126 protein-coding genes, 3 pseudogenes, 2 riboswitches and 1 other annotated feature (1 of these 132 running past the window's edge) are annotated in these 115,343 nt (G+C 31.9%); of the genes and pseudogenes, 120 read left to right on the forward strand and 9 right to left on the reverse strand.

Going from position 1 to position 115,343, the window contains the following annotated elements:
• The 58 genes from CRN98_RS09545 to CRN98_RS09830 form a co-directional block, all read left to right on the forward strand.
• A partial coding sequence (locus CRN98_RS09545; RefSeq protein WP_479723515.1) for an EF-Tu C-terminal domain-related protein occupies positions 1–112 on the forward strand: 112 nt, incomplete at its 5' end.
• 383 nt (positions 113–495) lie between these two features.
• A complete protein-coding gene (rpsJ, locus tag CRN98_RS09550; protein WP_097027203.1) occupies positions 496–804 on the forward strand; it encodes a 30S ribosomal protein S10 in 309 nt (102 codons plus the stop codon).
• A gap of 82 nt (positions 805–886) precedes the next feature.
• Complete coding sequence (gene rplC, locus CRN98_RS09555; RefSeq protein ID WP_097027204.1) at positions 887–1,516, forward strand: 50S ribosomal protein L3; 630 nt, start codon at positions 887–889, stop codon at positions 1,514–1,516.
• A 24-nt stretch (positions 1,517–1,540) separates the two neighbouring features.
• The gene (rplD, locus tag CRN98_RS09560) at positions 1,541–2,161 is read left to right on the forward strand and encodes a 50S ribosomal protein L4 (protein ID WP_097027205.1); all 621 of its coding nucleotides are present in this window, start codon (positions 1,541–1,543) and stop codon (positions 2,159–2,161) included.
• Positions 2,161–2,454 carry a 50S ribosomal protein L23 gene (gene rplW / locus CRN98_RS09565; RefSeq protein ID WP_035306421.1) on the forward strand — a complete coding sequence of 98 codons (294 nt, stop codon included), beginning with the start codon at positions 2,161–2,163 and terminating at the stop codon, positions 2,452–2,454. Before rplD ends, rplW begins: the two co-directional genes overlap by 1 nt.
• Before the next feature lie 59 nt (positions 2,455–2,513).
• On the forward strand, positions 2,514–3,344 hold the full coding sequence (rplB, locus tag CRN98_RS09570) for a 50S ribosomal protein L2 (RefSeq protein ID WP_097027206.1): 831 nt from the start codon (positions 2,514–2,516) through the stop codon (positions 3,342–3,344).
• A gap of 68 nt (positions 3,345–3,412) precedes the next feature.
• Entirely contained in the window at positions 3,413–3,697 is a 285-nt protein-coding gene (gene rpsS, locus CRN98_RS09575; protein ID WP_097027207.1) for a 30S ribosomal protein S19, read from the forward strand.
• Positions 3,698–3,719: 22 nt separating this feature from the next.
• Entirely contained in the window at positions 3,720–4,055 is a 336-nt protein-coding gene (gene rplV, locus CRN98_RS09580) for a 50S ribosomal protein L22 (RefSeq protein ID WP_097027208.1), read from the forward strand.
• Between the two features lie 18 nt (positions 4,056–4,073).
• Positions 4,074–4,742 carry a 30S ribosomal protein S3 gene (gene rpsC / locus CRN98_RS09585; RefSeq protein WP_097027209.1) on the forward strand — a complete coding sequence of 223 codons (669 nt, stop codon included), beginning with the start codon at positions 4,074–4,076 and terminating at the stop codon, positions 4,740–4,742.
• Between the two features lie 17 nt (positions 4,743–4,759).
• Positions 4,760–5,203 carry a 50S ribosomal protein L16 gene (rplP, locus tag CRN98_RS09590; protein WP_097027210.1) on the forward strand — a complete coding sequence of 148 codons (444 nt, stop codon included), beginning with the start codon at positions 4,760–4,762 and terminating at the stop codon, positions 5,201–5,203.
• The gene (rpmC, locus tag CRN98_RS09595) at positions 5,193–5,402 is read left to right on the forward strand and encodes a 50S ribosomal protein L29 (protein WP_097027211.1); all 210 of its coding nucleotides are present in this window, start codon (positions 5,193–5,195) and stop codon (positions 5,400–5,402) included. The genes rplP and rpmC overlap by 11 nt, the downstream gene beginning before the upstream one ends.
• Positions 5,403–5,421: 19 nt before the next feature.
• Complete coding sequence (rpsQ, locus tag CRN98_RS09600) at positions 5,422–5,676, forward strand: 30S ribosomal protein S17 (RefSeq protein ID WP_097027212.1); 255 nt, start codon at positions 5,422–5,424, stop codon at positions 5,674–5,676.
• A 31-nt stretch (positions 5,677–5,707) separates the two neighbouring features.
• Complete coding sequence (gene rplN, locus CRN98_RS09605) at positions 5,708–6,076, forward strand: 50S ribosomal protein L14 (RefSeq protein ID WP_035306444.1); 369 nt, start codon at positions 5,708–5,710, stop codon at positions 6,074–6,076.
• 18 nt (positions 6,077–6,094) lie between these two features.
• Complete coding sequence (gene rplX, locus CRN98_RS09610; RefSeq protein ID WP_035306447.1) at positions 6,095–6,415, forward strand: 50S ribosomal protein L24; 321 nt, start codon at positions 6,095–6,097, stop codon at positions 6,413–6,415.
• Between the two features lie 21 nt (positions 6,416–6,436).
• Positions 6,437–6,979 carry a 50S ribosomal protein L5 gene (gene rplE, locus CRN98_RS09615; protein WP_097027213.1) on the forward strand — a complete coding sequence of 181 codons (543 nt, stop codon included), beginning with the start codon at positions 6,437–6,439 and terminating at the stop codon, positions 6,977–6,979.
• A 16-nt stretch (positions 6,980–6,995) separates the two neighbouring features.
• Positions 6,996–7,181, forward strand: coding sequence for a type Z 30S ribosomal protein S14 (locus CRN98_RS09620; protein ID WP_035306453.1), 186 nt, complete (start codon positions 6,996–6,998; stop codon positions 7,179–7,181).
• 27 nt (positions 7,182–7,208) lie between these two features.
• Complete coding sequence (gene rpsH / locus CRN98_RS09625) at positions 7,209–7,607, forward strand: 30S ribosomal protein S8 (protein ID WP_035306457.1); 399 nt, start codon at positions 7,209–7,211, stop codon at positions 7,605–7,607.
• Positions 7,608–7,629: 22 nt separating this feature from the next.
• Positions 7,630–8,172, forward strand: coding sequence for a 50S ribosomal protein L6 (gene rplF / locus CRN98_RS09630; RefSeq protein ID WP_097027214.1), 543 nt, complete (start codon positions 7,630–7,632; stop codon positions 8,170–8,172).
• 20 nt (positions 8,173–8,192) lie between these two features.
• On the forward strand, positions 8,193–8,552 hold the full coding sequence (gene rplR, locus CRN98_RS09635; protein WP_097027215.1) for a 50S ribosomal protein L18: 360 nt from the start codon (positions 8,193–8,195) through the stop codon (positions 8,550–8,552).
• A 16-nt stretch (positions 8,553–8,568) separates the two neighbouring features.
• Entirely contained in the window at positions 8,569–9,066 is a 498-nt protein-coding gene (rpsE, locus tag CRN98_RS09640; protein WP_097027216.1) for a 30S ribosomal protein S5, read from the forward strand.
• 12 nt (positions 9,067–9,078) lie between these two features.
• The gene (rpmD, locus tag CRN98_RS09645; RefSeq protein ID WP_097027217.1) at positions 9,079–9,261 is read left to right on the forward strand and encodes a 50S ribosomal protein L30; all 183 of its coding nucleotides are present in this window, start codon (positions 9,079–9,081) and stop codon (positions 9,259–9,261) included.
• 19 nt (positions 9,262–9,280) lie between these two features.
• Positions 9,281–9,721 carry a 50S ribosomal protein L15 gene (gene rplO / locus CRN98_RS09650; RefSeq protein WP_035306474.1) on the forward strand — a complete coding sequence of 147 codons (441 nt, stop codon included), beginning with the start codon at positions 9,281–9,283 and terminating at the stop codon, positions 9,719–9,721.
• A 1-nt stretch (position 9,722) separates the two neighbouring features.
• Positions 9,723–11,000: a preprotein translocase subunit SecY gene (secY, locus tag CRN98_RS09655; protein WP_097027218.1), complete on the forward strand. Its 1,278-nt coding sequence runs from the start codon at positions 9,723–9,725 to the stop codon at positions 10,998–11,000.
• 22 nt (positions 11,001–11,022) lie between these two features.
• Positions 11,023–11,673 carry an adenylate kinase gene (locus CRN98_RS09660; RefSeq protein WP_097027219.1) on the forward strand — a complete coding sequence of 217 codons (651 nt, stop codon included), beginning with the start codon at positions 11,023–11,025 and terminating at the stop codon, positions 11,671–11,673.
• Positions 11,674–12,426, forward strand: a complete 753-nt coding sequence (gene map / locus CRN98_RS09665; RefSeq protein WP_097027220.1) for a type I methionyl aminopeptidase — start codon at positions 11,674–11,676, stop codon at positions 12,424–12,426.
• 2 nt (positions 12,427–12,428) lie between these two features.
• Complete coding sequence (locus tag CRN98_RS09670; protein WP_423237097.1) at positions 12,429–12,719, forward strand: RNA-binding protein; 291 nt, start codon at positions 12,429–12,431, stop codon at positions 12,717–12,719.
• A gap of 6 nt (positions 12,720–12,725) precedes the next feature.
• Complete coding sequence (infA, locus tag CRN98_RS09675; RefSeq protein ID WP_035306489.1) at positions 12,726–12,944, forward strand: translation initiation factor IF-1; 219 nt, start codon at positions 12,726–12,728, stop codon at positions 12,942–12,944.
• Between the two features lie 15 nt (positions 12,945–12,959).
• Positions 12,960–13,073, forward strand: coding sequence for a 50S ribosomal protein L36 (rpmJ, locus tag CRN98_RS09680; protein WP_003373491.1), 114 nt, complete (start codon positions 12,960–12,962; stop codon positions 13,071–13,073).
• Positions 13,074–13,197: 124 nt separating this feature from the next.
• Positions 13,198–13,569 (forward strand): 30S ribosomal protein S13, encoded by a 372-nt coding sequence (gene rpsM / locus CRN98_RS09685; protein WP_097027222.1) that lies wholly within the window; start codon positions 13,198–13,200, stop codon positions 13,567–13,569.
• Between the two features lie 29 nt (positions 13,570–13,598).
• Positions 13,599–13,997: a 30S ribosomal protein S11 gene (rpsK, locus tag CRN98_RS09690; protein WP_035306494.1), complete on the forward strand. Its 399-nt coding sequence runs from the start codon at positions 13,599–13,601 to the stop codon at positions 13,995–13,997.
• Positions 13,998–14,026: 29 nt separating this feature from the next.
• On the forward strand, positions 14,027–14,647 hold the full coding sequence (gene rpsD, locus CRN98_RS09695; protein WP_097027223.1) for a 30S ribosomal protein S4: 621 nt from the start codon (positions 14,027–14,029) through the stop codon (positions 14,645–14,647).
• A 69-nt stretch (positions 14,648–14,716) separates the two neighbouring features.
• The gene (locus CRN98_RS09700) at positions 14,717–15,664 is read left to right on the forward strand and encodes a DNA-directed RNA polymerase subunit alpha (protein WP_097027224.1); all 948 of its coding nucleotides are present in this window, start codon (positions 14,717–14,719) and stop codon (positions 15,662–15,664) included.
• 41 nt (positions 15,665–15,705) lie between these two features.
• Positions 15,706–16,047: a 50S ribosomal protein L17 gene (gene rplQ / locus CRN98_RS09705; RefSeq protein WP_035306503.1), complete on the forward strand. Its 342-nt coding sequence runs from the start codon at positions 15,706–15,708 to the stop codon at positions 16,045–16,047.
• A gap of 70 nt (positions 16,048–16,117) precedes the next feature.
• On the forward strand, positions 16,118–16,963 hold the full coding sequence (locus CRN98_RS09710) for an energy-coupling factor transporter ATPase (RefSeq protein WP_097027225.1): 846 nt from the start codon (positions 16,118–16,120) through the stop codon (positions 16,961–16,963).
• Positions 16,948–17,802: an energy-coupling factor transporter ATPase gene (locus CRN98_RS09715; protein WP_097027226.1), complete on the forward strand. Its 855-nt coding sequence runs from the start codon at positions 16,948–16,950 to the stop codon at positions 17,800–17,802. The genes CRN98_RS09710 and CRN98_RS09715 overlap by 16 nt, the downstream gene beginning before the upstream one ends.
• 23 nt (positions 17,803–17,825) lie before the next feature.
• A complete protein-coding gene (locus tag CRN98_RS09720) occupies positions 17,826–18,629 on the forward strand; it encodes an energy-coupling factor transporter transmembrane component T family protein (RefSeq protein WP_097027227.1) in 804 nt (267 codons plus the stop codon).
• Positions 18,629–19,363: a tRNA pseudouridine(38-40) synthase TruA gene (gene truA / locus CRN98_RS09725; RefSeq protein ID WP_097027316.1), complete on the forward strand. Its 735-nt coding sequence runs from the start codon at positions 18,629–18,631 to the stop codon at positions 19,361–19,363. The genes CRN98_RS09720 and truA overlap by 1 nt, the downstream gene beginning before the upstream one ends.
• Before the next feature lie 149 nt (positions 19,364–19,512).
• Positions 19,513–19,947: a 50S ribosomal protein L13 gene (gene rplM / locus CRN98_RS09730; RefSeq protein WP_097027228.1), complete on the forward strand. Its 435-nt coding sequence runs from the start codon at positions 19,513–19,515 to the stop codon at positions 19,945–19,947.
• A gap of 30 nt (positions 19,948–19,977) precedes the next feature.
• A complete protein-coding gene (gene rpsI / locus CRN98_RS09735) occupies positions 19,978–20,370 on the forward strand; it encodes a 30S ribosomal protein S9 (RefSeq protein WP_097027229.1) in 393 nt (130 codons plus the stop codon).
• Positions 20,371–20,496: 126 nt separating this feature from the next.
• Positions 20,497–21,195 carry an N-acetylmuramoyl-L-alanine amidase CwlD gene (cwlD, locus tag CRN98_RS09740; protein WP_423237098.1) on the forward strand — a complete coding sequence of 233 codons (699 nt, stop codon included), beginning with the start codon at positions 20,497–20,499 and terminating at the stop codon, positions 21,193–21,195.
• Between the two features lie 310 nt (positions 21,196–21,505).
• Positions 21,506–22,483 carry a GntR family transcriptional regulator gene (locus CRN98_RS09745; RefSeq protein WP_097027231.1) on the forward strand — a complete coding sequence of 326 codons (978 nt, stop codon included), beginning with the start codon at positions 21,506–21,508 and terminating at the stop codon, positions 22,481–22,483.
• Between the two features lie 61 nt (positions 22,484–22,544).
• Positions 22,545–22,958 carry a methylaspartate mutase subunit S gene (mamA, locus tag CRN98_RS09750; RefSeq protein WP_035306523.1) on the forward strand — a complete coding sequence of 138 codons (414 nt, stop codon included), beginning with the start codon at positions 22,545–22,547 and terminating at the stop codon, positions 22,956–22,958.
• Between the two features lie 54 nt (positions 22,959–23,012).
• A complete protein-coding gene (glmL, locus tag CRN98_RS09755; protein WP_097027232.1) occupies positions 23,013–24,401 on the forward strand; it encodes a methylaspartate mutase accessory protein GlmL in 1,389 nt (462 codons plus the stop codon).
• A gap of 15 nt (positions 24,402–24,416) precedes the next feature.
• Positions 24,417–25,865 carry a methylaspartate mutase subunit E gene (locus CRN98_RS09760; RefSeq protein WP_097027233.1) on the forward strand — a complete coding sequence of 483 codons (1,449 nt, stop codon included), beginning with the start codon at positions 24,417–24,419 and terminating at the stop codon, positions 25,863–25,865.
• 144 nt (positions 25,866–26,009) lie between these two features.
• Positions 26,010–27,251 carry a methylaspartate ammonia-lyase gene (locus CRN98_RS09765; RefSeq protein ID WP_097027234.1) on the forward strand — a complete coding sequence of 414 codons (1,242 nt, stop codon included), beginning with the start codon at positions 26,010–26,012 and terminating at the stop codon, positions 27,249–27,251.
• Between the two features lie 151 nt (positions 27,252–27,402).
• A complete protein-coding gene (locus CRN98_RS09770; RefSeq protein WP_097027235.1) occupies positions 27,403–28,245 on the forward strand; it encodes a fumarate hydratase in 843 nt (280 codons plus the stop codon).
• Positions 28,246–28,257: 12 nt separating this feature from the next.
• Positions 28,258–28,815 carry a Fe-S-containing hydro-lyase gene (locus tag CRN98_RS09775; RefSeq protein ID WP_097027236.1) on the forward strand — a complete coding sequence of 186 codons (558 nt, stop codon included), beginning with the start codon at positions 28,258–28,260 and terminating at the stop codon, positions 28,813–28,815.
• Between the two features lie 78 nt (positions 28,816–28,893).
• Entirely contained in the window at positions 28,894–29,157 is a 264-nt protein-coding gene (gene citD, locus CRN98_RS09780) for a citrate lyase acyl carrier protein (RefSeq protein ID WP_097027317.1), read from the forward strand.
• Between the two features lie 42 nt (positions 29,158–29,199).
• Positions 29,200–30,075: an HpcH/HpaI aldolase/citrate lyase family protein gene (locus CRN98_RS09785; protein ID WP_097027237.1), complete on the forward strand. Its 876-nt coding sequence runs from the start codon at positions 29,200–29,202 to the stop codon at positions 30,073–30,075.
• Positions 30,076–30,118: 43 nt separating this feature from the next.
• The gene (citF, locus tag CRN98_RS09790; protein WP_097027238.1) at positions 30,119–31,660 is read left to right on the forward strand and encodes a citrate lyase subunit alpha; all 1,542 of its coding nucleotides are present in this window, start codon (positions 30,119–30,121) and stop codon (positions 31,658–31,660) included.
• A 107-nt stretch (positions 31,661–31,767) separates the two neighbouring features.
• Positions 31,768–32,811 (forward strand): [citrate (pro-3S)-lyase] ligase, encoded by a 1,044-nt coding sequence (gene citC / locus CRN98_RS09795; protein WP_097027318.1) that lies wholly within the window; start codon positions 31,768–31,770, stop codon positions 32,809–32,811.
• 1 nt (position 32,812) lies between these two features.
• Positions 32,813–33,340: a citrate lyase holo-[acyl-carrier protein] synthase gene (citX, locus tag CRN98_RS09800; protein WP_097027239.1), complete on the forward strand. Its 528-nt coding sequence runs from the start codon at positions 32,813–32,815 to the stop codon at positions 33,338–33,340.
• Complete coding sequence (gene citG, locus CRN98_RS09805) at positions 33,333–34,247, forward strand: triphosphoribosyl-dephospho-CoA synthase CitG (RefSeq protein ID WP_097027240.1); 915 nt, start codon at positions 33,333–33,335, stop codon at positions 34,245–34,247. Before citX ends, citG begins: the two co-directional genes overlap by 8 nt.
• Positions 34,248–34,431: 184 nt before the next feature.
• Positions 34,432–35,139 carry a tetratricopeptide repeat protein gene (locus CRN98_RS09810; RefSeq protein WP_097027241.1) on the forward strand — a complete coding sequence of 236 codons (708 nt, stop codon included), beginning with the start codon at positions 34,432–34,434 and terminating at the stop codon, positions 35,137–35,139.
• A gap of 87 nt (positions 35,140–35,226) precedes the next feature.
• Positions 35,227–35,820, forward strand: a complete 594-nt coding sequence (locus CRN98_RS09815; protein WP_097027242.1) for an RNA polymerase sigma factor — start codon at positions 35,227–35,229, stop codon at positions 35,818–35,820.
• Positions 35,817–36,830 carry a DUF4652 domain-containing protein gene (locus CRN98_RS09820; protein WP_097027319.1) on the forward strand — a complete coding sequence of 338 codons (1,014 nt, stop codon included), beginning with the start codon at positions 35,817–35,819 and terminating at the stop codon, positions 36,828–36,830. The genes CRN98_RS09815 and CRN98_RS09820 overlap by 4 nt, the downstream gene beginning before the upstream one ends.
• Positions 36,831–37,330: 500 nt before the next feature.
• Positions 37,331–37,648, forward strand: coding sequence for a thioredoxin (trxA, locus tag CRN98_RS09825; RefSeq protein ID WP_097027243.1), 318 nt, complete (start codon positions 37,331–37,333; stop codon positions 37,646–37,648).
• Positions 37,649–37,676: 28 nt separating this feature from the next.
• Positions 37,677–38,540, forward strand: a complete 864-nt coding sequence (locus tag CRN98_RS09830; RefSeq protein WP_097027244.1) for an NAD(P)/FAD-dependent oxidoreductase — start codon at positions 37,677–37,679, stop codon at positions 38,538–38,540.
• A gap of 73 nt (positions 38,541–38,613) precedes the next feature.
• On the opposite strand, the gene CRN98_RS09835 is transcribed toward CRN98_RS09830, so the two are convergent.
• Positions 38,614–39,141: a cell wall hydrolase gene (locus tag CRN98_RS09835; RefSeq protein WP_097027245.1), complete on the reverse strand. Its 528-nt coding sequence runs from the start codon at positions 39,139–39,141 to the stop codon at positions 38,614–38,616.
• A 3-nt stretch (positions 39,142–39,144) separates the two neighbouring features.
• Positions 39,145–39,267: riboswitch (cyclic di-AMP (ydaO/yuaA leader) on the reverse strand.
• 27 nt (positions 39,268–39,294) lie between these two features.
• On the reverse strand, positions 39,295–40,287 hold the full coding sequence (locus CRN98_RS09840) for a hypothetical protein (protein ID WP_097027246.1): 993 nt from the start codon (positions 40,285–40,287) through the stop codon (positions 39,295–39,297).
• 162 nt (positions 40,288–40,449) lie between these two features.
• Between CRN98_RS09840 and cdaA the strand changes: the two genes are divergently transcribed.
• The 9 genes from cdaA (at position 40,450) to glmS (ending at position 52,177) form a co-directional block, all read left to right on the forward strand.
• Entirely contained in the window at positions 40,450–41,298 is an 849-nt protein-coding gene (cdaA, locus tag CRN98_RS09845; protein ID WP_097027247.1) for a diadenylate cyclase CdaA, read from the forward strand.
• Entirely contained in the window at positions 41,268–42,488 is a 1,221-nt protein-coding gene (locus CRN98_RS09850; RefSeq protein ID WP_097027248.1) for a CdaR family protein, read from the forward strand. Before cdaA ends, CRN98_RS09850 begins: the two co-directional genes overlap by 31 nt.
• Complete coding sequence (locus tag CRN98_RS09855; protein ID WP_097027249.1) at positions 42,478–44,076, forward strand: NAD(P)/FAD-dependent oxidoreductase; 1,599 nt, start codon at positions 42,478–42,480, stop codon at positions 44,074–44,076. The genes CRN98_RS09850 and CRN98_RS09855 overlap by 11 nt, the downstream gene beginning before the upstream one ends.
• Positions 44,077–44,263: 187 nt before the next feature.
• Positions 44,264–45,175: a phosphate butyryltransferase gene (gene ptb / locus CRN98_RS09860; protein ID WP_097027250.1), complete on the forward strand. Its 912-nt coding sequence runs from the start codon at positions 44,264–44,266 to the stop codon at positions 45,173–45,175.
• Positions 45,176–45,205: 30 nt separating this feature from the next.
• Complete coding sequence (gene buk, locus CRN98_RS09865; protein WP_097027251.1) at positions 45,206–46,285, forward strand: butyrate kinase; 1,080 nt, start codon at positions 45,206–45,208, stop codon at positions 46,283–46,285.
• Between the two features lie 182 nt (positions 46,286–46,467).
• Positions 46,468–47,817 carry a phosphoglucosamine mutase gene (glmM, locus tag CRN98_RS09870; protein ID WP_097027252.1) on the forward strand — a complete coding sequence of 450 codons (1,350 nt, stop codon included), beginning with the start codon at positions 46,468–46,470 and terminating at the stop codon, positions 47,815–47,817.
• A 130-nt stretch (positions 47,818–47,947) separates the two neighbouring features.
• Positions 47,948–48,508 (forward strand): sigma-70 family RNA polymerase sigma factor, encoded by a 561-nt coding sequence (locus CRN98_RS09875; protein WP_097027253.1) that lies wholly within the window; start codon positions 47,948–47,950, stop codon positions 48,506–48,508.
• Positions 48,508–49,941: a DUF4179 domain-containing protein gene (locus CRN98_RS09880; protein WP_179632095.1), complete on the forward strand. Its 1,434-nt coding sequence runs from the start codon at positions 48,508–48,510 to the stop codon at positions 49,939–49,941. The genes CRN98_RS09875 and CRN98_RS09880 overlap by 1 nt, the downstream gene beginning before the upstream one ends.
• Before the next feature lie 403 nt (positions 49,942–50,344).
• Positions 50,345–52,177: a glutamine--fructose-6-phosphate transaminase (isomerizing) gene (gene glmS / locus CRN98_RS09885; protein WP_097027255.1), complete on the forward strand. Its 1,833-nt coding sequence runs from the start codon at positions 50,345–50,347 to the stop codon at positions 52,175–52,177.
• Between the two features lie 114 nt (positions 52,178–52,291).
• Here glmS and CRN98_RS09890 read toward each other — a convergent pair whose 3' ends face one another.
• Complete coding sequence (locus tag CRN98_RS09890; protein WP_242960890.1) at positions 52,292–52,855, reverse strand: hypothetical protein; 564 nt, start codon at positions 52,853–52,855, stop codon at positions 52,292–52,294.
• Positions 52,856–53,252: 397 nt separating this feature from the next.
• Between CRN98_RS09890 and CRN98_RS09895 the strand changes: the two genes are divergently transcribed.
• From CRN98_RS09895 to CRN98_RS09930, 8 genes are all read left to right on the forward strand, one after another.
• Positions 53,253–53,819, forward strand: coding sequence for a glycerol-3-phosphate responsive antiterminator (locus CRN98_RS09895; protein ID WP_097027256.1), 567 nt, complete (start codon positions 53,253–53,255; stop codon positions 53,817–53,819).
• A gap of 176 nt (positions 53,820–53,995) precedes the next feature.
• The gene (locus CRN98_RS09900) at positions 53,996–55,429 is read left to right on the forward strand and encodes an NAD(P)/FAD-dependent oxidoreductase (RefSeq protein WP_097027257.1); all 1,434 of its coding nucleotides are present in this window, start codon (positions 53,996–53,998) and stop codon (positions 55,427–55,429) included.
• Positions 55,430–55,445: 16 nt separating this feature from the next.
• A complete protein-coding gene (locus CRN98_RS09905; RefSeq protein ID WP_097027258.1) occupies positions 55,446–56,705 on the forward strand; it encodes an NAD(P)/FAD-dependent oxidoreductase in 1,260 nt (419 codons plus the stop codon).
• Positions 56,706–56,710: 5 nt separating this feature from the next.
• The gene (locus tag CRN98_RS09910) at positions 56,711–57,082 is read left to right on the forward strand and encodes a DUF1667 domain-containing protein (protein ID WP_097027259.1); all 372 of its coding nucleotides are present in this window, start codon (positions 56,711–56,713) and stop codon (positions 57,080–57,082) included.
• Between the two features lie 247 nt (positions 57,083–57,329).
• The gene (locus tag CRN98_RS09915) at positions 57,330–58,034 is read left to right on the forward strand and encodes an MIP/aquaporin family protein (RefSeq protein ID WP_097027260.1); all 705 of its coding nucleotides are present in this window, start codon (positions 57,330–57,332) and stop codon (positions 58,032–58,034) included.
• A gap of 78 nt (positions 58,035–58,112) precedes the next feature.
• Positions 58,113–59,609, forward strand: coding sequence for a glycerol kinase GlpK (gene glpK / locus CRN98_RS09920; protein ID WP_097027261.1), 1,497 nt, complete (start codon positions 58,113–58,115; stop codon positions 59,607–59,609).
• A 347-nt stretch (positions 59,610–59,956) separates the two neighbouring features.
• Positions 59,957–60,307 carry a hypothetical protein gene (locus tag CRN98_RS09925; protein WP_097027262.1) on the forward strand — a complete coding sequence of 117 codons (351 nt, stop codon included), beginning with the start codon at positions 59,957–59,959 and terminating at the stop codon, positions 60,305–60,307.
• Positions 60,304–61,167 (forward strand): diguanylate cyclase, encoded by an 864-nt coding sequence (locus CRN98_RS09930; protein ID WP_097027263.1) that lies wholly within the window; start codon positions 60,304–60,306, stop codon positions 61,165–61,167. The genes CRN98_RS09925 and CRN98_RS09930 overlap by 4 nt, the downstream gene beginning before the upstream one ends.
• A 164-nt stretch (positions 61,168–61,331) precedes the next feature.
• On the opposite strand, the gene CRN98_RS09935 is transcribed toward CRN98_RS09930, so the two are convergent.
• Genes CRN98_RS09935 through CRN98_RS09945 form a run of 3 tightly spaced genes read right to left on the reverse strand, consistent with a single transcriptional unit; the run spans position 61,332 to position 63,161 of the window.
• Positions 61,332–62,480, reverse strand: coding sequence for a sodium ion-translocating decarboxylase subunit beta (locus CRN98_RS09935; protein WP_097027264.1), 1,149 nt, complete (start codon positions 62,478–62,480; stop codon positions 61,332–61,334).
• An 18-nt stretch (positions 62,481–62,498) separates the two neighbouring features.
• Positions 62,499–62,828, reverse strand: coding sequence for a biotin/lipoyl-containing protein (locus tag CRN98_RS09940; RefSeq protein WP_097027265.1), 330 nt, complete (start codon positions 62,826–62,828; stop codon positions 62,499–62,501).
• 33 nt (positions 62,829–62,861) lie between these two features.
• The gene (locus tag CRN98_RS09945) at positions 62,862–63,161 is read right to left on the reverse strand and encodes an OadG family protein (RefSeq protein WP_179632087.1); all 300 of its coding nucleotides are present in this window, start codon (positions 63,159–63,161) and stop codon (positions 62,862–62,864) included.
• A 324-nt stretch (positions 63,162–63,485) separates the two neighbouring features.
• On the opposite strand from CRN98_RS09945, the gene CRN98_RS09950 reads away from it, so the two are divergent.
• The 13 genes and pseudogenes from CRN98_RS09950 to CRN98_RS18130 all read left to right on the forward strand — a co-directional run.
• Positions 63,486–64,271 carry an IclR family transcriptional regulator gene (locus CRN98_RS09950; RefSeq protein WP_097027267.1) on the forward strand — a complete coding sequence of 262 codons (786 nt, stop codon included), beginning with the start codon at positions 63,486–63,488 and terminating at the stop codon, positions 64,269–64,271.
• Positions 64,272–64,468: 197 nt separating this feature from the next.
• The gene (locus CRN98_RS09955; RefSeq protein WP_097027268.1) at positions 64,469–65,239 is read left to right on the forward strand and encodes a LamB/YcsF family protein; all 771 of its coding nucleotides are present in this window, start codon (positions 64,469–64,471) and stop codon (positions 65,237–65,239) included.
• 12 nt (positions 65,240–65,251) lie between these two features.
• On the forward strand, positions 65,252–66,469 hold the full coding sequence (locus tag CRN98_RS09960; protein WP_097027269.1) for an NRAMP family divalent metal transporter: 1,218 nt from the start codon (positions 65,252–65,254) through the stop codon (positions 66,467–66,469).
• Positions 66,470–66,493: 24 nt separating this feature from the next.
• Positions 66,494–67,237 (forward strand): 5-oxoprolinase subunit PxpB, encoded by a 744-nt coding sequence (gene pxpB, locus CRN98_RS09965; RefSeq protein WP_097027270.1) that lies wholly within the window; start codon positions 66,494–66,496, stop codon positions 67,235–67,237.
• Positions 67,237–68,271, forward strand: coding sequence for a 5-oxoprolinase subunit C family protein (locus CRN98_RS09970; RefSeq protein WP_097027271.1), 1,035 nt, complete (start codon positions 67,237–67,239; stop codon positions 68,269–68,271). The genes pxpB and CRN98_RS09970 overlap by 1 nt, the downstream gene beginning before the upstream one ends.
• A 95-nt stretch (positions 68,272–68,366) precedes the next feature.
• The gene (locus CRN98_RS09975; protein WP_097027272.1) at positions 68,367–69,833 is read left to right on the forward strand and encodes an aminoacyl-histidine dipeptidase; all 1,467 of its coding nucleotides are present in this window, start codon (positions 68,367–68,369) and stop codon (positions 69,831–69,833) included.
• 202 nt (positions 69,834–70,035) lie between these two features.
• Positions 70,036–70,590 (forward strand): rubrerythrin family protein, encoded by a 555-nt coding sequence (locus CRN98_RS09980; protein ID WP_097027273.1) that lies wholly within the window; start codon positions 70,036–70,038, stop codon positions 70,588–70,590.
• A 162-nt stretch (positions 70,591–70,752) separates the two neighbouring features.
• Positions 70,753–70,893: a hypothetical protein gene (locus CRN98_RS17745; RefSeq protein WP_179632091.1), complete on the forward strand. Its 141-nt coding sequence runs from the start codon at positions 70,753–70,755 to the stop codon at positions 70,891–70,893.
• Between the two features lie 111 nt (positions 70,894–71,004).
• The gene (locus tag CRN98_RS09985; protein WP_097027274.1) at positions 71,005–71,805 is read left to right on the forward strand and encodes a hypothetical protein; all 801 of its coding nucleotides are present in this window, start codon (positions 71,005–71,007) and stop codon (positions 71,803–71,805) included.
• A gap of 193 nt (positions 71,806–71,998) precedes the next feature.
• Positions 71,999–72,259 carry an HD domain-containing protein gene (locus CRN98_RS09990; RefSeq protein ID WP_097027275.1) on the forward strand — a complete coding sequence of 87 codons (261 nt, stop codon included), beginning with the start codon at positions 71,999–72,001 and terminating at the stop codon, positions 72,257–72,259.
• Positions 72,260–72,307: 48 nt separating this feature from the next.
• Complete coding sequence (locus CRN98_RS09995) at positions 72,308–73,822, forward strand: sensor domain-containing diguanylate cyclase (protein WP_097027276.1); 1,515 nt, start codon at positions 72,308–72,310, stop codon at positions 73,820–73,822.
• Between the two features lie 174 nt (positions 73,823–73,996).
• Positions 73,997–75,694 carry a methyl-accepting chemotaxis protein gene (locus CRN98_RS10000; protein WP_097027277.1) on the forward strand — a complete coding sequence of 566 codons (1,698 nt, stop codon included), beginning with the start codon at positions 73,997–73,999 and terminating at the stop codon, positions 75,692–75,694.
• Between the two features lie 40 nt (positions 75,695–75,734).
• Positions 75,735–75,824, forward strand: a pseudogene (locus CRN98_RS18130) (cupin domain-containing protein); the annotation flags it as partial.
• A gap of 62 nt (positions 75,825–75,886) precedes the next feature.
• On the opposite strand, the gene CRN98_RS10005 reads toward CRN98_RS18130, so the two are convergent.
• Positions 75,887–76,105: a DUF3892 domain-containing protein gene (locus CRN98_RS10005; RefSeq protein WP_097027278.1), complete on the reverse strand. Its 219-nt coding sequence runs from the start codon at positions 76,103–76,105 to the stop codon at positions 75,887–75,889.
• Positions 76,106–76,297: 192 nt separating this feature from the next.
• Here CRN98_RS10005 and CRN98_RS10010 point away from each other — a divergent pair, with 192 nt between their 5' ends.
• Both CRN98_RS10010 and CRN98_RS10015 read left to right on the forward strand, forming a co-directional pair.
• Positions 76,298–76,978 (forward strand): HAD family hydrolase, encoded by a 681-nt coding sequence (locus CRN98_RS10010; RefSeq protein ID WP_097027279.1) that lies wholly within the window; start codon positions 76,298–76,300, stop codon positions 76,976–76,978.
• 65 nt (positions 76,979–77,043) lie between these two features.
• Positions 77,044–77,883: a YihY/virulence factor BrkB family protein gene (locus tag CRN98_RS10015; protein WP_097027280.1), complete on the forward strand. Its 840-nt coding sequence runs from the start codon at positions 77,044–77,046 to the stop codon at positions 77,881–77,883.
• Between the two features lie 76 nt (positions 77,884–77,959).
• Here the strand turns inward: CRN98_RS10015 and CRN98_RS10020 are convergent, their stop codons facing one another.
• The gene (locus CRN98_RS10020; RefSeq protein ID WP_097027281.1) at positions 77,960–79,150 is read right to left on the reverse strand and encodes an NAD(P)/FAD-dependent oxidoreductase; all 1,191 of its coding nucleotides are present in this window, start codon (positions 79,148–79,150) and stop codon (positions 77,960–77,962) included.
• A gap of 492 nt (positions 79,151–79,642) precedes the next feature.
• Positions 79,643–79,763: riboswitch (SAM riboswitch) on the forward strand.
• An 87-nt stretch (positions 79,764–79,850) separates the two neighbouring features.
• Between CRN98_RS10020 and CRN98_RS10025 the strand changes: the two genes are divergently transcribed.
• From CRN98_RS10025 to CRN98_RS10120, 20 genes are all read left to right on the forward strand, one after another.
• On the forward strand, positions 79,851–81,176 hold the full coding sequence (locus CRN98_RS10025; protein ID WP_097027282.1) for a Na+/H+ antiporter NhaC family protein: 1,326 nt from the start codon (positions 79,851–79,853) through the stop codon (positions 81,174–81,176).
• 119 nt (positions 81,177–81,295) lie between these two features.
• The gene (locus CRN98_RS10030) at positions 81,296–82,192 is read left to right on the forward strand and encodes a DMT family transporter (protein WP_097027283.1); all 897 of its coding nucleotides are present in this window, start codon (positions 81,296–81,298) and stop codon (positions 82,190–82,192) included.
• A 307-nt stretch (positions 82,193–82,499) separates the two neighbouring features.
• Positions 82,500–82,853 carry a DUF6514 family protein gene (locus CRN98_RS10035; RefSeq protein WP_179632093.1) on the forward strand — a complete coding sequence of 118 codons (354 nt, stop codon included), beginning with the start codon at positions 82,500–82,502 and terminating at the stop codon, positions 82,851–82,853.
• Positions 82,854–83,197: 344 nt separating this feature from the next.
• Positions 83,198–83,566 (forward strand): holo-ACP synthase, encoded by a 369-nt coding sequence (gene acpS / locus CRN98_RS10040; protein WP_097027284.1) that lies wholly within the window; start codon positions 83,198–83,200, stop codon positions 83,564–83,566.
• 3 nt (positions 83,567–83,569) lie between these two features.
• Positions 83,570–85,069, forward strand: a complete 1,500-nt coding sequence (locus CRN98_RS10045) for an NAD(P)H-hydrate dehydratase (RefSeq protein WP_097027285.1) — start codon at positions 83,570–83,572, stop codon at positions 85,067–85,069.
• A 100-nt stretch (positions 85,070–85,169) separates the two neighbouring features.
• Positions 85,170–85,787, forward strand: a complete 618-nt coding sequence (locus CRN98_RS10050) for a germination lipoprotein GerS-related protein (RefSeq protein ID WP_097027286.1) — start codon at positions 85,170–85,172, stop codon at positions 85,785–85,787.
• A complete protein-coding gene (alr, locus tag CRN98_RS10055; protein WP_097027287.1) occupies positions 85,788–86,948 on the forward strand; it encodes an alanine racemase in 1,161 nt (386 codons plus the stop codon).
• Positions 86,949–87,066: 118 nt separating this feature from the next.
• Complete coding sequence (locus CRN98_RS10060) at positions 87,067–87,387, forward strand: CopG family transcriptional regulator (RefSeq protein ID WP_097027288.1); 321 nt, start codon at positions 87,067–87,069, stop codon at positions 87,385–87,387.
• Complete coding sequence (locus tag CRN98_RS10065) at positions 87,347–87,709, forward strand: type II toxin-antitoxin system PemK/MazF family toxin (RefSeq protein WP_097027289.1); 363 nt, start codon at positions 87,347–87,349, stop codon at positions 87,707–87,709. Before CRN98_RS10060 ends, CRN98_RS10065 begins: the two co-directional genes overlap by 41 nt.
• 186 nt (positions 87,710–87,895) lie before the next feature.
• On the forward strand, positions 87,896–88,750 hold the full coding sequence (locus CRN98_RS10070; RefSeq protein WP_097027290.1) for a YitT family protein: 855 nt from the start codon (positions 87,896–87,898) through the stop codon (positions 88,748–88,750).
• 249 nt (positions 88,751–88,999) lie between these two features.
• Positions 89,000–89,686: a cell division ATP-binding protein FtsE gene (gene ftsE / locus CRN98_RS10075; RefSeq protein WP_097027322.1), complete on the forward strand. Its 687-nt coding sequence runs from the start codon at positions 89,000–89,002 to the stop codon at positions 89,684–89,686.
• Positions 89,676–90,566 (forward strand): permease-like cell division protein FtsX, encoded by an 891-nt coding sequence (gene ftsX / locus CRN98_RS10080; RefSeq protein ID WP_097027291.1) that lies wholly within the window; start codon positions 89,676–89,678, stop codon positions 90,564–90,566. The genes ftsE and ftsX overlap by 11 nt, the downstream gene beginning before the upstream one ends.
• A gap of 292 nt (positions 90,567–90,858) precedes the next feature.
• Positions 90,859–92,058: a S41 family peptidase gene (locus CRN98_RS10085; RefSeq protein ID WP_097027292.1), complete on the forward strand. Its 1,200-nt coding sequence runs from the start codon at positions 90,859–90,861 to the stop codon at positions 92,056–92,058.
• A gap of 18 nt (positions 92,059–92,076) precedes the next feature.
• On the forward strand, positions 92,077–93,375 hold the full coding sequence (locus tag CRN98_RS10090; protein WP_097027293.1) for a PDZ domain-containing protein: 1,299 nt from the start codon (positions 92,077–92,079) through the stop codon (positions 93,373–93,375).
• 3 nt (positions 93,376–93,378) lie between these two features.
• Positions 93,379–95,364, forward strand: coding sequence for an excinuclease ABC subunit UvrB (uvrB, locus tag CRN98_RS10095; RefSeq protein ID WP_097027294.1), 1,986 nt, complete (start codon positions 93,379–93,381; stop codon positions 95,362–95,364).
• Positions 95,365–95,392: 28 nt separating this feature from the next.
• The gene (gene uvrA, locus CRN98_RS10100) at positions 95,393–98,218 is read left to right on the forward strand and encodes an excinuclease ABC subunit UvrA (protein WP_097027295.1); all 2,826 of its coding nucleotides are present in this window, start codon (positions 95,393–95,395) and stop codon (positions 98,216–98,218) included.
• Between the two features lie 17 nt (positions 98,219–98,235).
• Positions 98,236–98,667 (forward strand): FHA domain-containing protein, encoded by a 432-nt coding sequence (locus CRN98_RS10105; protein ID WP_097027296.1) that lies wholly within the window; start codon positions 98,236–98,238, stop codon positions 98,665–98,667.
• Between the two features lie 18 nt (positions 98,668–98,685).
• The gene (locus tag CRN98_RS10110) at positions 98,686–99,888 is read left to right on the forward strand and encodes an FtsW/RodA/SpoVE family cell cycle protein (RefSeq protein ID WP_097027297.1); all 1,203 of its coding nucleotides are present in this window, start codon (positions 98,686–98,688) and stop codon (positions 99,886–99,888) included.
• A 4-nt stretch (positions 99,889–99,892) separates the two neighbouring features.
• Positions 99,893–101,320: a peptidoglycan D,D-transpeptidase FtsI family protein gene (locus CRN98_RS10115; RefSeq protein ID WP_097027298.1), complete on the forward strand. Its 1,428-nt coding sequence runs from the start codon at positions 99,893–99,895 to the stop codon at positions 101,318–101,320.
• A gap of 23 nt (positions 101,321–101,343) precedes the next feature.
• The gene (locus CRN98_RS10120) at positions 101,344–102,243 is read left to right on the forward strand and encodes an HD domain-containing protein (RefSeq protein WP_097027299.1); all 900 of its coding nucleotides are present in this window, start codon (positions 101,344–101,346) and stop codon (positions 102,241–102,243) included.
• A 21-nt stretch (positions 102,244–102,264) separates the two neighbouring features.
• Here CRN98_RS10120 and tyrS read toward each other — a convergent pair whose 3' ends face one another.
• Positions 102,265–103,485: a tyrosine--tRNA ligase gene (gene tyrS, locus CRN98_RS10125; RefSeq protein WP_097027300.1), complete on the reverse strand. Its 1,221-nt coding sequence runs from the start codon at positions 103,483–103,485 to the stop codon at positions 102,265–102,267.
• Between the two features lie 58 nt (positions 103,486–103,543).
• Positions 103,544–103,804: a binding site (T-box leader), on the reverse strand.
• Positions 103,805–104,018: 214 nt separating this feature from the next.
• Here tyrS and CRN98_RS10130 point away from each other — a divergent pair.
• The 10 genes and pseudogenes from CRN98_RS10130 to dnaE (CRN98_RS10175) all read left to right on the forward strand — a co-directional run.
• Complete coding sequence (locus CRN98_RS10130; RefSeq protein WP_097027301.1) at positions 104,019–104,624, forward strand: metal-dependent hydrolase; 606 nt, start codon at positions 104,019–104,021, stop codon at positions 104,622–104,624.
• 11 nt (positions 104,625–104,635) lie between these two features.
• Positions 104,636–106,504 (forward strand): excinuclease ABC subunit UvrC, encoded by a 1,869-nt coding sequence (uvrC, locus tag CRN98_RS10135; protein ID WP_097027302.1) that lies wholly within the window; start codon positions 104,636–104,638, stop codon positions 106,502–106,504.
• Between the two features lie 217 nt (positions 106,505–106,721).
• A complete protein-coding gene (murB, locus tag CRN98_RS10140) occupies positions 106,722–107,639 on the forward strand; it encodes a UDP-N-acetylmuramate dehydrogenase (protein ID WP_097027303.1) in 918 nt (305 codons plus the stop codon).
• A 244-nt stretch (positions 107,640–107,883) separates the two neighbouring features.
• The gene (gene rapZ / locus CRN98_RS10145; RefSeq protein ID WP_097027304.1) at positions 107,884–108,768 is read left to right on the forward strand and encodes an RNase adapter RapZ; all 885 of its coding nucleotides are present in this window, start codon (positions 107,884–107,886) and stop codon (positions 108,766–108,768) included.
• Complete coding sequence (locus CRN98_RS10150; RefSeq protein ID WP_097027305.1) at positions 108,765–110,099, forward strand: gluconeogenesis factor YvcK family protein; 1,335 nt, start codon at positions 108,765–108,767, stop codon at positions 110,097–110,099. The genes rapZ and CRN98_RS10150 overlap by 4 nt, the downstream gene beginning before the upstream one ends.
• 5 nt (positions 110,100–110,104) lie before the next feature.
• Positions 110,105–111,058: a DNA-binding protein WhiA gene (gene whiA, locus CRN98_RS10155; protein WP_097027306.1), complete on the forward strand. Its 954-nt coding sequence runs from the start codon at positions 110,105–110,107 to the stop codon at positions 111,056–111,058.
• A 1-nt stretch (position 111,059) separates the two neighbouring features.
• Positions 111,060–112,388, forward strand: a complete 1,329-nt coding sequence (locus CRN98_RS10160; RefSeq protein WP_097027307.1) for a DRTGG domain-containing protein — start codon at positions 111,060–111,062, stop codon at positions 112,386–112,388.
• A 44-nt stretch (positions 112,389–112,432) separates the two neighbouring features.
• A pseudogene (gene dnaE / locus CRN98_RS10165) lies at positions 112,433–113,608 on the forward strand (DNA polymerase III subunit alpha); the annotation flags it as partial.
• Positions 113,609–114,029: 421 nt separating this feature from the next.
• Positions 114,030–114,857, forward strand: a complete 828-nt coding sequence (locus tag CRN98_RS10170) for an LAGLIDADG family homing endonuclease (protein WP_097027309.1) — start codon at positions 114,030–114,032, stop codon at positions 114,855–114,857.
• 340 nt (positions 114,858–115,197) lie between these two features.
• Positions 115,198–115,343, forward strand: a pseudogene (dnaE, locus tag CRN98_RS10175) (DNA polymerase III subunit alpha) (its annotated part continues 2,152 nt past the right edge of the window); the annotation flags it as partial.

Below are 115,343 nucleotides of genomic sequence, written 5' to 3' on the forward strand. Positions count from 1 at the left end.
CATGAAAGTTGAATTAATCACTCCAATAGCTATGGATGAAGGATTAAGATTCGCTATCAGAGAAGGTGGAAGAACAGTAGGTTCAGGTGTTGTTACTACAATAGAAGAATAATAAAAAAATGTTGAAATTTTTTTATTAAAAGTATATACTTTAGCTATGCATAGCAAAAGAAGAGTGTAAAACACTCTTCTTTTTTATAAAGTGTAGATATATAACATAAATTGGGCTGTTATACAAAATAAAAAAAATACTTGTCAATTTTAAAGAAGTAGTGTATACTATAGAAGTTGTATTGTGATAACAGCGATGAGGTAAGAGGTTGCCGGACTTCCGGGTAATTCTTAACCTAGTTAGTTTTGGTCTAGAACCAGGCGACGGTTATTTTGTGATGTGTTTTGTTGGGATGTTTAATGCAACACCCGGAGCAGTTTACAGAATATATCCGCTGTTGTACGTATGAAGTAAAGCGTGCAGGAAAAAAGGAGGGAAATTAAATGGCAAAGCAAAAAATTAGAATTAGATTAAAAGCGTTTGATCACACAATATTAGATCAATCAGCTCAAAAAATTGTAGAAACTGCTAAGACATCAGGAGCAAAGGTAGCAGGACCAGTGCCACTACCAACAGAAAAGGATGTTGTTACTGTATTGAGAGCTCCACATAAATATAAGGACTCAAGAGAGCAGTTTGAAATTAGAACTCATAAGAGATTAATTGATATCCTTAGCCCATCACCAAAGACTGTTGATGCGTTAATGAGATTAGATTTACCAGCAGGCGTTGATATTGAAATAAAATTATAATTGTAATAGATTTTACTATTACGAACTATTATGACTGCATAAAAATAATGTGGTCCGCTAATATGTTGAGGAGGTGTAACAATTGAAAAAAGCTATAATAGGTAAAAAGCTTGGAATGACTCAGATATTTGATGAAAATAACAAGGTGGTTCCTGTAACAGTAATTGAAGCAGGTCCATGTGTAGTTACTCAGAAGAAAACTGTTGAAAAAGATGGTTATGAGGCTATACAGGTAGGATATGGTGTAATAAAAGAAAAGCTAGTAAATAAGCCATTAAAGGGTCACTTCAGCAAAGCAGGAGTAGAATCCAAGAGATTATTAAAGGAATTCAAATTAGAAGATTCCAATGATTATCAAGTAGGACAGGAATTAAAGGCAGATTTATTTGTAGCAGGAGATAAGGTTGATGTGTCTGGAGTTTCTAAGGGTAAGGGATTCCAAGGTACAATAAAGAGATGGAATGGTCACAGAGGGCCAATGACACACGGTTCTAAATTCCATAGATCAGTAGGTTCCATGGGAGCTTCTTCAGATCCATCAAGAACTTTCAAGAACAAGAAGATGCCTGGACACATGGGAAACAGAAATACAACTGTATTAAACTTAGAAGTTGTTAAGATTATGCCAGAAAAGAATATAATCTTGATTAAGGGCGGAGTACCAGGACCAAATAAAGGTTTTGTGGTAATAAGAAATAGCGTTAAAGCTTAATTTTTGTAGAAAGGAGGATGCAGAATGCCTACAGTAGGATTATTTAACAAACAAGGTCAAAAGGTTGGAGATGTTCAATTAGCAGATAACATATTTGCTACTGAAATTAATGAGTATGCATTACATCAAGTAGTTGTAGCTCAATTAGCTAATAAAAGACAAGGAACTCAGTCTGCAAAGACAAGAGCAGAAGTTTCTGGAGGCGGAATAAAGCCTTGGAGACAAAAAGGAACTGGTAGAGCAAGACAAGGATCAACAAGATCTCCACAATGGATACACGGAGGTATTGTTTTTGCTCCAAAGCCAAGAAGTTATAGAGTTTCAATTCCAAAGTCAATGAGAAGAGTTGCTATGAAATCAGCTTTATCTGCTAAAGTTAAAGATAATAGCATGATAGTATTAGAAAACCTTGAATTAGAAGCTCCAAAGACTAAGGAAATGATTGCTATGTTAAAGGCTTTTGAAGCTAAAAAGACTTTGATTGTTACAGCTGAATCAAACGGAAATGTTTATAAATCAGCTAGAAACATTGAAGGAGTAGCAGTTATTCCAGTAAACAATTTAAATGTATATGATATTTTAAAATATGAGAAGTTTATAATAACTAAGGATGCTGTATCTAAAGTTGAGGAGGTGTATGCATAATGAAGCTAACAAATTATGATATAATAAGAAGACCTGTTATAACTGAAAAAAGTATGGCTTCTATGGGAGAAAAGCAGTACACCTTTATCGTAGATAAGCATGCTAATAAGTGCCAAATAAAAACAGCTGTTGAAGCAGTATTTGGTGTAAAAGTAGAAGAAGTGAGAACTGCAAACATTCTTGGAAAGAACAAGAGAGTTGGAGTACACTTTGGAAAGAGACCTGATTACAAGAAAGCTGTAGTTAAACTAGCTCAAGATAGTAAAGCTATAGAATTCTTCGAAGGAATGTAATATTAAATTAAAGCGTTATTGGCTATAAGCCAGATAAGCTAAGAAATGGAGGTTTACAAATGGCAGTTAAAACATTTAGACCTACCACTCCAAGTAGAAGACAGATGACTATGAGCACTTTTGAAGAAATTACAACAAATGAGCCAGAAAAGTCATTATTAGTTTCTTTAAGTAAAACAGGTGGTAGAAATAATACCGGTAAAATAACTGTTCGTCATCGTGGTGGCGGTGCAAAGAGAAAATATAGATTAATAGACTTCAAGAGAAATAAGGATGGAATTCCAGCGAAGGTTTCTAGCGTAGAATATGATCCAAATAGAACAGCGTTTATAGCATTAGTGGTATATGCTGATGGTGAAAAAAGATACATAGTTGCTCCACACGGATTAAAAGTAGGGGATACAATTGTATCAGGACCAGAAGCTGATATAAAAGTAGGAAACTGCTTGCCATTAAAGAACATACCAGTAGGTACAATTGTTCATAATGTAGAATTAGCAAGAGGAAAAGGTGCTCAGCTTGTAAGAGCAGCAGGAAGTTCTGCACAGTTAATGGCTAAAGAAGGAGACTATGCAACTTTAAGACTTCCAAGTGGAGAAATGAGATACGTTAGAGTAGAATGTAGAGCTACTATAGGAACAGTATCAAATTTAACTAATGATATAATTAACATAGGTAAAGCTGGAAGAACAAGACATAAGGGTTTCAGACCTACAGTTAGAGGTTCTGTAATGAATCCTAATGACCATCCACACGGTGGTGGTGAAGGTAAATCACCAGTCGGACACGCAAGCCCAATGACTCCATGGGGTAAACCAGCTCTTGGATACAAAACTAGAAAACATAAGAAATATTCAGACAGACTTATTGTTAAGAAAAGAACTAAATAATTTGAAGAGAATATTTTTATTCTCTTCAAAGATTATTATAACGGTTATATGAAGGGAGGCCAATAAATTTGAGTAGATCTGTTAAAAAAGGACCTTTTATACATGAGGGACTTTTAATGAAAATAAATGAAATGAACAAAAATGGAGAAAAGAAAGTTGTAAAGACTTGGTCTAGAAGTTCAACTATTTTCCCACAGATGATTGGTCATACTATAGCAGTGCATGATGGAAGAAAGCATGTTCCTGTATATGTTACTGAAGATATGGTAGGACATAAATTAGGAGAATTTGCTCTAACAAGAACTTATAGGGGTCACGTAGATAAGACAGCTAAGTCAAGTTCTGTTAGATAATGCGGGAAGGAGGTAATAATAAATGGAAGCTAAAGCAATAGCTAAATATGTAAGAATGTCCCCAATGAAAGTGGGTATAGTTCTTGATTTAATAAGAGATAAGAATGTAAATGAGGCCTTTGCTATATTAAAATATACTCCTAAAAGAGCAGCTGTAGTTGTAGAAAAAGTTTTAAAATCAGCTGTAGCAAATGCAGAAAATAATTTAAACTTAGATATAAATACATTATTTGTAGCAGAAGCTTACGCTTGTCAGGGACCTGTATTAAAGAGATTTCAACCTCATGCACAAGGTAGAGCTTTTAGAATACTTAAAAGAACTAGTCATATAACATTAGTTGTTAAAGAAAGAGCTTAAAAAGAAGGAGGGAAACAGATGGGTCAGAAAGTACATCCACACGGCTTAAGAGTTGGAGTTATTAAAGATTGGGATGCTAAATGGTATTCTGATAAGAAGAATTTTGCAGATAACTTAGTAGAAGACAATAGTATAAGAGAATTCGTAAAGAAAAAATCTTATGCTGCTGGAATCTCAAAAATAGAAATAGAAAGAGCTGCAAAAAGAGTTAAATTAAACATCTATACTGCTAAACCAGGAATGATAATTGGTAAGGGTGGTTCAGGGATAGATGCTTTAAGAAACGAACTTAAGAAGTTTGTAAGAGATGATAAAAATATATTAATAAATATAGTAGAAGTTAAAAATGCAGAAACAAATGCACAGTTAATGGCTGAAAATGTTGCTCAGCAGTTAGAAAAGAGAATATCTTTTAGAAGAGCTATGAAACAAACTATACAAAGAGCAATGAAATCAGGAGTTAAGGGTGTTAAGACTGCTTGCTCAGGAAGACTTGGTGGAGCAGATATAGCTAGAACTGAACAGTATCATGAAGGCACAATTCCACTTCAGACATTAAGAGCTGATATCGATTATGGATTTGCTGAAGCAGATACTACATATGGTAAAATAGGAATAAAAGTTTGGGTATATAGAGGTGAAGTTCTTCCAGTTAAAAAAGAAACAAAGGAAGAAGTTAATGCATAGGGAAGGAGGAATATGACATGTTAATGCCTAAAAGGGTTAAACATCGTAAAGTACAACGCGGTAGAATGAAGGGTAAGGCTACAAGAGGAAACTTTATAGCTTATGGTGATTACGGTTTACAAGCTACTGAATGTGGTTGGATTACTAGCAATCAGATAGAATCAGCCAGAATAGCTATAAATAGATATATAAAAAGAGGAGGAAAACTTTGGATAAAGATTTTCCCAGATAAACCAGTTACTGAAAAGCCAGCCGAAACACGTATGGGTTCCGGTAAAGGTTCACCAGAGTACTGGGTAGCAGTTATAAAACCAGGTAGAGTTTTATTTGAATTAACAGGTGTAGATGAAAAGGTTGCTAGAGAGGCTATGAGACTTGCAGCACACAAACTACCTGTATCAACTAAATTTGTAAAAAGATCAGATTTTGAGGAAATGGGTGGTGAAATCAATGAAGGCTAAAGAATTACAGGAATTAAGAAACACCCCACAAGATTTAGAGGGTAAATTAAATGACCTTAAGGGCGAATTATTTAACCTAAGATTTCAATTAGCTACTGGCCAATTAGAAAACCCAATGAGAATAAGAGAAGTTAAAAAATCTATAGCCCAGATTAAAACCATCCTTAGAGAAGCAGAACTAAGGACTATTGAGCAGTAATTGAGAGGAGGTTCATCCTGTGGAAAGAAAATTAAGAAAGACAAGATTAGGTAGAGTTGTTTCTGATAAAATGGATAAAACAATAGTTGTTGCAGTTGAAACAAAAGTTCGTCATCCATTATACGGAAAGACAATTAATAGAACAACTAAATTTAAAGCTCATGATGAAAATAATGAAGCAAAGATGAATGATAGAGTAGTAATAATGGAAACTAGACCATTATCTAAAGATAAAAGATGGAGACTTGTAGAAATAGTAGAAAAGGCAAAATAATAGTTACAAAGGCTGAAAGGAGGGTATTTGAATGATTCAGCAGCAAACTATACTAAAAGTTGCAGATAACTCTGGTGCTAAAGAAATAATGTGTATTAGAGTATTAGGTGGATCAAAAAGAAAATGGGGTAACATAGGCGATATAATCGTTGCTAGTGTTAAAAGTGCAACACCAGGCGGTGTTGTTAAAAAAGGTGAAGTAGTTAAAGCCGTTATAGTAAGATCTGTTAAAGGATTAAGAAGAGCAGACGGATCATATATAAGATTTGATGAAAATGCGGCTGTTATAATAAAAGATGATAAGCAGCCAAAGGGTACTCGTATCTTTGGACCTGTAGCTAGAGAGATAAGAGACAAAGAATTTACAAAAATTTTATCCTTAGCACCTGAAGTTCTATAGGATAGGGAGGTGACTTGAATGCAGAATAAAATACATGTTAGAAAACAGGACACTGTAATGGTTATATCTGGTAAAGATAAAGGTAAGATAGGTGAAGTTGTAAGTGTATTACCTAAGACTAACAAAGTATTAGTTAAGGGTGTTAATTTAATTACAAAACATCAAAAACCAAGCAAAGAGAATATGCAGGGTGGAATAGTTCATAAAGAAGCACCTATATATAGTTCCAAAGTTATGTTATACTGCACAAAGTGCAAATCAGTAACAAGAATAAGTCATAAATTATTAGATGATGGAACTAAAGTAAGAGTTTGTAAAAAGTGTGGAGAAACATTCTAATCTTGAAAGGAGGTTTACTTAATGAATCCAAGATTACAAGAAAAGTATGAAAAAGAAGTTGTACCAGCTTTAATGGAAAAGTTCGGATATAAAAATATAATGGAAGTTCCAAAGCTTGATAAGATAGTTATTAACATGGGTATTGGAGAAGCTAAGGACAATCAGAAGGTATTAGAATCAGCTATTAGTGATTTAACTATAATAGCAGGTCAAAAGCCAATATTAACAAGAGCTAAAAAGTCTATTGCTAACTTTAAAATAAGAGAAAACATGGCAATAGGATGCAAGGTAACATTAAGAAAGAATACAATGTATGAATTTGCAGATAAGTTAATGAATGTAGCTCTTCCAAGAGTTAGAGACTTTAGAGGAATTTCTGATAAGTCTTTTGACGGTAGAGGAAATTATTCATTAGGACTTAAAGAGCAATTAATATTCCCAGAAATTGAATATGATAAAATTGATAAAGTTAGAGGAATGGATATAACATTTGTAACTACTGCAAAGACTGACGAGGAAGCTAGGGAATTATTAAGATTCCTTGGAATGCCGTTTGTTCAGTAATTAAGGAGGGAAAACTGTGGCACGTAAAGCTTTGATAGAAAAATGGAAAAAAGAACCTAAGTATTCCACTAGAGCTTATACAAGATGTAGAATATGTGGTAGACCACATGCTGTGCTAAGAAAATTTGGTATATGCCGTATTTGCTTTAGAGAACTTGCATATAAAGGACAAATACCAGGATGCAAGAAAGCTAGCTGGTAATATAGAATAGGAAAGGAGGCACATTAAATGGTAATGACTGACCCAATTGCTGATTTATTAACTCGTATAAGAAACGCAAACATAGTTAAACATGAAACTGTAGAAATACCTTCTTCAACTATAAAGAAGGCTATTGCAAACATAATGTTACAAGAAGGATATATAAAGAACGTTGAGGAATATACTGACGGATCAGTTCCAATGTTAAAAGTGACAATGAAATATGGTCAGAACAAAGAAAAAACTATTACTGGTTTAAAGAGAATATCAAAACCAGGATTAAGAGTATATTGCAGAAAAGAAGAGATTCCTAGAGTGTTGAATGGATTAGGAGTAGCTATCGTATCAACTTCAAAAGGAATAGTTACAGATAGAGAAGCAAGAAAATTAGCTGTAGGCGGAGAAGTTCTTTGCTACATATGGTAATTAGGAAACAGGAGGTGTAATTATGTCAAGAATTGGTAGACTTCCAATAGCTATACCTAATGGTGTAACTTTCTCAGTAACACCAGACAACGTTGTTACTGTAAAAGGACCAAAGGGTGAACTTGTTAAAGCTATGAACACTGCTATTAATATAGCTGTTGAAGATAATTCTGTTGTAGTAACAAGAAATAATGATCAGAAACAAAACAGAGCTCTTCATGGATTAACAAGAGCTTTAATCAATAATATGATTATTGGAGTAACTGAAGGATACAAAAAGACTTTAGAATTAGTTGGTGTAGGTTATAGAGCTCAGGTACAGGGAAGTAAGTTAGTAATGAGCTTAGGATTCTCACATCCAGTTGAAATAGATCCAGTAGAAGGTGTTCAATTCCAGGTTGAAGGAAATAACAAAGTAATAGTTAGCGGTATAGATAAGCAAAAGGTAGGAAACGTTGCTGCTGATATAAGAAGCTGGAGAAAACCTGAACCTTACAAAGGAAAAGGTATTAAGTATGATAACGAAGTTATTAGACGTAAGGAAGGTAAGACTGGTAAGAAATAATAAGAAAGGAGTGAGTTTCAATGATTAATAAGCAAGGCAGACAAGAAGCAAGAGTGAGACGTCACATAAGAGTTCGTAAAAAGGTTTTTGGAACTCCTGAAATGCCAAGACTTGCGGTATATAGAAGCGAAAAGAACATATATGCTCAGATAGTAGATGACATAAATGGAGTAACTTTAGTTTCAGCTTCCAGTTTAGAAAAAGAATTCAACGCAGTTGGAAGCAATAAAGAAGGAGCTAAGTTAGTAGGAGAATCCGTAGCGAAGAAAGCTTTAGAAAAAGGAATCACTAAAGTAGTATTTGATAGAGGCGGATACATTTATCACGGAAGAGTGCAACAACTTGCAGAAGGTGCAAGAGAAGCAGGTTTACAATTCTAATAAAGGAGGGAAATAAATGAGAATAGATCCTAGCACTTTAAACTTAAAAGAAAAAGTAGTTTTTATTAATAGAGTTGCTAAGGTTGTTAAAGGTGGTAGAAACTTTAGATTTAGCGCCCTCGTTGTAGTAGGAGACGAAAATGGTCATGTAGGCGTAGGTATGGGAAAATCTATAGAAATACCTGAAGCAATTAGAAAAGGAATAGAAGATGCAAAGAAGAATTTAGTGGAAGTTGCAATGGTAGGAACTACAGTTCCACATAATATAGAAGGTAAATTCGGTACAGGAAGAGTACTTATAATGAAATCTAAAGAAGGTACAGGAGTTATAGCTGGGGGTCCAGTTAGAGCGGTACTTGAACTAGCAGGATTAAAAGATGTTAGAGCAAAATCTTTAGGTTCCAATAACCCAAGAAACATGGTTAATGCAACTATCGACGGTTTATCAAGAGGAAGAACAGCTGAGCAAATAGCTAAGCTAAGAGGAAAAACCGTTGAAGAGATCTTAGGTTAGGAGGGAATAACCTTGGCTAAACTTAAAATTACTTTAAAAAAGAGTACTATTGGTAGAAGAAAAGACCAAATAGCTACAGTTACTGCTCTTGGATTAAAGAAGATCGGTAAAACTGTTGAACATGATGACACTCCTCAAATCAGAGGAATGATAAATAAGGTAAGCTACCTTTTAGATGTAGTAGAAGTACAGTAAAAGAGGAGGTGTAACTATAATGAAACTTCACGAATTAAGACCAGCAGAAGGTTCCAGAAAAGCTCCTAAAAGAGTCGGAAGAGGTACAGGTTCTGGCCTTGGAAGAAATGCAGGTAAGGGAGAAAAGGGACAGAATGCTAGATCAGGCGGTGGCGTAAGACCAGGATTTGAAGGTGGCCAGATGCCTTTATATAGAAGATTACCTAAAAGAGGATTTACGAACATATTTGCAAAAGAATATGCTACTATAAATGTAGATAGATTAAACATATTTGAAGATGGAACAGAAGTAACTCCAGAAGTATTAATGGAAAACGGAGTAATAAGTAAAGTATACGATGGAGTTAAAATTCTTGGAAACGGCGAATTAACTAAGAAGTTAACTGTAAAAGCTACAAAGTTCTCCAAGGCAGCAGCTGAAAAGATTGAGACAGCTGGAGGAAAAGTTGAGGTGATATAAGTTGTTATCAACCCTACGTAATGCCTGGAAAGTTCCAGATTTAAAAAAGAGACTAATATTTACGTTTTTTATGTTAGCTCTTTTTAGAATGGGTAATTTTATCCTTGTTCCTGGAATAGATCGAACTAAGTTACAAGCTCTTTCACAGGGTGGAAACTTATTTGCCTTTTATGACTTGATGTCTGGTGGTGCTTTCAGTAATTTTAGTATATTTGCAATGGGTGTAGGGCCGTATATTACCTCATCTATTATTTTTCAATTGCTAACTATTGCTTTACCTTCTTTAGAACAACTTTCTAAAGAAGGAGAAGATGGCAGAAAGAAGATTCAGCAATATACTCGTTATGGAGCTATATTCTTTGCTATAGTTCAGGCATTTAGTACGTACGCTATAATTTCAAGAGCTGGAGCACTACAAGATCCATCAAGACTAAACATGTTCTTGATTATTCTTACTTTAACGACAGCATCCACATTTTTAATGTGGTTTGGAGATAAGATTACTGTAAAAGGTATAGGTAATGGTATATCACTTTTAATATTTGTCAATATTATATCTGGGATTCCGAAGACTATATATCAAGTTGCTGCATTACAAAAGGTAGAAGAAGTAAACTTTATACAGGTTATAATGTTTGCTGCTCTAGCAGTAGCTTTATTTATAGCAGTAGTTATCATGAGTTTGGCAGAAAGAAGAATTCCTGTTCAATATGCAGGTAAGACTGTAGGCGGTAGGGTGTATAAAGGACAATCGACTCATATTCCTATTAATGTTAACTCAGCAGGAGTTATAGGAATCATATTTGCTGGGTCTGTTATGCAATTTCCTGCCACTATAGGTGCCATTTGGCCAGAATCTAAATTTTATACTTTTGTTACAGGAAGTAAGTTTAGTTTCTTTAAAGAAGGAAGCTTGCAGTATATGCTTATATATTTTATCCTTGTAATATTTTTTACATGGTTTTATACTCAAGTTACTTTTAAACCAGATGAAATGGCTGAAAACATGCATAAATCATCAGGATTCATACCAGGAATAAGACCTGGAGATCCAACTGCTAACTATATAGATAAGATATTAACAAAAATATCCATATTAGGTGGTAGTTTTGTTGCTATGATAGCTATTCTTCCTATATTTATAGCAAGTAGTACTCCTTTTAAAGGAGTTTACTTTGGTGGTACAGGATTATTAATAATGGTCAGTGTAGCACTTGAAGCTGTAAGACAAATAGAATCACAGTTAGTTATGAGACATTATCAAGGATTCTTAAAGTAATATATAATTGGAGATGGTTTAGTTGAATATAATTTTATTAGGTCCTCCAGGAGCTGGAAAAGGGACTCAGGCTAAATTAATAAGTGAAAAGTATTCCATACCACATATATCTACAGGAGATATTTTTAGAAAAAATATCTCTAAAAAAACGCCCCTAGGAGTAAAGGCGAAGAGTTATATGGATAAGGGTCAGTTAGTTCCTGATGAGTTAACTATAGATCTAGTGAAGGACAGATTACAACAAGAAGATTGTAAGAATGGATTTCTTTTAGATGGATTCCCAAGAACAGTTGCACAAGCAGAAGCATTAGATAAATTTTTATATGAAGATAATCAAAACATAAATTCTGCGCTTTTAATAGATGTTCCTCAAGAGTATATACTTGAGAGAATGACTGGAAGAAGAGTTTGTAATTCATGTGGCGCAAGTTATCATATAAAATTCAATCCTTCAAAAGTTGAGGAAAAGTGTGACGTTTGTGGAAGTGAGTTAATTCAAAGAAAAGATGATTCAGAGGAAACAGTTAAAGAAAGACTTGACGTTTATTCAAAGCAGACGCAACCTTTAATTCAGTACTATAGTGATAAGAAAGTATTATCTACTATAGATGGTACAAGAGAGATAAAAGAAGTATTTGAGAATATTTCTGATATTTTGGGGAGCGAAAAGTAAATGATATTAATTAAAAATGATATGGAAATTGAATATATGAGGCAAGCAGGTAAAGTTGTGGGTGACACTCTAGCAAAACTTCAAGAGGTTATAAAGCCTGGTATAACTACTGCGGACTTGGATAAAATAGCTGAGGAATTTATTGCAAAAAGAGGTGCTAAGCCATCTTTTAAAGGGTATCATGGATTCCCAGCTTCCATATGTGCATCAGTAAATAGCGAAGTAGTACATGGAATTCCTTCTAAGGAGAGAATTCTTCAAGAAGGAGATATAATAAGCATAGATTGCGGAGCTATACTTAATGGATATCACGGAGATGCGGCAAGAACATTTGCTGTAGGGAATATATCCAAGGAAGCAGAGCAACTAATTAATGTAACTAGAGAAGGTTTTTTCAAAGGTATAGAAAAGGCTATAGTGGGTAATAGATTAACAGATATTTCACACTCAATTCAAATGTATGTGGAAAGTTTTGGATATTCTATTGTTAGAGACTATGTTGGTCATGGTATAGGAAGAGATATGCATGAAGCTCCTGAAGTTCCTAACTTCGGTAGACCTGGAAGAGGACCAAAATTGACTAAGGGTATGGTGCTAGCCATAGAGCCGATGGTAAATATAGGCGCATATCAAGTTTTTGTAGAAGATAATGAATGGACAGTAGTAACAAATGATAAAAGCTTGTCTGCTCATTATGAAAATACAGTAGCTATCTTAGAAAATGGACCAGAAATATTAACACTAGGTCAGTAGAGGTGAATAATTTGGAACAAAACGACAACATAGGCAAGGTAGTTTACTCTAAGGCTGGAAGAGATAAGGATAGGTTTTTTATAATAGTTGGAAAATTGAACGATGAATATGTATATATTTCAGATGGATGTTTAAGACTAATGGAAAAACCTAAAAAGAAGAAGATAAGGCACTTGTCTTTTACTAACATGCTATCAGAAGAAATAAGAGAATTGATATTATCAGGAAATACAATTAATAATTCATTAATTAGAAAGTTTTTGCAGTCTCACGACATGAACAAGGAGGTTTGAGACCTTATGTCAAAAGAAGATGTAATTGAAATGCAGGGTACGGTATTAGAAGCTTTACCTAATGCAATGTTCGAAGTGGAACTAGAAAGTGGCCATAAGATATTGGCGCATATTTCTGGAAAATTAAGAATGAATTTTATTAAAATTTTACCAGGTGATAAAGTCACTGTAGAGTTATCTCCATATGATTTAACACGTGGAAGAATAACTTGGAGAGCAAAGTAATAAGGAGGGTTAGCTATGAAAGTAAGACCATCAGTTAAACCTATATGCGAAAAATGTAAAGTTATTAAAAGAAAAGGCAGAGTTATGGTTATCTGTGAAAACCCAAAACATAAGCAAAAACAGGGTTAATTAAAGTGAATAATGTTTTAGGAGCGGCTGACATTAGAAGCTAGTGTTTCTAATGGCCTAAAACTTTAGATATAAATAAATTCATATTACTCATAAAGAAGATATTCAGGAGGTGTAAATTTTAATGGCAAGAATAGCAGGTATTGACCTACCAAAGGAAAAAAGAATAGAAATAGGCATAACCTACATTTATGGAATTGGATTACCAACAGCCCATAAAATTCTTAAAGAAACAGGAGTAAATCCAGACACAAGAGTTAGAGATTTAACTGAAGAAGAAGTAAACTCATTAAGAGACTATATAAATAAGAATTTAACAGTTGAGGGTGATTTAAGAAGAGATATCGCTCTTGATATAAAGAGATTAATGGAAATAGGATCTTACAGAGGAATAAGACATAGAAAAGGTCTTCCAGTAAGAGGTCAGAAAACTAAGACAAATGCTAGAACTAGAAAAGGACCTAAGAAAATGGTTGCTAGCAAAAAGAAGAAATAAGATCTAATAATAAATAAGGAGGGATAAAGATGGCAGCTGGATCAAAAGTTAAAAAGACAAGAAGAAGAAAAGAGAGAAAAAATGTTGAACATGGTTGTGCTCACATACAATCAACTTTCAACAATTCTATAGTTACTATAACTGATGCCGTTGGAAATGCATTATCTTGGTCAAGTGCAGGAGGCTTAGGATTTAGAGGCTCAAGAAAGAGTACTCCGTTTGCAGCTCAGATGGCAGCAGAAACTGCAGCAAAGGCAGCTATGGAACACGGTTTAAAGAGTGTAGAAGTTTTAGTTAAGGGACCAGGAGCAGGTAGGGAAGCGGCTATAAGATCACTACAGGCAGCTGGACTTGAAGTAACTTTAATTAAGGATGTTACTCCAATACCACATAATGGTTGTAGACCACCAAAGAGAAGAAGAGTCTAATATTATAGTAATAGGAGGTGTAATTTTTAATGGCAAGATATACTGGAGCAGTTTGCAGACTTTGCAGAAGAGAAGGATTAAAACTATTCCTTAAAGGAGATAGATGTTTTACAGATAAATGTGCTATCGCAAGAAGAGGATATGCACCAGGACAACATGGACAGAGCAGAAAGAAGATCTCTAACTATGGATTACAGTTAAGAGAAAAGCAGAAAGCTAAGAGAATATACGGGTTATTAGAAAAGCAGTTTAGAATAAATTATGATAAAGCTGAAAGAGTAAAGGGTATAACAGGTGAAACTCTACTAAAGCTTCTTGAAATGAGACTTGATAATGTAGTTTATAGATTAGGCTACGGAAGCTCAAGAAAGGAAGCAAGACAGTTAGTGACTCATGGACATTTCTTAGTAAATGGAAAGAAAGTAGATATACCTTCTTACCAAGTAGCTGTAAATGATGTTATAACTGTATCAGAAAAGAGCAGAGCTAGCGAAACTTTCAAAGTATTTGCTGAGAATCCAAAAACTTTACCAAACTGGTTATCTGGAAATCCAGAAAACTTCGAAGGTAAAGTAATAAGTGAACCAGCAAGAGCTGATATAGATGTACCTGTAAACGAAACATTAATAGTAGAGTTATACAGCAAATAATAATTAGCTTAATTAAAAGAATCAGTTGCCCTCAACGTCAATTTATATAAATAAAAAGGAGGGTTCTAAATGTTAGAAATAGAGAAGCCTAAAATAGAATGTGTGGAAATGGCTGAAGATGGTTCTTATGGCAAGTTTGTTATAGAACCTCTAGAAAGAGGCTATGGAACAACACTAGGAAATGCTTTAAGAAGAATATTACTTTCTTCATTACCTGGAGCAGCTGTTAACCATATAAAAATTGAAAATGTCCTTCATGAGTTTTCTACTGTTAAGGGAGTAAAAGAGGATGTAGCTGAGTTAATACTAAACATAAAGATGTTAGCTTTAAAAATGAATGGTGATGGGCCTAGAACTATATATATAGATACACAAGGACCAGGCGAAGTTACAGCAGGAGATATAAAAGCAGATGGTGATATAGAAATAATCAATAAAGATTTACATATAGCTACCCTTGATGATGAAGCAAGACTTTACATCGAGTTAATAGTAAATAGAGGTAGAGGATATGTCACTCAAAGCAAGAATAAGGCAGAGGGTATGCCTATAGGAACCATTCCTGTAGATTCAATTTATACTCCTATAAAGAGGGTTAACTTTACAGTAGAAAATACAAGAGTAGGTCAGATAACTGATTATGATAAGTTAACACTTGAATTATGGACTAATGGAACAATTATGCCAGATGAAGCTGTGGGCTTATCATCTAAAATATTAATAGAGCACTTTAAGTTATTTATGACTTTAACAGATCATGCAAACAATGTAGAAATAATGGTAGAAAAAGAAGAAGATAAAAAAGAAAAAGTTTTAGAAATGACTATTGAAGAATTAGATTTATCTGTTAGAAGTTATAATTGTTTAAAGAGAGCAGGAATTAATACAGTTCAAGAATTAACAGAAAAAACCATGGATGATATGATGAAAGTTAGAAACTTAGGTAAGAAATCCTTAGAAGAAGTAGAACAAAAGCTTGAAGCTTTAGGCTTAGGTTTGAAACAAAGTGAGGAATAATTCACATATAGAATTTGCGTGAAAGGTAAGGAGGTATAGAGATGGCAGGATATCGTAAATTAGGTCGTCCAACTGACCAAAGAAGAGCTATGCTTAGAAATCTAGTTACTAGCTTCTTAAAAACTGGAAAGATAGAAACTACAGAAACTAGAGCAAAAGAAGCGAAAAACTTAGCTGAAAAAATGATCACTCTAGGAAAAAGAGGAGATCTTCATGCAAGAAGACAGGCGCTTGCATTTATAACAGAAGAAGAAGTAGTTACAAACTTATTTGAAAATATAGCTCCTAAATATGCTGAAAGAAACGGTGGATACACTAGAATGTATAAAGTAGGTCCAAGAAGAGGCGATGGAGCTGAAATTGTTATACTAGAATTAGTATAACAGCTTAGGGGATTAAGGAAATAGCTTAGTCCCCGTTTTAATATATTGTTAATCACTACGAGGTGTTTAAATGAAAACAAAAATGATTGAGTGTAGGGACGTAGTGTATAAGTACGAGGAACATGGTGAGGAAAAAGTTAAGGTTGCTGTGAATCATGTAAGCTTAGAAATAACTAAGGGTGAATTTGTAGTAGTTTTAGGCAGAAATGGTTCTGGAAAGTCCACTTTGGCAAAACATTTAAATGCACTTTTAATTCCTACAGAAGGCAAAGTATATGTAAATGAGTTAGATACATCAGTAGCAGAAGATATATGGTGTATACGAAATGCAGCAGGGATGGTATTTCAAAATCCTGATAATCAAATAGTAGCTACCATAGTAGAAGAAGATGTTGCCTTTGGACCTGAAAATTTAGGGGTAGATCCTACTGAAATACGTAATAGGGTAGACGACTCTTTGAGAAGAGTAAACATGTATGAATATAGAAAACATGCACCTCATTTATTATCTGGTGGACAGAAGCAACGAATAGCCATTGCAGGAGTACTGGCTATGAGGCCAGAATGTATTATTTTTGATGAGCCTACAGCTATGTTAGATCCATCAGGAAGAAGAGAAGTAGTAAAGACTATAAAAGAGCTAAATAAAAATTATGGTATTACTATTATACTGATTACTCACTATATGGAAGAAGCGGTAGAAGCTGATAGAATAATTGTTATGGATTCAGGAAAGGTAATTGAAGAAGGATCACCTAGGGAGATTTTTAGTAAAGTACAAACTATGAAAGAAACAGGCCTTGATGTACCTCAAGTGACGGAATTAGCTTATGAACTTCAAAAAAACGGAATACATATTAATTCAGATATACTAACTATTGATGAGATGGTGAATGTGCTATGCCAATTAAAATAGAAAACTTGACTCATATATATATGAAGGGGACCCCCTTTGAAAAGATGGCCTTAGATAATGTTTCTATAGAAATAAATAATGGAGAATTTATAGCCCTTATAGGGCATACGGGTTCTGGAAAATCAACTCTTATACAGCATATTAATGGACTACTTAAGCCTAGTTCAGGGAATATAATTGTAGATGATGTGAATATTACTGCTAAGGGTGTTAAGCTATCTGACATAAGAAAAAAAGTTGGATTAGTATTTCAATATCCGGAGTATCAATTATTTGAAGAAACTATAGAAAAGGACATAGCATTTGGCCCTAAAAACTTAGGGTTAAATGATGAAGAAGTAGGAAAAAGGGTCAAAAGAGCAATGAATATAGTAGGATTAGATTATGAAACCTACAAGGATAAGTCTCCATTTGAATTAAGTGGAGGGCAAAAGAGAAGAGTTGCAATAGCAGGGGTTGTAGCTATGGAACCTAAAGTTCTCATATTAGATGAACCTACTGCAGGTCTTGACCCAAAAGGTAGAGATGATATATTAGGAAATATAAAGGAACTCCACAATGAATATAATATGACTATTATATTAGTTTCACATAGTATGGAGGATGTAGCAAAGTTGGCTACTAGAATACTTGTGATGGACAAAGGGAAATGTATCTTAAATGGGGCACCTTCTAAAATATTTAAAGAGATAAATACTTTAGAAAGTGTAGGGCTAGGAGTTCCACAGGTAACTTACTTAGTACAAAGATTGAGAGAAAAAGGCTTTGACATATCTGAAGATGTATTTACCGTAGAACAAGCTAAAGAAGAGATTCTAAGGGCTTTAAAGAAAAACTAAACTTTATTGTTAGGAGAATAGCTATGATTAAAGATATTACTTTAGGACAATATATTCCAGGTGATTCTTTTGTTCATAAATTAGATCCGAGAACAAAAATCCTGATATCTTTAATATATATAATTGATTTATTTATAATTAATAATTTTAAAGGGTATGTTTTTATAGTTTTATTTACTGGAGCGGCAGTAATAGTGTCAAAAGTTCCCTTTAAATACATATATAAAGGATTAAAACCTATATTTATATTAATACTCATTACTGCTTTATTAAACATATTTATGACTAGTGGAGGAAGGATTATTTTTAAATGGCACTTTATAACTATATATGAGCAAGGGTTAAAATTAGCAGCATTTATGGTTATAAGATTGATATTTTTAATCATAGGAACTTCACTTCTTACTCTTACTACTTCACCAATAGAGCTTACAGATGGGATAGAAAAATTATTGAATCCTTTCAAAAAAATAGGGTTGCCAGCACATGAGTTAGCAATGATGATGACCATAGCCTTAAGATTTATTCCTACTTTAATGGATGAAACGGATAAGATAATGAAGGCGCAGATGGCAAGAGGAGCAGATTTTGAGTCTGGGAATATTATCCAAAGAGCAAAAAGTCTTATTCCTCTTTTGGTACCATTATTTATAAGCTCTTTTAGAAGAGCAGATGAGCTAGCTATGGCAATGGAAGCCCGATGCTATAGAGGTGGAGAAGGTAGAACTAGAATGAAGCAATTGAAGTTTTCTCAAAGAGATGTGGTAGCTTCTATAGTTATTATATTATTAGTAACTACATCTATTGGAAGTAGATTTTGGATATGATTAAAAATATAAAACTGACTATTGAATATAATGGAACTAGTTTTTATGGTTGGCAAAGACAACCTAATGCTAGAACTATACAAGGTACAATAGAAGAATGCATAGCTAAGGTTACTCAAGAAGAAGTAGGGGTCATAGGATGTAGTCGTACAGATTCAGGAGTACATGCTAAAAAATTTATATGTAATTTTGCTACTGGTAGCAAAATACCAAGTGAAAAATTTAGTTATGCAATTAATAGAATACTTCCACCTGAAATCATAATATTAGAATCTGAGGAAGTTCCTTCGGATTTTCATGCGCGATTTAGCTGTAAAGGAAAGCGATATGTATATAGTATATTAAACAGAACATGGCCATCTCCTATTAAGAGGGATTTTACATATCATGTCAAAGATAGATTAGATATAGATAAAATGAATGAAGCTGCAAGATATCTTATTGGAAAACATGATTTTGCATCCTTTAGAAATTTAGGGAGCAGTGTTCAATCTACTGTAAGAACAATTACAGAACTAAACGTTATAAAAAATGATGAAGTAATTGAAATTAGAGTTGCAGGAGATGGTTTTTTATATAATATGGTTAGAATCATAAGTGGAACTCTGTTAGATGTAGGACTTAATAAAAGAGAACCAGAAGATATGAAAATCATATTAGAGTCTAGAGATAGAAAAAAGGCAGGCAGGTCACTACCTGCTGCAGGATTATGTCTAGACGAAGTATTTTATTAATAGTATAAAATTAATTGACACACCAGGTACATTGTATTATAATATATAATGTTTGTATCTTAACATAATAGTATAAGAGATCCACTAGCCCCGGGTCTTTATATAGAACGCATATAGTTGAGTGTTTATTAGTTCAAGGAGGGAAAAGGATGAAATCATACGTTGCAAAACCAGAACAAGTTGAAAGAAAATGGTATATAGTTGATGCTGCTGGCAAACCATTAGGTAGAGTTGCTAGCCAAGTTGCTTCAATATTAAGAGGTAAAAATAAGCCAGTATTTACACCACATGTAGATACAGGAGATTTCGTTATAATAATTAATTCAGAAAAGGTAGTTTTAACAGGAAAGAAATTAGATCAGAAAATGTTAAGACACCATTCTCTATATCCAGGTGGATTAAAAGAAACTCCATACAGAGAAGCTTTAGCTAAGAAACCTGAATTTGTATTTGAAGAAGCAGTTAGAAGAATGCTTCCAAAGGGAGTACTTGGAAGACAGATGCTTAAGAAATTAAAAGTATACAGAGGTTCAGAACACAATCATGAAGCTCAGAATCCAGAAGTACTTGAGTTAAAATACTAATTGGTGGAGCTTATAGAAGGAGGAGTTAAAATGGCAAAGGTTCAGTATAACGGAACTGGTAGAAGAAAGAAATCTGTTGCAAGAGTAAGATTAGTACCAGGTGAAGGAAAAGTAATAGTTAATAAAAGAGATATAGAAAATTATTTCGGATTAGAAACATTAATAGTTATAGTTAATCAACCATTAGTATTAACAGGAACTAAGGAAAAATTTGATGTTCTTGTTAACGTTCATGGTGGTGGATTTACAGGTCAAGCAGGAGCTATAAGACACGGTATATCAAGAGCTTTATTAAAAGCTGATGAAAACTTAAAGCCTGCATTAAAGGCAGAAGGATTCTTAACAAGAGATCCAAGAATGAAGGAAAGAAAGAAATACGGTCTTAAAAAGGCAAGAAGAGCTCCACAGTTCTCAAAGAGATAATATTTTACGAAAGAGAGGAAACCCCTCTCTTTTTTTATTTTTAGAAATAATTACATAAAATTTTTTATAATAAAAAAATATATAATGTAAAAACTATTACAGGATTAGAAAGGAGGGATAAAAGTATTGTTAAGACAATATAAAAAAATTTGTTTTTTTTCTGTAATACTATTAACAATAACTATATGGAAGTTTATACCCAATGTATTGGCAAGAAAGGAAATAGCAAATGAAAAGCCTTCAAAGATAATTCTCTTAGATCCAGGACATGGAGGAATGGATGGAGGTGCTGTATCCCCTACAGGAACTATAGAAAAACATATAAATCTAAATATAGGTATTAAATTAAAAAATGAACTAGAAAAGCAAGGATTTAAAGTAATAATGACTAGAGAAGAAGATAAAGGATTGTATAGTGAAGGTGGTACAGTAAGGGAAAAAAAGAGAGAAGATCTTAGCAATAGATCTAAAATGATAGTAGAAAGTAACTGTGATATTTTTGTGAGTATACATTTAAATATGTTTCCTCAGAGAAAGTATTATGGAGCACAAGTTTGGTATGCAAGCAATGAATCTAGTAGCAAGCTAGCTAACATTATACAAGGTAATTTTAAGGCTTATTTAGATAATACCAATAACAGAATAGAAAAACCAGCTAAGGATGAATATAGAGTATTAAGAGGTGTTGGAGAAATACCTGCGGTGTTAATTGAATGTGGATTTTTGTCAAATGAAGTAGAAGAATCTAAGCTTAAAACTGACATATATCAAGAAAAGATAGCTAAAATAATTGCATCATCAATACAATCTTACTTTGAGAAGTAGCTTATATTTCAGACGTATAAGTTTAATATTAATATCGTATAACAATTAATATCGTAGTTGCAAAAAAATGCAAGTAATAGATATAAATATAGAAATGTAGTTATATGAAATTAATGTAAAATTATAAGGTTTTTGGTTAAATTACAATGCAAATTTTAATAAAAATAAGTAATCTGATTATATTGTATATAAATAGACAAAAACTTAAAAAAATTTAATGTTTTTCAAAAAACATATTGATGTTAGATATAGGTTATGTTATTATTAATTTGGTTAATGGATTAGTCCATTAGTCAAATTACCTTTGGGAGTGATTATCATAGAAATCACGATAAATAAAGGGGATAAAGTACCTTTATATATACAAGTTAAAAAGCAAATAATGAACTTAATAAAAGATGGTACTCTCAAAGTAGGATATAAAATGCCCACAGAAAGACAATTATCTGAAGACTTGCAAGTAAGTAGAAATACTGTCAGTATGGCTTACAGAGAACTCGAACAAGAAGGAGTTTTAAAGTCCTATCAAGGAAAAGGAACTTTTGTTGAAGAAGAGGTCAAGCTGTGGAAACATGAGGATGTAATAGAAAAAATAGGTAAGTTTATCGATTTAGCTTTTGAAGAAGCAATAGAAACAGGGATAGACGCAGAAGAATTTTTAGAATTGGTTAATCAAAGGTTAGAGGATAAAAAAAGGCTTATGACTGAAATAAGCGGTATTTATGTAGAATGCAATATAGAGCAGGCTAAAATATTTGCTAAACAGTTAAGTGAGAGAACATCCATACATTTTGTACCCGTTACAGTAAACGATTTAAAATCTATGCAGGAGCAAACAGAAAAGTTGCTAGAAAAGTCACAAATGGTGATTACAACTTTTAATCATGTTAATGAAGTTATAAGACTTACAAAGGCTTATAATAAAAAAGTTTTTGGAGTAGCAATTGCCCCAAATTTAGAAACCATTGTAACGATTGCAAGGTTTCCTATAGGAACTAAATTTGCTTTTGTATGTATTTCAGAAGAATTTAAGTTTAAAGTAAGAAGAGCTTTAGAGGGTGCTGGTTTAGGAAATATATGTGTGGAATATACAAACTCTTTTGAAAAAGATCAGTTAAGTAAGATTATATCTGAAGTAGATGTGGTAATTGCATCTCCAGGTAGATATAACGATGTTAAAGATCTTACAAAGGGTGACAAACAAGTAATCAATTTTTTATATAGCTTAGATGAAGGCACTGTAAAGGCATTGAAGTCTAAGATACTTGAAATTAGATATCTTAGATAAATTATTAATAAGTTTACAATATATAATTTTATATATAAGAATTTTCTAGGAGGTTTTGAAAATGGAGAAAAAGACAATAGTTCTTGGAGTTATTGGTTCAGACTGCCATGCTGTAGGAAACAAAATATTAGATCATTCATTTACAGCAGCAGGCTTCAATGTTATTAACATAGGAGTTTTATCACCACAGGAAGATTTTATAAATGCAGCAATAGAAACTAAGGCAGATGCTATATTAGTTTCCTCTCTTTATGGACAGGGAGAAATTGACTGTAAAGGATTAAGACAGAAATGTGATGAAGCAGGACTTAAAGGAATAACTTTATTCGTTGGTGGAAACATAGTTGTTGGAAAGCAGAACTGGCCAGATGTTGAGCAAAGATTCTTAGACATGGGATTTGACAGAGTTTATCCACCAGGAACATCACCAGAAACTAGCATAGCTGATTTAAAGGAAGCATTAGGAATTAAATAATTAGTTAAGTAAGTTATTTATATAGCTTTACGATTGATTTGGGAGTTGATGAAGGTGAATGCTTATTTATTATTGGATTTTGGTAGTACATATACTAAGTTAACCGCTATTGATATAGAAAATGAAGAAATACTAGCTACAGCTAAAGATATAACAACTGTAGAAAGTGATATAATGATTGGCTTTAATAAAGCTTATGATAATCTTATGTCTCAATTAGAGGGCAAGGAAGTAAACTTTATCGAAAAGCTTGCATGTTCTTCAGCAGCTGGGGGCTTAAAGATGATTGCCATAGGTCTCGTACCAGAACTTACAGCTGAGGCAGCTAAAAGGGCAGCTTTGGGTGCAGGAGCAAGAGTATTAAATGTATATAGTTATGATTTGACTTCCAGAGAAGTGGAAGAGATAAAGAATTCTAATTTAGACATAATACTTTTAGCAGGTGGTACTGACGGTGGTAACAAAGAGTGTATGATCCATAATGCCAAAATGATTGCAGAACATGGTATTAAACTTCCAGTGGTTGTAGCAGGAAACAAAGTAGCTACCGATGAAGTGGCTGAAATATTTGATAAAGCAGGTATATTATATAGAATCACTGAAAATGTAATGCCTAAGCTTAATACATTAAATGTAGAACCTGCAAGAGAAGAAATAAGACAGATATTTATGAAAAGAATAGTAGAAGCAAAAGGCATGAAAAATGCTGAAGGCTTCATAAATGGGATATTAATGCCAACTCCTGCAGCAGTTTTAAAAGCAGCTAGAGTACTAGCTGAAGGAACTGATAAGGAAGATGGCTTAGGAGACATCGTGGTAGTAGATATTGGTGGAGCAACCACAGATATTCATTCTATCAGCGATGGCGAACCAACTAAGCCAGGGGTAACATTAAGAGGTTTACAGGAACCTTTTGCAAAAAGAACAGTAGAGGGAGACCTAGGTATGAGATATTCCGCAGTTTCTCTTTGGGAGGCAGCAGGTACTCGTAAGGTTCAAAAGTATCTCTGCGATGACAGCGTAGATATAGAGGCTTCTTGTAGGCATAGATCAGCTAACATAACAATGGTTCCTCAAACTGAAGAAGAAATAAAGTTTGATGAGGCCATGGGAAAAGTTGCCACTGATTTAGCTATGGAAAGACATGTTGGATATATTGAAAGCATGTATACTCCTATGGGTGTTGTATATAGTCAAATAGGCAAAGACCTTTTAAGAACTAAATACATGATAGGTACCGGAGGAGTATTAGTTCATAGTAAAAATGCAGCAGGTATATTAAAAGCAGGAGCATTTGATATGGCTGATCCAACGCACTTAAAACCTGAAAATCCTGATTTCTATTTAGATAAGACATATATACTTTCTGCAATGGGATTACTTGCAGAAAAAGAACCTGATATAGCAATTAGAATAATGAAAAAATATTTAGTTAAAGTTTGATAGGAGGGAATTTTCGTGGAACTAAGAAATAAAAGATGGACTGATGAACAGTTTTTTAGTGAAAGAGAAGAAGTTTTAAAACAGTGGCCAACTGGTAAAGACGTAGATTTACAAGAGGCTGTTGATTACTTGAAGAAAGTACCAACAGAAAAGAACTTTGCTGACAAATTAGTTAGAGCAAAAGAAGCTGGAATGACAATGGCTCAGCCAAGAGCAGGTGTTGCATTACTTGATGAGCACATAGCTTTATTACAGCACTTACAAAATGAAGGTGGAGCAGACTTCTTACCATCCACAATAGATGCTTACACTAGACAGAATAGATATGAAGAGTGTGAAATTGGTATACAGGAAAGCTTAAAAGCAGGAAGATCATTACTTAATGGATTCCCAGCTGTTAACCATGGAGTTCAAGGTTGTAGAAAAGTTCTAGATGCAGTAAATATACCATTACAGGCTAGACACGGTACACCAGATGGAAGATTACTCGCTGAAATAACTCATGCAGGTGGATATACTTCTAATGAAGGTGGCGGTATTTCCTACAATATACCATATGCTAAATCTGTTTCAATAGAAAAAACTTTATTAGATTGGCAGTACTGTGACAGACTTGTTGGTTTCTATGAAGAACAAGGAGTTCACATAAACAGAGAACCATTTGGACCATTAACAGGAACTTTAGTTCCACCATCAATGTCCAATGCAGTAGGAATTACAGAAGCTTTACTTGCTGCTGAGCAGGGAGTTAAGAACATAACTGTTGGATATGGTGAATGTGGAAACATGATCCAAGATATAGCTGCTTTAAGATGCTTAGAAGAGCAGACAAATGAATACTTAAAAGCTTATGGATACAATGATGTATTTATAACTACAGTATTCCATCAGTGGATGGGTGGATTCCCACAAGATGAATCCAAAGCATTTGGTGTTATAGTTACAGCTACAACAATAGCTGCACTAGCAGGAGCAACTAAGATAATAGTTAAGACTCCACACGAAGCTATTGGTATCCCAACTAAAGAAGCAAATGCTTCAGGTATCAAAGCTACAAAGATGGCATTAAACATGTTAGAAGGACAGAGAATGCCAATGTCCAAAGAATTAGAAGCAGAAATGAATCTAATCAAAGCTGAAACTAAGTGCATACTTGACAAAATGTTTGAACTTGGTAATGGTGATTTAGCAGTTGGTACTGTTAAAGCATTTGAAACTGGAGTAATGGATATTCCATTCGGACCAAGCAAATACAATGCAGGTAAGATGATGCCAGTTAGAGATAACTTAGGATGTGTAAGATACTTAGAATTTGGTAACGTTCCATTTACTGAGGAAATAAAGAACTTCAACAGAGAAAGACTTCAAGAAAGAGCTAAAGTTGAAGGTAGAGATGTAAGCTTCCAGATGGTTATCGACGATATATTTGCAGTTGGTAAGGGAAGACTTATAGGAAGACCTTAATTAATGTAATTAATCTCTTCTAATATATTATTAATATTGTTTAATTACCACATTAGCTGTTGATGGTATAACTATCAACAGCGAATGTGGATTAAAATGCATAAAATATAAATAATAAAAAATAAAAAGGACAGGTGAATAATTATGAAAATTGTTGATGTAATCTGTACCCCAGGTTTAACTGGTTTCTATTTTGACGACCAGAGAGCAATAAAAAAGGGAGCAGGACATGATGGCTTTACTTACACTGGAGACACTGTAACAGAAGGATTTACTCAAGTAAGACAAAAAGGTGAATCAATTTCTGTTATGTTTATTCTTGAAGATGGTCAAGTTTCACACGGAGATTGTGCTGCTGTTCAGTATTCAGGAGCAGGTGGAAGAGATCCATTATTCTTAGCTCAAGATTTCATACCTGTTATAGAAAAAGAAATAGCTCCAAAATTAATTGGAAGAGAAATAACAAGCTTTAAAGCAATGGCTGAAGAGTTTGATAAAATGACTGTTAATGGCAATAGATTACATACTGCTATAAGATATGGTATATCTCAAGCTATACTTGATGCAGTAGCTAAAACACAAAAATTAACTATGGCTGAAGTTATAAGAAATGAATATAACCCAGGTGCAGAATTACTACCAGTTGCAGTATTTGCTCAATCTGGTGATGATAGATATGACAACGTTGATAAAATGATAATAAAAGAAGCAGATGTATTACCACATGCTTTAATAAATCACGTTGAAGACAAATTAGGTGCTAAAGGAGAAAAACTTCTTGAGTACGTTAAATGGTTAAGAGACAGAATAATAAAATTAAGAGTTAGAGAAGATTACGCTCCAATATTCCACATTGACGTATATGGAACAATCGGTGCTGCATTTGATGTTAACATAAAAGCTATGGCTGATTACATCCAAACTTTAGCAGAAGCTGCTAATCCATTCCACTTAAGAATCGAAGGACCAATGGACGTTGAAGATAGACAAAAACAGATGGAAGCTATGAGAGACTTAAGAGCAGAATTAGACGGAAGAGGATTATCCGTAGAATTAGTTGCTGATGAATGGTGCAACACAGTTCAAGACGTTAAATTCTTCACTGATAACAAAGCTGGACACATGGTTCAGATCAAAACTCCAGACCTTGGTGGAGTTAACAATATAGCTGATGCTATAATGTACTGTAAAGCAAACGGTATGGGAGCATACTGTGGAGGAACTTGTAACGAAACTAACAGATCCGCAGAAGTTACTACTAACATAGGTATAGCTTGTGGAGCTAAGCAGGTTCTTGCTAAACCAGGTATGGGCGTTGACGAAGGAATGATGATCGTTAAAAACGAAATGAACAGAGTTTTAGCTCTTGCTGGAAGAAGAAAATAATTCAATAAAACTATAAAAACTTAAAGATAGGAAAGGCGGTTTAATGTAAACTGCCTTTTCGACTATAAAGGATTAATTTATAATATTTTGAAGGGAGGTATTTATCTAGCAAGTAATATAATAGTTTACTTGGCTGGTAAATAATTGCGATATGAAAGAAGTACATGTTTCTGAAATTACAAAAAATATAAGACAGTTATGTATAGATGCTAACTACTATCTTCCAGAGGACGTTAAGAAAAAAATGGAAGAATACCATGAAAAAGAACAATGGGGAATGGCAAAAGGTATACTTGAAAAAATATTAACAAATATTGATATAGCTAAAAATGAAGATAGACCAGCTTGTCAGGATACAGGAATGGCTTGCATATTTGTAGAAATGGGTCAAGATGTACATATTACAGGTGGAAATCTTGAAGATGCCATAAATGAAGGTGTAAGACAAGGATATGAAGAAGGATATTTAAGAAAATCTGTTGTAAATGATCCAATCGAAAGAGTTAATACAAAAGATAACACACCAGCTATAATATATTATGATATAGTACCTGGAGATAAGCTAAAAATAACTGTTGCTCCTAAGGGATTTGGTTCTGAAAACATGAGCCAATTAAAAATGTTAAAACCTGCTGATGGATTAAAGGGAGTAAAGGATTTCGTATTAAAAGTAGTTAAAGATGCAGGTCCAAACCCATGTCCACCAATCGTTGTAGGTATAGGTATAGGCGGAACTTTTGATAAAGCTGCCAACATGGCAAAAAAGGCATTAATGAGATCTTTAGATGAAGAAAATCCAAAGCCTTACTATGCAAACTTAGAAAAGGAATTACTAGAAGAAATCAATGCATTAGGAATAGGACCACAAGGGTTTGGTGGACTTACAACAGCTATTGCAGTTAATATAGAAAGCTATGCAACTCATATAGCAGGATTACCTGTAGCAGTAAATATAAACTGCCATGTTACAAGACATAAGAGTGTAGAGTTTTAGGGGGGAAAATAAATGGATATAAGAATTACAACTCCATTAACAGCAGAAAAAGTTAAAGGCTTAAAAGCAGGAGACTCAGTACTTCTTAGTGGAGTTATATATACTTCAAGAGATGCTGGACATAAAAGATTAGTAGATTTATTAGATAAAGGTGAAGAATTACCAGTTGATGTAAAAGATCAAATAATATATTATGTTGGACCAACACCTGCAAAACCAGGTCAGCCAATAGGTTCAGCAGGTCCAACTACAAGCTATAGAATGGATCCATATACTCCAAAACTTTTAGACGCAGGTTTAAAAGGAATGATAGGTAAAGGATTAAGATCCCCAGAAGTTATCGATGCTATAAAGAGAAACACTGGTGTTTACTTTGCAGCAATCGGTGGAGCAGCAGCATTAATGGGAAGATCAGTTAAAAAGGCTGAAATAGTTACTTATGAAGATTTAGGTGCTGAAGCTTTAAGAAGATTAGAAGTAGAAGATTTACCAGTTGTTGTTGTTATAGATAGCGAAGGTAATAACTTATATGAAATGGGACAACAAGCATATTTAAATAGCTTAAAGTAGTTCAAATTAATAGTTAAAACTGAAGATTTTAAAAGTCTTCAGTTTTAACTGTTGGTTTTAGAAAGGAAGGTAAAAATGATGAAAATAAATAAGGTAGCTAAAGCTGGGACTTTAGAATCAAATGATGCTCTTATCATGGTAATGCCAAATGATAATACAGGAGTAGAAATTGAAATAGAAAGTATAGTTATGAAACAATTTGGAGAACAAATAAAGAAAGTGATATTAGAAAAAGCAACTGAGTTAAAACTTGATGGAGTTAAAATACAGATTCAAGATAAGGGAGCTCTTGATTATACACTAAAAGCAAGACTTGCAACTGCTGTAGCAAGAGCACAATAATTCACAATATATGCTTAAAAAAGAATTTGAGGTGAAGTTACTATGAAAAAATTAAGAAGAACTATGTTATTCATGCCTGGTAATAACCCTGGAATGCTTCAGAATGCCCCTATTTTAGGAGCAGATGCTGTTATTCTAGACTTAGAAGATGCTGTTAGCTTAACTGAAAAAGATGCAGCTAGAGAATTAGTTAAAGGAGCTATAAAAACAGTAGACTATTCAAAAGTTGAATTAGTAGTTAGAATAAATCCTTTAGATACTGAATTTGGACCAACAGATTTAGAAGCTATGGCAAGAGTTAAGCCAGATACTATACTAGTACCAAAAGCAACAAGAGAGCAGCTTATAGAAGCTGATGCAATAATTACTAAAATAGAAGAAGAAGAAGGCTTTGAAAAAGGAAGCATTAATTTATTTGGTCTTATAGAAACTGCTTATGGATTAGAAACTGTATATGATGCTGCTACAGCTACTCCAAGACTAGTAGGATTACTTTTAGGAGCAGAAGATTTAACTTCAGACTTTGGAATAAAGAGAACTAAAGAAAGTGAAGAAATTTCTTATGCAAGAAATAGATTCTCAGCAGCTTGTAGAGCAGCAAGAATAGATGCCATAGATACACCATTCACTGATACAAATGATTACGAAGGATTAAGACTTGATACAATAAAAGCTAAATCAATAGGATTTACAGGAAAGGCTTCTATAAACCCAAGACAAGTAGATACTATTCACTCAGTATTTAATCCAACTGAAGTTGAAATTAAGTATGCAATAAGAGTTCTTGAAGCAAGAGATGAAGCTTTTGCAAAGGGTCTTGGAGTATTCTCCTTAGATGGAAAAATGATAGATGCACCTGTTATAAACAGAGCAACAACAACTGTTGAATTAGCTAAGAGATTAGGACTTATAAGATAATCTCAAGTTAAATGTAATATAAATAATAAAGCGAGGGATTAAGATGAAAAATGTGCTTGGTAGAGAACTACCAGATTATATAGAAGGTTACGGTGAAATAAAGCCATTTGAAGGTGCTTTTGAAAATTGTGGAGTAGCAGAAAAAAGATCAATTAAAGTTAAAAGCGTAACTCCAGGAGAAGATAAAGTATTAGCGAGCATTGAAGAAGCTTTAGACAAAGTAGAAATAAAAGATGGTATGACAATTTCCTTCCACCATCACTTAAGAAATGGTGACTTTGTTTTAAATATGGTAATGCATGCAATAGCTAAAAGAGGAATTAAAGATATAACTATTGCTGCAAGTTCTATATTCCCAATACATGAGCCACTTGTAGAATATATGAAAAGTGGAGTTGTAACAGGAATATATGCAAACTATATGTCAGGTCCAGTAGCACAGGCTATATCAAAGGGATATTTAAAGAAACCAGCTGTTATGATGACTCATGGTGGAAGACCAAGAGCTATGGAAAGTGGAGACTTACATGTTGATGTAGCATTTATTGCATCTCCAACTGCTGATACATATGGTAACTTAAATGGAGTACAAGGACCATCTGCGTGTGGTACTTTAGGATATGCGGTGACAGATGCAGAATATGCTGATAAAGTAGTAGCTATTACTGATAATTTAGTTCCATATCCAGCATGCCCTATAGATATTACTCAAATATATGTAGATTATGTTGTAAAGATTGATTCTATAGGAAATCCAGCAGGAATAGTTTCTGGAACTACAAAGATAACTAAAGACCCTGTAGGATTAAAAATAGCAAAAATGGCAACTGAAGTTATAGAAGCGTCTGGATTAATCAAAGATGGCTTATCATTCCAAACAGGTGCAGGTGGTACATCTCTTGCAGTTGCAGCGGAATTAAAAGAAATAATGAAATCAAAGGGTGTAGTAGGAAGCTTTGCAGCAGGTGGAGTTACTGGATACATTGTGGAAATGTTTGAAGAAGGATTATTCAAAAACATTTTTGACGTACAGTGTTTTGATTTAAAAGCTATAGAATCTTACACTAAAAACCCAGGACATATGGCAATGTCAGCTTCCATGTATGGTAACCCACACAATAAGGGTGCAGTTGCAAATAACTTAGATGTTATGATACTTGGTGCTACAGAAATAGATACTAACTTTAACGTTAACGTAACAACTGGATCAGATGGAGTAATCATGGGTGGTTCCGGTGGACACAGTGATACTGCTGCAGGTTCAAAACTTGCTATAATAGTTACAAACCTTGTAAAAGCAAGATTACCAATTATTAAAGATAAGGTTACAACAGTTACAACTCCAGGTGAAAGTATAGACGTTTTAGTAACAGAGAGAGGAATAGCTGTTAATCCAAGAAGACAGGATTTAATAGAAAAATTAAAAGAAACTAATCTCCCTGTAATGACTATAGAAGAATTAAAAGAAGTAGCTGAAAAGATGACAGGAAAACCAGAAGCAATAAAAACAACTGATGAAATTGTAGCTATAGTTGAATACAGAAATGGTACTGTAATTGATGTAGTTAAAAAACCTTTAGAATAACATAAAAATAGGACTGCATTTAGCAGTCCTTATTTTTTATTTAAATTTAATAGGGTATAATAATATATAGTTAAATAAAAAAACTATAATAGGAGTAGATTTGAATGATGTATGGCGTAAACTTACATAATATAAATTTAAAAAACGAAGAAGAAAGAAAAAGAGTACATAATTTTTTAGAAAGCTTTGGACTTAAATTGGATGATGATGTGGATTATACCTTAGTTATGGAAATTGAAGGAGAAATAAAAGCTACTTGTTCTAAGGCAAAAAACATTTTTAAATGTTTTGCAGTTTCAGATGATTTAAGGGGTGAAAATGTTACATCTACACTTATTACATCATTGATAGATAAATCTTTTGAAGAAGGGATATATCATAACTTTATATTTACAAAGCCAGATAAAAAGGAAGTATTTAAATCCCTTAGCTTTAAAGTATTATATGAAGCACAGGATGCAGTGTTTTTAGAATATGGAATATATGATATAAATAAATCTTTAAACAAGATTAAAGAAAAATATAATATAAATGATTCTATTGAAAAGGGAGCATTGGTAATGAACTGTAACCCTTTTACTTTAGGGCATAGATATTTGATTGAAGAAGCATCAAAGGTATGTAAGGAAGTAATTGTGTTTATAGTTGAAGAAGATAAATCCTTATTTCCATTTGAATTTAGATATAATTTAGTTAAAGAAGGCACAAAGGATTTAGAAAATGTAAAAGTTATCCCAGGAGGAGAATATATAATATCCTCAGCTACATTCCCTACATATTTTATAAGACAGGAAGATGCAAGACTCAGAGCTCACTCTGAAATTGATGCAGGTATATTCGGAAAATATTTTGGAGAAAAGTTTAATATCAAAAAAAGATTTGTAGGAGAAGAGCCATATTGTAATGTAACTCGTGCTTATAACGAAACCTTGAAAGATATACTTCCAAGATACGGAATAGAACTTCATGAAATAAAGAGGAAGGAACAAGGAGGAAGTTTTATAAGTGCTTCTAGAGTAAGGGAACTTATAAGAAATGATAAATTTGAGGAAATAAAGGATTTAATACCACAGGTAACCTTAGAATTTTTAAACTCTGAAAAGGGAAAGGAGATAAGGGAGAAGATAAAAAACACCAATTCTCCACATTAAAATGAAAGATTATAATGCTATAGATATTTTGAATGCAAGAGAAGCAAGAGTTTATTTAATAGAAGAGCTTATAGAAAAGTATTCACTACCAATTATATGCTTAAGAATAAATTATCCAGGAGAGATTAAGAATAATGATCTTACCTCTAATATATCAAAAGTATTAAGAGAAGAAGTTTTAAATATTTTTAGAGATGATATCCTATATGAGAATTTTAAGTTCACGGCTGAAGGACCATTACTAATACTAGTGATAAATGATGATGCTTTTATGGTAAAGAAAAAAACTATAGAACTTGAAGAAAATCATTTGCTTGGAAGACTTGGAGATATAGATGTATATGATGAAAAGGGAAATGGAATAAGCAGAAAAGACTTAGGATATTCATCAAGAAAATGTTTTATATGCAGTGATATGGCACAAAATTGTGTAAGAGCTCAAAAACATTCAATAGAGGAAGTAATAAAATTTATAGAGGAAAGATATATAAAATATCTAAATAAGGAAGCGGAGAAAACACATGAATAAGGATTTTAACATTCATGAAGCTGCATTTGATATAAGCAGTTTTGCAATACAATCAATGCTTTATGAAGTAGCTTGTGCTCCTTCGCCAGGACTTGTATCTGTAATATCAATGGGTGCTCATAAGGACATGGATCATTACACATTTATAGATAGCACTTGTGCCTTAATAAAATATTTGACTTTATGTGTAGAAGAGGGTTTTTCTTCTAAAGCCTCAAGAGAACTATTAAAATACATTCGCCCTATAGGAATAGAGGGAGAAAAGCAGATGTTTGAAAAGACATCTGGAGTAAATACGCATAAAGGTATGCTATTTTTAATGGGAATAGCGTGTGTTGCTACAGGAAAGGCAATTTATGATAAAAGGCAATTTAAAGATATTCCTCAGATAATTAAAGATATGTGCGAAGGATTAGTTGAAAAGGAACTTTATCCATTAAAAGAGGAAATAAAAAAATATGGATCTCTAGAGGAGCTTTCTAAAAAAAGAAGACTTTCCTATGGAGAAAAGCTTTATCTTATGTATAACACAGAAGGTATAAGAGGAGAAGTAGAAAGAGGACTTCCAATAATATTTGAATTTGCATTAAATTTTTACAAAGAAAATAGTTGTTTAACTCAAAATGATAGATTGGTAAATACTCTTTTAGGAATAATGCAGTATTCAGAAGACTCTAATGTACTACATAGACATTCTAAGGGCATACTTTCAGAAGTACAGGAAAAGGCACGATACATAGTAAGTGTTGGTGGCATGAACACTGCAGAAGGAAGACAGGCAATAAAAGATTTAGACATAGATTTTAGCAATAGAAGGATAAGTCCAGGTGGAAGTGCAGACTTGCTGGCAGTCACTGTGTTTTTTTCACTAGTAAAAGAATACTTTAGTACTATGAACTTAGAGTAAAATATTATAAATTATAGATAAATAGATAGTCCCTAATCACTAGTCGCTAAATACTGTTAAACAGTTAAATATAGCGATTAGTGATTAGGGATTTTTACTTTACCATTTAAATAATATTAGTTTTGGTTTAAAATTAATATATCTGTTTTTGTATAAAGTGAATTTTGTGTTAGGAGTGTTAAGAATGTGGAATAAGCTATCCTTAAAAAATAAGGTAATATTTTTTTGTGTGCTTTCTATTGTAAGCGCAATCTTTATATTCAATGGAGAAATAAAAAATAAGATATACATAAGTAATAATAACATAAAAAAGGCTGAAGTAACTGATAATAAAGCTATTTTGAAAAGTAATAAAGAGGAAAGTGGAATTATTAAAGAAGTTCAGGAAGAAAAAAATAAGGAAAATAAAGAGTTAGAAGAAACTTATAATAAGGCTTATAAAGCTTTTTTTGATAATAAATATGCTGAAGCAATTAATTTGGCGAATGAAGTTATCAAAAAAGATAATAAACATTATAAGTCTTATAACATAAAGGGAATTGCATTAGCTTATAATGGGAGCTTTGAGGAAGGAATGAAAAACATAGATAAGGCACTAGAGATAAGTCCTAACTACGGATATGCTCGTTTTAATAAAGCATTAGCCTATGAATTATATGGTAAATATGAAGAAGCGTTAAAGTGGTATGATAAAGATTTAGAAGTTGAAAATTATATATGGAGCTATTATGGGAAGGCAAGTATTTATGGAAGAAAAGGTGACGTGGAAAACACCGTAAAATATCTTAAAATAGCAATTGAAATGGACAAAGTAGTGAAAGAAGAAGCAAGAACAGAAAGGGACTTTGATAATGTTAGACAAAGCAAGGAATTCCAAGAATTGATAAAGTAGAAAGTGATTTAAAAAATTATTATATAAATTAATATAAAGATTAGTATTACAAAATATAACTTAATAAAAATACCTTCGTATAAATATATGAAAACATGTTTTTGGAAAGGAAGTAATAAGAAAGTGGATGAGGATTTAAGACTTGTAAAAGAAGTATTAAAGGGAAATTTAGATAGTTTTAATATAATAGTAAATAAATATGAAGTACCTATATTAAGGTTTATATATAATATTATAAAAAACACGCAAACTGCGGAAGATATAACTCAAGATGTATTTATAACGGTATATAATAAGCTTTATCTTTACAAAAGTGAGTATAAGTTTTCTAACTGGATATTTCAAATAGCAAGAAATAAGTGTATAGATTATGTTAGAAAAAATAAGAAGACCGTAGAAGCTAACATAGATGAAATGAGAGAATTAGCATCTAAAGAAGAAACTCCACAGGAACTTTTAGAATTTAAAGAAATGAAGGAGCAAGTGGAGAAGTTTTTATATTCCCTAGAAGAGACAGATAGACAAATAATATTATTAAGATATTCAGGAGAAAATACTACGTTTAATGATATAGCGCAAATTATGAAAATCAGTGAATCCTCAGTAAAAAGAAGATATTATAATGCAAGAGAAAAGTTCAAGAAAAATATTTCTGTTCAGGAAAAGAGGTGTAGAGGATGAATTGTAGCACATTTTTAAAAAAATTAGATGACTATATAGAAGGCAGCTTAAGTATGGATATGGAAATTGCTATGGAGAAGCATTTAGAAGATTGTTCAAGTTGCAAAGCTTATTATGAAGAAGAAATTAAGATAGAAAAAGCCTTTAAAAGTGTAATTCAAAATGAGGATATAGTGTTTAAAAGTTCTAGATCCTCTATAATGGATGGCATAGATAAAAGTATGTATGAAGACAGGATAGGTAAAAGGATGATTTTATATTTTAAAAGGTATAAAGTTATATATAGCACTTGTGCAGCATTATTAATAGGATTTATTTCATTAGCTCCTTATATATCAAATAAAATAAATGGATCTACAGGAGAAAAGTTAGCTCAAGATAAAGCACCTAACAATGCCATGTTAAGGAAAGCTGAAACTGGCAATTTTATGATAAAAAATCCAGAGCAAGGAAGTGAAGCAAAAGTAAATACAGCACTAATAAGTCCTACAGTTTTCTTAGAAAAAAAATATGCTTTTCAAAAAAGTAGTTTAGAAAGTAAGTCATTGCCAAACGAAAATTGGAGAGATTCACCAGATAAAAAGTTCAGTGCTCAAATAGAAGGACAAAATTTAGAAGGAACCGAAGAGGGAGTACACCCTATAATATTTAGAGAAAATACTATGGAGAAAGCATATAAGCTTTCTTTCAAGGATGCATCTATTCAGTATTCTCCAAAGAAATTACAGTGGTTGGATGAGAGAAATTTACTGGTTACCATAGGATATGGATTTGGAACAATAACTAAAGGAGGGGATTTATTCATTGTTAGTATAGATACGGGCAACACATACACAGTGTATAAAACTGAAGACGATAAAAAAGAAGTAACTGATGTGGAAAAAGTATCAAATAATGATGGGAGTATAAATCTTAAACTAAAATTAAATGTATATGAAGATGAAAATTATATAAAATCTCACATGGAAGAAAAGTTAATAAAAAATTTTAAAGTAGTATATGATAAATAGCTAAAAAGGGAGCCTAAAATTTAGGTTCTTTTTTTTAGTTATAATATATATAATTTAGTTGTGAGTTTAATAATAAGGAGAAACTTCCAATATTTAAATCAAGTAATACAAATGGATAAGAAAAATAGCTTTTCTTTATAAACAAAAAAATATAAAAATTGGTGAAAATAAAAGTGATAAATTAAAGGAAAATGAAATAAAATATTGAACCAAATAACAACAATAATAATAAAATAGTAAAGAAAGCTTCATTAAAGGAGGAGAATTTTCACAAGGTCAATTAAATAAAAATGTAGATATTAATAAATTAAAAAGCTATGCTTCTATATTAACTAACAGATTTAAGGATTCTATGTATAATAACTCCGTTATAAAAGAAATACTAAATATGAAGAAATAAAATTTACAATTGATAATAGTTATTAAATAGTATTGACTTTGCTAAAAAAGTGGTATAAAATTATAGTAATACCCTTTGGGGGTATGTGGGAGGCGTAAAAATGGTAAAGGAAATAAGAGACAAGAACTTTCAAGATGAAGTTTTAAAATCAAATGATATAACTGTAGTGGATTTTTGGGCACCTTGGTGTGGACCTTGTAAAATGCTCGGACCGATAATAGATGAAATATCTCAAGAGTTAAAAAGTAAGGCTAAATTTGTAAAAATAAATGTAGATGAGAATCCAATAGTTTCCGATCAATATAGGATAGCAAGTATACCAACAGTACTTGTATTTAAAGGTGGAAAAATAGTTGAAAATTTAGTTGGATTTAGACCAAAGCAAGCAATAAAAATGGCTATTGAAAGAAATTTTTAATACTATATGATAAAAAGAGGTGTAATAAATGACTAAACGATATGATATAGCTATAATAGGAAGTGGACCAGCGGGACTTTCTTCAGCTATAAATGCTAAAATAAGAAATAAAGAGTTTATTATATTTGGAACTGAAAATTTAAGTAATAAACTAATAAAAGCACCTAAGGTGAATAATTATTTAGGGTTTTATGATATAACTGGAAAAGATCTTAAGGAAAACTTTAAAGATCATTTAGAATCAATGAATATACAAATAACAACTGAAAAGATTACAGCAGTTTATGGAATGGGAGATTATTTTGCGATAATGGCTAATGATAAGACTTATGAAGCTACTACAGTGATTATCGCAACAGGAATGGAATTTACAAAGCCGTTAAAGGGTGAAGAAGAGTTACTTGGAAGAGGAGTAGGATACTGTGCTACATGTGATGCTCCTTTATATAAGGGAAAGGTTGTAACTATTATAGGATATAATAGGGAAGCAGAAGAAGAAGCCAATTTTGTAAGTGAGTTAGCTTCCAAAGTAAACTATATACCTATGTACAACGCAGAATATGAATTAAAGAATAGCATTGAATTAATAAAAGATAAGCCTGTTGAAATACAGGGAGAAGCTAAGGTAGAAAAGCTTATTTTAAAGGATTCTGAAATAGAAACAGATGGGTTATTTGTGTTAAAGGATAGTGTATCTCCAGCACAGTTGGTGCCAGGTCTCGAAATGGAGAATGGACATATAAAAGTTGATAGAGAAATGAAGACAAATATACCTGGATGTTTTGCAGCAGGAGATTGTGTAGGAAAGCCTTATCAATATCTAAAATCTGCTGGGGAAGGCCAAGTAGCAGCATTAAATGCTGTTTCATATATTGATTCATTAAAAAAGTAAGCTTATAGTGAAATATTTAAAGCCTATGAGGAATTCCTCATAGGCTAAGTTTATTTAAATTAGTATGATAAATTTATTTTACTACAAAAAATACATGATTACCTATAACCTTTTTATTACTTTTATCAATGTTTTTCATCCATCCACAGGTAGCTATTTTAGGGTTATAAAAAAATACAGCTTTATTTGTAGGATCTATGCCATTTAATGCATCTATGACAGCATTATAGCTATCTTTATCAGGAGTTAAATTGATAACTCCGTTTTTCACACAAGAAAATGCATAAGGCTGCTTTATTACACCTGACACTGATTTAGGAAAACTAGGATTTTTCACCCTGTTCAATATTACGGATGCTACAGCAACTTTACCCTCATAAGGCTCTCCGCGACTTTCTCCATGGACCACTTGAGCCATCAAATATATATCTTCATTAGTTATATAAATTTTACCTTTATTTTCCCCAAAAACTTCCACTGCAATACTTTGGTCATTAAATAAGTCACAGTCTATATCTGGCTGAGGCATCGCAGCCAAACTTGTGGTACTGGACAATAATAAAAGATAAGAAGTTAAAATTATACTGATTATCTTTTTCATATGTATTTCTCTCCTTTTACCGACGGGGTTAGCTGACGGATTAGGTAAAGGTTAACCTTCGTATTAAATACGATTCACCCCAAAACTTGGTTCCCCCGTGTTTTTTTACTTAGGCTAATGATATTGTGCCCGAAATATCATAAAAAATACATATTAATTCATAGTATCTTCTTTAAATTTTTCATAGGAGTCTACAAAAGAGTTAAAGTTATTATTTAGTGTACTATATGACACTTCTGTTTCATTATAAGTAGAAGTTACTTCTTTGGTATGATTAGATGTTTCTTTTTGATTTTGATAAGAAATAACATCTAATTTAAAATTTTGTATATATGAAATGTAATTATTTAAAGTAGTTAAAAATAGTTCATATATATATACGGAATTAGAGGGAACAGTTAGTTTAGAAAATTCAGTTTTTATTTCTTGAACTTCTTCCACATTTGAGTCAACTATTTCCATTAATGAATCTAAGCTAAGGTTTTTGTTTAATCTATCTACATAATCATTGTAATTCATTTTAACATTTACAAAGGAACTTAAAATTTCATCCATAGAATTAATAAATTCTTTATATTGAGCAGCATTAATTTCGTTGGTTTTTCTGATTCTAATAAGGTCGTCTATATAAGAAGTGCAATTATTTATATAAGTCTTACTTTTATCAGTTAATGAAATACTTAATCTATTAGTATGAAAAAGTGAATAGTGATAAAGACATTTGTTGTTGAAATTTTTTAAAGTAATTAAGGCCTTGTCCATATCTCCTCCCTGAGGATTAGCAAATATCGCAGCAAGTTGTTCGTATATATGTATATTATAATTTAATCCTTGCAATAAGTTGCCATATTCAGTATGATTTGGATTATTTGTTTCTATATTATTTAAATTATCTTTAACTTCTTTTAACTCTTTTATTATGATTGGAAGCTCTTTCCTTGATTTTTCTATATCTATGCTTTGTTTTTTTATTAAATTTGAGGTTTTATTATTAGTATTATTAATAGATGTTATACTAATATGTAGTACTTTTTTAGAGCTGTCTTTATTAAAATTTTTTAATAATGAATATACGTTAAATAAATTACCTATAATTAGTAATAGAGCAAATATTACAATGACAATAATAAGCTTTTTATTTTTCATTTTAATCCCCCCTTCTAGTTATAATATTCACTATAATTTAATAAAATTACTTTTAAAAATTTTTATTAACAATTTAATAAATTTTACTTAATAAACTTATATAAACGGCTAAGTATAGTGTATAATTATTAATGTGATTAAAGAAATAAGGAGGTGAAGATATTGGAGATATTACAAGTGATGGTAAATGCAATAAAAAATATAAATGTATCTTCTATATTAGATATTTTAGCGGTATCATATCTTTTTTATAAAGGATATATGCTAATTAGGGAAACTAGAGCAGAACAACTTTTAAAAGGTATTATACTTATAATAATACTTATTCCGATAAGTAAAGTATTAAGACTTGAAATGCTTTACTGGATTTTAAGCAATACAATTACAATAGGAGTACTTTCTTTTATTATTATATTTCAACCTGAAATTCGTAGAGGCTTAGAACATATAGGGAGAAGTGCTTTTATCGATAAACATATTTTGCAAGATGAAGAGACAATGGCAAAAGTAATAGAGGAAATAGTTAATGCTGTAGAAAGTTTATCTAGAGAAAAAACAGGAGCATTAATAGTAATTGAAAGATTGACAGGACTTGGTGAAATTATAAATACAGGAACTAAACTAGATTCACTGGTATCTTCAGCTCTCCTTGAAAACATATTTGTAGTAAACACTCCTCTTCATGATGGAGCAACTATAATAAGGAACGATAGAATAATTTCTTCTGGATGCTTTTTGCCACTTACAAGTAATAATGAATTAAATAGAGCACTGGGAACAAGACACAGGGCAGCACTTGGCATATCCGAAAGCTCAGATGCAATAATTATAGTAGTTTCAGAAGAAACAGGAACTATATCTCTAGCTGTTAATGGTAATTTAACTAGAAATTATGATAAAGCAAGACTTAAAGATATACTTATGAGAATAATTAAGAAGACTCAAAGTAGAAAATTAAATTTTAAAGAGCGGGTGGTAGCATGGATGAGAGAAACAAAAAAGAGCAGCTAATTATAAAAATATGTTGCCTTATTGCTGCTTTTGGATTGTGGTTATATACTACCAACGTATTAAATCCTATAAGAACGTATAAGAAAAGTATTCCAGTAGTCTTAATGAATGCAGATGCAATAGGGCAATCAAATTTAACTCTAATTCCTGGGCAGAATCCTTCCATAACGTTAACATTAAAGGGAACAGCAAGTGATGTATATTCTGTTACAGAAGATCAATTTAAAGTAGTAATTGATTTAGGAGCATACGTGTTAAAAAAGGGAGAAAATATTATCCCTGTAGAGCTTAAGGAAATTCCAAATAATATTAAAGTAGTAAATACTGAAAATCTATGGGCAAAAGTTGAAGTAGATGAACTTAAAGAAAAAATGGTACCTATTAAGGTAGATATAGAAGGTAAAGCAAAAGAAGGATATTATGCTTCAAATACAAATGTAAATGAAAACTCTGCGAAAATAACAGGAGCGGCTAGATATGTTGAAAAAGTAGATGCGGTGGTAGCAAAATATAATATAAGTAATAGAACTTCGGACTTACAGCAATCAGTTTCATTAAAACCTATAGATAAAAACAATAATGTTGTAGACTATGTGAAAGTAGAGCCTGCATATATAAATGTTAAAGTTCCAATAAAAAAAATTAAAAGTATACCTGTGACAGTTAAAACAACAGGGAAGTTAACAGATAGAATTTTAGATAGCATTATTTCTATTCCTAGCTCTATAGAGATAACTGGAGAGGATACCATTATAAATTCTATTACATCTATAAATACTGAAGCAATAGACTTATCTACGCTGTCTAAAGATGAAATTGACACAAAATTAATAGTACCCGAAGGAGTTACTCTTATAAATAATAATGGATATGTAAAGGTGAAAATAACTTCAAATAATATTTCACAAAAAACCATACCATCAACGGTTAAATTTATAAATAAAAGTGAAGACTATGATGTAACATCAGATAGTTCACAGGTTAATATTACAATAAAAGGGACATCAGATATTCTAAACAATATAACAACATTAGAAAGTCATATAGATTTAAGTTCTTTAAAAGAAGGCACACATTCTCTTCCTGTAGGTGTGAATGTACCAAGTAACGTTAGTTTAGTTTCAGTAACTCCAAGTAATATAAATGTAACTATAAAGAAAAAGGTGGTAGAAGCTATAAATGGCAATTAAAATAAACAACATAGCATTAGATATAGATGAAGATATATCAATTTTAAAATGTAAAGCAGCTAAAAAATTAAAGCTTCCAACGAAATATATTAGAGATTTTAAAATATTAAAAGAATCCGTAGATGCAAGAAGAAAAAATCTTATTAAGATTAATTATGCTGTAGAGGTTATTTGTGATGATGAAGAAAAGGTAGTTTTAAAAGCAAATGATAAAGATATAAAAATAGAAGAACAAAATTATGAGGAGAATTTTCCCTTTGGAGAAAAGAAGCTAAGTCACAGACCAGTAATTATAGGCATGGGGCCAGCAGGGATGTTTGCTGGCCTTTTACTATCCCAAAAGGGGTATAAGCCTATAATAGTGGAAAGAGGAGAAGCAGTAGAAGAAAGAACTAAATCCATTGATAAGTTTTGGACAGAAGGAATGTTAAAAGAGGGATCTAACGTTCAATTTGGTGAAGGTGGAGCAGGAACTTTTTCTGACGGAAAGTTAACTACTAGAATAAAGGATTCAAGATGTGACTTTGTTTTAGAGGAATTTGTAAAGTGTGGGGCACCAGAGGAAATAAAGTATATGGGAAAACCTCATATAGGTACTGATATATTAAAAGAAGTTGTAAAAAATATTAGAGAAGAAATAATAAGATTAGGTGGAGAAGTTTACTTTAATCATCAAATGAAAGATATTGTTATTAAAGATGATAACTTAAAAGCTATAGTAGTTAATGATAAAGAAATACCTTGTGAAGTTGCGATACTTTCCATAGGTCATAGTGCAAGAGATACCTATGAGCTTTTATACAATAAAAATATATTTTTAGAGCCTAAGCCATTTGCAATAGGAGTAAGGGCAGAACATCTTCAATCCTTTATTGATGAAAATCAATATGGAAAATATGCAGGACATCCAAGACTTAAGGCAGCAGACTATAGACTTGCATATACAAGTGAAAAGACAGGAAGATCAATATATAGCTTTTGCATGTGCCCTGGAGGGTACGTTGTAGCAGCTTCTTCAGAGAAAAATAAAATTGTAACTAATGGAATGAGTTATCATAAAAGAGATGGAAAAAATGCAAATTCAGCAATAGTTGTATCTGTAAAGCCAGAGGATTTTGAAGGGAATAGCCCATTAAAGGGAATGGAATTTCAAAGATATTATGAAAGTTTAGCATATAAAATTACAAATAGCTATATTGCACCAGTACAGCTTTTAGGAGATTTTATGAAAGATGAGATAAGTAAAAGTATAGGGAAAGTGGAACCTACATATAAACCAGGATATGAGTTTTCAGATTTAAGAAAATGTCTGCCTTCCTATGTAATAGAGTCCCTAAAGGATGGTTTTATAAACTTTGATAAGAAAATAAAAGGTTTTGGAGATAAGGATACAGTGCTTACAGGAATAGAAACTAGAACTTCTGCTCCAGTAAGAATTACAAGAAATGAAAACTTACAGAGTATTTCATTGAAAGGACTTTATCCAGCAGGAGAAGGTGCAGGATATGCAGGCGGAATAATATCTGCAGCAGTAGATGGATTAAGAGTAGCAGAAAGTATAATGAAAGAATGGACGCCTATAATATAATCATAAGCTTTGATTTAAATAATGTGTACAGTTCACTTATTTAAGTCAAAGCTAAAATTTAATGATTTAATTTTCTGAAAAACAGTGATTTTATGAAAATATTTGGTACAATAAATATGAGATATTATATCAGTTTAGATAGTTAAAAATTTATCAATCATAAATAATTATAAAGAGGTGTATTTCAATGATTAGAAGTTTTGATGAAGTTTTGCAGAAGCTTAAGAGTCTTGAAACTAAAAAAGTAGCAGTAGCGGTAGCACAAGATGAGCCAGTTCTTGAAGCTGTTAGAGATGCAAAGAAAAATGGCATTGCTGATGCAATATTAGTAGGACACAAAGCAGAGATAGAAAAGATAGCGGACAAAATAGGAATGGACTTAAGTGACTTTGAAATAATAGACGAGCCAAATGTTGCAAAAGCATCATTAAAGGCTGTAGAATTAGTATCTACAGGCAAAGCAGATATGTTAATGAAGGGATTAGTTGATACAGCAACTTTCTTAAGATCTGTTTTAAATAAAGAAATTGGACTTAGAACAGGAAAAACTATGTCCCACGTAGCAGTTTTTGAAACAGCGAAATTTGATAGATTATTATTATTAACAGATGTTGCATTTAATACATATCCTGAACTAAAGGAGAAAGTTGATATAATACATAATGCTGCATCAGTTGCACATGCACTTGGAATAGAAAAGCCTAAAGTTGCTGCAGTATGTGCTGTAGAGGTTGTAAATCCAAAGATGCCTGAAACTATAGAAGCTTCCTTACTTGCAAAAATGAGCGATAGAGGACAGATAAAGGGATGCGTTGTAGATGGACCTTTCGCGCTTGATAATGCATTATCTGAAGAAGCTGCAAAGCATAAGAAGGTTACAGGAGAAGTAGCTGGAAAGGCAGATGTATTATTACTTCCAAATATCCATGCAGGTAACATAATGTATAAAACTTTAACTTATACAACTGATTCTAAAAATGGATGCTTACTTGTAGGAACAACTGCACCAGTTGTATTAACTTCTAGAAATGACAGCCATGAAACAAAGATGTATTCAATAGCTCTTGCAGCATTAGTAGCTAACAATATGAAGAAATAATTTATAATTATAATATATGGAGGTAATAAAATGTCATACAAATTATTGATAATAAACCCAGGTTCTACTTCTACAAAAATAGGAGTATTTGAAGATGAAAAGTTACTATTAGAAGAAACTTTAAGACATTCTTCAGAGGAAATAGGAAAATACGAAACTGTATATGATCAATTCCATTTTAGACAAGAAGTTATATTAAATATACTAAAGGAAAAGGGATTTGACATAAATACTTTAAGTGCAGTAGTAGGAAGAGGCGGACTTTTAAAACCTATCGAAGGAGGCACATATGCTGTAAATGAAACTATGCTTCATGACCTTAAAGTAAGCGTACGTGGACAGCATGCTTCAAACTTAGGTGGAATAATTGCAAATGAAATTGCTAAATCACTTAATATACCAGCATTTATAGTAGACCCTGTTGTTGTAGACGAGCTTCAAGATGTAGCAAGAATTTCTGGTATGCCAGAAATAGAAAGAACTAGTATATTCCATGCTTTAAATCAAAAAGCTGTTGCAAGAAAATATGCTAAAGAAAACGGAAAAGATTATTCAGATGTAAGCTTAATAGTAGCTCACATGGGTGGTGGTTCATCTGTTGGAGCACACAAGGGTGGAAGAATCATTGATGTAAACAATGCACTAGATGGAGAAGGCCCATTCTCACCAGAAAGAAGTGGCGGAGTTCCAATAGGAGATTTAGTAAGACTTTGTTACTCAGGAAAATATACTTTACCAGAAATGATTAAAAAGATAAATGGAAAAGGCGGTACAGTAGCATACCTTGGAACAAATGACTTTAGAGACGTTGAAACTAAAGGATTAGAAGGTGGCGAAGAATATAAGGAATATAGACTTATATTAGACGCATTTATATATCAAATGGGTAAAGAAATAGGAAAATGTGCAGCTGTTTTATCTGGAAAAGTAGATGCTATAATATTAACTGGAGGAATTGCTTACAGTAAATATGTAGTAGCTGAAATTAAGAAAATGGTTGAATTCATAGCACCTGTAGTACCATATCCTGGAGAAGATGAATTATTAGCATTAGCTCAAGGAGCAATAAGAGTGCTAGCAGGAGAAGAAAAAGCAAAAGAATATAAATAATTATATTGATTATAAAGGTCTGGCCATAAGTGCCAGGCCTTTGCTTTTGTCGAATTAACTAACAGGCCTTTTGTTGAGATAATGCATGAATTGTATTATAATAGGTGTATATGTTTGAATTTTAACAATAAAATTGTATAAACTTATATTACACAGAACATAGAAAAGAGAGGTATTTATCTATGGATAGAATGTTTGGAACGGATGGAGTAAGAGGAATAGCAAATCTAGAACTTACATCAAGACTTGCATACGATTTAGGAAGAGCAGGTGCACATATACTAACAGAAGGTACTCATAAGCCTAAAATTTTAGTAGGAATGGATACAAGGATATCAGGACACATGCTTGAAAGTGCATTAGTATCAGGGATACTTTCTGTAGGAGCTGAAGCAGTTTGTGTAGGAATTGTACCGACTCCAGCTATAGCATATTTAACAAGAAAATATGGAGCAGATGCAGGAGTTGTAATTTCAGCTTCTCATAATCCTGTAGAATATAATGGAATAAAGTTTTTTAACAAAAACGGATATAAACTTTCTGATGAGTTAGAAGATAAAATACAAGCAGTGATAGAAGAAAACTTTGAAGGAGTACCTTCACCTATAGGTGAAAATATAGGAAGAAAGATTGTTGAAGAAGCAGCTATAGAAGATTATATAGAGTTTGCAAAGTCAACAATAGACACAGATTTAAAAGGGCTAAAGGTTGCATTGGATTGTGCAAATGGAGCATCTTATGAAACAGCAGTTCAAACCTTTAGGGCATTAGGCGCAGAAGTTGTGGTTATAAATAATGATCCCGACGGATTTAATATAAATAAAAACTGTGGATCTACCCATCCAGAAGAGCTAATGGATTATGTCGTAAAAAAAGGATGTGACTTAGGATTAGCCTTTGACGGGGATGCAGATAGATGTTTAGCAGTAGATGAAAGTGGAAAATTAATAAATGGAGATTTTATAATGTCCGTTTGTGGTAAGTATATGAAGGACACAGGGAAATTAGATAAGGATACTATTGTTATAACTGTTATGAGTAATCTAGGTATGCATATAGCCATGAAAAAAGAAGGCATCAAATTTATAACTACTAAAGTAGGCGATAGATATGTACTTGAAGAAATGGTTAAGGATGGATATAAAATTGGAGGAGAACAATCTGGACATATTATTTTCTTAGATTATAATACAACTGGAGATGGGCTTATTACAGGACTTCAATTATCAGCTATTATAAAAAATACTGGTAAGAAATTATCTGAATTAGCTTCTATAATGAAAGAGCTTCCTCAAGTGCTTGTAAATGCAAAAATACCTAACGACAAAAAGGATATATATATAACAGATGAAGAAATAGCATCAGAAATTAAAAATATAGAAGAAAAAATGGAGGGTAACGGAAGAGTTCTTATAAGACCTTCAGGTACAGAACCATTAGTAAGGGTAATGCTTGAAGGAGAAAATCAAGCTGAGATAGATGAAATAGCGCATAGCTTAGCTGCACTTATTGAAAAAAAGGCAAATAATTAAAAGAAATATATAAAGGCATGGGATTATCTCATGCCTTTTTTATATATCGAATAAAATATGAAATTTAATGTCAGAGAACCAGATTTATCCTCGTATTAATTTATGAGAAGCTTCTTAAGGAGGAAAAAATGTGAATATAGATGAGAATAATTTTATAGCACAAATAAAAAAGAAAAATCCAAGAGCATTGGAATTTGCAGTGGACAACTACAGTAAGCTAGTTTTTAAAGTTGCATATAGTGTACTAAATTCAAGTTTTCACTCTCAGCATATAGAGGAATGTGTAAATGATGTGTTTTGGGCTGTGTGGAACAATATTGAAAGTTTTGATGAAAAAAAAGGAAGTTTCAAATATTGGATTACTGCTATATCAAAATATAAAGCTATAGACTATAAAAGAAAATTCTTTAAGGAAAGTACTGTTGAATGTATAGATGATTGCACTATTTTTGATGAAGTTAGTACAGAAAAAATTATAATATCAAAAGAAAATAGACAAGAGCTTTTGAAAGCAATAGATGGCATGAAAGATGAGGATAGAGAAATATTTATTAGGAGATATTTTTTATATGAGGGAATAGAAAACATAGCTAAAGCTTTTGGTGTGGAGAGAAATTTAGTGGATAAGAGACTTTCAAGAGGACGAAAATTTTTAAAGGAAAAGCTTATACTTCTGAAGGGAGATATATAATAATGGATAATAAGAGTTTTAATTTAGAAGAAAAAGATATATTTAAGTTATTTAATGAAATAAAGGTTGAAGAAGATGAATTTAATGATATGAATGAAGAAATACCTACTATTAAAAAGGAAAGAATAAAGAAAAATTTAAACAAAAGAATAAAAGAACAAAAGAGATTTAAAGCATTAAAGTATGGTTCTATAGCAGCAGCTATAAGTTTAGTAAGCATCATAGGTATAGGAACAGTATCACCTGCCTTTGCAAAAAATATACCCATTTTAAACTCTATAACCCAGACGATTAATGACAAATTTGGATTTAGTGGAGACTATGCTAAGTATTCTCAAGATGTAAGTCAAAGTGCTACGGATAATGGAATAACTCTTACTATAAATGAGGTACTAGCTGATGATTCAAAATTGATCTTAGGTTATACAATAAAAAGCGATAAAAAGATAAGTGATTTAGAAATGTTTACGCTAAGTTCACTAAAGATAAATGGAAAAAGACCTGATGGTGGATCACATGGTAGTGCTGCAGGAAGTTATATTGACGATTATACTTATGTAGGAACTGAAGAAATTCATACTAAAATACCTCAAAGTTCTGATATATTTAATATTGATTTAAAGGTTACGGATATAGGAGATATAAAGGGAAAATGGGAATTTGCATTTAGTATATCAAAAGAGGAATTACTAAAAAGTAGTACTGTATTTAATCCGAAGAATAAAATTGATTTTCCTGATAGCAGTGTAAATGTAGATAAAGTAGTGTTTTCTCCTATAGATACTTCTATTTTTATAAGTGGAAAATCTAAGTATGAAAGAGATAGGGCGCTGTTAGATTATGATTACTGGATTGCTTTTGATGATAAGGGAATAGAACTTACTCCAAAGGGTCTTGGTGGTGGAAGTGGTAATTTAAAAGAAAAAACTTTCACTAGCGAAATGAATTATGTAAGCATGAAAAATATTCCTAAGTATTTAACTATTGTTCCATGTAAAATTATTCCTTCAGCAGGAGGAGGCGTGAGTGTAGATAAAAATGGAAAAGAAACACCAATTACCATAAAAACAGAGAAACCTAAAGAAATAAGTAAAGTTATAGATGGAATATATCCAATAGAACTTTCTCAAGGTAAAGTGGGCAAACTTATAATAAAGGGAATAAAAACAGAAAACGATAAGACTATAGTCAAATATACAGCTGAAGGTAAAGCGCCTTATTTTCAAGCATCAGATCTTCTTATAAAAGATGAGCATGGGGAAAATATTAAAATAAAAGACTATAACATAAGAAAAGATGAACAAAATCCTAATGAATTTACAAAGGTATTTGAAGCATTAGATAGCAATAAGAAGTATACAATATATACCAATGATTTTAGTAATGTTGAATTTAGGGAAGATTTGAAATTTAAGATTGAGTTTAATAAATAGCAAGAAATAAGCAATAAAGCCCTTAGAATCTTTAAATATGATTTTAGGGGCTTTATAATGAGTTTTAAATATTAAACAAAGTAATAACAATGCTATAGTATGGTTGACAAAAAATCAGATTATAAAATATAATATAGTGATGGTTTTTTTATGCTTATAAATGTAACATTAAAGAGGGGAGGAGAATAGAATATAAAATATAATTTAAAGCGCCAGGACTCCATTGGAGTTGACGAGGATGGGGAGTATCGATTCTTCGGCGGGTGCCCCACGGTAGCGCACTACCGTTAACGGCTTATAAAACCTAAAAGTGATTTTAGGCACAAAATAAGCCAGGTGTTAAAAACTTTCATATACCTAAGGTATATCATATTAAAATTAAATTTGAAAGGAAGAGTAAATTATGTGCGGAATAGTAGGTTATATAGGTAAAAGACAGGCATCTTCACTTTTAGTTGAAGGGCTTTCAAAATTAGAATATAGAGGATATGATTCAGCAGGTGTTGCTATAATGGACACTGACAGTGATGATATCAATGTAGTAAAATGCAAGGGAAGACTTGCAAATTTAGAAGCAAAGTTAAATAATAGTCCATTAGATGGAACACTTGGAATTGGACATACAAGATGGGCTACTCATGGTGAACCATCTGACTTAAATTCTCATCCTCATAGTAATTCAGATGAGACTATAAGTGTTGTTCACAATGGTATAATTGAAAATTATATAAATTTAAGAGAATGGCTAACTTCTAAGGGTTATGAGTTTTTATCTGAAACAGATACAGAAGTTATACCTCATTTAGTAGATTACTACTATAAAGGCGACTTATTAGATGCAGTTATGAAGGCAGTTTCTAAAATGGAAGGAAGCTATGCTATAGGTGTTGTATGCAGTAAGGAACCAGATAAGCTTGTAGCAGTAAGAAAAGATAGTCCACTTATTGTAGGACTAGGAAAAGATGAGTGCTTTATTGCATCAGATATTCCAGCGGTATTAAATCATACAAGAGACATTTATCTTTTAAATGATAAAGAATTTGTTTTAATGACAAGAGATGGAATAAAGCTATTTACAGAAGATAAGGAAGAGATAAAAAAGGATATATATCATGTAACATGGAATGCTGATGCTGCTGAAAAGGGTGGATATGAAGATTTCATGCTAAAAGAAATTCATGAGCAGCCAAAGGTTATAAAGGACACTATGACATCAAGAGTTATGCCTGGGAAACCAGTTACACTTGATGACATAACTATAACTCATGAACAAATAGAAAATATATCAAAGATTTATATAGTAGCATGTGGAACTGCTTATCATGCAGGAGTAGTTGGAAAATATGTTATAGAAAAATTAGCAAGAATACCAGTTGAAATAGATATAGCTTCAGAATTTAGATATAGAAATCCTATTATAGATGAAAAGACATTAATGATAGTTATAAGTCAATCTGGTGAAACAGCAGATACTTTAGCTGCATTAAGAGAAGCTAAAAATCGTGGAGCAAGAGTTATTGCTGTAACTAATGTAGTAGGAAGTTCTGTTTCAAGAGAAGCAGATGACGTATTGTATACTTGGGCAGGACCAGAAATTGCAGTTGCATCAACAAAGGCTTATGAAACTCAGCTAATAGCTATGTATATAATTGCTCTATATTTTGCTCAACACAAGAAAACTTTAAGTGAAGAAGAATTAGAAGGCTTAAAGAAAGAAATGCTTACACTACCTGAAAAAGCGGAAGAGTGCTTAAATCATAAAGAAATAATACAAAAGTTTGCAGCAAAGACATACATGCACAAGGACATGTTCTTCTTAGGAAGAGGACTTGACTATGCTGTAGCTATGGAAGGATCTTTAAAGCTTAAGGAAATATCCTATATACACTCAGAAGCTTATGCAGGTGGAGAGTTAAAACATGGTCCAATAGCTTTAATAGAAGATGGAACTATAGTTGTTGCACTAGCAACTCAAGATGATTTATTTGATAAAATGGTAAGCAATGTAAAAGAAGTTAAAACAAGAGGAGCTAACGTACTTGGAATAACATTTGAAGGAAATGAAAGTATAGAAAAAACAGTGGATTCAGCGATTTATTTACCAAGAATAAATCCATTATTTGCACCATTACTTTCAGTAATACCTCTTCAATTATTCTCTTATTACTCAGCAGTACAAAAAGGCTGCGACGTTGATAAGCCAAGAAATTTAGCAAAATCAGTTACAGTAGAATAATTATAAAATCACCATGAGATTCATGGTGATTTTTATTTATAATTTATCTATATGGGTCAACACTACAGCTGATTCAAGTGTTTTTAAGAGACAAATTTCCTTAGAGATAGATATTCAATATATTTTTTTATATTTTTTCTTGGAGTAATTTATCCATTGAATATAAAAATCTGGTCTATTACTTTTTAAAAAATTAAAGAAATCCTCTTTGTATCCAAGATCATCTAGACCACTAATAAGTAAATTTGGAATTGTTGATTTTTTTTTCATTGCTTTAGCAGTATCTATAAGCTTAAGTTCACCAGAAGGCATTACAAAAATATGAAATATTGCTGCATCTAGTCTCAAATAGCCAACCTTAACCATGGACTCATATAGTTCTATGAGCTTAATTGAGATTTGCTGTGTTAGTTTTTGCTTTGATAAGTATTCGTTTAATTCAATACCATTAACATATTCCCTTATGATGTAGTTTACACCAGATTCGTAAACCCTAGGGAAATGTATATCTGTTTGAGCCATTAATAAAGTTTTTAGTTCATCCTTGCACTCTTTCTTGCTTTTAAAAACTTTTATGCACTTTTGGGAGTCTATTTTATATACCTTTCCTTGGGTACCTTTGCCTATAAGCTCCAAATCTTTTATATTTATATCTGAATTTAGCTTGATGTTAATCACCTATTTCGAAATAATCACAATGTTAGTATATTCGGGAAAATATATTTTTGTTCTTAGTCATTTGTAGATTTTGAATGCAATTAAGATTTTAGAATATGTAAAAGACTTATGGCATAGAATTTATTAAGCGAATTTACAAATTGAGTTCAGTTAATTGATGGTTAAATATTTTTAAAACTAAACTGCTGTAACTTATCTAAATAAGAAATTGTTTAAAAATAGGTAGAAAGTCAAGTTAAATATGAATTTTTATGAATTAACATCTAGTATATAAGAATAAAACTTAGATAAGAATAAAGTCTATAGTGAAAATCAATTGATAGAGACTTTTCTAAATTACTATTATTAAAATATTTTTGCTATAATGGTATTACGAAAATAATGGGGAGTGGAAAATATGAAAAATGATTTTTATGATAGATTGAGTATTAATCCGATAATAGCTGCTGTAAAGGATCTGACCACTCTAGAGAAGGCTATAAAATCCCCTTGTGAAGTGATTTTTTTGCTTACAGGAAATATATGCAATATTAAAGATATAGTTAGTAGAGTAAAAGCAGAAGATAAGAAGATATATATACACGTAGATTTAATGGATGGATTTGCAAGAGATTCCTATGCATTAACCTACATAAAAGAAAATATAAAACCGGATGGAATAATAACAACTAAATCAAATTTAATAAAGATAGCTAAGGAGCTTGGCATATTTGCTATACAACGCTTATTTATAATAGATAATTTATCCCTAAAAAGTGGAATACATTCTATAAACATTGTAAGACCAGATGCTATAGAGGTTATGCCAGGAGTTATGCCTAAAATCACAAAGGAGATAAAAAGACAGGTAAATGTACCAATAATTACAGGAGGACTCATAAGTGATAAAGAAGATGTAATAGGAAGCATTAATGCAGGAGCATTAGGTATATCTACGAGTAAGGAATATATATGGAATATGTAAAATAAAATATGTCAAAGGGGTTTTTTGAAGAACTTGACTACAAAAAAATATGATGCTATAATAAATGTATAAAATATAATACTAAAAGGCAGAGTATAGAGAGCCATGATTTTAAAGGATATAGTTAAATATCCTTTTTAGTCATGGCTCTTTTTGATTAAAGAGGGAGGAAAAATATGTTTGATATAATCATTGTTGGAGCTGGGGTTATAGGTTCTAGTATTGCAAGGGAGCTATCAAGATATAATTTAAATATTTGTGTATTAGAAAAGGAATCGGATGTAGCAACAGGTACATCTAAGGCTAATAGTGGGATAGTACATGCAGGCTTTGATGCAAAGCCAAATACTTTAAAAGGAAAGCTAAATGCAAAAGGAAATGCTATGTTTGATATGCTTTCAAAGGAATTAGATTTCCCATTTAAGAGAAATGGTTCTTTAGTGTTATGCTTTGATGAAAATGATGTTGATAAATTACAGGAACTAAAAGTAAAAGGTGAAAATAATGGCGTATCTGGAATCAAAATATTGAATAAAGAAGAAATATTGAAATTAGAGCCAAGCATAAATGAAAATGTAGTAGCAGCTTTATATGCACCAACCGGAGGAATTGTATGTCCTTATGAGATGACTATAGCTTATGCTGAAAATGCATATGCAAATGGAGTAGAATTTAAACTTAATACTGAAGTTAAAAATATAGAAAAAATTGAAGATGGATTTATTATTGAAACTAGTGAAGGTAGTTTTAAAAGTAGAATAGTTATAAATGCAGCTGGATTATTTGCAGATGATTTAAATAATATGATAAGTGAAAGTAAAATAGAGATCATAGCTAGAAGAGGGGAATATTGCCTTTTTGATAAAGCAGCTGGTGCTATGGCAACAAGAACTCTTTTCCAACTACCAACAAAGATGGGTAAAGGAGTACTAGTAACACCTACTGTAGATGGAAACTTGCTTATAGGACCAAATGCAGTAGATGTAGAAGATAAAACAGATATATGTACAACTCAAGATGGCTTAGATGGTATATTAAATAAAGCTAAGATGACTTTAAAGGAGATACCAGTGAGACAAGTCATCACTTCTTTTTCAGGACTTAGAGCTCACAGCACAGCAGATGATTTTATAATAGGGGAAGCTGAAGATGTAAAAGGATTCATAAATGTAGCTGGGATAGAATCACCAGGACTTTCAAGTGCACCAGCCATAGCGAAAATGGTTGAGGGCATAGTAGCTCTAAAATTGTCTCCAGCTAAAAATGAAAAATTTAATCCTATAAGACAAGGAATTCCTAAATTTAGAGAAATGGATAATGAAGAAAGAAGAGATTTAATAAATAAAGATTCATCTTACGGAAAGATGGTATGTAGATGTGAAACAGTAACAGAAGGTGAAATACTAAGTGCTATAAGAAGACCACTTGGAGCAAGAGATTTAGATGGAGTTAAAAGAAGAACGAGAGCTGGTATGGGAAGATGCCAATCAGGTTTCTGCTCAACAAAGATAGTTTCAATTCTATCAAGAGAATTAAATATACCTGAAATTGAGATCACTAAGTTTGGTGGAGACTCTAGGTTATTAATAGGAAGAAATAAGGAAATATAGTTTGGGGGAGTGGAAAATGAGACAGCATGATATAGTAATAATAGGTGGGGGCCCTGCAGGTCTTGCTGCAGCAATAGGAGCAAGAGAAGCAGGAATAGAAGACATACTAATATTAGAGAGAGACAATTGCCTTGGAGGAATACTAAATCAATGTATTCATAATGGATTCGGGCTTCATACTTTTAAAGAAGAACTTACAGGACCAGAGTATGCTGAAAGATTTGTAGATAAAGTAAAAGAAATGAATGTACCATATAAATTAAATACTATGGTTATAGATATAAATAAAGATAAAATTATAACAGCAGTTAACGAAGAAGATGGTATTTTAGAAATTAAAGCAAAAGCTATAATTTTAGCTATGGGATGTCGCGAAAGACCAAGAGGGGCTATAAACATACCAGGAAGTAGATGTGCAGGCATATATTCTGCAGGTGCCGCTCAAAAGTTTGTAAATATTGATGGATACATGCCAGGTAAGGAAGTAGTTATTCTTGGTTCTGGAGACATAGGACTTATAATGGCAAGAAGAATGACTTTAGAAGGTGCTAAGGTTAAGGCTGTTGTTGAACTGATGCCATATTCAGGAGGGCTTAAGAGAAATATTGTTCAATGTTTAGATGACTTTGGAATTCCATTAAAGCTTGCTCACACTGTTACTGATATAAAAGGAAAAGATAGGCTTGAAGGAGTTACTATAGCAAAGGTGGATGAAAATCGTAAGCCTATAAAAGGAACAGAGGAGTATATTCCTTGTGATACTCTACTTTTATCAGTAGGTCTTGTTCCAGAAAATGAATTGTCTGCAAAGGCTGATGTGGAGTTATCACAAGTTACAGGAGGACCAATAGTCAACGAAAGTCTTCAAACTAACATTGAAGGAGTTTTTGCGTGCGGAAATGTACTTCATGTTCATGACTTAGTTGATTATGTTACAGAAGAAAGTATAAATGCAGGAAAAAATGCTGCAAAATATATAAACGGACAAACTTTCAATAAGGCTGGAATAGAAGTAGTTGCAACAAGTGGAGCTAGATATACAGTTCCTAAATTTATTAACCCGGAAAATATAAATAAGTTAATAGATCTAAGATTTAGAGTTGGAGATGTTTATAAAGATAATTATATTTCTGTTTACTTTGATGAAGTAAGAGAGATGCATGTAAAGAAAAGAATACTTACTCCAGGGGAAATGGAAACAGTAAAACTTACAAAGGCATTATTTGAAAAATATCCAAATTGTAAGAAGATTACTGTTAAGGTGGAAGGAGAGTAATAGTCATGAATGAAAAAAGAGAATTAACTTGCATTGGGTGTCCGATAGGATGTATGCTAGAAGTTACGCTAGAAGATGGGATTGTAGTAGATGTAAAAGGGAATACATGCCTAAGAGGAAAGACCTACGCAGAAAAAGAGTGTACTAATCCTACAAGAATAGTTACTTCTTCTGTTAAAGTAAGAAATGGAGAAATTGATGCAGTTTCTATTAAAACAAAATCAGATATCCCAAAAGATAAAATTATGCAATGCATAGAAGAGCTTAGAGGTGTGGTTTTAGAAGCTCCTGTAAATATAGGAGATGTTATATTAACAAATGTTGCTGGAACAGGGGTCAATGTTATCGCTACTAAAGGTGTTGCAAAAATAAACTAGGTAGTATATAATATAAATATAGAGATTTTTTGGAAAATGTTTTTGGTTAAAATAGAATAATGTGGGCGGAGATATGAGAGCCATTGTTAACAAAAGGATGATATCCTTTTCTTAACAATGGTTTTTTTACTCTCCGTATTTAAAAACACCTTATGAAAATGGTTTCAACCATATATAGTTATTAAGTTTATATCAAAATAGATATGAATTTAATATAAAAAATAATAAAAACTGAGGGGGAGCACTTATGTCTAATCTTATGGGCGAGTTTTTAGGGACGATGATGTTAATTCTATTAGGAGATGGCGTAGTGGCAGGCGTAGCTTTGAATAAAAGCAAAGCTCAAAATGCCGGATGGATGGTTGTAACCGCTGCTTGGGCATGTGCAGTTGCAATTCCAGCATTCATATTTGGAGCTGTAAGTGGCGCACATTTTAATCCAGCACTCACAATAGCTTTAGCAGCTATTGGGAAATTTTCTTGGGCACAAGTTCCAGGATATATAATAGCTCAATTTTTAGGAGCTATTGTAGGAGCTACTTTAGTGTGGCTTGCTTATTTACCACATTGGGCAGAAACAGAAGACAAGGCAACAAAATTGGGAGTATTTTGTACAGCGCCAGCAATAAGAAATACTACATCAAATCTTATAACTGAAATAATAGGTACTTTTGTATTAGTATTTGGAATTTTAGGACTTGGGCAAGTTAAAATGGCAGATGGACTTGGAACTATAGCAGTAGGACTATTAATATTAGTTATAGGTCTTTCTTTAGGAGCACCTACAGGATATGCTATAAATCCAGCTAGAGATTTAGGACCTCGTATAGCACATGCAATACTTCCAATAGCAGGCAAGGGAGATTCTGATTGGGGATATTCATGGATACCAGTTGTAGGACCAATTATAGGAGGATTAATTGGAGCTGTACTATTTGTGGCAGTGTTTTAATGTAAAAGCTGTTGATCAATAATGGATGATATGAAAACCTTTAAATAAGTATTTGAAACTGAAGGGGAGGAAAATAAAATGGAAAAAGAAAAATATATAATGGCATTGGATCAAGGTACAACAAGCTCAAGATGCATAATATTTAATAAACAAGGTGAAATAGTAGCAGTATCACAAAAGGAATTTACTCAGATATATCCAAAGGCAGGTTGGGTTGAGCATAATGCAATGGAAATTTGGGGAACACAAGCTGGTGTTGCAGGAGAAGCATTAGCAAAGGTAAGTTTAGATGCAACTGATATTGCATCTATAGGTATTACAAATCAAAGAGAAACGGTAGTAGTGTGGAATAAGAGAACAGGGATCCCCGTATACAATGCTATTGTATGGCAGTGTAGAAGAACTGCAGAATACTGTGATGAATTAAGAGAAAAGGGTTTTGATAAAGTAGTAAAGGATAAGACAGGTCTTATTTTAGATGCGTATTTCTCAGGAACAAAAGTTAAATGGATACTAGATAATGTTCCAGGAGCTAGAGAAAAAGCAGAAAATGGAGAATTGCTTTTCGGTAATATAGATACATGGTTAATTTGGAATTTAACAAAAGGGAAGGTTCATGCAACTGATTATACAAACGCTTCAAGAACAATGCTTTACAATATACATGAATTAAAATGGGATGATGAGCTTTTAGAAGAACTTAACATACCAAAGTCAATGCTTCCAGAAGTTAAGCCTTCTAGCGCTATCTATGGAGAAACTGATGAACTTATATTTGGATCACCAATTAAAATAGGTGGAGTTGCTGGAGACCAACAAGCAGCATTATTCGGACAGGTTTGTTGTTCAGAAGGTATGGCTAAAAACACATACGGAACAGGATGTTTCCTACTTATGAATACTGGAAAGAAGCCTGTAGAATCTAAAAATGGATTACTTACAACTATGGCTGCTTGTTACAATGGAACTCCAGAATATGCTCTCGAAGGAAGTGTATTTGTAGGTGGAGCAGTTATTCAGTGGATTCGTGATGAACTTAGAATGATTAAAAATGCAGCAGAGTCTGAAAAATACGCAACAGCAGTTGAAGATTCAAATGGAGTATATTTAGTACCAGCATTTGTAGGACTTGGAGCACCATATTGGGATGCATATGCAAGAGGAACTGTAGTAGGTCTTACAAGAGGAGCTAAGAAAGAACACTTTATAAGAGCAGCGTTAGAATCTTTAGCATATCAAACACATGATGTATTAAAAGCTATGGAAGAGGATTCCAGAGTAAAATTACAAGCATTAAAGGTTGACGGAGGAGCATGTGCTAATAACTTCTTAATGCAGTTCCAAGCTGATATATTAGATACACCAGTTCAAAGACCAGAAGTTATAGAAACTACAGCACTTGGTGCAGCATACCTTGCAGGACTTGCCGTAGGATATTGGCAGGATTTAAATGATATATGTTCAAACTGTAAGTCATCAAAGACGTTCACACCTAACATGGAACAAGAAAAGAGAGAAAAGTTTATTGCAGGATGGCATAAAGCAGTTGGAAGATCACAAGAGTGGGAAAAATAATTAAATAGATTAAAGTTGAAGATGGAATTCTATGGATTACTATAGAGTTCCATTTTATTATGTCTTTTAAATTTAAAGCTTAGGGAGGAATCTCGTATTCTCTTTCAGTCAAAAAAATAAGTATAAAAATTCATTATAAGTAAATATATTATAGTAATTCCATATATAGTAATATGAAAAAGAGATAAAAAGAATGTTAATAGTCCTATAAATAAACCTTTATATTGATTTAATGTAAAATACTAGAATAAAATATCCAAAATTTATTAAAAACATATACATATAATAGAAAAATTAGACAAAATATGATAATATATTATATGTATTTAGGGAAGGTGGCGAGGGCTATGGGAAATAGAATAGAAGGAAGTAGAAAAGCAGAAATAAATATGCGCTTTTCAGAATTTGAAATGCCTCCAATGCAGGATGCATTAATAGTAGGTAAACGGGCCCCAATCGGGGCAGAAGCAACAAGAAGAATGGTAGACATACTTTCACCAGAACAATATGAAATAATTAGGATTGAACATGAGTATGTTGAAGCTATTGTTGTAAGACGGTCTTTATTAAATATATTGTCGCAGGATAAGCTTATTCCTATAATTATGGAGGAGGGAGAAAAAATTGCTAACGAATCAATGATTATAAGAGCACAAGTAAATATAACTCTTAATGTTAGCAAGTCTATTGATTTATGATGCAGAGAGTATTAAATGTAATGGATAAGAATTTCATGAAAGTTGATTTTCTCAATGGAGTGAGACGAATTCAAGATGTTTTTTATGAAAGAAATACAGAGTGCTTTGTTGTTTATGATGATGAAAAATTAGCTGGTGTAGTCACAAAAAAAGAATTAGTTAGAGCTCATCCAAACAGAATAATTGCTGATGTTATGTCTGACAAATATATTTGTATTGATTATTGTACATACATATGGGAGATTAGGGAGATATTTAATTTAAATAGAGATATTGATATCGCACTTGTAAGAGATGATAATAAAGTCATAGGGTACATAACAAGGACAACTTTAAATGCAGAATTGGGAAAATATATTGATTTGCTTACAGGATTACATAAAAATGATTATTTGTTTTATAATGCTTATAAATTAATGAAGAGTGAACAAAACACAACGATTATATTCATAGATTTAAATAATTTCGGTTATATTGATAAGAAATATGGTCATATAAATGGAGATGCTATACTCAAAGATGTTGCAGAGGTATTAAAGGGAAGTATTAGTTCCGAATGTTATTTGTGCAGATATGCAGGAGACGAATTTGCAATATTAACTCCACATCCTATAGATGACAGTATGGTACTTGCAGAAAAAATTATAAATGCTATAAGCTCATATGATTTTACTAATAATATACCGGTTTCTGCATCAATAGGAATTACAAGCTGTAGGATACATAATAATAAAATAGAAAATATATTTGAAGTAATAAAAAAATTAGTAAACGTTGCAAGCTTAGCATCAGCAAAGGCAAAACAAAGTGCTAATAATTCAATTATCATTGGGGATGTGGACATAGATGCAATTGCATAAATAAAAAGTTGAGTATTGGTGAATATATCTTAATCACACTCAACTTTTTGTATTTGTAAATGAATATATAACAGTAGGAGATTGATTTTACAAAGAGAGATATGTAAATCTAGAGATTAAGCTATAGATTTACATATCAAAATTACAGTGCAAGTTTTAGCTTATTATCCGAAAAGAGCTAAGAGTACTCCAGCAGCAACTGCTGAACCTATAACACCTGCTACATTAGGGCCCATTGCATGCATAAGAAGATAGTTTGATGGGTTTGCCTTTTGACCTTCTACTTGAGACACTCTTGCGGCCATTGGAACTGCTGAAACTCCAGCAGATCCTATAAGAGGATTGATTTTCCCACCAGATAAGAAGCACATAAGTTTTCCTAAAAGTAAACCACCTATTGTACTAAATGCAAATGCGAGAAGTCCAAGGAATATAATCTTTAAAGTTTCAGGACTTAAGAATCTATCGGCTCTAGCAGTAGCACCTACAGTGGTGCCAAGAAAAATGGTAACTACATTAATTAATCCATTTTGCGCTGTAGTAGAAAGCCTTTCAACAACTCCAGACTCCCTAAATAGATTTCCCATCATTAACATTCCTATAAGAGGTGCAACAGAAGGAAGCAATAAGATTGTAAGTACTGTTACAACTATAGGAAATACTATTTTCTCAAGCTTAGATACCTCTCTAAGTTGTTCCATTTTAACTTCTCTCTCTTTTTTTGTTGTGAGTAATTTCATTAAAGGAGGTTGTATAAGAGGAATTAAAGCCATATAAGAATAAGCTGCAATTGCAATTGCTGGCAGTAATTCTGGGGCGAGTTTTGTTGTTAAAAATATTGCTGTAGGACCATCAGCTCCACCAATAATACCTATTGATGCTGCAGCTTTAGGAGAAAAACCTAGTGCAATTGCAATGATAAAAGCAGTAACAACACCTAATTGAGCTGCTGCACCTAGAAATAAACTTGAAGGCCTAGCAATAAGGGGCCCAAAGTCGGTCATTGCACCGATTCCTAGAAATATTAAAGAAGGATAAATTCCTAATTTAACACCTTGATATAAATAATAAAGTAATCCCCCTGGTTCAGAAGAGTTTGTAAGTGGACCAGACATTATTCCTGTAGATGGTAAATTAGCTAAAAGAACCCCAAAGGATATAGGTAAAAGTAAAAGGGGTTCAAACTTTTTTTTGATAGCTAGATATATAAGCACAAAAGAGATAAGAATCATCACTAATTGCTGCCATGTTAGTGCTGCAAAACCTGATTGGTTGAATAATTTTACAATTGTATCTGAAAATGAAAAAGACATTTATATATACCCCCCTTACTATTCAATTACAGCAAGAACATCACTTGTATTAACAGAGGTTCCTTTTGTAACTTGAATTTCTTTGATGATTCCATCTCTAGGAGCTGCAATTTCATTTTCCATTTTCATAGCTTCAAGTATAAATAAAGTATCACCTTTTTTTACATTATCTCCTGGATTTACTTTTATATCTATGATTGTGCCAGGCATTGGAGCTTTTAATAGCTCACTAATCATACTTGTCTTTGTAGTTGGTTGCTTAGAAACGTTATTATTGGCTTTTTCTCTAGTAGAGTTTATAACCTCAACTTCATATTTCTTGGTATCAACAGTAATAATATAGTTCATTTAAGTGTTCCCTCCTATAAAGTAATGATGTGATTATAAATTAAGTGGCTTTATGGATTTAATTTTAAGTGACTTTAAAGGAATATTAGATGCATGACTTATTGAAGCTACAATAATTGCCACAGTTTTCTCATCAACATCCACAAAAGTAGTTTTATCAATTGATAACTCTATGGTATTCTCATTTTGATTAATAATATTTGAATCCTTTTTTTTCTTAAGAGAATCAAAAAGTTTGGATTGTAAATTTAAAAAAAGGCTTAGTACAATGAGAACAATAAAAACTATAGACATAACGAATAAAGCAACTAATATGCTCTCAAATACTGACATGAAAATCCCCCTTTCTTGGTAGAAACTCTTATACATTTTTATGGATTAGTAAACATTAATTATTAGTCTTATATAAATAATGAACCATCGGTTTAATATATTTATATGTTGGTGTATTAGAAATATGTTATATAAAAGATTATGGTTAAATTTATTTAAATACCTTAATATTTTAGCATTAGCATAAAGTGAAATAAGGTTTTATTACGCAGTTAATTGAATATTTTTCCATATTGCAGTAAACTATGATATAATGGGATTTTTAATTGGTAGAAAATAAAATCACAAGGGAAAAATGTAAATTACAAGGGGGATAAACAATAAGTGTTAACAGAACAAAACAATATCAATAACAGTTTAGATAAAGCATTGGAACTTTTAAAGTATTTTACTAGAGAATGCCCTGTTAGAGGACTAAGTGAAATTAGTAGAGAGTCATCTATACCGAAAGCAACAGTATATAGACTACTTAATACTTTTGAGAAAAATGGATTCTTACAAAAGGTTGATATTCAGGGACAGCAAAATCAATATAAATTAGGTATGAAATTTTTTGAACTGGGAATGCTCGTATCAGAATCAATGGAGTTGAAGGAAGTTGCCCTTCCACTAATGAAAGAGTTAAGGGATTTACTTAATGAAGATATTCAGTTATCTATAAGGGAAAATAATCATGCTATTTATATTGAAAAAATAACTTGTACTCATCCTGTAAGGTTATTTACAAGAGTAGGACGAACAGTACCCTTAAGTGCTGGAGCTTGTGCAAGGGCAATATTATCTTTTTTAGATGATAAAGAAATACATGAAATTTTAAACGAAGAACCTTTAGTGAAATATACACAAAATACTATAATTGGCAAAGAAGAGTTATGGAAAGACATAGACGAAAATAGAAGAAAAGGTTATACCATTAGCTTTGGGGAGTTAGAACCACAGACTGTTTCAGTAGGGGTACCTATATTTAATTATTCTCAAAATGTTGTAGCATCCTTAAGTGTTGCAGGACCAGAGCAAAGATTTAATGATAAGTCTCTGCCATTAATCATAAATGAAACAAAAAAAACTGCTAAAGAAATATCTAAAATTTTAGGATGCAACTTTAAATAAAGTCCATTAATAAAAAAACTAGACGTAATGACCTATTAATAATTATAGGTTATAGCGTCTAGTTTTTTTATTAATAAATATACATTAAAATTTTATTAATAGTGCATATATACATTATTTTACTAATATAAGTATTATAAGTATAAATGAAACATCGGTTTAATAATTGAAAAGGTAATTATATGGAGGGATTCATAATGTTTAAGGTTGATTTAAATAGTGACTTAGGAGAAAGCTTTGGAAATTACAAGATAGGGCTAGATGAAGAAGTAATAAAATATGTTACTTCCGTAAATATTGCCTGTGGATGGCATGCTGGAGATGCTGAGGTTATGGAAAATACTATTAAAATAGCAAAGGAAAATGGAGTAGCAGTAGGGGCACATCCTGGCTTCCCAGATTTAATGGGATTTGGAAGAAGAAATCTTTCAGTAAATCCTGGTGAGATGAAAGCCTATATAAAATATCAATTAGGAGCACTTATGGCATTTGCAAAAGCTGAAGGTGAGAAAATACAACATGTGAAACCACACGGAGCTATGTATAATATGGCTGCAAAGGATTTAACATTGGCAACAGCAATAGCCGAAGCTATATGTGAAGTAGATAGGGATATTATTTTATTAGGACTTGCTAATAGTGAGTTAATTAAGGCAGGAGAACAGGTAGGATTAAAAGTTGCAAATGAGGTATTTGCTGATAGAGCATATAATGCTGATGGAACACTGGTAGCAAGATCAAAAAAAGGTGCTGTTATTCATGATGCTGATGTTGCTATATCTAGAGTTGTAAGGATGGTAAAGGAAGGAAAGGTTACAGCAATAACTGGTGAGGATGTTAATATAAATGCCCAGTCAATATGCGTACATGGAGATAATCCAGATGCTGTGAAGTTTGTTAAAGAAATTAAAACAAGACTTCAGGAGGAAGGAATTGAAATAACCGCAATTTCAAATTTTATCAAATAGGAGGAAGTGGTCATGAACACGGAAATAGAGAAAGGATCAAAGGATTTAAAGTTAAAGCGTGGTAATAGAAGTGCTCTTATAGGTGCGGCATTTATTATGGCAACTTCAGCTATAGGACCAGGATTTTTAACCCAAACAGCTCAGTTCACTGAGCAATTTGCTGCAAGTTTTGCTTTTGTAGTATTAGTTTCGATTATATTTAATATAGGTGCTCAAGTAAATGTATGGAGAATTATTGCTGCATCTGGTATGAGAGGGCAGGATATTGCCAATAAAGTTGTACCGGGGCTTGGATATTTTATCGCTATAATTGTTGCAATAGGTGGATTAGCATTTAATATTGGAAATGTTGGTGGCGCAGCTTTGGGGTTAAATGTTATCTTTGGGCTTAACGTACAGTATGGTACTATTATTTGCGGAATTGTAGCAAGCATGATTTTTTTATCTAAGGAAGCAGGTGCTGTAGTAGATAAGCTTACACAGATTTTAGGAGTATTAATGATTATAATTGTAACTTATGTGGCAATCAAAACACAGCCTCCAGTTGGAGAAGCCTTAATTAGAAGCATTGCTCCAGAAAATCCTCAACTATTATTATTTCCAATAATTACATTGCTTGGTGGAACAGTAGGAGGATATATTACATTTTCAGGTGGACATAGATTAATTGATGCAGGAATTGTAGGTGTAGATAGGTTAAAGGAAGTTACAAAATCTGCAGTGCTTGGTATTACAATTGCATCCATTATGAGAATACTAGTATTCTTAGCGGTATTAGGTGTTGTAAGTAAAGGAATTGCCTTAGATCCTTCCAATCCAGCGGCTTCTGCTTTTAAAAGTGGAGCAGGAATGATAGGATATAAATTCTTTGGTGTTGTATTATTAGCTGCAAGTATTACGTCAGTAGTTGGAGCGGCCTATACATCTGTATCATTTTTGAAAACACTTCACCCGTTTATAGAAAAATATGAGAAACATACTACTATGGCATTTATTATTTTCTCAACAATCGTTATGGCTATAATAGGAAAACCAGTAAAATTGCTTGTCTTAGCAGGATCACTTAACGGATTAATTTTGCCAATTACTCTAGGAGTAATATTAGTAGCTTCTAAAAGAAAGGATATTGTAGGAGAGTATGAACATCCTAAGTGGATGCTGATACTTGGTATATTGGTTGTTATTATTGCTGGATATGCAGGAGCAATGTCCTTATCAAGCATATTTTAGAAAAATTAATCAGGAGGAAATAAGATGTATAAGGAAACAAGGTATTTAACAGCTGGAGATAAAGCATTGACTGTAGAATATGGAAATAAGATTTCGGAGGACATAAGTAGTAAGATAAGATCAATGATGGCTGCCTTGGAATTGAACAAGATAGAAGGAGTAGTAGAAATTGTACCCACTTATCGTTCCTTAATGATTCACTATAATCCTTTAACTATAAAATATGATGATTTGGTGAGGAATTTAAAGTTGTTAGAGGGTAAACTTAATGATATTTCTTTACCAGAACCTGAAGTTATTGAAATACCTACATTATATGGAGGAGAATATGGATCAGATATTGAAAATGTTGCTCAGCATAATAGAATAACTGTAGAAGAGGTAATAAGAATACACAGTTCCAAGGAATATCTTATCTACATGTTAGGCTTTACCCCTGGGTTTCCGTATCTTGGAGGAATGGATGAAAAAATTGCTACACCAAGATTAAAAGTTCCAAGAACAAAAATTAGCCAAGGATCTGTAGGGATTGCAGGAAGCCAAACAGGAATATATCCTATTGATAGCCCAGGCGGATGGCAATTAATCGGTAGAACGCCCTTGAAACTTTATGAACCCAATAGAGAAGTACCGATACTTTTAAAAGCAGGCAACTATATTAAGTTTATACCTATCTCTGAAGAACAGTATAAAACTATAGAGAAAAATGTAAATGATGGAGGTTATGAATATAATACTTATATTAAGAAAAGGGAGGAGAGGGTATAATGGGAGAAATAAAAATTAAAAATCCTGGACTTTTGACATTGATACAAGACAAGGGAAGATATGGTTATCAGCAATTTGGTGTTCCTGTTTCAGGAGTTATGGATAGTTTTTCCCACAGGGTAGCTAATATTTTGGTAGGAAACGATGAAAATGAAGCCCTCTTAGAAGTGACTATATTAGGTCCTGAAATAGAGTTTATGAATGACTCCTTAATTGCTATTACTGGAGGAGATTTAAGTCCAGTTTTAAATGGGAATTCCATACCTATGTGGGAAAGTATATGTGTAAAAAGAGGGGATACATTAGGTTTTGGACAGATTAAAAATGGATGTAGAAGTTATATAGCATTTACAGGTGGTATACAAATTGAAAAGGTTATGGGAAGTAGGTCCACCTATGTTAAAGCTAAAATAGGTGGACTTCATGGAGGAAGCTTAAAATCAGGAGATATTTTAACAATAGGTGATTTAAAAGATGGCTTAACTTCTACTAAGTACAGAAAATTGCCTAATGAAAATATTCCTACTTATTCAAAGGATATAGAAGTAAGAGTTATTTTAGGACCTCAAGATGACTATTTTACTGAAAAGGGAATAGATAAGTTTTTATCTGCTGAATATAAAGTTACTAATGAATGTGATCGTATGGGATATAGATTAGAAGGAGAAGTAATTGAACACGTTAATGGTGGAGATATTATATCTGATGGAATTAATTTTGGTGCGGTTCAAATTCCAAGCCATGGACAACCGATTATTATGATGGCAGATAGACAAACTGCTGGGGGATATACAAAAATTGCAAATGTTATTTCTATAGATCTTCCTAAAATAGCGCAGGCTAAACCGGGCGATTGTATCAAATTTAAAAAAGTAACTCTTGATGAAGCTCAAGGGCTTCTCAAAGAAATAGAAGAAGATATTACTACAATTAAAAAAAGTTGTAGTAATGCAAATGTTATTAAAACTAGTGAATTTTTATTAAGAGTAAATGGAAAAGAATATAATGTAAAGGTAGAAGAATTAATAAATTAGAGGATTTTGCATGGCAAAATCCTTTTTTTATGTATCAAATTCAATCAGTATGTTAAAATTACTATAATAGAAAATTGTAATTAAACAGTGAAAGGATGAGGAATTTGGATAACATGCTTAAAGATTTATCTTCAAGTTTAGTATTTAAATATTTTGAGGAGATAAGTAGAATACCAAGAGGTTCTGGGAATGAAAGGGATATAAGTGACTATTTAGTGAGATTTGCAAAGAAGCATAATCTAGATGTAATACAAGATGAAGCATTAAATATAATAATTAAAAAAGGTGCCACTAAAGGTTATGAAAATGCTCCAGTTGTAATTTTGCAAGGTCATATGGACATGGTTTGCGAGAAAAATAATGGAACGGAGCATAATTTTGAAAAAGACCCTATTAAGCTAAGGGTAGAAGGAGATTTTATAAAGGCTACAGGAACTACTTTAGGAGCAGATAATGGTATAGCAGTGGCTTATTGTTTATCTATACTTGCAAGCAATGATGTAGAACATCCTCCTATAGAAGTTTTAATTACAACTGAGGAAGAAACAGGAATGGGGGGAGCCTCAAGTGTTAAGGAAGAAGATCTTTCAGGAAAGATTTTAATTAATATTGATTCAGAAGAAGAAGGTGAACTTTTATCTTCCTGTGCCGGCGGTATTAGAAATAAAGTTAGCATTAAGGTAGAGTTAGAGGATAAAAAACAAGGTTTTATTCCTTATAAGCTTACTGTGAAAGGCCTAAAAGGTGGGCATTCAGGAATGGATATAGATAAGGGTCGAGGAAACTCCAACAAGCTTATAGGAAGAATTTTAAATGATATAAATTCACAAATGGAATTATATATAGCAGAAATAAATGGTGGATCAAAGATGAATGCAATTCCAAGAGAAGCTGAAGCTGTAATTTTTATTGAAGAAGGGAATCAAAGTGGATTACATAGCGTAATGAAAAAATGGCAGGATACTTTAAAAAATGAGTTTAGAACTTCAGATCCGGGGATAATTGTAGCACTAGAAGAAGTAGATATAAAGCCAGAGAAAGTATTTTCTAAAGAACTAACAGATAAGGTTATAGCAATACTCATGTTAATTCCACAAGGAATACAAACTATGAGTATGGACATTAAAGGATTAGTTCAAAGTTCTACAAACCTAGGTGTAGTTACAACTGAGGAGAATGAGATAACCTTTGAAAGTGCTATAAGAAGCTCTGTTAAAAGCTTAAAGGATAGTATAGTAAGAGAAATTGAAAGTATCTGTAAAGTTCTTGGTGTGACTATGAGCTTAGAATCTGATTATCCAGCCTGGGAGTACAGAGAAAATTCATATATTAGAGAAGTATTTAAAAATGTTTATAAGGATATGTACGGTTCAGAGCCAAAGGTAACAGCAATACATGCAGGCCTTGAATGTGGAATATTAAAGGATATTCTTGGTGATATAGATATGATTTCCTTTGGACCAAATATGTATGATGTGCACACTCCTGAAGAAAAATTAAGTATTTCTTCAACTGAAAGAACATATAAATATTTTTTGGAAGTGCTAAAACAAATAAAATAGTAGATAAATTTAATCTTTGTAAAAGGCATATCTTAAAAGAGATATGCCTTTTACATTGTCATAGTATTGGAAATTCAATCAGTTGTCTCAAAACTTAATGAAAAGATAGAAAGTTTTAAAGTGTAATTTATAAATAGTATATAAATTTAACTTAGGCACAATAATATACTTGGAATAAATTATATGAGAGGATGTGTTTACTATGGCATTAAACAATGCAATGACTGCAGATTTTTTACGCTCAGCATATGGTGGAGAAAGTATGGCTCATATGAGATATCTTATATGGGGGGAATATGCAGAAAAAGATGGATTCCCAAATATAGGAAGGCTTTTTAAAGGAGTAGCATATGCAGAATGGGCTCATGCTAAAAATCATTTTAATGTACTTAAAGAACAAGTAGGAGATAGTTCAGTTGCAGCAGGAGCTGTATTTGGTCATACTAACATAGTTGATAATCTTCAAGGAGCAATCAATGGAGAACTTCATGAAGTAGATCAAATGTATCCAGTATATCTTGAAACTGCAAGATTTCAAAATGAAAAGGATGCTGAAAAGGCATTTCATTATGCTTTAGAAGCTGAAAAAATCCATGCTAAGTTATTTCAAGATGCTCAGGATAAGGCTAAAGAAGGAAAAGATATTGAAATAGATACTATTTATGTATGTCCAGTGTGTGGATATACAGAAATTGGGGACAATGTGGAAAAGTGCCCAGTTTGCGGTGTAAAAAAAGATATGTTCAAAGCATTTTAAAGTGGCACACGTTAAAGGTTGTGAGAAGAAAGCAATCTTTAGCGTGTTTTGTTTTTATGAATATTAAAGTTATAAAATCATTTAGTAGTAATGTTCTATTTTAGTTTTGTAAATAATAAGAATGTAGTATGTAAAGAGATATTAAACTAGGGGGTAAACTATATGAATAATAAGTTTTCAAGGGTATATTTAGAGCTTGTAGAGTGGAGAGATGATGAGATTAAGTCTGGACATATGGAAAAAGCTAAAAGAATTCAAAAAGTAATAAGAAGGAAAAAAGCAATACTTAAATTATACATATAATAAATTTACTTAAAAGTTAGAATAATAACAAGAGATCTAGCATATTCTTTTGTATAAGGCATTTGTAAAAAGTGAAGCTAACTTGGGGATAAAAAAAGGGGGAGAATACGTATGAAAAAGACATTAGCGTTACTTATGAGTGTAATAGTATCAGGAGCAATATTTGTACAATGTAGACAAGCTGCTGTTAGTACAAGTAGTAATATAGCTGAGATAAGTAGTGAGGAAAATAATATATCAAAAGCTCAGCAAACTGCAGAAGAATTTGTAAGGCAATACTTCACATACAATCCAAATACTATTGAAGAAGTATTGGACAAGTCATCTTCTTATTTTCTAAATCCAAAAGACATTTTAGATGGAAAAGATTTTCAAGTGAAAATCATAAAATCTAAAAATGAAGTATCCACACATATATTATCTACGCTGGGAAGTAAAACAGAAGAAAATATTAAAATTGATAATAAGGACTATAAATCATATGTATTAAATTTAAAAATTGATTATATTTTAGATGGTAAACCTATTTATCAAGAAATTAAGTTAAGGATGGTTAATAAAGATGAAAAGTGGGCTATAGCTAGTTATGAATATAATGTACTTCCAGAAATAGAAAAGGCTATGAAGGAAGGAGAGGAGTTTGCAAAAAAGAATAAAGGGAAACTCCCTTCTGAGACATTTGCTAAAACACATCCTGTTGAATGTGGAATATACTATATAGCAGACAAATTAGAAAAGAAATATATAAATCAATATGGTATTGCGTTTGCATTTTATAATATTATAAATGATAAGGATTTTGAGTTAATATTTAAAGTTAATAAAGACAATAAGGAAGAAATACAAATTATCTATGTAACAATGCAAGATGATAAAACTTATAAAGTGGTTAGAGAAAAAACTGTAAAATAAAGTTGCTATGCAAAAGCACTTAATGAGCGTACGGAAAAGCTTAGAATTTAGCATAGGGTTAGTATGAAAGCTTCGTTGATTTTATAATTTGATAGTAGTATAATTTTTTTATAAAAGCCGTCCCATGGATGGCTTTCTTTACATAATTAATTTGTTATATAAATTATTGTTTATAGATAACGGAGGATAAAATATGTCGGAAGAAATTTGGAGTCTTTGGCGTGAGTTTGAGGAATTAAAAACTCCAGAAGCTAGGTTTGCAGCTTGTCTTGACAGAGTTCAGTCACTATTCCTTAACTACAATACTAATGGCCACACTTGGCAAAAACCAGGAGTAACTAGTGAAAAGGTATTAAAAAGAAATAAAATATTAAAAGAAAATGCTCCTAAGCTTTGGGAATATGCAAAGGAAATTATAGATGATTCTATTAAAAGAGGATATTTAAAACGTTAAAATTAGTGCGATTTTAATGGTTTCAAATCAAGTTTTGGGGGCTAACTTATGAAAAACTTAGAGCTAAAGTCTTTAAGAATTGTAGAAAGTGTATTCATTCTAACTATTATAATTTTGTTAATTATAAATCTTGCATTTTATAGAATAATTATACATAAATTTCAAGTGGGTGTAAAAGCAAATGTAGCTGATGCTATCAAAGTTATTGATGGTGATAAATTAGCTGAAGTTATAAAAAATAAATCTATGAATAGTACTGAGTACAAAGAAATTCAACAAGAAATGATTAAATGGAAAAATGATAAAGATGTAAAATATTTTTATACCATGTATAAAGAAAAAGATAATATTTATTTTTTAGTAGATTCGGCATTAGTTAAACCGTCAGAGCTTGGAGAAAGATATAATTTTGAAAGAGAGATGAAGCAAGCATTTGATGGGGAAATTACTTATACAAAATGTGCTGTAGAGGATAAATTAGGTGCATTTATATCAGCTTATGCACCAATAAGGAATTCATATGGGGAAATTATTGCAATTGCAGGTGTAGATGTTGATTTTGGAGTTTTCACTTACATAAAATATAAATTTATTATAGATATAATAACTATTATATTTATGATTATTGTTGCAGTGGTAATTTTAAGGAAGTTAGAAGAAGCATTAAGAAAACACAAAATTTTATTTGAAAATGCAGATGATATAATATTATATACAACAGAGGATGGACAAATTATTGATGGGAATAAAAAAGCAGTAATGGAGTATGGATACAGTTACAAGGAATTAAAAACTAAAAATTTAAAGGATCTTAGATTACCAGAGTCTTTAAAAAAGCTTACTAAGCATGAAATTATAGATAGTGAAGGTAATGTTTTTGAAACAATTAATATAAGAAAAGATAGGAATACTTTCCCGGTAGAAATAAGTACAAACTCTATTACGGTAAATAATGAAAAGTTAATAATAAGAATTATAAGGAATATAACTGAACGTAAAAAAATAGAAAGTGAAGTTTTATATCTTGCAAATTATGATTCACTTACTGATTCATATAATAGAGCAGGTTTAGTGAACAATTTTAAATTGGCTTTAGAAGAAGCTAGAAAAAATAATTATAAAATTGCAGTTATATTGTTTGATATTGATAAGTTCAAAGCTATTAATGATACATATGGTCACTGCGCAGGAGATCAGATATTGAAAAACATAGCAAGTGTAGTAAAGAAGTCAATTAGAAATACAGATATTTTTGGAAGATTAGGAGGAGATGAATTTTTAATAATTCAGAAATTGTTTAAAGATAGAGAAGAGGTTATTTCTCTAATGGATAGAATATTAGAAAATCTTAAAGTACAATCAATTAATTTCAAGGATAATAATCATTATATTCAAATTAGCGCAGGCATTAGTATTTTCCCAGATGATGGGGTTTGTATAGAAGAACTTATCCATTGTGCAGATAACGCCATGTATTATACAAAGAAAAATGGCGGGAATGCATATAATTTTTATGAGTATTCAAAAAAAGTACTCATAGGTGATTTAGATAAAAATAATTAAATATATTGTTGCTTGCTGAAAAGAAAGCTTGTATTTGCAAGCTTTCTTTTTATTTAGAAAATTAATTGTTTTTTAAATTTACAGTATAAACCAGAATAAAAGTATAGTATAATAAAATTTGTTGGAATATTATAGGAAATCAATAAAAGATTTGTAATAATTGGGGGGGACAATATGAAGAGCTTATCAACAAAGATACTAAGACTTATGGGCCTTGTATCTTTGATATCTATGTTAATTTTAATATCACTAAACTTAATTGAATTTAGAAATATATTTTCTAAAATGCAGCAAGATGCTAAAACTTATGTACAGGAGTCAGAAGGTATAATAGATGGAGAGAAACTGAATAAGGTAATTAGTAATAGAAATATGAATAGCATTGAATATAAAGAAATTCGAGAATCTATGATCAAGTGGAAAAATGATAAGAATGTAGCATATGTGTATACACTAGCTAAGAGAGAAAATAAGGCATATTTTATAGTTGATGGATCAATAGCTGAACCTGATGAAATTGGAAAAGAATATCCACTAGAAGATGAAATGAAAGATGCTTTTAATGGACAAGTATCTGTTAATAAAAAACCAACGAAGGATGATACGGGCATTTTTATATCTGCATATGCACCTGTAAAGGATTCAAGTGGAAATATAATTGCTATAGTTGGTGCCGATAAAGAAGTATCAGAATTTGTGAGTATAAGAAATAAAATTTTATTAGATTTAATGATAACAGCAGTGATTATTATGATTTTATCAGTAGGTATAAGTAGTTTCTTTTCAAAAAAGCTATCGGACAATGTTAATAGTATCAAAGATAATCTAAGAAAAATGGCTGAAGGAGATTTAACAGAGGAATTAGAGATAAAAAGTAATGATGAATTTGAAGTTATAGCTGAAGAAATAAATAGATTTAGAGTAAAGATATCTGAGGCGCTTAAAATTGTACAGGAATCTTCTAATAAAACTATGGAGGAAACTGAAAATCTTTTAGCACTATCACAGGAAATGGCATCTTCTTCAGAAGTTGTAGATTCTACTATTGAAGGAATAGCAAAGGGATCAAATTCACAGGCACAAGAGCTTTCAAGTATAAATAAAACATTATACAGTTTTGGAATGAAAATTGATGAAACTGTTATAAGAGTTGAGAGTGTATACTTTGATGCAGATTCAATTAGTGCAAGTGCAAAGGAAGGAGATAACAATTTAAAAGTGCTTGATAAGTTTGTGAGAGATATAAATAATTCCTTTGCAGATGTAAGAGATAAAATACAGGGGTTAGGCATGAGATTGTCTGAAATAAATGAAATTACAAATTTAATAAATGGAATTGCTGACAAGACTAATCTTTTAGCGCTTAATGCTGCAATTGAAGCTGCAAGGGCAGGAGAAGCAGGAAAGGGATTCTCTGTGGTAGCTGAAGAAATAAGAAAACTTGCAGAGCAATCTAAAGTATCTTCCGCAAATATTAATAATCTAACTCAGGCTATATCCATGGAAAACAGCATGGTAGTAAAAACTTCAGATAATATGAATGAGAAGTTAAATGAGCAATCACAAGTTCTTAATGATTCAATGGATACTCTAAGAGACATAATTATAAACATAGAGAGAATAATTCCTAAAATTAAGGATATAAATCAATATGTTAATGAGATAAATAATGAAAAGGTAGAGATTTTGCAAGGAGTTGAGGTTGCTTCATCAGTATCAGAAGAAGTTTCAGCGTCTACTGAAGAAATAGCAACTTCATCTAAGGAGTTAAGTGCTTCATCCACTCAAGTGGCATGCGCAGCTGAAGAGTTAAGTGATAAAGTAGAAAAGGTTTCAGAATTTATAGATCAATTTAAAATATCTTCTAACTAAATAAATTTATAATTTTAGATCTATAAATGAATAAAGTTAAAAGGGCGAATGTATTGTAATGCCAGCAAGAATACCTCATGCACTGCATGCAACAGAAAGATTTAAAATGATGCTAGCTCTAGTATTTTAATAATCATACTTAAGAAGTCGTTTTTTATAAGAACGACTTCTTAAGTTTTGAGCTTAACTTTATTAAAATATAGGCAAGTTGTTTAAGTTATTTTCCTCAGTAGCCTTAGGAGAAGAAGCTATGGTATTAACTCCATTTTGTTTTTTTTCAACAATTATAGAGTCAAGTTTTCCACGTTTAGCTAAAGCTACTGCCTCTGTAAGACTTCTTTCTATATTGTCATCTGTAAGTACATTGGTTATATCACCATTATTATTTCTTCTAATCTTTACTACTTTCATGTTAATTCACCTCTTAGTTTTATTTTTTTCATGGAAAAGATACTGAAATTTAAATACAAGATCAGCAGTTATTTAAACAAAAGTTAAATTCCTATAAATAGTATCTCCAATTAAATAAAAAGTAATAATATTTTACAAATATCGTATGCTATAATAAAGTCAATTAATAACTAATAAAAGGGGATAATTACTATGATAAGAGCTGTAATATTTGATATGGACGGAGTAATAATAGATAGTGAGCCACTTCATTTAAATATTGAGGAAGATATATTTAAAAATTTAGGAATATCTATAACATCTGAAGAACACAATACATTTATAGGAACTACCTCACATTATATGTGGGATAAGATAAGGACTAATTATAATTTAACTGAAGGCCTAGAAGAGCTTGTGGAATTAGACAGAAACACATATTTAGAGTTTTTAAATAATGCTTTAGATTTACAACCAATAAAGGGAATAAGAGAACTTATAATTGATTTGCATAAGAATAATATAAAATTAGCGGTGGCATCATCATCGCCCTTAAATATAATAGAAAGAGTATTGGATTTGTTTGAGATAAGAGACTACTTTGATTATATAGTAACCGGAGATTATGTGAGTAAAAGTAAACCTGAGCCGGATATATTTTTATACGCTGCTGAAAAATTAGATGTGGACCCTAAAGAGTGTGTAGTTATAGAAGATTCTCATAATGGAGTTTTAGCTGCAAAAAAAGCTAATATGAAATGTATAGGATACAAAAATCTAAACTCTGGGAATCAAGATTTAAGTAAAGCAGATCTAACCATTGATGATTTTAATGATATAAATAGCATCTTTATAAGAGAATTAAATAAGAAGATTATAGATAAGCTTATTTAGGAATTACAATTATAAATCTAGTGACTAATTAATGATCATAAATATAAGGAGGGGAGAGGTTTAGAGTGAAGGTAAAATCACAAATAGGTATTAAGAATATTGTTAAAAGAATTATAGATGATGAAGTTCCAGCACTAGCGTCTGAATTATCTTATAGTTTAATCTTGTCCTTCTTCCCATTTTTAATTTTTTTGATGACTTTAATAGGATATTTATCTCTAGATACAGAGTTAGTACTTTTGCAATTAAGCAAAATACTACCAGATGGTGCATATAAATTAGTTCACGATACAGTATTAGAAGTTTTACAAGGGAAAAATAGTAAGCTTTTATCACTTGGATTTATTTTCTCCATGTGGACAGCATCTACTGGATTTAGAGGCGTTATAAGAGGTCTTAATAAAGCATATGATGAAAAAGAAAAAAGATCTTTAGTAAAAGTAATAATCATATCTATTTTATGTACTATAGGATTAACTTTTATAATAGTTGTCACATTGCTTTTATTAGTTTTTGGTGAATTACTTGGATACTTTTTAATTAAGAAATTTTCCATTCCAGAATCCTTTATGTCTTTATGGAATATAGTAAGATACGCTATTATATTAACTTCCATGATATTTGTATTTGCTCTTTTATATAGATATACTCCAAGTAAAAGACTTAGATGGAAAGAGGTAATTCCAGGAGCTATATTTGCGACTATAGGATGGATAGTTGTATCCATTGGATTCTCCTTTTATGTAAATAACTTTGCAAATTATTCAAGACTGTATGGAAGTATAGGAGCAGTTATTGTACTTTTAACTTGGCTATATTTAACCTCCATCACAATAATGATAGGTGGGGAATTAAATGCAGCATTGGCTTTCGATAGAAAGGTAAAAAGAGCACAGATGAGTTAGAGGCTAAGCGAGGTATGTGATAATAATTATATAGTGATCAGTAATTTTGTTTTTAATTACTAATCACTAGTTATTACTATATTAAATTTAAGGATAAGGTCTTTTCTTTAGAGTATCCTTCTCTAATTCCTTTTACCATCTTTATAGATGATGAAGTATCCCCAAGAAGTATACATCCAACTAGTTTATTATCTTTAAAGAAAAGTTTTTTATATACTTGAGTGTGTTCATCCTTATAAGATAAAATATCACATTCGTCATCAAAATATCCAGAAGAAAAAAGATTTGTGTTCATTGACGAGAAAATTGTAGATGAAACAAAATCCTTAAATATTAATTCATCTCCAGAGGCATTTCCACCTGCAATCTTACCCATTTGAACAGCAGCAGGCCAAATCCCATAGTTTCTGCCGTTTAATTCTGCTACATCTCCACAGGCATATATATTAGGCATATTAGTTTCCATCTTTTCATTTACAACTATAGATTTATCAGTTTTTATTCCACACCTTTCAGCCAATTCTTTATTTGCTCTTATTCCAACAGAAAATAACACCATGTCTGTATCAAGAGTGTTGCCACTTTTAAGTTTTATATTAGTTACTTTATCATTTCCCAGTATTTCAACTAGGGAATCTCCAAGAATTACGTTAACACCACAGTTACTAATTTGATTTTTAAAAATTTCAGCACCTTCTCTATCCAGCTGTCTTGGTAAAAGTATTGAGAAGAATTCCACTACAGTGACATCAAGTCCTGAATTTTGTAACTCCCATGCAGCTTCAAGGCCTAAGAGGCCGCCGCCTATGACTACAGCTTTTTTAGAATTTTTAGCATAACTTATTATTTCATTTGCATCATTTATAGTTCTTAATGAAAATACACCTTTTTTATCAGCACCAGGAGTTGGTGGAATAAAATTACGTGCACCGTTTGCAAGTATAAGCTTATCGTATTTTAAAGAAGTACCATCAGATAAAACTATCTTATTTTCTTTAGTAAGTATACTCTCTACTTTAATATTTAGCTTTAAATTTATATTATTTTCTTCAAACCAATTTTTATTTTTTAAAAATAACTTTTTATCGGTAATCTCATTAGCGAGATACTCAGAAAGAGAAGGCCTGTAATAGCTACAATAACTTTCATCTGAAATCATTGTTATGTAGGCTTTTGAATCTTTCTGTCTTATGGCATCTGCAGCATAGAACCCAGCAGCACCATTTCCAATAATAATAAAAGTTGTACTATCAGTTTTATTATTCATATATTCAACTCCCCATATTTTAATTTTAACCCTAATATTATTATACACTAATAATATTAGGTAATGATTAAGAAAGCTAAGTTGAAAGAATTTTGTGATAAAAATTCAATTAATGGTTAGTACTGAATAGTTACTAGTCATTGTTGAAATTTCACTAAGGTAAAATTCCTTCCTCTAGTAGGCCTAGTTACATTTTTAATGTTAAATATTATAGTATAGGATTTGAATTGTAGAAAGCATTGAACAAGCATTAAAAGCTCTTTATTTCTGATGTTAAAGCACCGTTAAGAGCCTTCTACTGTCTGAACGATAGTGAGTTTAGAAGGCTTAGAGGTTTTAACATCAGAAATATTAGAGATTTTTTGCGAAGTGAAGCTTTCCTAAATGCAAATCCCATACTTCATATCAACATTATTTTAAAATGTGGCAATTTTTAAAGGATTGACAATAAATTAGTTTGATGATAAACTATTTTTAAAATTTAATAGGAACTTCTTATCAAGAGCGGTGGAGGGACTGGCCCTATGAAGCCCGGCAACCCAGATACATCTGTTTTAATACATTTGTTTTGAAGGTGCTAAATCCAGCAGGTGATATACCTGACAGATAAGGGGAGAAGTGATAACTTCTTGTGTCTGTCGGCAAGGAGTTTTTTTATTTTCTAAATTAATTCTAAATAGTCATTATGGGAGGATATTAAATGAATAATTCAGTTGAAAGAAAAGGTAAGGCGACAGCATTACTACCACTAATAGTTTTTGTGGCAATATATTTATCAATAGCATTAATTACTAATGATTTTTATGCTATGCCTGTTACTGTTCCATTTTTAATTGCTGCTGTGGTAGCATTACTTATGAATAAAAAAGAAAGTATAAATGACAAAGTTGAGATATTTTGCAAGGGAGCAGGAGATTTAAATATTATACTTATGTGTTTAATATTTATCTTAGCAGGAGCCTTTGCACAAGTTGCAAAAGATATGGGAGCAGTGGAATCTATTGTTAATTTAGGACTTAAAATACTTCCAAGTAATATTTTAATTTCAGGAATATTTATCATTGGGTGCTTTATATCCACTTCTATAGGAACTTCTGTAGGAACCATAGTTGCACTATCTCCAATGGCTGTAGGAGTAGCTGATAAGACTGGAATATCAGTGGCTTTGGTACTAGGATCAGTAATTGGCGGAGCGATGTTTGGTGATAATTTATCAATGATTTCTGATACAACAATTGCAGCTACTAGAACTCAAGGATGCGAAATGAGAGACAAGTTTAAAACTAATTTCTTTATAGTGCTACCAGCAGCAATTATTACAGCAGTGTTATTTGCAGTAATTACATCGGGGAATAATACTACTTTATCTGGAAATTATGAGTACAGCATAGTAAAGGTACTTCCTTATTTAGCTGTACTTATAGCAGCACTTTTAGGGATAAATGTAATTTTAGTTTTAGTAGGAGGAGTGGCACTTTCAGGAATAGTAGGAATTGCTACGGGTTCCATGGGAATTATAGATTTTCTTCAATCCATAGCAAAGGGGATAGCTGGTATGTCAGAACTAGTCATAGTATCACTTGTGATTGGGGGAACTGTAGAACTTATTAAACACAATGGAGGAATAGATTTCTTACTTCACTTTATAACAAGCAAGGTAAAATCCAAAAAGGGTGCTGAGCTTGCTATAGGACTTTTAGTTACTTTAGTAGACGCATGTACTGCTAATAATACCATAGCAATAGTGACTACAGGGCCTTTAGCAAAAAGTATATCTTCAAAATATAATATAGAACCACAAAAAACAGCTAGTTTACTAGATACTTTTTCATGCTTTGCACAAGGAGTTATACCATATGGAGCTCAACTTTTAGTTGCATCAGGTATTGCAGGTATTTCACCATTTTTGATAATGAAGTACTTGTACTATCCATATTTAATTGGAATATCTGCGGTTATTGCTATAGCATTGGGATTTCCTAGAATAAAAAAGGTAGAAGTAGGAGCTCTAGAAAGGGTAATTTAATTAATAACTAGTAACTGAGTTAGTAGTTTGAGTGCAAAATTATATTAAATTTTGCACTCTTTTAATTAATAACTATAATATAAAGTCTGGGAAAATAACACAATGGAGTGGATGGGAAAATGGCAAAATTTCAACCAAGAACAAAAGGATTAATACTTGTAATCATAGGGGCCATGTTATGGGGAATATCAGGTACCGTTGCTCAATATTTGTTTCAAAAAAAGGGATTTAGTCCTGAGTGGCTTGTTGTAATTCGTTTATTAGTATCAGGAATAATTTTATTAACATATGCAGTTATACAAGAAAAGCAAGACATATGGAAGGTTTGGAGATCTAAACATAATTGCTATAGTCTTATAATTTTTAGCATCATAGGAATGTTAGGTGTGCAGTATACATATTTTGCTGCTATTAAACATGGAAATGCAGCAACAGCAACTATACTGCAATATCTATCACCTGTGATAATTACTTGTTATTTAGCTATTCGTACTAAGAAATTTCCAAGCTTACGACAAAGTACAGCTATTGCCTTTGCCATGTTGGGCACATTTCTTATAATTACAAAAGGAAATATCCATAGCATATCTATTTCTAAGTTAGCACTATTTTGGGGAATTGGTGCAGCCTTTGCATCAGCTTTTTACACATTGCAACCTCGGGTTCTTCTTAGTAAATGGGGATCTACGCTTGTAGTTGGATGGAGTATGTTCATTGGTGGAATAGCTTTTAGTTTTATCCATCAACCTTGGGATTTTGTGGGACAATGGTCTATTAATTCAATGATTGCTGTTATGTTTGTAGTATTATTTGGAACCCTAATTGCTTTTTATTGTTACTTAGAAAGTTTAAAATATATACAGCCAACAGAAGCAAGTGTACTATCTTCTATGGAACCTTTATCTGCAGCAGTCTTATCTGTTTTATGGTTACGAGTTCCACTTGGTACCATAGAGTGGTTAGGAATAGTATGTGTTATATCTGCAATTATAATTTTGTCTAATGTAAAAGATTAGCTATATATTATACTTAAACTTATTAAATAAAATATAAAAACACTATAATACTTATATGGAAAATACTTCATAGAAGTTTTTAAATATAAATTAGCTTAATTTATACTATAATTCGACAGGAGAAAATCCAGAAAAATACAGTTATTACCATTGGATGGATAAGTATTCACTATTAGGAAGTGTTTTTTACCTTCTTTGTCATATTAGATAAACAACTTGTCCAAATCATAGTTCATGAAATGACAGGTTTCTTGCACCTTAGGTGTTATTATATTAATATAACTTAGCGAGTGGAGGGAAATGAATTATGATAATAGTTGAAAATTTATCAAAAATTCATCAAGGAGAAGATATGGAAAAGACCTATTTTTATAGATTGATAAAGGATAAATTTAATCTAAATTATGGAGATGAGTTAATAGAAGTACAGTCCTATGGAATAGAAATAGAAAGACAGGATAAAGTAGAGGGAAATATAGTAAATATAGAAAGAGATTATATAAAAAATATAAGTCCTCAAAGACACAAAGTACATAGTCTTTTGAAAGTGCTACATGAAAACACTGTGTCACCGATACATCTTATAGATATAGCAGGGGATTATGTAGACGAGTATATTAAGGATTTTGATAACGTATTAAAAGAAATAGCAACAAACTAATAATAATTAGTAACTAGTGACCAATAGCCAGTGAGCGGGAATAAAAAATAAATGGTTGCGGATAGTTAATAGGAATATCAAGTGATTCTTAGACTCAGGTGGAGTTTGCTTGTGAAGAATACTTATCTCCAGCTGAGTCTTAGAAGAACTTATCCAGGGGCGTATCAGCCGTTATCTCCCACCTAAGAGGACGAGAGTATTACGGATGGTTGCCATCGGATAAAACTTAAATTTGATTATTTTAATTATAGGGTTTATTATGGGAATTAATTAATATAGAATTAATGATAAAATAGAGATATAAATCTCTATTTTATTTTTATATAAAAAAGGCGGTGATAAATGTGATAGGGGGAACGGGCATAGATATAATTGAAATATATAGAATAAAAAGTGCCATGATGAAAAACAATAATTTTATATATAAGATATTTACGGAAAGGGAAATAGACTATTTTGAAAGAAGAAAGTTTTTACCAGAAGTAGTTGCAGGCAATTTTGCCGCAAAGGAAGCTATAGCAAAAGCATTAGGAACTGGGTTTAGAAAATTTTCCTTAAGGGATATAGAGATTCTTCGTGATGAACTTGGAGCACCTGTAGCACTTTTACATGGGAGTTCAAAAGAACTTGTAAAAGAGCCTTATAAACTTCATGTGTCAATATCTCATAGTAGAGAAAATGCTATAGCCTATGCAGTTTTGGAGGTGTATTAATATATGAAAATAGGTACTGCAGAAGTTATGAGGAAAATTGATAAATACTCTATAGAAGTTTTAAAAATACCTAGTATAGTGCTTATGGAGAATGCTGCACTTAAAGTTATAAAAAATATTGACCTTGAAAATATTCATAGTTTCTCTATTATATGTGGTAGAGGGAATAATGGAGGAGATGGACTAGCGGTGGCCAGACATCTTCATGTAATAGGAAAAGATGTAGGCGTGTTTTTGTTAGGAGGAGACCAAGGGCTTTCTGGAGACTCTCAAATTAATTATAATATACTTTTAAACATGGGAGTTAAAATAATATCTGTAAACAATATGGAAGATATAAATGAAATGAGAGAGTACTTAGAGCAAGCTGATGTTATTATAGATGCCATATTTGGAACAGGTTTAAATAAAAATGTTGAAGGCATATATAGTGCAGCTATATCTGTAATAAATGAAAGCAATTCCTATATCTTATCTATAGACATACCTTCAGGATTAGAATGTAATAGTGGTAGAGTACTTGGAAATTCTATAAGGGCAAATAAAACTGTAACTTTTCAGTTATATAAGAAGGGCTTTTTAAATTATGGCGTGGATAAGTATACAGGAGCAGTTGTGATAGAGGATATAGGTATCCCAAAAGATGCAATTCATAAGTTTCACGAAAATGAATATATAATGGATAAGGTTTTTATAAAGAAAAGTATAATTAAAAGAAATAAGCATGGCTATAAAGGAGATTATGGAAGAGTTCTTATTATTGCAGGTTCTAAGGGGTTTACTGGAGCTTCGTACATAGCCACTCAGGGGTCGGTAAGAAGTGGAGCAGGACTTGTTACGCTTTGTTGCGATGAAGAAGTACAGCCAATTTTAAGTTCTAAACTTGTAGAAGCCATGACTTTGTCTTTTGATGATAAGGGAAGATTTAAAAATGTGTTAAAAAGTAGTGATTGCATAGCTGTAGGTCCTGGAATGGGAAACAATGAAACTACATTTCAATTTGTAATGGACACTTTATTAAATGCAACATGTCCTATAGTAATTGATGCAGATGGATTAAACGTTCTTAAAGATAAACTTCATTTATTGGAGCAATGCAAAAATAAAGTAATAATTACTCCACATTTAGGGGAAATGTCTAAGTTAACAGGATTGTCTATAGAAGATATAAAACAAAATCGCATTGAAGTTGCACAAAAGTTTGCCAAGAAATATGGATGCATAGTACTTTTAAAGGGATATAATACTGTAATTACAGATGGGAACAAAACTGTTATAAATCCTACAGGCAATAGTGCTATGGCATCAGGTGGCATGGGAGATGCACTAACGGGCATAATTGCTTCTTTTGTAGCTCAAGGATATGAGCCGCTAAAAGCAACAAGTATTTCAGCTTTTATACATGGCTATACAGGAGAAAAACTCTCAAAGAAAATGTTTTGTGTAAATGCAAGTCAACTGTTAGAGGAACTTCCCTATGTTATTAAGGAACTGATGGAGTAACCGATCTAAAATTATGGGATATAATCTAACTTTAATTAGAATAATGAAATTAAGGCAGGAATAGTATTAATAATAGAAAGTAAAGTTCAGGAGGAATTTTATGAAAAAATTATTGTTAATATTAATTGCTGCTTTTTTTATGATGGTTTTTGGTGGGTGCTATTTCAAAATAGATAAAACTCAGAAAAATCTAGATTATATAAAATCCTTAAAAAGTTATACTAGTGATGCTCATATTATATTGCAAAATGATAAGCAAAATATAGAATATGATATGAAACAGTACTATAAAAAGAATATGGGGGTTAGATTAGAACTAAATTCAGATAGAATTTATGTGTGCAAAGGTGATAAAATATATGTAAATGATATTAAAAGTGGATTTAAATATACTTTAAGTGGGGACTTTGAGAATATCGTAAAGTTGAGTTCTGTAGGAGAGTATATTAGATTAATTTATACCAATGAGGAAATTAAGACTTACTTTAAAGATATAAGTGGAATTAAATATCAAGTACTTGAGATATATTTATCAAATTTAAATAGAAATTTAGATAAGGGAAAGCTTTATATCAATAATGAAACCAAACTTCCTGAGTTTGTTGAAGTATATGATTTAAATAATAAGATTAAATTTAAAGTGCTTTATAAAAACTTTGTGGCAAATGCAGAAGTAAATGAGGAGTTATTAAGTACAGAAGCGAAGGGTGGAATTTAAGTGTTCAGACATTTAAGACCAGTATGGGCAGAAATAAATTTAGATAATTTAGCTCATAATATAAGAGAAATTAAAAGAGTAACAACAGCAACAGAAATTATAGGAGTAGTTAAAGCTGATGCTTATGGGCATGGAGCGTTAGATATAGCTCCAACCTTACTTGAAAATGGAGTTACAAGGCTTGCAGTAGCTGTTTTAAATGAAGCAGTAGAACTTAGAAGGGGAGGAATACAATGTCCTATTATGATTTTAGGATATACACCTCCCAATTTAATAGATCTTTTGGTAAAATATGATATAGAGCAAACTGTATATTCCTATGACTTAGCAAAGAAAATTTCAGATAAAGCTGTAGAGGAAAATAAAATAGGGAAAATTCATATAGCTTTTGATACAGGAATGGGAAGAATAGGCTTCTTACCTAGAGAAGAAGATATAGAGGAGATAGAAAAAATTAGTAAGCTTCCAAATATAAAGATAGAGGGAATTTATTCTCATTTTTCCACAGCAGATGAAAAGGATAAAAGCTACACATATGAACAATTAAAAAAATTCAATTGGTTTTATAATATATTACAGGAAAAAGGAATAGAAATAAATATAAGACATATAGCAAACAGTGCGGGTATTATAGATATGCCTGAAACACATTTTGAAGCAGTAAGACCTGGTGTTATATTATATGGATACTATCCTTCAGAAGAAGTGGATAAAACAAAGGTGTGTCTAAAGCCTGTAATGTCTTTAAAAACTAACATAGTTCACTTAAAGAAGGTTCCAATAGGAGAATATATAAGCTATGGCAGAAAATTTAAAACTGAGAGGGAAAGTATTATAGGAACTCTACCTGTAGGCTATGCAGATGGCTATACAAGATCTTTAGGAGATAACGCTAAAGTGATAATAAACGGGAAGCTGGTACCCGTGTTAGGAAGAATATGTATGGATCAATGCATGGTAGATTTAACAAATGTACCAGATGTAAACTTAGGAGATGAAGTTATACTTATGGGAGAAGATAATGGATTGAAAATGACAGCAGATGAATTAGCATCTATATTAGGTACAATAAATTATGAAGTGTTATGTATGATAAGCAGAAGAGTTCCGAGAGTCTATGTAAAAGATAAAAAAGTTATTAAAATAAGAAGCTATGTATAAAGTTACCAGTTATGTAAATAATAAAAAATGCGAAAAAAATTTTGACATGACTAGGATTATAGTAATATAATTGTTCTGTACATATCTTTTGCATAGGTTAATAGGAGGTATAGATTTAATGTCAGATTCAAAAAAATTGGTAGTAAACCTCTCAGAAACACTTAATAATGAATTTAATAAGGCACTTAAAGAAGATTCCAAAAAAAGAAGTCAATTTATTAGGGAAGCTATAATACTATATATTGAGGAGAAAAAAATAGCAAAAGAAATGGAGCTAATGAGAAAAGGTTACATGGAAATGGGAAATATAAATTTAGAATTTGCAGAGATGGGCTTTGCAAGTGACATTAGAGAATTAAAAGAATATGAAGCGAAGCTTCCGGAGTGTGATTGGTCCCATGACAACGATAGTGAAAAGAGGAGATATATTTTATGCTGATTTAAGCCCTGTAGTAGGTTCAGAACAGGGAGGCATAAGACCCGTAATTATTATTCAAAATGATGTAGGAAATAAATATAGTCCTACAGTCATTGTAGCAGCAATAACTTCACAGATTAATAAAGCAAAACTACCTACCCATGTGGAGATTTCTTCCGAGGATTATGGTTTAAATAAAGACTCTGTGGTATTGCTAGAACAAATCAGAACATTAGATAAAAGACGACTTAAAGAAAAAATTGGACACATGTCTAATAGCGATATGAAGAAAGTAGATGCAGCACTTTTGATAAGTATAGGATTGAATATAGGATTAAAATAGTAGTAAGGGCTCTTAATGGGCCCTTATTCTTATACATAAAATAAGAAGAGGTTTAAGTATGAATAGCAAACAATTTTTATAAGATAATAAATGGGAAAATATCTCAATTTATTGAGAAATGATGATATATAATGAAATTATATATAGTTATCAAGTAATAAAAAGAACGTGGAGAAGGTGTTATTTATGAAAAAACTTAGAGAATATTTTTTAATTACGTTTGGAGTGTTCTTGGTATCGTTAGCTGCGGAGCTATTCTATGCTCCAAATAACATTGCAGCAGGAGGGGTCATAGGAATAGCTATAATTATAAATCACTTTTTACCATTTTTACAAATAGGTACCCTTTCTTTAATTATGAATGGGATGTTGTTTGTTATAGCATTCATAGTTATAGGAGGAAAATTTGGAGCTAAAACCATATATGCCAGTTTAGCTATGTCTTTGATACTGTGGATTATAGGCAAAGTTGAGTTTCCTGCAAGCATTATGACTCATGACCTTTTTTTAGCCTCAGCTTTTGGAACCATAATATCTGCAATAGGAATGGGAATAACCTTTAATCAAAGGGCCTCCACAGGAGGAACAGATATAATTGCAAAGATAATGAATAAATTTATACATATTCCAATAGGCAAGGCACTTTTATCAGTAGATTTCATAGTAACACTATTTTCAGCAATATCCTTTGGAATTGAAGTAGGTATGTATTCTTTATTATCAGTAATATTTAACGGAATAATAATTGACTGGTACATTGAAGGGTTTAATGTTTGTAAGCAAGTTGTTATAATAAGTTCTAAACATGATATTATAAAAAGGTTTATAATAGATGAACTTGACAGAAGCTGTACCATTTTTAAGGGGAGGGGCGGCTACAATAATGCTGATATTGATGTTTTATATACTGTAATAAATAGAAGGGAATTCATTAAGTTAAAGGATTATATAAGAGGGATAGATAATAGGGCATTTATTACCGTAGGAGAAGTTCATGAAGTGCTTGGAGAAGGATTTCAGGATATTTCATTAGAAGACTAGATTAGTTAATGGTAAATAGTTAATAATTAATAATTATGGGAAAAGTTTGCGTGGCAAACTTTTTTTGTTTGCAGAAATTTATTTAGAAATATCCGTTAAAAGTAATTTACTATTAATTGCTAAATATTAACTGAATTTTTTATTGTAATTTAATTTTTTATTTTATATACCTATGTTATAATAATATTGCATGTTAAGGGAAATATGATGAAGAATGTTACTATATGTATAAATAAGGGAGAGGTTGAAATGATAGAATTTAAGAATGTTACGAAGGTGTATGGAAAAAATATACCGGCACTGTCAAATATCAATCTAAGTATAGATAAGGGAGAGTTTGTGTTTTTGGTAGGACCAAGTGGAGCTGGGAAATCCACATTTATTAAGACACTTTTAAAGGAAGTAGATCCAAGCAGTGGAAGTGTTGTGGTGAATAATGTAGATATAACTACTTTAAAAAGAAAAGATGTACCTTATTATAGAAGAAAAATAGGAGTAGTTTTTCAGGATTTTAGACTTATACCTAACCTGAATGTATATGAAAATGTAGCTTTTGCTATGAGAGTTGTAGAATCGCCAATGAAAGATATAAGAAAAAAGGTACCAGCAGTTCTTTCTATGGTTGGACTATCAAACAAACATAAAGCCTTTCCACATGAATTATCTGGTGGAGAACAGCAAAGAGTTTCACTTGCAAGGGCTTTAGTCAATAATCCAGCTCTTATTATAGCTGATGAACCTACTGGTAACTTAGACCCAGATACGTCAATGGAAATAATGGACATACTTAATGATATAAATAGAGCAGGTACTACAATATTAATGGCAACCCATGCAAAGGATATAGTTGATAATATGAAAAAAAGAGTAGTAGCTTTAGAAAAAGGTAATTTGGTAAGAGATGAACAAAGGGGGTCATACGGATATGAGGATTAATACCTGTAAACACTTTTTTTCAGATGCGTTAAAAAGTTTTAAAAGAAATAGAACTATAAGTATTGCAGCAGCTGCAACAGTAGCGGCAACACTTTTCATATTAGGAGTATTTTTGCTTACAATATTAGATGTTCAGCAAGTAGTAAAAGATGTAGAATCTAGAGTTGAAGCAAAGGTGTTTTTTAATCAAAATGTAACAATTGCCCAGAAGAAAGCAGTAGAGGAAAAGATAAATTCCTTAGATGAAGTAGTAAAGGTTACTTTTGAAAGTAAATCAGAAGCTATGGAAAAATTTAAGGAACAAATAGGAGAAGAAAATAAACTTCTTGTTGAAGGGCTTGAAAAGGACAATCCTCTTCCAGATGCCTTTGTTGTAAAGGTGAAATCTCCTGAAATGGTTTCTAAAGTAGTAGAAAGTGTTAAGGGAATGGATGGTGTATATGAAGTACAAGATGGAAAGAAAATAGTAGATACTATAGTGAAAATTACAAGCACCATTAAATGGGTAGGCTTAGTATTATTTATAGTACTAATAGGAGTATCCTTATTCTTAATAGGAAATACTATTAAAATTACGGTTTATTCTAGAAGAAGAGAAATAGGTATAATGAAATACATAGGTGCCACAGATTGGTTTATAAGATGGCCTTTTATAATAGAGGGTATGCTTATGGGAGTTATTGGTGCAGTGGTTGCTTGCGGTGTACTTTATTATGCATATAATGCAGTGTATATTAGAATGTCTTCAAGTCTTATGATGATACAGCTTGTTGAGCCTTTATATGTGTTAACTACTATATCATGGCAGTTTATAATTTCTGGAATAGCAATAGGAGCAATGGGAAGTATACTTGCAATTAGAAAATTCCTTGCAGTTTAGAGAATAGAATTAATGGTTAAGGTACTAGGAATTAGGAGATGTGGAAACTTTGACAGGCAAAGTTTTATACAATTCTAGTTCCTTTGGCCTATTAGCTAAAAAAAATAAAATATTAACAATTACTAAAGTCGCTTGCAAAGCGGCTTTAATTTAATTTACAATAATTATTATCTATTATCTATTAATTATTATTTAGATTTAGTGTTATAATTATCTTAAGTTTATATAAACATATATATATAGAAGAGTTAGTAGATAGTTTGTACTTGAAAAGATAAGGAGTGATTGGGTTATGAATAAGAAAAGGTGGGTAATAACGACGGTCTTAATTGTAATAGTAACTAATGCTATTACATTTTTTGGAACTAACGCAGCATCTCTTATGATGCCAAATGGAAAAGTTATAGTTAGTAGAGATGATTATAATAGTTTTACTGAGTTTTCAAAGCTTTATGAAATAAAGAACGTACTTTATGAATTGTATGATGGAAAAATAGATAATAAAGCTATTGAAGAAGGTGCAATAAAGGGAATGACTTCAGCTTTAAATGACCCTTATACAGTATTTATGGATAAAAAAGAATATAATGAATTTAATACTCAAACAGAAGGAAATTATAGCGGAGTTGGTCTTCAGGTACAGGCAAAGGACAATAAAATAGTAATAGCAGATATATTTGAAGGCTCTCCTGCTAAAAAGGCTGGACTTCTTCCAAGAGATGAAATAGAGAAGGTAAATGGAAAGGCCGTAAGTGGGAAAGAACTTGATAAGGCAGTAACTATGATGAAAGGTCAAGAAGGAACAGAAGTAACCCTTACAATATTTAGAGAAGAAAAGGGAAACTTTGATGTGAAGCTTAAAAGAGCTAAAATTAATATGGTTACAGTTAAAGGTGAAATGATAGAAGATAATATTGGATATGTAGCTGTAAGCATGTTTGACGAAAATACATCTAAAAACTTTAAAAAGGAACTAGATACCTTAAGTTCAAAGGGAGCAAAGGCATTTATACTTGATTTAAGAGGAAACCCTGGTGGTCTTTTGAATGAATGTGTGGATATGGTTTCTAATTTTGTACCTAAAGATAAGGTTATAGTTTCAACAATTGACAAATATAAAAGAGAAAAAAAATATAATTCAACTGGAGGAAAGTATGTAGGAGTACCTCTAGTACTTTTAACAGATGGAGGCTCAGCTAGTGCATCTGAGATATTTTCCGGAGCTATAAGAGATTATAAAGCAGGTACATTAGTAGGAGAAAAAACCTTTGGAAAAGGTGTAGTTCAAACAGTTCTTGAAACAGGAGAAGGAACAGCCTTAAAGGTTACAGTATCTAAATATTATACTCCTAATGGAGAAAATATTCATGGCACAGGAATAAAGCCAGATATAGAAGTGAAATATCCAGAGGAACTTTTAAAGAAGCCTTATGACAGAACTACAGATCCTCAATTTAAAAAGGCTCTTGAAATAATAAAGGGAAAACTCTAGGAAGGGAATACAATAAAAATGAATATTTTAATATATACTTTAAGAACTTTGGCAATAACATTAACAGATCCATATTATATATTCTTTTTAGCAATTTTAGTATTTATGCTTTATAAACGGAATAGAAAAATATCAATAATGCAAAAGATGATAATTGGGGAGCCCTTGTACTCCCCTTTTGAATTAACAATTTCTCAGTTAGTACTTGGAATATTTGCAGGAATTTTGGCAAGTATTATGATGTCCTACTTAGGAGTAATATATTATGGTACTGAAGCTATTGAAATACTATTTATGACATCTATATTTCTTGCTATATTTAGTCCTAAATTTATATGTTTTTCATATTCAGCAGCAATTTTAGGTGCATTAAGCATAATACTTACCATACTTTATCAAAATGCAGGAGTAGGAGAAAATACTTTCTTAAGAGTGGATATACCATCTTTGATAGCTACAGTAGCAGTGCTTCATTTTGTAGAAGGTATTTTAATTATTATAGATGGAAAAAAGGGTAATATTCCAGTATTTAGGAAGGTTGAGGGAGAAATTCAAGGCGGATTTGCCTTTAAAAGATATTGGACAGTTCCAGTAGCTTTATTTATTATGATAAATACAAGCTTAATTCCGGACTTAGGTACTACTGAGCCTATGCCTAATTGGTGGCCAATTATTAAAACATCAATACCAGCTGAAATGCTTAAAAAATCAGTAGTAGCTCTAATACCTTTTTATGCTATGCTTGGTTATAAGTCAAATACCTTTACTCAAACCAAAAATCAAAAGACTTTAATGTCAGGGTTATTTGTAATAGCCTATAGCATGGCATTATTTTTAGTGGCACAACTTGCCCATATAAACATATTTTTTCAAGCTTTAGCTGTGGCATTTGCACCAGTAGGTCATGAAGCAATGCTTAGAATTCAAGCTTATTTTGAAAACACAATGGAAGCAAAATATGTTAGCCGTAACGGAGTCATGGTACTTGAAGTATCACCAAATTCTATTGGAGGAGCTTTAGGAATTAAAAGTGAAGATACAATTGTAGAAATTAATGAAGAAGAGGTAAAAACTGAGGAGGATATAAGTAGAATTTTAAATTCTAAACCTGAAAGTATATTCTTTAAAGTAAGAAACTCAAGGGGAGAAATAAGAAAAACAAGTAAGCATCCTTATCAAAAGGGAAAAATTGGACTCGGTATGCTTATTGTTCCCAAAAAAGTTGATAGACCTGAATCTATGAGAGACTTTGAAAATGAGAACTTCTCTGATATATTAGATAAAATAAAGAATGATAAGGAAGATGGGGATGAATAGGTAATGAGAAAGTTTAAAATACATTCGAAATTTAAACCTACAGGAGATCAGCCTCAAGCAATAAATAATTTAGCACAAAAAATTGAAAAGGGAGAAAAGTTTCAAACTTTACTTGGAGTTACAGGATCTGGAAAGACTTTTACCATGGCAAATATAATAGAAAAGGTTCAAAAGCCTACATTAATACTTGCACATAATAAGACTTTAGCAGCACAGCTTTGCTCTGAATTTAGAGAGTTTTTCCCTGAAAACTCTGTGGAGTATTTTGTATCTTATTATGATTATTATCAGCCAGAAGCTTATGTTGCACAAACGGATACTTACATAGAAAAGGATGCTTCTATAAATGATGAAATAGATAAATTAAGACATTCAGCAACTTCAGCTCTTTTAGAAGGCAGAGATGTTATAATTGTAGCCTCTGTATCTTGTATATATGGATTAGGTAATCCAGAGGAGTATAAAAACCTTACAATTTCCTTGAGAGAGGGAATGGAAAAGGATAGAGATGAGGTTTTAAAAAAACTTGTTGAAATTCAATACGAGAGAAATAATATAAACTTTGTGAGAGGTACCTTCAGAGTTAAAGGAGATGTACTTGATATATTCCCTGCTTCATCCACAAATGTGGGGATAAGAGTAGAATTTTTTGGGGATGAAATTGAAAGAATAAGAGAATTTGATGTATTAACTGGAGAAACAATTGGAGCAAGAAAACACGTAGCTATTACCCCAGCTTCTCACTTTGCTACATCAAGGGAAAGATTAGAAGGGTCCATAGGGAGAATAGAGGCGGAACTTGAAGATAGGGTAAAAGAACTTTTATCTGAAGATAAAGTGTTAGAGGCTCAAAGACTTAAACAAAGAACTAACTTTGACATAGAGATGATGAGAGAAGTAGGATATTGCAGTGGTATAGAAAATTATTCAAGAATACTTGATGGAAGACCAGCGGGAACTTGCCCACAAACTTTAATAGATTATTTTCCAGATGATTTCTTGTTATTTATAGATGAAAGTCATGTAACCTTGCCTCAAGTTAAAGCTATGTATGCAGGAGATAGGTCTAGGAAGGAATCCTTAGTAAATTACGGATTTAGGCTTCCTTCAGCTTATGATAACAGACCGTTAAAATTTGAGGAGTTTGAAGAAAAAATAAATCAAGTAGTTTTTGTAAGTGCTACACCATCAAATTATGAGCTTGAACATTCAACAAATGTAGCTGAGCAGATTATAAGACCTACAGGTCTTTTAGACCCTGAAATAGTTATAAAACCAGTAAAGGGTCAAATAGATGACTTATATTCAAGAATAAAAGAAACCATTGATAAAGGTTTTAGGGTTTTAGTTACTACCCTAACTAAGAAAATGGCAGAGGATTTAACTCAATATTTTAAAGAAATGAATATAAAGACAAATTATCTTCATTCAGATATAGATACTATTGAAAGAATGAAGCTCATTCGGAACTTAAGAAAGGGAGAATATGACGTACTTGTAGGTATAAATCTTTTAAGAGAGGGACTTGATATCCCAGAGGTTGCTTTAGTTGCAATACTTGATGCAGATAAAGAGGGATTCTTAAGATCTGATAGATCCTTGATTCAGATAATAGGAAGAGCTGCGAGAAACTCAGAAAGTAAGGTTATAATGTATGCAGATACAGTAACTAAATCCATGGATAGAGCAATTAAGGAAACCAATAGAAGAAGAAAAATACAAATGGAACACAATGAAAAGCATGGAATTGTTCCAAGAACTATAATAAAGGATATAAGAGAAGTAATTGAAGCTACACAAGTAATTGAAGATAATGTAACTTATAATAGCTTAGAGGAAGCAGTTAAGGCAAATAATAACAATGTAGAATCACTTATAAAGAAATATGAAGATGAAATGAAAGAGGCTTCAAAGGAGCTTCAATTTGAAAAAGCAGCAAAGCTTAGAGACCTTATTTATGAATTAAAAAAACAAATAGTAGAAAAGTAGTGCATTAAGGAGGATTAGAAATAAATTTATGATAGATAAAATAATTATAAAAGGTGCTAAGGTTCATAACTTAAAAAACGTAAGTCTTGAAATCCCAAGGGATAAGTTTGTAGTTTTTACTGGGCTTTCAGGCTCAGGGAAATCCTCCCTTGCCTTTGATACATTATATGCAGAAGGACAAAGAAGATATGTAGAATCTCTGTCATCCTATGCAAGGCAGTTCTTAGGACAAATGGATAAGCCAGATGTTGAATACATAGAGGGACTTTCCCCTGCAATTTCAATTGATCAAAAGACTACCAGTAGAAATCCAAGGTCTACTGTTGGAACTGTAACAGAAATCTATGATTATTTGAGACTTTTATATGCAAGAATTGGAGTGCCTCATTGTCCAAATTGCGGTAAAGAAATAAAGCAGCAAACAGTAGATCAAATGGTTGATAAGATATTAGAACTTCCTGAAAGAACTAAGATACAAATTTTAGCTCCTATCATAAGAGGAAGAAAAGGGGAACATGTAAAGGTAGTTGAAAATATAAAAAAGAATGGATATGTAAGAGCAAGGATAGATGGAAGTACTGTAGACTTAGAAGATGAAGAAGTAAAACTTGAAAAAAATAAAAAGCACACCATAGAAGCAGTAGTTGATAGGCTAATGGTAAAGGATGATATAAAAAGCAGGTTGTCAGATTCCATTGAAATAGCCTTGAAACTTGCAGAAGGTACCGTAATAATAAATGTAATTGGTGGGGAGGATATTTTATTTAGTGAGAACTTTGCTTGTGCTGATTGTGGAATAAGCGTAGGAGAAATATCCGCTAGAACATTTTCCTTCAATTCCCCCTTTGGAAGATGTAGTGAGTGTGATGGCCTTGGAACCCTTTTGGAAATTGATGAGAACTTAGTAATTCCAGATAAAAGTAAAAGTATCATGGAAGGTGCTGTTTTGCCTTGGGCAAATAGCGTACTAAGGGAGGATTCCTGGACCTACGGAATATTAAAGTCTTTAGCAAAGGAATATCATTTTAAACTTGATACTCCAATAGAAAAGCTTCCTCCTGAAATAGTAAATATACTTTTATACGGATTAGGTGGAGAGAGGATAAAAGTTAGATATACTAAAGATGGCACAGCTACAGACTTCTATCATGCTTTTGAAGGAATTATAAATACTTTAAGAAGAAGATATTTTGAAACAAATTCTGACTCAATAAAGCAAGAAGTAGAAGTTTATATGAGCAACAATCATTGCCCAAAATGTAAGGGAGCAAGATTAAAACCAGAAGCTCTTGCGGTAACTGTTGGAGGCAAAAATGTACATGAATTTGCTGAAATGCCTATAAAAGAAGAATTAGACTTTGTAAATTCACTAGAGTTTACAGAAAAAGAAAAAATCATAAGTAATCAAATATTGAAGGAAATAAGAAGTAGATTAAATTTCCTTATAGATGTAGGGCTTGATTACTTAAATTTAGCAAGAACTGCAGGAACTTTATCTGGGGGAGAAGCTCAAAGAATAAGACTTGCTACTCAAATAGGATCCAGTTTAGTTGGAGTTTTATATATACTAGATGAGCCAAGTATTGGACTACATCAAAGAGATAATGATAGATTGATATCTACTTTAGAGCATTTAAGAGATATAGGAAATACTTTAATTGTGGTAGAACACGATGAAGATACAATGAGAGCAGCAGATTATATAGTAGACATTGGACCTGGAGCAGGAGAACATGGTGGAGAAATAGTTGCAGAAGGTCCTATTGATGATATAATAAAAAATGAAAAATCAATTACTGGTCAATATCTAAGTGGTAAAAAGAAAATAGAATTGCCTAGCGAAAGAAGAAAGCCTTCAGGTAATTACATAACCATAAAGGGGGCAAAGGAAAATAACTTAAAAAATGTAAATGTGAAATTTCCACTGGGAGTTTTAACTTGTGTTACAGGGGTTTCTGGATCAGGTAAGAGTACATTAGTAAATGAAATACTATATAAAGGGCTAAATAAAAAACTTAATAATTCTAAAGATATGCCTGGAAAACATAAGGATATAGAGGGAGTGGAAAATATTGATAAGATAATTAATATTGACCAAAGCCCTATTGGAAGAACTCCAAGATCAAATCCAGCTACTTATACGGGAGTTTTTGATATAATAAGAGAGGTGTTTTCAAATACTTCAGAATCCAAAATGAGAGGATATAAGCCTGGAAGGTTTAGCTTTAATGTAAAAGGCGGAAGATGCGAGGCTTGCAAGGGTGATGGTATAATAAAGATAGAAATGCAATTCTTATCTGATGTATATGTTCCTTGTGAAGTTTGTAAGGGAAAAAGATATAATAGAGAAACTTTAGAAGTAAAATATAAGGGTAAAAATATAGATGATTTACTTAATATGACCGTAGAAGAAGCTTTAAAGTTTTTTGAGAACATACCAAGAATAAAAAATAAGCTTCAAACACTTATGGATGTTGGATTAGGATACATAAAACTTGGTCAGCCTTCAACTCAGCTATCTGGTGGAGAAGCACAAAGAATTAAACTTGCCTATGAGCTTTCAAAAAGAAGCACAGGCAGAACGTTATATATACTAGATGAACCAACCACAGGACTTCATATAGATGATGTAAGTAGACTTATAGCTATAATTCAAAGACTTGTAGATACAGGAAATACAGTGGTTGTCATAGAGCATAATTTAGATGTAATAAAATGTGCAGATCATTTAATAGATTTGGGTCCAGAGGGTGGAGCAAAGGGAGGAACTATAATTGCAACAGGAACTCCAGAAGAGATAAGTGAGGCTGAAGGGTCCTATACAGGATTTTATCTTAAAAAGATGTTGAAATGATAAAAAGAAGGTGATTTATGTTGTTGGCTAAGCTAAGCCCAATATTTACTTTAATTATAATAGCTATAGTTTATATGATAATTTTTACAGCTCTTAGAATAATGAATAAGGATATAAAAGGCGGAACAAGAAAGAAATCTAAAAAGAAGACTGCAGGACTAGAAATCATAGAGCCTGGAAATAGTTACAATTTAAAAAGGGGAGGGGTAATTCCCCTCCAAGGTCAAATAACCATAGGAAGAAAAGAAGATAATACATTCATGCTAGATGATCCTTATGTTTCGGGAAAACATGCAAGGATTTATGTTAAGTCTGGAGATTATATCATTGAAGATCTAGGGAGTACGAATGGTACTTTGGTAAATGATGATGAAATAGAAGGTAAGAAGTACTTAGAAACAGGAGATATTATAAAAATAGGAAATACAGTATTTAAGTTCTTAATTTAATTTTAGGATGGTGGTCTTTTGGATACCAGTAAAGATGAAAAGAAACTCTTAAAATATACATATTTACTTTGCATAGTGGGTTTTTTTAATTTAACAATAATAAAGGAGCCTTTTGATAAGGGCGCCATGCTTATGGCATTAGCAACATGTCTTCTTATAGGATATTCTTATTTTATAATAAGAAGATTTTTTTCAGGAGGAGATAAATTTATATTTATATTCTCTAGTATTTTAGCGGTTATAGGAATTATAATGCTATACAGAATAGATACTGCAACTGCTGTAAAGCAAATAGTATGGTTTGCTATAGGGGTTACAGGTTTTATACTAATAGTGGTAATACTTCCTGATTTAAAAAGATTTGTAAAGTTTAAGTATGTATATTTGGGAATAACCGTAATACTTATGGCTATGGGTACACTCATGGGAAAAGAGACTTATGGGGCAAAAAACTGGGTAAGTATTGCAGGATTTGCCTTTCAACCATCGGAATTTGGAAAACTTTTTTTAGTTGCATATTTATCTGCAGCTTTAAAAGATTATAAAAGCTTTAAAAACTTAATAGAGCCTGGAATAGTTGTTATGTTAAGTTTAGGATTTATGGTTTTACAAAGGGATCTTGGAAGCGCATTAATGTTTTTTGGAATATCCATTACTATGCTATACATAGCTACATCTAATTTTAAATATGTATTAGTTTGTCTAGCATTATTTGCACTAGGAGCAGTTATAAGTTATGGATTGTTTGACCATGTAAAGCTTAGGGTTTTAATTTGGAAAAATCCTTGGCCATATGCTACGGATAAAAGCTATCAAGTTGTACAATCTCTTTTGGCTATTGCATCAGGCGGGCTTACAGGTTCAGGACTAGGGCTTGGTTATCCTCAATATATACCTGTAAGGACAACGGACTTTATTTTTTCTGTAATATGTGAAGAACTTGGAATATTAATGGGATTTGCCATAATACTCATATACTTTCTACTTTTCTACAGATGTATGAGAGCAGCTATATATGCAGGAGATGATTTCTCAAGACTTATTACAGTAGGATACAGTGCCATGATAGCCTGCCAGGTATTTGTTATAATTGGAGGGGTAATAAACATGATACCTCTAACTGGTATAACACTACCTATGGTAAGTTATGGTGGAAGCTCCATGCTTAGCACGTTTTTTGCACTAGGCATAATACAAAAGGTTTCTGAAGAGGGAAGATAAAATTATGAAGGATATATCAGATAATATAAAAAAAGTATTAATAGTATTTTTAATATGTTTTGTAGGACTAATATCATACATAACATATTTTGAAGTAATGGTTGCACCGAAAATTGTAAATAGTCAGTATAATGCACGTATGTGGGCTAAGAGAAACGAGGTTTTAAGAGGAAGTATATTTGATAGAAATATGAAAGCACTTTCTAAAAGCACCAGAATAAATGCGGAAACTCAAAAAAGAAATTATGAAGGTGGAGAAGCATTTGCCCATGCCTTAGGATATGTAGATGTGCGATATGGAATTACAGGACTTGAAAGAAGATATGATAAAGAATTATCCACAAGCAGTATAAGAGATACTTTAGTGAATATATTAAAATCACCAGGACAGACAAAGGAAAGGTATGGGAGTAATTTAAAAACCACCTTGGATTATAATATACAAAAGAAGGGTTATGAACTTTTAGGAAATAACAAGGGGGCAGTGGTAGCACTGAATCCTAAAACAGGAGAAATACTGGCTTTAATATCAAAACCATCTTTTGATCCTAATTATCTTGAAGAAAATTGGAAGAATATTAATTCCAATAAAGATAGGCCACTACTCAATAGAGCCACTTCAGGTATGTACCCACCAGGTTCTACTTTTAAGGTAATAACTGCAATAAGTGCTTTGGAAAATATTGATGGTGTTACAAATAAAAGAATTCAAGATAATGGGGTATTAGTGTTTAATGAAAAGGAATCTCTAAGAAACTATAATGGAGAAGTTTTGGGTAATATAGGTCTTAAAGAAGCCTTCATACATTCAAGCAATGTTTATTTTGGAAGTCTAGGTATTGACCTTGGGAATAGTAAACTTAAAGATACCGCAGAAAAGTTTTATTTCAATAAAGATATACCAGCAGATGGAGTTGTAATTGAAAATAGTAAATTTCCATCCTTTAAAAGTTATGAAAAAGGTAATATAGCGCAAAGTGCTATAGGACAGTCTACAGTACTTGCAACTCCTATGGAAATGGCGTTAGTAGCAAGTACCATAGCAAATGACGGAACGATGATGAGGCCTTATATAGTAAAAGAGGTCATGGACAGCAAGAATAGCTTAATAAGTGAAGTGAAACCACAGAAGATAAATGATGTTACAACAAAGGAGAATGCACAGATAATAAAGAATTATATGAGAGAAGTTGTGGCTCATGGTACAGGAAGAAATGCATCTGTGTATGGAATAAATGTAGCAGGTAAAACTGGTACTGCAGACCATAAGGAAGAAGGAAGCGGTGCGAAACCTCATGCATGGTTTATAGGTTTTGCTCCATATGAAAATCCTGAAATAGCGGTAGCAGTTATTGTTGAAGATGGTGGTCAAGGAGGAGGTTTAGCCGCAAGCATAGCTTCAGGAGTTATAAAGGAAGCTTTATCAAAATAAGTACTAGAGAAAGGGGAATTTTGGTGAAGATAAAGGAAATAGGAGATCTTAAAAATGGGGAACAGGTAGAACTTAATGCCTTAGTTAGTGATAAAAGAACTGGTTATAAAAAAGATGGGACCCCCTACTTATTACTTATAATGCAGGATAACACAGGAAGTATTGCCTTCCCTGTATGGACCAATTATGATAAATTAAATGCCGTAGTAGAGGTAAATACATTAATAAATGTAACAGGCATCGTAACTAGATTTAATGGAAATGTTCAAGTTAGAAATCCAATGATAAACTCCATTTCTATGGAAGGAGTAAATTATGAGGATTTTGTACCTCAATATAATATACCAGAAGATTTAATAGATTATTTTAATTATATGGTGCTAGATATGGAAGAAAAGTATCAAAGAATAGCAACTGCAGCTACTGGAGCCATGGGATATAATGATGAAAGATGGAATGCCTTTATAAGTTGTGTAGCGGCTGAAAAGTTTCATGGAAACAAAAGAGGAGGTTTATTTCTCCATACAGTGGGAGTTATGAAAGCTATAGAGAATGTTGTGAATGATTATATAACAAATCCTTTTTATATGAGTGCAGCTAAGGTGATTAATAAAGATAGACTTATGCTTAAGGCCATTATTCACGATATCATGAAAATTAAGGAATATGATTATAAGGGAATAATAAGAAGAAAAGACATAAAGCTAGACCATTTGGTACTTGGAGCAGCATATGTAAGAGAAATAAATATAGAAGTAGGAAATATTCTTTCAGAGGAAGAGTTAGATGATATATGCTATTCAATACTTTCCCATCACGGTCAATTTGGTAACTTTGAGCCAAAGGGAATAGAAGATATACTTTTAAATATGGCAGATATTATAGATAGTCAAGTTGTAAATGCCATTGAAAATAAAATATAGGGGAATTGCTTTGCAATTCCCCTATATTTTTATTTTAACAAACTTAGATTTCCCAATTTGAATAATAAAACTGTCATGTGGATTTGGCATTGTAAATGAGTTAAATTTTTCTCCATCTATTTTCATAGCATTTTGAGTAATAAGACGTCTGGCTTCACTATTGCTTTTAGCAAGTCCACTTTGTACTATAATTTTTATTAGATCAATTTGATCATTGTCTGTAATATAATCAAGGATTAAATTAAGTTCATCTATATCATCAGGGATTAGATTTTTTTGAAACACAGTCTTAAAGTGCTCTTCAGCAATTTCTGCTTCCTTTGCTCCACAATATAAGCATGTGATCTCTTTTGCAAGTCTCATCTTAACATCACGAGGATTAATTTCTGGGTTGTTAAGCTCCACCTTAATTAATTCAATTTCATCTGGATGAATATCAGTTGCAAGTTCAAAGTATTTAATAATAAGGCTATCTGGAATAGTCATGGTCTTTTGATAAATTTCAACCGCATTTTCATATATACCGATATAGTTACCAAGACTCTTACTCATCTTTTCAATTCCATCTGTACCCTCAAGTAAAGGCATAAATAGTGCTATTTGACTATCCTGACCATAATCCTTTTGCAGGGTACGGCCCATAAGAATATTAAAAGTTTGATCTGTACCACCCATTTCAATATCTGCCTTTAATTCTACAGAGTCATATGCTTGCATCAATGGATAGAAAAATTCGTGAAGTCCAATAGGTTCATTATTTTTATATCTCTTTTCAAAATCATCTCTTTCAAGTATTCTTGCAACGGTAACTTTACCTGCAAGCTTTAGTACGTCTTCGAAATTTAGCTTTGACAACCATTCGCTATTAAACCTAAGGTCAGTTTTTTCTTGATCAAGTATTTTAAAAATCTGCTGCTTGTAAGTTCTTGCATTTTCAAGTACCTGTTCAGTGGTTAATGGTTTACGTGTTTTGCTTTTGCCTGATGGATCACCAATTCTACCTGTAAAATCTCCAATTATAATTACTGCACGATGACCTAAGTCTTGCATTTGCTTAATTTTGCGAAGTACAACAGCATGACCTAAATGTATATCTGGAGCAGAAGGGTCAAGGCCTAGCTTAACTATAAGAGGGGTGCTTGTTGTAATACTTTTTTCTAGTTTTTGCATTAAATTTTCTTCACTGACAACCTGATTTACTCCTTTCATAATAATCTTAAACTGTTCCTGTGCATTTTTCATTATTTTCATCCTTTCTAATATAAATCTACATATAAAAAACTCCCGTTCTCTGCTTTATGCAGAGGACGGGAGAATTGCTCACGTGTTACCACCTCAATTTTATTTACACATCGCTGTGTAAACCTCATCGGGTACGGCACAAAAGTGCTTATACCTTAGCGATGTAACGGTCGCACCCGGCAACAGCCTACTAAGATATAAAATCTTTTCAGTGTGCCACTCAGAGATGTATTCAAAATCTGTTTTCTGCACCTCTCATCACCCGGTAGCTTTCTGTTGAAAACGTATGATTTTTACTTCTTCTCGTCGCAGTTTTATTGTATGGTTGCTAGTTTAGCACCAGTATAATAAAATGTCAATACGCAACTTGAAAATATAGGAAACGATTAATGATTATTAACTGTTGAATAGTAACTATTCAATATAAATCTTCTATGTTCGCTATTAATTATTATTGTGTTTATGTATAATAGGGTTAAAATAAGCAAAAAAATAAATAGTTTAAAGTCATAGAAACTTAGAGAGGATAATTTATGAAAGGAAAGACACATGCAGGTGTAGGTATAGTTACTTATTTGCTACTTTATAATAGATTGCCTGATAAGGTGAGTTTGACTGGATTAGCTGTAGTAACATTTGCATCACTGCTTCCAGATATAGATCACCCTAAAAGTATAATTAATCAATATATACTTCCATTTAAAAACAAGATGACTAAAGTTGTATTATATGCTTGCAGCGGCATTATATTTTTATGGTATAGTTTTTCATATGATAAAGAACCTTACATAAAAACAATAGGAATATTTTTAATTTTAATAGCTGTTTCATCTCACAGAAAAGGGCTTACTCATAGTCTTATGGGAATGATATTATTTGCATTTCAAATATCATATATAGGAAATGTATATGAAATAAGAAACTTAATTTATTACTTCATGCTAGGGTATGGTCTTCATCTACTTTGTGATATGGCGACAAATAGGGGGATACCACTTTTATACCCTTTTAAGGAAAAAAACATTAAGCTTCCAGTTACATTTAAAACCAATTCTTTTATAGGAAATTTCATAGAAACCTTAATAATTGTAGCAGGACTTTTATATGTGATATATAGTTTCCCAAGTATATTTTCTTAGGTGGTGATAAAGTGTTTGATTTTGAATATCATTTAAAGGGATTACCAGATAAACCTGGAGTGTATATAATGAAAAATGCTTTAGGCGAAGTTATTTATGTAGGAAAGGCAAAGGTACTTAAAAACCGAGTAAGGCAGTATTTTCAAAGCTCACGCAATCATTCAGAAAAAGTAAAGGCTATGGTTAAAAACATAGCAGAATTTGAATATATAGTTACGGACTCAGAAATGGAAGCACTTATATTAGAATGCAACTTAATAAAAAAGCACAGACCGCGCTATAATATATTGCTTAAAGATGATAAAAGTTATCCATCTATAAAGGTAACAACTACGGAAGATTTTCCAAGGGTATTTGTAACAAGAAATGTCATAAAGGATGGAGCAAAATATTTCGGACCTTATACTGATGTATCAGCAGTTTATGAAACATTAGAGCTGATAAAAAATATATTTCCTATAAGAACTTGCAAAAGAGTTATAAAAGAAGAAGATAAAGAAAGTGCAAGACCTTGTTTAAATTATCATATAGGCCTTTGTAAAGGACCTTGCGCAAAGCTTGTAAGTAAGGAAGAGTATAAAAATATAATAAGTGATATTGTAAGTCTTCTTTCTGGAAAGTCTGCGGATATCTTAAGAGACTTAGAATTTAAAATGGAAGAGGCAGCAGAAAGTCTGCAATTTGAAAAGGCAGCAGCCATTAGAGATAAAATAAATGCCATAAAAAAGATAACAGAAAAGCAAAAGATTATAACTTCTAACTTTGAAAATGAGGATTTCATAAGTCTTTACAAAGATGAAAAGGACGTATGTGTTCAGGTATTTTTCTTAAGGGAAGGGAAAATAGTTGGAAGAGAACACTTTATTATAGAAAATTCAGCGGATATGGAAGATAAAGAAATAATAGCTGATTTTATAAAAAGCTTTTATGGGGCAGCAGCATTTATACCTAAGTCCATATATGTAGAAGATATTAATGAACAAGAGCTATTAGAACAGTGGCTTACTATGAAGCGTGGTTCTAAGGTTTGGATTAAAGTTCCTCAAAGAGGAGATAAAAGAGATACTTTAGATATGGTTCGAAGAAATGCAAAGATAACATTAGAACAATTTAAAATTAAAATACTTCAGGATAAAGAACTTTATGAAGTAGCTTTAAGGGAACTTAGTGAAATGCTAAATTTAGAGGATATTCCAAAGAGGATAGAAGCCTATGATATTTCAAATATACAAGGTGTGGACTCGGTTGGAAGCATGGTAGTTTTTGAAGATGGCAAATCCAAAAATAGTGATTATAGAAGATTTAAGATAAATAGCGTAGTTGGAGCAAATGATTATGAAAGTATGAGGGAAATTCTTACAAGAAGGTTTCAACATGGACTAGATGAGATAAAGGCAATAAGTGAAAAAAATCTTCAGGTAAGTTCAGGAAAGTTTTGTATTTTCCCAGATCTAATACTTATGGATGGTGGAAAAGGACAGGTAAATATAGCCTTGGAAGTATTAAGAAGCTTTAAGATAGATATTCCTATCTGTGGTATGGTAAAGGATGATAAACACAGTACAAGAGGTCTTATATATAATAATGAAGAACTTCCTATTAAAAAGCATTCTAATATAATGAGGCTTATTACAAGAATTCAAGATGAAGTTCATAGATTTGCGATAACTTATCATAGGTCTTTGAGAAATAAAACAGCATTTCATTCTATATTAGATGATATACCAGGGGTTGGAGAAAGAAGAAGAAAGGAATTATTAAAGAAATTTGGCGGCATAGAAGGCATAAAAAAGGCAAGTTATGAGGAAATTTTAGAAACTCCATCTATAGATAAAAAATCTGCAGAAAATATAGTGGAATTTTTTAAAGGTAAAGCATAGTATAATTAATAGTTAATAATTAACAATTAATAGTTAATGGACAATAGCTTATGATTAATATTCAATAAATTTGGATAAAATTCAGATACCTTCACTTCCATATTAATGACTTATTTCCACCTAATTCATTATTAATTGACTTTATAAATATTGATTAACTCTTATTTATCCTTTATACTTATTTATGTATTAATTTTGATGTTAAGGAGAATATACTATGAGCTGTTATAAAGAATTTGCTATAAAATTGTACGATATTCTAGGTGAAGAAAATGTAAAAATAGATGAACCAATGAAAGCACATACATCTTTTAGAGTTGGAGGTCCAGCGGATATCTTAGTAACTCCAAAGGATTATTCCCATATACAATACTTAATAAAACATTGTAATGAAAATCATATACCATATTTTATTATAGGAAATGGCTCTAATCTTCTTGTAAGAGATGGTGGGATAAGGGGAGTTGTTATAAAGCTTACAAGACTTGACAAAATCAGCGTAAGTGGCAATAACGTAATAGTAGAGGCCGGTGCATCACTTTCTAAGACTTCTAAGGCAGCAGCAGATGCGTGTCTTGCAGGATTTGAATTTGCAATTGGGATACCTGGAAGTGTAGGGGGAGCACTTACCATGAATGCAGGTGCATATAATGGAGAAATATCTCAAATAATTAAAGAAGCACTTGTCATAGATAGGGATGGAGAAATAAAGAAGTTATCTAAGGAAGAATTGGAACTTGGCTACAGAATGAGTGCCATCATTAAATATGGATATACTATACTTGAAGCAACCTTTGAGCTTCAAAATGGTGATTGTGAAAAGATACATGAAAGAATAGATGATTTAACTAGAAGAAGAACAGAGAAACAGCCACTAGAATATCCATCTGCAGGAAGCACCTTTAAGAGACCTGAGGGTTACTTTGCAGCAAAGCTAATAGAGGATAGTGGATTAAAGGGGATAAACATAGGTGATGCAGAAGTCTCAGCAAAACATTCAGGATTCATTATAAACAAGGGAAATGCAAATGCTGAGGACATTTTAAACTTAATTAAAAAGGTTCAAGAAACAGTAAAAGAAAATTTCAACGTTGATCTTCATACAGAAGTTATGATAGTAGGCGAAGAGAAATAATATTAAATTTAAAGGTTAAGGATAAAGTACATATGTATATATCCTTAACTTTTATTTTTAACAAATATTAATACATATTGTTACCAATTAATAATAATTATTTCAGATAAAATTTCCATGTTAAATTCAAAGTTGAAAACTCATAATTGGTAATTGAAATATGTTATAATAAAATAATAAAAGATCCCAATAAATCACGAAGCGTAATCAAAGATTTCTATAAATGATGCAAGGAGGGTTAGAAATGAGATTTGTAATTGTAACAGGAATGTCCGGTGCAGGAAAAACTCAAGCTATTAGAAATTTAGAGGACCTAGGGTACTTTTGTATAGATAACTTGCCACCTACCCTCATACCTAAGTTTGCAGAAGTCTGCTATGAGGCCAGAGGGAAGATAGATAAAATTGCATTAGTAATGGATATAAGAGGTGGCGAGTTCTTCCACGACTTATTTCACAGTTTAAATTATTTAAAGAGTGAAAATTATAAATATGAAATTTTATTTTTAGATGCTTCGGATGAGGTATTAGTAAAAAGATTTAAAGAGTGCAGAAGAAAGCATCCTTTGGCACCAGAAGGTAGAATTTTAAATGGAATAGTGGAGGAAAGAAAGAGACTTAGAGAGGTAAAGGATAACGCAGATAATATAATAGATACCTCCAATTTTACAAACATGGTATTAAGAGAAGAAATAACAAGGGTTTATGGAGAAGAAGGGCAGCTAGAAACTCAACTTATGATTACAGTGCTTTCCTTTGGCTTTAAATATGGAATCCCAGTAGATTCCGACTTAGTATTTGATGTTAGATTTCTTCCTAATCCATTTTACATACCAGAGCTTAAGGAATTTTCAGGGAATGATACTCCTGTGGTGGAATATGTTATGGGATATAATGAAACTAAAAACTTTATTGATAAACTACAGGATATGTTAAACTTTTTAATACCAAATTATCAAAGAGAGGGAAAAAGACAACTTATTGTATCAATAGGCTGCACTGGTGGAAGACATCGATCAGTTGCCATTGCAAATGCCATATATGGAAAGCTTAAGGAAGATGGGCACAAGGTTACTATAGACCACAGGGATATAAATGAAGATATTAATAAGGGTGGTAAAAAGGTATGAAAATACTAGATTGGCTTAGACCAGGAATTAAGGTAAAAAGATGGATATTACTTGGGGCCATGGGAATACTTTTTATTGCATTTGCTCTTTTAGAGTTTGTAAGGCATAGATTATATAGCTTTTACTATATGGCTTTTTATGTGTTTTTAATTGCACTGGGGCTATTTGTGCTATATATGTCTGTAACTCAAGGAATGCGATCAATTATTGCACTTATAAATAAAGGTTATTTAAATGTGTCTTTAGACTCGAAAAAATTAGAAACCTTAATATATGAAAAAAGATTATTAGTAAAGGGACCAAAGATAGTTGCAATAGGAGGAGGAACAGGACTTTCTACAATGCTTAGAGGGCTAAAATATTACACCTCTAATATAACTGCAATAGTTACTGTTGCAGATGATGGAGGAGGCTCTGGAGACTTAAGAGAGGATCTTGGAATACTGCCTCCAGGGGATATAAGAAACTGTATTTTGGCGCTATCTGATACAGAGCCTTTAATGGAAGAATTACTTCAATATAGATTTAAAGATGGAAGACTCAAAAATCAAAGTTTTGGGAATTTGTTTTTGGCTGCCATGGACGGTATATCAACTAATTTTGAAGAAGCAGTTCAAAAGATGAGTTCGGTTCTTGCAGTAACAGGGAAAGTTATCCCTGTTACTTTAGAAAATGTGGTGTTAAAGGCTGAACTTCAGAATGGAAACATAGTAGAAGGAGAATCTATGATTCCTGAGGAAGCATTAAGTCAAAAGAGTCCAATTCAAAGGGTTTTTATAGAACCTAAAGATGCCAGGGCGCTTAAGGAAGCTGTAAATGCTATAAGAGAAGCAGATGCTATAATACTAGGTCCTGGAAGTCTATATACAAGTGTTATCCCTAATTTACTTATTAAAGATATAAGCTCCGCTCTTAAAAGAACTACTGCTATTAAAATATATGTGTCAAATATAATGACTCAGCCTGGGGAAACTGATAATTATGCTGTAAGCGATCATATTAAATCTATTTTTAGACATGCAGGAGATGAAGTTATTGACTATGTAATAGTAAATAATGGAGGAGTAGAAGAAGGACCTCAAGGAAAATATAAGGAAGAAGAGTCACATATGGTAGATGTGGATATAGATGTGATAAGTTCTATGAATATTAAAAGAATTGATGGAGATTTAATAAATATTAAAAATGGTTTTATAAGACATAACTCTGAAAAGTTAGCATCTATGATAATAGAAACCATAATGGAAAAAACACTGCTGTACGATAAGAAGAAGATTATAGAATACTTCTATTTATCTGAGAGATTAAAAGAAAAAAAGAATAGGGAGTAAAAAATATGTCATTTTCAGCTAAAGTAAAAAACGAAGTATGTAGATATACAAAATTGTCAAAGGAAGAAGCTTTAGCAGAGCTATCGGCAATAATGAGAGCAAGTGGTACATTAACTTTTGGAAGTAATCGAAAGATAAGTTTTAAAATTACCACAGAAAACCCTGCTATTGCAAGAGTTGTTTTTAAGTTACTTAAGGAGTACTTTAATATTCATGCAAAAATAATGATGAAGAGGAGTAATTCTTTTAAAAAAAATAACTTATACATTGTGGTTATAACAGAAGATTCAGATGTTAAAGGAATTTTAACTAGAACAGAAGTTTTAATAGAGGAAGATGGAATGCTTTCTTTAAACTATGGTATTTCTGATGAAATTATATCAGATGATTCTACTAAGAGAGCTTATATAAGAGGAGCCTTTTTAGGAGGGGGAAGTATAAGTAACCCTGAAAAAACCTACCATTTAGAATTTGTTACACACAATGAAGAATATGCAAAAAAACTAAGCGATACAATAAATGTTTACGGACTAAATTCTAAAGTTATACAAAGAAAGAGTAGCTATATAATTTATATAAAAGAAGGAGAACAAATAATAGATCTTCTTAATGTAATTGGAGCACACACATCACTTTTAGAATTAGAAAATGTGCGTATCATGAAAGAAATGAGAAACAACGTAAATAGATTAGTTAATTGTGAAACTGCAAATTTAAGCAAGACTGTAAATGCAGCAGTAAGACAAATAGAAAGCATAAAGCTTATACAAAGGGAAGTAGGACTTCAGAGACTTGCAAAAAACTTAAGAGAAATTGCAGAGGTAAGATTAAAATATCCAGATGAGTCATTAAAAGAATTAGGGGAAATGTTAACTCCGCCTGTGGGCAAATCTGGTGTAAATCACAGACTTCGAAGAATTGAAAAAATTGCGGAAGAATTAAGAAAGGAAGGTAAGTGATATGTCTAAACATAATAAAGTTATAAGTTATATTACTTCCCTTCAAGTGGGAACTAAGATTTCTGTAAGGACTATGGCATCTAATTTAAATATAAGTGAAGGAACTGCATATAAGGGAATCAAGGAATGTGAGGCATTAGGACTTGTAACAACTATTCCAAGAACAGGTACTGTTAGAATAGAAAAGCTTGAAAGAAAAAGCGAACATATGCTAACTTTTGGGGAAGTTGTAAATATAATTAATGGAAATTTAGTTGCAGGCAAGGATGGCATCCATAAAACATTAAATCAATTTGTAATAGGAGCAATGACCCCTGAAGCAATAAGTGAATATATATATGAAGGCTGTATTGTAATTGCAGGAAATAGAGAAATAGTCCATAGATTGGCTTTAGAAAAAGGGTGTGGGGTTATAATAACTGGTGGATTTAAGTGTAGTGAGGATATAAAAGACCTTGCAAATGAATTTAAGCTTCCAGTAATATGTACTCCTTATGATACCTTTACTATAGCTACTATGATAAATAAAGCCATGTCTGAAACTATGGTTAAAAAGGATATTGTATTAGTAAAGGATATTATGGATACACAGTATCCTTTTTTAAAATCCGAAGATAAAATAACAAGGCTTAAAGAACTTACATTAGAGACTTCAGAAGCTCTGTTTCCTGTAGTAAATGATGATATGAAACTAGTAGGAGTTGTAGGATTTGGAAATCTTTCATCTAAAATAGGAGATGAAGAAAAGATTGAGAAAATAATGGATAAGAACTATTTATTCTTAGAAATTGGTGATACTGCGGCATATGCAGCACATTTAATGGAGAGTCAAGCAATAGAGTTTTGTCCAGTAATTTATAATAAAAAACTATTTGGCGTATTAAAAAGGGAGAATATAATAAGAGCTCTCAAGCGCGTAAGTAATCAGACGCAAATGGAAGAAAACTTAGAATCTATAATACTTAAAAAGTTTAAATGTGAAAAACTAGAGGATAAGGTTTGTTTCTCAGGTAAAATTGTACCTGAAATGCTTGATCCTATAGGGACCGCATCCTGGGGAGCATTAAACATGCTCTTAACCACTGTGGGAATGCTTGCAATTAAGGAAAGGGACACCATTAATTTAATTGTTGATAATGTATCTACTTACTTTGTAAAACCACTACAAATGGATGAGAAGGTAGAAATATATACTGAAATAATGGATTATGGAAGAAATTCTTGTAAAATGGTTGGAAGATGCTTTTATAAAGTAGAAGTGGAGATGCATAATGATAAGGGTGATCTAATAGCAAAATGTATGATGTTAGCAAAGATGATACGAAGCTAATTAATAGTTAACAGTGAACAGTTAATTAAGAAAGGAGAGATAGTATGACAGAAGAAATAGCTCTAAGGCCTCGTTGGGTAAGTTTACATCAACATACGGGGTATTCCCTTCTAGATTCTTCAGCAAAAATTTCCAATCTTATAAAAAGAACTAAGGAATTAGGGATGGACAGCATTGCTATAACGGATCATGGAGTGATGTATGGATGCGTAGAATTTTATCAAGAGGCTAAAGAACAAGGAATAAAGCCTATAATAGGCTGTGAGATATATGTAGTACCAAAGTCCATGCATGTAAAGGTAAATGATAAAGAGAATGATATTTATCATTTGGTACTTTTAGTGAAAAATGAAAAGGGCTATGCAAACTTGATGAAGATAGTGTCTAAGGCATCTATAGAGGGATTTTATTACAAGCCAAGAGTTGATCATGAAGTGCTAAGAGAACATAGCGAAGGTCTTATTGCGTTAAGTGCCTGCTTAGGGGGAGAAATACAGGCCTACATATTGCAGGACAATATACAAAAGGCGGAAAAAACAGCATTATTATATAAAGAAATCTTTAAAGATGGATTTTATTTAGAACTTCAATATCATGGTATGAAGGAACAGCTTAAGGTAAACAAAGAGATAATTGAAATGTCAAAAAGGCTTGATATACCATTAGTTGCAACCAACGATGTGCATTATATAAAAAAGGAAGATTACAGGTCTCATGATATACTTCTTTGTATACAGACAGCAAAAACTGTAGATGAAGAAGAGAGAATGAGGTATCCTTCAGATGAATTTTATTTAAAATCTCCTGAAGAAATGTATGAAATCTTTTCTCATGTACCTGAAGCACTAGAAAATGCGGTTAAAATTGCAGAGCAATGTAATTTTGATTATGAGTTTCATAAATCTAAGCTTCCAAACTTTCCACTGCCTGAAGGAACAGACCATTTTGAGTATTTAAAGAATGTGTGCTTAGAAGGCTTGAAGGAAAGATATGAAAATATAAATGAAGAGCTTACTAAGAGACTTGAATATGAGCTTGGAGTTATAAAACAAATGGGGTACGTGGACTACTTCCTAATAGTTTGGGATTTTATAAGGTTTGCAGTAGAAAGTGGCATACCAACGGGACCTGGAAGAGGTAGTGCAGCGGGATCTTTGGTTGCCTATACTTTGGGAATAACAAAGATTGACCCTATTAAGTATAATTTGCTATTTGAGCGTAAAGAGATGCGCTCGTTAAACTGGGTGAATTGCTGGAAGGCTAAACTGTATAATGCAGCATGCTAATCAGCAGCCAAGTCCGTGAATGGCATTAAGTAGCGGAAAGGTTCAGAGACTAGGAGTATGAGCAGCCAAGTAATAATTACTCCCACGAGAGCCCGGTTCAGTAAAATCAGAATATACGTTCGTATAAATTTAAGATATTTGCGCATAATAAGTTATGAAGTAATGCATGAATTTACTGAGATGATATAGTCCAATCTGGGCTGGAATTAACCAGTTGATGAAAATGAGGGAAACCTCCAGAGCACAAGATAAAAAGCTTGTGGATAATAACTAATGTTCTTAAACCCTGAAAGAATAAGCATGCCAGATTAAATATTAACTTTTTAAGCTTCTCTTTTAATAAGGAGATGATCTTTTGAAAAGATTTGAATTGGATAACTATAAAATAGATATTATTAATCTCTATCAAAATCAAGGATTGTCATGTGATAAAATTGCAAAGGTTTATGGAGCTAGTTTATGTGGAATATACGATGCATTAAGAAGGTGGAAGATTCCAACAAGAAACCTAAGTAAAAGCCATAAAATATATAAGATGAATGATAGCTTTTTTAAGATAATTGATACCGAAGATAAGGCTTATTGGCTAGGATTTATTTATGCAGATGGATTTGTTACTATGCCACATAGCTTTGGATTAGCATTAGCTATGAAAGATAAATCTCATTTGGTAAAGCTATTAAAATGTTTAGAAAGTGACTATCCTTTGCATAATTATGAAACAAATAGTGAATATGGCAAGCATCCATACTCTAGATTATTAATAAATAACGAAGAAATTTTTAATGATTTACAGAATAAAGGTGTAAAGCTTAGAAAAACATTAATAATAGAGTTTCCTAGTGAAGAAATTTTACCTAAAAAGTTATATAGGCACTTTATTAGAGGGTATTTTGATGGAGATGGTAGCTTGATTTTATCTGAAGGTTCCATTAATTTTAAAATATGCGGTACTAAGGAATTTTTATATAAGCTTATAGAAATATTTAATAAAGTATCAGCGTATGACTTTAAGTATAAATTATATAAAAGAAATAAAGATACCAAAAATAATTACTATTTAAGTTATGGTGGATTAAGAAAGGTATATTCTATTTTGAGTTATCTATATAAGGATTCAACAATTTTTTTGGAGAGAAAAAGAGATAAATATAAAAAATTAGAAGAGATGTTCTACAGTTAATATTAGTCGTGTACAGTAGAAATACTGTGCTTAAAGAGCCTCGAATTGCGGGAAAGTCCTGAGAGTCCTATAGGCCAAAGCAAAAGATTGAGATTATATCTAAGTGTAATGGCGGTATAACCATAAAAATTATAGGAATTTGAATTAGTCAGGTTCTGCTGGATAACCCGCAGCCAAGCCTTGATGAGAGGAAGGTTCAACGACTAGTGCGAGGGCACGTAGGGATATTTATATCTCGAAGCGGGGCAGCCTAAACCGTTAAGGTCGGTAGGTGAAGATATAGTCTATACCCACTACATTTAGGTAGTGTTAAAGTATCTTGAAAAAGAGGGTAGGATAGATAGATTCTGACTTTTGCTATGAAAGAAGACAAGAAGTAATAGATTATGTAGTTGAAAAGTATGGTAAGGAAAATGTATCTCAAATTGTAACCTTTGGAACCATGGCAGCAAGAGCATGCATCAGAGATGTAGGTAGAGCAATGAG

It is taken from the genome of Clostridium peptidivorans, assembly GCF_900205925.1.
Taxonomy (GTDB): domain Bacteria; phylum Bacillota; class Clostridia; order Clostridiales; family Clostridiaceae; genus Clostridium_AK; species Clostridium_AK peptidivorans.

Excerpts from the sequence above, each read along its gene's own strand:
- CRN98_RS10130 (WP_097027301.1), top strand. The coding sequence starts at position 104,019 with ATGAAAGGAAAGACACATGCAGGTGTAGGTATAGTTACTTATTTGCTA.
- tyrS (WP_097027300.1), bottom strand. The coding sequence starts at position 103,485 with ATGAAAAATGCACAGGAACAGTTTAAGATTATTATGAAAGGAGTAAAT.
- citD (WP_097027317.1), top strand. The coding sequence starts at position 28,894 with ATGAAAATAAATAAGGTAGCTAAAGCTGGGACTTTAGAATCAAATGAT.
- CRN98_RS10085 (WP_097027292.1), top strand. The coding sequence starts at position 90,859 with ATGAATAAGAAAAGGTGGGTAATAACGACGGTCTTAATTGTAATAGTA.
- uvrA (WP_097027295.1), top strand. The coding sequence starts at position 95,393 with ATGATAGATAAAATAATTATAAAAGGTGCTAAGGTTCATAACTTAAAA.
- CRN98_RS09905 (WP_097027258.1), top strand. The coding sequence starts at position 55,446 with ATGAGACAGCATGATATAGTAATAATAGGTGGGGGCCCTGCAGGTCTT.
- CRN98_RS09960 (WP_097027269.1), top strand. The coding sequence starts at position 65,252 with ATGAACACGGAAATAGAGAAAGGATCAAAGGATTTAAAGTTAAAGCGT.
- CRN98_RS09820 (WP_097027319.1), top strand. The coding sequence starts at position 35,817 with ATGAATTGTAGCACATTTTTAAAAAAATTAGATGACTATATAGAAGGC.
- rpsM (WP_097027222.1), top strand. The coding sequence starts at position 13,198 with ATGGCAAGAATAGCAGGTATTGACCTACCAAAGGAAAAAAGAATAGAA.
- CRN98_RS09940 (WP_097027265.1), bottom strand. The coding sequence starts at position 62,828 with ATGAACTATATTATTACTGTTGATACCAAGAAATATGAAGTTGAGGTT.
- rplM (WP_097027228.1), top strand. The coding sequence starts at position 19,513 with ATGAAATCATACGTTGCAAAACCAGAACAAGTTGAAAGAAAATGGTAT.
- CRN98_RS09720 (WP_097027227.1), top strand. The coding sequence starts at position 17,826 with ATGATTAAAGATATTACTTTAGGACAATATATTCCAGGTGATTCTTTT.
- rplQ (WP_035306503.1), top strand. The coding sequence starts at position 15,706 with ATGGCAGGATATCGTAAATTAGGTCGTCCAACTGACCAAAGAAGAGCT.
- rplV (WP_097027208.1), top strand. The coding sequence starts at position 3,720 with ATGGAAGCTAAAGCAATAGCTAAATATGTAAGAATGTCCCCAATGAAA.
- CRN98_RS09975 (WP_097027272.1), top strand. The coding sequence starts at position 68,367 with ATGAGGAATTTGGATAACATGCTTAAAGATTTATCTTCAAGTTTAGTA.
- CRN98_RS09700 (WP_097027224.1), top strand. The coding sequence starts at position 14,717 with ATGTTAGAAATAGAGAAGCCTAAAATAGAATGTGTGGAAATGGCTGAA.
- CRN98_RS09900 (WP_097027257.1), top strand. The coding sequence starts at position 53,996 with ATGTTTGATATAATCATTGTTGGAGCTGGGGTTATAGGTTCTAGTATT.
- ptb (WP_097027250.1), top strand. The coding sequence starts at position 44,264 with ATGATTAGAAGTTTTGATGAAGTTTTGCAGAAGCTTAAGAGTCTTGAA.
- CRN98_RS09980 (WP_097027273.1), top strand. The coding sequence starts at position 70,036 with ATGGCATTAAACAATGCAATGACTGCAGATTTTTTACGCTCAGCATAT.
- CRN98_RS09815 (WP_097027242.1), top strand. The coding sequence starts at position 35,227 with ATGAAAACATGTTTTTGGAAAGGAAGTAATAAGAAAGTGGATGAGGAT.
- CRN98_RS17745 (WP_179632091.1), top strand. The coding sequence starts at position 70,753 with ATGAATAATAAGTTTTCAAGGGTATATTTAGAGCTTGTAGAGTGGAGA.
- CRN98_RS10050 (WP_097027286.1), top strand. The coding sequence starts at position 85,170 with ATGAAAAAATTATTGTTAATATTAATTGCTGCTTTTTTTATGATGGTT.
- rpsJ (WP_097027203.1), top strand. The coding sequence starts at position 496 with ATGGCAAAGCAAAAAATTAGAATTAGATTAAAAGCGTTTGATCACACA.
- uvrB (WP_097027294.1), top strand. The coding sequence starts at position 93,379 with ATGAGAAAGTTTAAAATACATTCGAAATTTAAACCTACAGGAGATCAG.
- CRN98_RS09930 (WP_097027263.1), top strand. The coding sequence starts at position 60,304 with ATGATGCAGAGAGTATTAAATGTAATGGATAAGAATTTCATGAAAGTT.
- trxA (WP_097027243.1), top strand. The coding sequence starts at position 37,331 with ATGGTAAAGGAAATAAGAGACAAGAACTTTCAAGATGAAGTTTTAAAA.
- CRN98_RS09770 (WP_097027235.1), top strand. The coding sequence starts at position 27,403 with ATGAAAGAAGTACATGTTTCTGAAATTACAAAAAATATAAGACAGTTA.
- rplW (WP_035306421.1), top strand. The coding sequence starts at position 2,161 with ATGAAGCTAACAAATTATGATATAATAAGAAGACCTGTTATAACTGAA.
- CRN98_RS09990 (WP_097027275.1), top strand. The coding sequence starts at position 71,999 with ATGTCGGAAGAAATTTGGAGTCTTTGGCGTGAGTTTGAGGAATTAAAA.
- CRN98_RS10065 (WP_097027289.1), top strand. The coding sequence starts at position 87,347 with ATGACAACGATAGTGAAAAGAGGAGATATATTTTATGCTGATTTAAGC.
- CRN98_RS09910 (WP_097027259.1), top strand. The coding sequence starts at position 56,711 with ATGAATGAAAAAAGAGAATTAACTTGCATTGGGTGTCCGATAGGATGT.
- CRN98_RS09710 (WP_097027225.1), top strand. The coding sequence starts at position 16,118 with ATGAAAACAAAAATGATTGAGTGTAGGGACGTAGTGTATAAGTACGAG.
- CRN98_RS10070 (WP_097027290.1), top strand. The coding sequence starts at position 87,896 with ATGAAAAAACTTAGAGAATATTTTTTAATTACGTTTGGAGTGTTCTTG.
- CRN98_RS09835 (WP_097027245.1), bottom strand. The coding sequence starts at position 39,141 with ATGAAAAAGATAATCAGTATAATTTTAACTTCTTATCTTTTATTATTG.
- CRN98_RS09775 (WP_097027236.1), top strand. The coding sequence starts at position 28,258 with ATGGATATAAGAATTACAACTCCATTAACAGCAGAAAAAGTTAAAGGC.
- CRN98_RS10150 (WP_097027305.1), top strand. The coding sequence starts at position 108,765 with ATGAAAATACTAGATTGGCTTAGACCAGGAATTAAGGTAAAAAGATGG.
- CRN98_RS09915 (WP_097027260.1), top strand. The coding sequence starts at position 57,330 with ATGTCTAATCTTATGGGCGAGTTTTTAGGGACGATGATGTTAATTCTA.
- rplP (WP_097027210.1), top strand. The coding sequence starts at position 4,760 with ATGTTAATGCCTAAAAGGGTTAAACATCGTAAAGTACAACGCGGTAGA.
- CRN98_RS09850 (WP_097027248.1), top strand. The coding sequence starts at position 41,268 with ATGGATGAGAGAAACAAAAAAGAGCAGCTAATTATAAAAATATGTTGC.
- CRN98_RS10090 (WP_097027293.1), top strand. The coding sequence starts at position 92,077 with ATGAATATTTTAATATATACTTTAAGAACTTTGGCAATAACATTAACA.
- rplX (WP_035306447.1), top strand. The coding sequence starts at position 6,095 with ATGCAGAATAAAATACATGTTAGAAAACAGGACACTGTAATGGTTATA.
- CRN98_RS09830 (WP_097027244.1), top strand. The coding sequence starts at position 37,677 with ATGACTAAACGATATGATATAGCTATAATAGGAAGTGGACCAGCGGGA.
- CRN98_RS09840 (WP_097027246.1), bottom strand. The coding sequence starts at position 40,287 with ATGAAAAATAAAAAGCTTATTATTGTCATTGTAATATTTGCTCTATTA.
- rapZ (WP_097027304.1), top strand. The coding sequence starts at position 107,884 with ATGAGATTTGTAATTGTAACAGGAATGTCCGGTGCAGGAAAAACTCAA.
- CRN98_RS10005 (WP_097027278.1), bottom strand. The coding sequence starts at position 76,105 with ATGAAAGTAGTAAAGATTAGAAGAAATAATAATGGTGATATAACCAAT.
- rplF (WP_097027214.1), top strand. The coding sequence starts at position 7,630 with ATGTCAAGAATTGGTAGACTTCCAATAGCTATACCTAATGGTGTAACT.
- CRN98_RS09945 (WP_179632087.1), bottom strand. The coding sequence starts at position 63,161 with ATGTCAGTATTTGAGAGCATATTAGTTGCTTTATTCGTTATGTCTATA.
- whiA (WP_097027306.1), top strand. The coding sequence starts at position 110,105 with ATGTCATTTTCAGCTAAAGTAAAAAACGAAGTATGTAGATATACAAAA.
- CRN98_RS10160 (WP_097027307.1), top strand. The coding sequence starts at position 111,060 with ATGTCTAAACATAATAAAGTTATAAGTTATATTACTTCCCTTCAAGTG.
- CRN98_RS09970 (WP_097027271.1), top strand. The coding sequence starts at position 67,237 with ATGGGAGAAATAAAAATTAAAAATCCTGGACTTTTGACATTGATACAA.
- CRN98_RS09785 (WP_097027237.1), top strand. The coding sequence starts at position 29,200 with ATGAAAAAATTAAGAAGAACTATGTTATTCATGCCTGGTAATAACCCT.
- ftsX (WP_097027291.1), top strand. The coding sequence starts at position 89,676 with ATGAGGATTAATACCTGTAAACACTTTTTTTCAGATGCGTTAAAAAGT.
- CRN98_RS09895 (WP_097027256.1), top strand. The coding sequence starts at position 53,253 with ATGAAAAATGATTTTTATGATAGATTGAGTATTAATCCGATAATAGCT.
- citC (WP_097027318.1), top strand. The coding sequence starts at position 31,768 with ATGTATGGCGTAAACTTACATAATATAAATTTAAAAAACGAAGAAGAA.
- CRN98_RS09955 (WP_097027268.1), top strand. The coding sequence starts at position 64,469 with ATGTTTAAGGTTGATTTAAATAGTGACTTAGGAGAAAGCTTTGGAAAT.
- rpmC (WP_097027211.1), top strand. The coding sequence starts at position 5,193 with ATGAAGGCTAAAGAATTACAGGAATTAAGAAACACCCCACAAGATTTA.
- CRN98_RS10105 (WP_097027296.1), top strand. The coding sequence starts at position 98,236 with ATGTTGTTGGCTAAGCTAAGCCCAATATTTACTTTAATTATAATAGCT.
- CRN98_RS10115 (WP_097027298.1), top strand. The coding sequence starts at position 99,893 with ATGAAGGATATATCAGATAATATAAAAAAAGTATTAATAGTATTTTTA.
- murB (WP_097027303.1), top strand. The coding sequence starts at position 106,722 with ATGAGCTGTTATAAAGAATTTGCTATAAAATTGTACGATATTCTAGGT.
- rpsC (WP_097027209.1), top strand. The coding sequence starts at position 4,074 with ATGGGTCAGAAAGTACATCCACACGGCTTAAGAGTTGGAGTTATTAAA.
- rplB (WP_097027206.1), top strand. The coding sequence starts at position 2,514 with ATGGCAGTTAAAACATTTAGACCTACCACTCCAAGTAGAAGACAGATG.
- rpsK (WP_035306494.1), top strand. The coding sequence starts at position 13,599 with ATGGCAGCTGGATCAAAAGTTAAAAAGACAAGAAGAAGAAAAGAGAGA.
- rpmJ (WP_003373491.1), top strand. The coding sequence starts at position 12,960 with ATGAAAGTAAGACCATCAGTTAAACCTATATGCGAAAAATGTAAAGTT.
- map (WP_097027220.1), top strand. The coding sequence starts at position 11,674 with ATGATATTAATTAAAAATGATATGGAAATTGAATATATGAGGCAAGCA.
- citX (WP_097027239.1), top strand. The coding sequence starts at position 32,813 with ATGAAAGATTATAATGCTATAGATATTTTGAATGCAAGAGAAGCAAGA.
- CRN98_RS10030 (WP_097027283.1), top strand. The coding sequence starts at position 81,296 with ATGGCAAAATTTCAACCAAGAACAAAAGGATTAATACTTGTAATCATA.
- CRN98_RS09925 (WP_097027262.1), top strand. The coding sequence starts at position 59,957 with ATGGGAAATAGAATAGAAGGAAGTAGAAAAGCAGAAATAAATATGCGC.
- CRN98_RS09995 (WP_097027276.1), top strand. The coding sequence starts at position 72,308 with ATGAAAAACTTAGAGCTAAAGTCTTTAAGAATTGTAGAAAGTGTATTC.
- CRN98_RS09715 (WP_097027226.1), top strand. The coding sequence starts at position 16,948 with ATGCCAATTAAAATAGAAAACTTGACTCATATATATATGAAGGGGACC.
- buk (WP_097027251.1), top strand. The coding sequence starts at position 45,206 with ATGTCATACAAATTATTGATAATAAACCCAGGTTCTACTTCTACAAAA.
- rplO (WP_035306474.1), top strand. The coding sequence starts at position 9,281 with ATGAAACTTCACGAATTAAGACCAGCAGAAGGTTCCAGAAAAGCTCCT.
- rplR (WP_097027215.1), top strand. The coding sequence starts at position 8,193 with ATGATTAATAAGCAAGGCAGACAAGAAGCAAGAGTGAGACGTCACATA.
- rpsD (WP_097027223.1), top strand. The coding sequence starts at position 14,027 with ATGGCAAGATATACTGGAGCAGTTTGCAGACTTTGCAGAAGAGAAGGA.
- infA (WP_035306489.1), top strand. The coding sequence starts at position 12,726 with ATGTCAAAAGAAGATGTAATTGAAATGCAGGGTACGGTATTAGAAGCT.
- rplN (WP_035306444.1), top strand. The coding sequence starts at position 5,708 with ATGATTCAGCAGCAAACTATACTAAAAGTTGCAGATAACTCTGGTGCT.
- rplD (WP_097027205.1), top strand. The coding sequence starts at position 1,541 with ATGCCTACAGTAGGATTATTTAACAAACAAGGTCAAAAGGTTGGAGAT.
- rpsH (WP_035306457.1), top strand. The coding sequence starts at position 7,209 with ATGGTAATGACTGACCCAATTGCTGATTTATTAACTCGTATAAGAAAC.
- glmM (WP_097027252.1), top strand. The coding sequence starts at position 46,468 with ATGGATAGAATGTTTGGAACGGATGGAGTAAGAGGAATAGCAAATCTA.
- rplE (WP_097027213.1), top strand. The coding sequence starts at position 6,437 with ATGAATCCAAGATTACAAGAAAAGTATGAAAAAGAAGTTGTACCAGCT.
- pxpB (WP_097027270.1), top strand. The coding sequence starts at position 66,494 with ATGTATAAGGAAACAAGGTATTTAACAGCTGGAGATAAAGCATTGACT.
- ftsE (WP_097027322.1), top strand. The coding sequence starts at position 89,000 with ATGATAGAATTTAAGAATGTTACGAAGGTGTATGGAAAAAATATACCG.
- CRN98_RS10020 (WP_097027281.1), bottom strand. The coding sequence starts at position 79,150 with ATGAATAATAAAACTGATAGTACAACTTTTATTATTATTGGAAATGGT.
- CRN98_RS10035 (WP_179632093.1), top strand. The coding sequence starts at position 82,500 with ATGATAATAGTTGAAAATTTATCAAAAATTCATCAAGGAGAAGATATG.
- CRN98_RS10025 (WP_097027282.1), top strand. The coding sequence starts at position 79,851 with ATGAATAATTCAGTTGAAAGAAAAGGTAAGGCGACAGCATTACTACCA.
- citF (WP_097027238.1), top strand. The coding sequence starts at position 30,119 with ATGAAAAATGTGCTTGGTAGAGAACTACCAGATTATATAGAAGGTTAC.
- CRN98_RS09810 (WP_097027241.1), top strand. The coding sequence starts at position 34,432 with ATGTGGAATAAGCTATCCTTAAAAAATAAGGTAATATTTTTTTGTGTG.
- CRN98_RS10010 (WP_097027279.1), top strand. The coding sequence starts at position 76,298 with ATGATAAGAGCTGTAATATTTGATATGGACGGAGTAATAATAGATAGT.
- CRN98_RS10000 (WP_097027277.1), top strand. The coding sequence starts at position 73,997 with ATGAAGAGCTTATCAACAAAGATACTAAGACTTATGGGCCTTGTATCT.
- glpK (WP_097027261.1), top strand. The coding sequence starts at position 58,113 with ATGGAAAAAGAAAAATATATAATGGCATTGGATCAAGGTACAACAAGC.
- rpsE (WP_097027216.1), top strand. The coding sequence starts at position 8,569 with ATGAGAATAGATCCTAGCACTTTAAACTTAAAAGAAAAAGTAGTTTTT.
- CRN98_RS09855 (WP_097027249.1), top strand. The coding sequence starts at position 42,478 with ATGGCAATTAAAATAAACAACATAGCATTAGATATAGATGAAGATATA.
- mamA (WP_035306523.1), top strand. The coding sequence starts at position 22,545 with ATGGAGAAAAAGACAATAGTTCTTGGAGTTATTGGTTCAGACTGCCAT.
- CRN98_RS09985 (WP_097027274.1), top strand. The coding sequence starts at position 71,005 with ATGAAAAAGACATTAGCGTTACTTATGAGTGTAATAGTATCAGGAGCA.
- citG (WP_097027240.1), top strand. The coding sequence starts at position 33,333 with ATGAATAAGGATTTTAACATTCATGAAGCTGCATTTGATATAAGCAGT.
- CRN98_RS10045 (WP_097027285.1), top strand. The coding sequence starts at position 83,570 with ATGAAAATAGGTACTGCAGAAGTTATGAGGAAAATTGATAAATACTCT.
- CRN98_RS09935 (WP_097027264.1), bottom strand. The coding sequence starts at position 62,480 with ATGTCTTTTTCATTTTCAGATACAATTGTAAAATTATTCAACCAATCA.
- rpsI (WP_097027229.1), top strand. The coding sequence starts at position 19,978 with ATGGCAAAGGTTCAGTATAACGGAACTGGTAGAAGAAAGAAATCTGTT.
- CRN98_RS10060 (WP_097027288.1), top strand. The coding sequence starts at position 87,067 with ATGTCAGATTCAAAAAAATTGGTAGTAAACCTCTCAGAAACACTTAAT.
- glmS (WP_097027255.1), top strand. The coding sequence starts at position 50,345 with ATGTGCGGAATAGTAGGTTATATAGGTAAAAGACAGGCATCTTCACTT.
- CRN98_RS09765 (WP_097027234.1), top strand. The coding sequence starts at position 26,010 with ATGAAAATTGTTGATGTAATCTGTACCCCAGGTTTAACTGGTTTCTAT.